The organism is Antrihabitans stalactiti (assembly GCF_012932915.1).
Lineage (GTDB): Bacteria > Actinomycetota > Actinomycetes > Mycobacteriales > Mycobacteriaceae > Antrihabitans > Antrihabitans stalactiti.
This window is the reverse complement of sequence record NZ_VCQU01000013.1, coordinates 1-112,057: the sequence shown is the minus strand read 5'-3', so window position 1 is coordinate 112,057 and position 112,057 is coordinate 1. Positions and strand designations below refer to the sequence as shown.

The window sequence follows — 112,057 nt, the reverse complement described above, 5'->3', positions numbered from 1 at the left end:
CGCTCTCGAAGGTCTCCCATGAATCGGAATCTGCGATCGCAGGTGCACCACTGCTCTCCATCCGAGAGCGCGCAAACGCGACGACATACCCGCCGCCGAGTGCTGGATCGTCGGCGTCGGTTTCACTCATCGACACCTCCAGCGGAAGCATTTCGCCGTCGCTGCGCAGCCCGGTCATCGTGAAACGGCGGCCCTGCACCCGCGGAGTCCGAGTTTCACGCAACCGTGACAGCGCCGCAGTCTGCCGTTCGAGCAGGGCAGGCGGGAACAGCACATCGACTGGGCGGCCGAGCAATTCCTCCCGCGCATAGCCGAACATGTCGGCGGCCGCCGAATTCAGTTCCACGATCAGTCCGCTCGGATCGCCGACGACCACCGCTTCAGTAGAGGCCCGAGCGAATGCACCGCAGATCAGTTCCGCCAGGTGGCGGTTATCCGCTTCGGCCATCTCGCGATCGTATCCGGACACGGGTCGGACCGAACAAGTTACGGCAGGGTCGCCTTGATCAGCATGACGTTGTAGTCAGACCAGGTTGTCGCCACAAAATAGAGGTCTCGACCGCTCGACCACGGGTGAATGTACGCACCGTACATCCCGGACACCTCGCGACTTCCGATCAGCACATCCGGGCTCCCCCATGGTCCTTCAGGACGGTCGGCGACACGCATCACCGCAGGATTCGACCCGTCGGAATATAGCGCAATGAACTTGCGCAGATGGTCGTTGTACGCGACGGACATCTCCCCGACAGGTCCCGCAATCACCGGGGTTGCAGCGGCAGGCACGGTCGGCGTCCAGCCGTGGCCGTCCCAGTATTCGTACGCAATTTGATTGGCGAAATCTGCTTCCTTGACCCGTGCCAACGACACCGAGCCCTTCCGCCCCGACGGTGTGCCGAACAAATACACAAACCCGCCGTCTTTGACGTACGCGCCCATCTGAAAGTTGCCGTTCCCGGTCAGGGGATCGTTCGGTCGAACCGTCGTCAGATCGACCTTCCACTTTTCTCCGTTGTCGACCGACGACGCCAACGCCGAAAAGTTCGTGACCCATTCACCGGGTTCGCCCCAGCTGCGAACGGACATGAAGTTGATGTACTGAATGCCGTTGGCCTCGACCCCCGCTGTCGGGATCGTGGTCATCTCGACGCCGTCGATCTTCTTGCTCGGAATGATCTCCTTGGCGTGCCGGTCGCCGTCGAGCGGAGCGCTGTCGATCGTCATGCCGTCGGCAAGGTTGTGGTCGGTCGACCGGAAAAGGACGTTGCTCCGCCAATCCCCCAGCAGGCCTTCACAAAAGGGTTGCCTGGAGACGCCGACGGTGTCGCCGAATGCTGTGAGGATTTGGCCCGAGCCGTTGTCCCACATGATGCCGAGGTCGGTGCCGACGACATTGAAGCGGCGGACGGAGTCGTTCGGACTGTCCAGGCCCGTGAGGTGGGCGACCGCCTGCGAACGACCCTTCAGGTTCGGCAGGCCGCCATCGCTGCCGTTCAACCACGGGATCGGATTCGTGCCGCCGAACGAACTTCCACTCGACGCCGAACTGCCGAGGCTGCCGGTGCCGCCGGTGCAGGGCCCGGCCGACGCGGTCGGCGCGCCTGCCGTGAGCACGGTCGCCGCCAGGCAGGTCGCCGAGAGAGCAATTCCGATTCGACGCATGAGTTAGCTACTGCCGCCGCTGAACATGTCGAAGAAGAGTTGCATGATGTCGCCGAGGATTTTTCCCATTCCGACTCCTGGTCCAGGTGCGTGGTGGCGCGCCGAAGCGCTTCGCGGACAGTCTCACCCACGAAACCGCCGAAACTCTAAACCTCTACCAAAGGGTTATCTAATCGAGTCGTCAGGAAGGCGTTAAGCCGCCGTTAAGAGAACTTGAACCGCCGTTCGCGAGGCTTGATCCATGGAAGCCAGCAAAGACGTGTCCGCAGACGCAAAACCGTTGCAGGTCGACGGCCCATCCGATTTCACGTTCGTACTCGCGCTCATCGCCTTGCTGATGGTCAACATGGCCGTCGTGTTCATGTTCGTTTTTCCGCCGGCACCCAGTTAGTCGGTTCCGGACCACGCCCGCCGCAGGGCTTTTTGTTCGACGCAAGCGCAATTGCGTTTGCGCGTAACAAATTCCTATGCGGCATGGCCGCGCTACGCCAGCCTTCCTGCCAACTTCTCGATGTAGGCCGTGACCTCGTCAGCGGAACGATCTGGCAAACCGAACGCAATGTCGGTGACGCCGATCTCTTCCCAATGCGCGAGCTTCGCCAGGTCCGGCCGACCGTCGAGCGCGATGATGCGCGGCGATCCAGCTCGGCCCGCATCAGCCCACATCCGCCGCAGCAATTGCACGCTGTCGTCGATCTCGGTCTCACGCGGAGTCGTCAGCCAACCGTCTGCCGAACGGACGATCCATTCGAAGGTCTTGGCTGTCCCCGCTGCACCGACGATGACGGGTGGGACGCGAATCGGCTTCGGCCACACCCAACTGGGACCGAACTTCACGAAATCGCCGTCGTAGCTGGCCTCCTCGTCGATCCACAGCGATCGCATTGCTTCGAGATACTCGCGCAGCGCCGTACGGCGCTTGCCTGGGGGCACGCCGTGATCGGCGAGTTCGTCGGTATTCCAGCCGAATCCGGCACCCAGCAGCACGCGACCCCCGGAGAGGTGGTCGAGCGTCGCGATCGTCTTGGCCAAAGTGATCGGATCGTGCTCGACAGGAAGTGCCACCGCAGTCCCGAGTTCGATGCGTTCGGTCACCGCCGACGCCGTGGCGAGCGCAACCCAGGGATCGAGGGTGCGCATGTAGCGGTCGTCAGGAAGACTCGCGTCACCCGTGCCAGGGTGAGCGGCTTCGCGTTTGACTGGTATGTGGGTGTGCTCGGGCACGTAGAACGTGTGGAAGCCGTTGGCCTCCGCAACGCGCGCAGCGTCCGCCGGCGTGATGCCACGGTCGCTGGTGAACAGGACGATCCCGTATCGCAGGCTCATCCCCGAATTAGAACACGTTCTCATCCGCAAACTGAAGGTGCCCAGCCGCCAGTACCGTGGATTCGTGGCACTCACATTGCTTCGCACCGCCGGAATCGCCGGCTCTGTGACACTCGCCTTGCTGTGCTCGTCCTGTTCCGCGGACGCGGAGGAAGAGAACCCGGTCGACCGGGTGAAGGCGGCGTTCGCTAGCAGCTACGGCATCGCAAGCAGCAAAGTCGACGTCAAGATCGGCGCTGTCGTCAACGAATGTCGGTACTACTCCGCGTCGACCACCGCGGTCACCGATGTCGGATCGCAGACCTTCGTCGTCCTGCCCGATTCGCGACTCTTCGGCAAGGTTCCCGGCTCGCTGGAAAACGCGACCGCCGTCCTCCGGGCCTGTTCTACCGGACAATCCGCCACCCAGTGGGCACGCGATATCGTGGATTTCAGTAGCGTCATCTACGCCGCGCCGATCACCGATCCGGCGACAGCCCGCGAGCCAGTCGCGACCGTCCACGCAGCCGGACTGGAATTCTTTGCGCCACAACTCACGACGACCGGCGACTCGACAGTGGTCAAGTTCTACTCGCGAAATGTCGGGTTCACTGCTCCCGCGGTTCACTACGTCGAAGCGACACTGCCCGACAACGGGACACTACGAGTCGACGCGCGCAAGCTCTAAGCGCGCGCTTCGGCGGCTGCGGCGATGTCCCGTAGGTCCTGCGACATCATTTTCTTCGTGATCGCTGCCCCGATGCGCGCGGTCACAGTGGCAACGACCTTCTCGATAGCGCCCGACGGGCCGCTGACCGCACCGAACGTCATCGCCAGCTTCGTTCCCGCATTGTCGGGCGTGAGCTCGAAAACCGTGGTGTAGTCCACCCCGCGCGCGTTCGACTTGATGACGGTCCGAGTCAGCGGATCGACCTCGGCAACCCACATCTCCATGGTGTCCTCTTTGCCCATGAGCTTGCGGGTCTCGCGCCACCGCGTGCCGACTTCGAACCCGCTGCCGGCCACCCGCTCCACGCGAGTCAAACCCGACAGGACGTCCGCCGTGCCTTCGATGTCGGTGAGCACAGCCCACACATCGCCAACGGGTGCATTCACTGGCTGGGAAAGCGTGATCTCGCTGCCCGACATTTCGCCTCCAAGTGGGTCAATGGACGCGTCGAGAATAACGCAAATCGGACATCCGGCTCAGGCGCCCTTGATGCGCAGGCCCACCGATATCGAGTAGGCCTTGCTTCGGAAATGCAGGACCGGATCGTCCGACGGCTCGATCCCATCGGTCACGTTCATGGGATCGAAGACGATGACCTCACCGTCGCGCTCGCGCTCGGTCTCGATGCCGGTGATCTCGAGCGTGCCGAGGTCGACTCTCTCGTCGCTCGACCACGGCGCGGAGGGATCTACCGAGGAATCGTCCGGACCAGCGAGCTGCGTCTGCAGCTTGAACCGCACCGGGCCACGCGCAAGCCTCGAATCGAACTCCTCGGTCAAGAAGTCGCGAGGCTTCGACCTGGCAGCCAGCAGCGAGACGAATTCCTCGCCGTCGACCGGGATCCAGTGGTAGCGAACATATCTCGACTCCCCCGCCGCGTTGACGAAGCGGAACGCGTGCAATGCGTGATACTCGACTGTCGAGTATCCGGCAGGGATCTTCGCCGCTACCGCATTCTGGCGCAGCCCTCGAAAGACCTCCGGATTGCGCGCGGCGAACTTCGCGAAGCGATATCCCGATGCCGCACTCGGTTTGGCCGCCCGAACGAACTCGACGAAGCCGTCCGGCGAGTTTGCGACGAACAGCCGGGCGGTCTGTGCGGAGATGTCGGTGGTCGATCCATCAGGCAGCGTCAGCTTCACCGCCATCCCTCGGACAGTGGGCCTGGAATCCGCAGCCTCAGGGTCGCCGGACCCGTTGGAAAACCTGATCAACGCGGGGACGGCGTTCCCGTCGAAATGCGCGGCGCGTGACAACCCAGCAGCCTCGGGAGTGGCGGTGAACTGACCGCTGTAGAGAAATCCCTTGGCGTGCAACGCTCGATAGCCCGGGTGCGCGCCGAAAGTGTCGTGAACCGCCGCTATCGCGTCTTCAGGAGTGACCATCGATCTATCCTATTTGCGAGTCAGCCCAAGGCTTACTGGAATAGCGGCGATCGACACGATCGCGATCATCACTTCGACAGCCGTGAGCGCGCCGCCTTGCCCCCAACTGCTGCCGGCGAGAATCAAGAACAATGTGCCCACCGTTGCAGCACCCAGCGAGATGCAGGTTTGCTGTGTGGTGATGAGGATGCCGCTCCCGAGGCCTGCCTGCTCTTGCGGCACTTGGGCCATCACGACTCCGAACAGCGGCATCATCACCAGCCCCGCACCGAGGCCGATCACGAACATAGGGATCGCCAGAGTGAGTGGGCCGACATCGGGCCATCGCGCGGCAACGACCGCGGCACAGGCGAGATAGCCGACAGCCTGAATCGCCCAGCCTCGCACGATAATGCTCGGACCGTAACGCTCCTGCAGCTTTGCGTTGTAGACCGACACCGCCATGAAACTGACCGCGAGTGGAAGGTAGGTCAGGCCACCTTCCAACGGCGACATGCCGCCTTCGCCCTGCGTAGCGATCGCGAAGACGAACATGAACCCGCCGAAGGTAGAGAAGAAGGCAATGCCGATGATCAAACCGATTCGCATGCCGCGCAATCGAAGGACTGACGGCGGGACCAGTGCCGCCCTGCCGGACCGCTCGAACCAGCGTTGATGCATTGCGAGGACGACGGCAAGCGGTACGACCGCCAGCAACATCACCCAGGTCCAGATCGGCCAGCCGAGTGCGCGCCCTTCGGTCAACGGAAGGAGCAGCATGACCAGCGTGGTGCCGAGCAACAACGCGCCGATGCCATCGACAGGAAGGCGGACCGACGCTTTCGTTTCGGGAATCACCCGGTAGGCAGCGATGAATACGATGACGCACACCGGAATGTTGACGAAAAATACCGTGCGCCAACCGAGTCCAGCGATGTCCGCCGAAACCAATACGCCGCCCAGAATCTGGCCGACGGCGGCGCCGACGCCGCCCGCGGCGCCGAACATGCCGACCGCGCGGATTCGGCTCGAACCGGTCAGTACCGCAGCGATGGTCGCCAGGACCTGGGGCGTCATGAGCGCTGCGACAGCACCCTGACCGACTCGGAAGGCCAACAGCGTCGAGATGTTCGGCGCGAGACCGCAAAGCAGCGAGAAAACCGTGAACCCTGCCATACCGATCAAGAAGAGTCGGCGCCGACCGAACGCATCACCCAGCCTGCCGCCGACCACCACGAGCGTCGCGTTCGCGATTCCATAGGTGCCGACCACAAGTTGCAGGCCGGCCTTCGACGCCCCCAGATCCGACCCGATGGACGGCAACGCCACATTGATGATGAAGAACGAGAGGATCGGCAGGAATGCCCCACCGATGAGAGTGGTCACCGCGATCGTGGACAGCTCTGTAGGCGACTTCGCCGATTCGGCTGCCGCGACCGGCTCGGTCACGGGGTTCCTCGTCAGGTTTTGCGTCATGAGTCGGGTGTTCTCCGATGATCGTCTTCGAGGGTGGATCACTGTCGACATTGGCACGACCCTCTGACAGGTAACGCCGAGCACAGCACTCCGCATTCCTTCGGTGGGCCCGGTCGCCGACTGACTCATTCCCGACCCGGGCTGCGACTGCGCGAATAAGCTGGCGATCAGCGGATTTCGGGCTCGACCTTGAATGCGGGGACGCTATGAGTCAAGACCTGGCGAAAACCAATGCGGCGACACCGATTCCTCGCGCGCTGTCGCGAGTGCAGATCAATCTCGTATTCACGACGATCGTGCTCGGAATGTTGCTGTCGGCACTCGACCAGACCATCGTCGCGACGGCGTTGCCGACCATCGTCGGCGACCTCGGCGGCGCAGGTCATATGAGCTGGGTCGTCACGTCCTATCTTCTGGCAGAAACTATTTCGACCGTGCTCGCCGGAAAGTTCGGTGACCTTTTCGGCCGGAAGAGGATCTTTCAGCTGTCCGTCACGATCTTCATCATCGGTTCGTTCTTCTGCGGTCTCGCGACGAATATGGAGATGCTGATCGCGTCGCGCGCCGTACAGGGCATCGGCGGCGGCGGTCTCGCCGTCACGGCAACGGCGCTCATAGCCGACGTGATTCCGCTGCGCGAGCGCGGCAAGTATCAAGGCGCGCTCGGTGCGGTATTCGGTGTAACCACCGTCATCGGCCCGCTGCTCGGCGGGCTCTTCACCGATCACCTCTCGTGGCGATGGGCGTTCTATGTCAACGTCCCGATCGCGTTCATCGTGATCGTTCTTGCCGCACGGACGATTCCCGGCATCACCTCGACCGCGAAGCCCAAGGTCGATTACCTCGGCGTCTTGTTCGTCGCGCTCGGAGCAACGGGACTGACGCTCGCAACATCATGGGGCGGAACGCAATACGCCTGGGGCTCGGCGACCATCATCGGGCTGTTCGTCGGTTCCGTGATCGCGCTGACGGTCTTCGTCTTCGTCGAACTTCGTGCCGACGAGCCGATCCTTCCGATGCACCTGTTCCGCAGCAAGGTCTTCGCCATCGCATCGGTGCTCAGTTTCATCGTCGGCTTCGCGATGCTCGGCGCGATCACCTTCCTTCCCACTTTCCTGCAGTACGTGAACGGCACGACCGCCACCGAGTCCGGCCTGCGAATGTTGCCAATGGTGTTGGGCCTGTTGGTCACTGCGATCGCCAGCGGGAATGTCGTGGGAAAGACCGGTCGCTACAAGGAATTCCCCATCGCGGGCACCATAGTGATGGCGATCGGTCTGTACTTGTTGTCGAGAATGGATGCGACAACTTCGATTTGGCTCGAATCGCTGTACATGCTCATTCTCGGCAGTGGCATCGGCTTGGTGATGCAGGTCCTGACGCTCGTCGTACAGAACACCGTCGACTACCGCGACCTGGGCTCGGCTACCTCGGGTGTGACCTTCTTTCGCACACTCGGCGGATCGTTCGGCGCATCGGTCATGGGGACGATCTATGCCAACAACCTGGAGACCGGCCTGCCAGCGGCATTGGTCGCCGGCGGGGTGCGAGACCCCAAGCTGGTTTCGACACCGGACGCGCTACACAAACTCCCCGACGCGGCCCGCGCGCCGATCGTCGCGGCATACACCGACGCGTTGCAGCACGTATTTCTCTTGGCGGTCCCGGTCGCCGTCGTAGGTCTCGCTTTGGCGATCTTCCTGCCACAGGTGACCCTCCGCGGCGTCGTGAAGGAATCCGCTCGCGGAACCGGCGACGGCTTCGCGATGTCGACCGGCTCGAATCCGGAAACGCAACTGGAGACGTTGATCGGCCGCGTAATCGAGAAGTACGGTCCGCGCGCGGCGCCCGCTGTCCTCGCCAGGTCTGGCTCGCGCCTGGACCTGGCAAAGGCGTGGGGGCTCTCGCGCGTCTACACACCGAGCCGCCTCATGCACGGCCCGGTGCCGCAGTCCGCGCTCGAAAAGCACATCGGCATTCCGCCCGGGGTGCTGACGACGTTCTACGACGACCTCGTCGAGGAAGGCGTGATCGAGCGCGACGGCGACCTGCTCAGCGTCACACCCGCTGGGGTCGCCGAGGCCGAAAAGGTCCGTGCGGCGTGGCGGTCGTGGCTGGTCGAACAGCTGGCGGACTGGTTACCCGTCGAAAAGTCCGGCTCGGACAAGGAAACCATGATCGACGACGCGCTGGACCGCATCGTCACCCGTGTGATCCGTGAGCAGTTGGACGACGAACTCGTCAGTGCGTGACTGATGCCCAGCGCAACTCATCGTCACCTCGAACCACGGGCTGCTCAGTGAGTGCCAGTCGCTCCAGTAGCGTCGCGGCTTCTGCCGGACCGTCATGCTTGGCAAGTTCCCCGGCGATGCGCTGCGCGTTCGTGCGATAGGCATTGTCGCCCAGCACCTTGTGCACCGAGTCGAGAATCTGTTCGTCGGTCGGGCGGTTCGTCTTCAGGTTCAACCCGACGCCGCTGTAGGCCATCCGGTTCCCGACCTCCGGCTTGTCCTCGGTCGTGCCCGCGCAGATGACTGGGACGCCGTGTGACAACGCGAACATCACTCCCCCATAGCCGCCGTTCGTGATGAGGACATCGGCGTGCTGCATCAACTCGTCGAACGGCACGAACTTCTCGACACGCGCGTTGGCAGGGACCTGCCGCGGCAGTTCCTTACCGCCCGTAGTCGCCACGACCAGCACGTCCTGATCGGCCAGAGCCCGCAGCGTCGGGGCGATCAACTCGTCACCATCGGTGGCGACGGTCCCCTGGGTGACAACCACGACCGGCTTGCGGCGGTCGACGACCTCGCTCCACCAGGACGGCTCGTCGAACTCTCCAGTGAACTGTGGCAGGACGGCGCCGACGAAATGCACGCTCTGAGGGAGATCGGACCTCGCGTACTCGATCGCTGGAATCGACGGCTGGAGGTAGAGCTGGTCGGAAAACATCGGCGAAAATTGCTCCCGCGGAAGGCCCATGGTCGCCCGCGTCGATCGCAGGAATGCGTTCACGTCGCGAAAGACGATCTTGTTCGCGACGAACGAGATGACGCGATTGCGCAGCTTGCCGAGCGCGGAGTAGTTCGGCAGCATTCCGATGCCGAACGGTGGTACGTCGGTGCTGGGCAGTCCGAGCACACCGATGTTGACGACTGCCCACTGCGGCAGCTCGCCGAGGTCGTGCAGCAGCTTCGCCCCGACGAACCCCGGATCCGAGACAACCACGGCAGGCCAGCGGCGCAGGATTTCCCGCAAGTCTTCCGCCTGCGCCGGACCCTGCTCGATGAAGATGTGCTTGAAATCGAACTTGATCTGCGCCAGGCCCTTGTGGCTCGACCGGCCGGGGAAAGCGGCGTCGTAGTCGGCATCGTCGTAGTCGTACGCAAGCGTCATCGGCGCAAACTGTGCGCCGACTCGCTCGATCTTCGCCTTGAACTTCAGCCCTGTGTAGACCTTGACCTCGTGACCACGCTCGACCAGGGCGCGCGCGATCTCCACGGATGGATTGACGTGACCAGTGATCGGATGCGCACAGATCAGAAACCTCGCCATTGCTGTCCTCTTTCGTTCGCGGCGCTAATGTTGCACGAAAGGTATCGCCGTGGACGGTCCGCGCACATCGGTCGTTCTGCCTATGCCGTCCGCATGGGCATCGTGGCGAAAGGCTGCGATCGAGCAGGTCCTCACCCAGTGGCCCACCGACTTCAACGGTGTCGACGTGTTCTGGCGCCGAGCTGACGGCAATTGGAAGATTTATATTTCGCACGCCGTCCCCGCAGGTAGCTAGCCCAATCCAGGTCTCCGTCTGGTCAACTTTGCGCGACCGGTCCACCATTTGTACAACTTAGGTGTTATTGTCAAACACAGACACAGACAATGCAGTCTGAGCCGTGAAAGGACGCGCAATGACTACGACCGAATCGCGCAACGCCGCTGGCGAGAGCGAAACCTACGTCGAAATGCTCGAACGCTTGTCCGATGGCTCAATCCATCGCAGCTTCGATCCCTATGTCGACATCGACTGGGACGCCCCCGAATTTCAGGTAGTGGACAACGACCCCCGGTGGATTCTCCCGGAGATCGACCCGCTCGGCCGCCATCCTTGGTACAAGGCCCTTCCTGTCGACCAGCAGATCAAGATCGGCATGTACCGCCAGGCGAACGTCGCCAAGGTCGGACTGCTGTTCGAGCAGATCCTTATTCGTGGCTTCATGACCTACTTGTCGACGCTGCCGAACAACTCGGCCGAGTTCAAGTACGCCACGCACGAGGTCATCGAAGAGTGCAACCACACCTTGATGTTCCAAGAGTTGGTCAACCGTAGCGGCGCCGATGTGCCCGGTTTCGGTCCGATCATGCGCCTCGCAGCACCGTTCCTCGGTGTCGCGGCGTGGCCGTTCCCCTCGATCTTCTTCATGGGCGTGCTCGCCGGCGAAGAGCCGATCGACCACATCCAGAAGTCGTACCTGCGCAGCGATGGCGATTACCACCCCATCGTCAAGGGCGTCATGCGGATTCACGTCGCCGAAGAGGCGCGCCACATCTCGTTCGCACACGAGTTCCTTCGTCAGCATGTCCCGGAGAACGGCCCGATCGGCAAGTTCGCGCTGTCGCTGGTCTACCCGGTCATCATGCGCATCCTGGCCGACGTGATCGTCGTGCCCCCGGCCGAGTTCTGGGCCGAGTTCGATATCCCGAAGTCGGTCAAGAAGGACCTCTTCTGGGAGCTGCCCGAGTCGAAGAAGACGCTCAGCGGCTACTTCGGTGACGTTCGTCTGCTCGCGGACGAACTCGGCCTGATGAACCCGGTATCCAAGGTGCTGTGGAAGGTCCTGAAGATCGGCGGTCGACCGTCGCGCTTCCGTAGCGAGCCCGAGCGCACCCCGCTGGCGCTGGTGAGCTGATAGAACCTCCTTATGCCACACGTCGTAACACAGTCGTGTTGCAGTGATGCCTCGTGCGTTTACGCGTGCCCGGTCAACTGCATTCACCCAACGCCGGACGAGCCCGACTTCCTGACCGCGGAGATGCTGCACATCGATCCCACATCTTGTGTGGATTGCGGTGCCTGCATCACCGCGTGTCCGGTCGACGCGATCGTGCCGCACAGCAAGCTCGCGCCGAAAGACACGCCGTTCCTGCAGATCAATGCGGACTTCTACAAGACGCCACGCGGTAGTTACCCGTTGCTGGCGCCGATGGTCGAGTCGACCTCGGCCCGCAGCGACCTCGGCAACCTGCGCGTCGCGATCGTCGGGTCCGGGCCGGCTGCAATGTACGCAGCCGACGAGGTCCTCAAGCAGCCCGGCGCCGAAGTCGATGTGTTCGATCGGCTCCCGACGCCTTACGGCTTGGTCCGTGCCGGGGTCGCTCCCGACCATCAGAAGACCAAGCAGGTCACTCAGCTGTTCGACAAGATCACCAAGGAGCGCGGGTTCGAGTTCTTCCTCGATGTCGAGGTCGGCAAGGACATCACGCACGACGAATTGCTGCAGTCCCACCACGCGGTGGTCTACGCGGTCGGGGCGTCGGCTGATCGTCGCCTCGACGTACCGGGTGCGGACCTGCCCGGCGTCGGTACCGCGACCGAGTTCGTCGGTTGGTACAACGGTCACCCCGACCATGCCCACCACCAGTTCGACCTTTCGCAATCGCGTGTGGTGATCGTCGGCAACGGAAACGTCGCTCTCGATGTGGCTCGGATCCTCGTGTCCGATCCCGAAGAGCTCGCGAAGACCGACATCACCAAGAACGCACTCGCCGCGCTGCGCAGCAGCAAGGTGGAGGAAGTCGTGATCGTCGCTCGACGCGGCCTGGCCGAATCGGCGTTCACGGTCCCCGAGCTGACCGGTCTGCTGGCGCACGACGACTTCGACGTCTTCGTCGATCGCGTCGGCGTCGAGCGCCCGACGGGCGAATTCGGTCATGCGGTGACGAAGAAGCTTGCGGCGCTGGACGAACTCAAGGACGCCACGAGCATCAATCCGCGTCGTCGCCGAATCGTCTTCCGCTACCTGCTCTCCCCCGCGGCAGTGCATGGCATCGACCACGTCGAAGCGATCGAGTTCGCTCGCGGCGACGACCGTGAGTCGATCAGCACCGGACTGGTCCTGACGTCGATCGGCTACCACGGAAAGCCAGTGGCGGACTTGCCTTTCGATGCCAAAACAGGCACGGTGCCCAACGAGCACGGTCGTGTGACCGCGAGCGAGGGTGCCTACGTGACCGGCTGGATCAAACGCGGTCCGTCGGGATTCATCGGTACGAACAAGAGCTGTGCGCACGAAACGATCGAGAATCTGATCGAGGATTTCAATGCGCACCGCCTGAACACGCCGACCCGCAAGCGGTCCGATCTCAAGAAGTTCCTCAAGCGTCACCGGGACGGCTTTGTCGACCGGAAGGGCTGGGCCGAGATCGACGCGGCCGAACGCCGTCGGGGCGCTGAGCAGGGCCGGGTTCGCGACAAGGGTTAGCAACCATCACCCAAAGGGGCCTTTCGGGCGTCCTCCGGTGCGCGGAAACTTAGGTCAACGACCCGCGTATCGGAGGAACCCATTGAAGAAGACACCGTCCCTCGGCTTTCGGCTGACCGCTGCTCTGGTCGCCGAAATAACCGCCGCTGCCCTCTTCATGGTCGGCGCCGGGGCGGCGACAGTCTTTTTCTTCTAGCGACCTTTTCTTAAAGCGACCGGACTTAGCGCGCAGCCTCGAAAGTATGGACACTGGAGTGTGACCGGTGACCAACAGGAGGACCACGTGAGTCAACACGGACCGTTCGGATTCGATCCCGAAGATTTCGACCGCGTCGTCGCCGAGGCGAGCGAAGGGTTGCGCGAGGCATTCGACCTGGTCAGCCGGTTCATCGACAAGTCGGGCGATCGCTCAGGTTGGGCATCGTTCATGGACGACATCGGCGGCGGGGCGGCTCGACCGAAACCGCGCTCACCCAAAGAGCCTGCGCCGGAAACGGTCGAGAAGGCAGAGGGCGTGTGGGTGATCTACACCCACGACGACGCTGGCGCAGCCCGGGTCGAGCAAGCGTTCCCGACCGAGCTCGATGCGCTTCGCGCGCACAAGGACAACGTCGATCCGACCCGCAAGGTGCGATTCCTGCCCTACGGCGTGACGATCAGCGTCCTCGACGCCCTCGACGACTGACCAACACTCGTGAGTCTTTTTGGAGTCCCTGGACTCCAAAAAGACTCACGAGTGGTTAGAGGACCTTCGTTCCATACATTTCGCCGAGCGGATCAGCGATCAGCTCGATGCGGGCACCGTCTGGATCTTTGAAGTAGATCGATGCGCCGCTGTGTTCGACGAACTCCACGCCGGCATCGGCGAGCTTGTCGCGCAACCGTTCCCAACGGGAGGGCTCGACACTGATGGCCATGTGGTGCAGACCGCCGAGGACCTCCTGGTACGGACCTTGCTCGAGTCCGGGAAAGTCGAAGAACGCGAGCAGGTTCTCGTTGCCGATGTCGAAGAAGAAATGCGTCGAGCCTGGGTAGTCGCGGTTCTCGATCACCTCGGTGAGCGGAAACTCCAGCAGCTCCTGATAGAACCGGACGGTCTGCTCGACGTCGCTGCTGATGAGCGCGGTGTGGTGCAAGCCGCGCGCCGACGACGTCGGCCGCGAATCGGTGGGCTTCAGGTACTGCTCACGGATCCGTTCCCGCTGGACCTCGAATTCGTCTGTCATGTACTGCTCCTTACCGTCGGCCGAATCGTTTCCGCAAAGCACTTCGCATCCCCGCCAGTGCGTGCCCGACACTCGCGTCGAATGGGTTGTCGTGGACCATGTACGTCCACGTCGACGATGGTTTCAGCACACCGGCCGCCTCGAGGTCGACCTTGCCGTCCGTCACCTGTAGCTCGGAGAACGTCTGCACCGCTTGCGCTTTCGCTTCGTCGACGATCTTGTGGAACTCGGGGATCGCGGCGCGGTGGAACTCGTCGATCGGCGTCTCCTTGCCGAGCGCGCGCAGGTGAATACTGTCGCGGACGTCGGCGAGGAAGGCGAGGTGATCCGCCCACATACGGTCGACCTGGAACAGAAGAATCTCGCGGCAAATCTGTTCCAACGAGCCGTCTTCGAGCTCTTTTTCGAGCTTCGCATAGTGGTCCGCAGCCTCGGCGCGCATCAGCTCGGCAGCAGCGTCACCGTTGAGCGCGGCATCGCGGAACTCCAGCAGGTCGTCGCGCTGACGCTCGATCAGGCGGGTGTAGCGCCACGTGTTGCGATGAATCTCGAGGTTGACGCCTTCGAGCACCCGCTGCGCATGATCGACGTGCGGCGGCACTCGCCGATCGCTGACCTCGCCGTCCTCGTCGGCGACGACACCTTTCGGGACATCCGGTGCTCCCATGAGCACCAACTCGTCTTCGAGGCTCGCGAAGAAGACGCTTCCGCCCGGGTCACCTTGCCTGCCTGCGCGGCCACGAAGCTGATCGTCGAGCCGACTGCTCTGATATCTCGCTGTACCGATCACGTAGAGGCCGCCACGGGAGACGACGTCGTCGTACTCAGGCCCGGCGCCTGTGTGACCGCCGAGTTTGATATCGGTGCCACGACCGGCCATTTGCGTCGAGACCGTGATCGCGGACGGCGCGCCTGCCTCGGCGATGATCTTTGCTTCCTCGGCATCGTTACGCGCATTGAGCACAGCGGCTTTCAGTCCCGCTTGCAGCAACAGCTCCGCGAGCGCCTCCGATTCGGCGACGTCCTGCGTACCGATCAAAATCGGCCGACCGTCGGCATGAACTCGTTCGATCTCGGCGACGATCGCAGCCAGCTTCTTTTCGGTGGTCGTGAAGATGCGGTCGGGCTCGTCGATGCGGATGTTCTCCTGATCCGTCGGGATCACCGCTACCTCGAGCTCGTAGAACTCACGCAACGTATCGGCAACGGCGACAGCGGTTCCCGTCATGCCGGCCACCGTTGGGTAGCGGGCGATCAAGGCCTGCACCGTGCTCGAATCCAGAATCTCGCCGCTGTCCGACGGCGGTAGCTGTTCCTTCGCCTCCACGGCAGCTTGCAGTCCGTCGGGCCAACGCTGCAGGACGGCCACTCGCCCACGCGACTGGTTGATCAACTGCACGGCACCGTTACGGACCAGGTAGTCCACGTCGCGCGTGAGCAGCGCTTCCGCGTGCAGCGCGAGGTTGACCGACGCCAAGCGGTCCGAGCCGGAATCGTCGTAAAGGTTGACCCCGCCCAGCGCGGTCTCGACCTCGGACTCACCCAGCGGCGTCAACCAGACGTTACGACGGTCGGGGTCGAGTTCGTAGTGCTGGCCGGGGCGGAGCCGCCGAACGATGTTGGCAATCTCGACGTGCGCAACGCCCGGATCGACGGACCCGGCCAACACCAGCGGGACCCGCGCTTCGTCGATGAGCACCGAATCCGCCTCGTCGATGATGGCGACCTCCGGGTGCGGGGCCACCTCGTCCCCCGGGACGACGACGAGGCGGTCGCGCAGGACGTCGAAGCCGATCTCGCTGACCGCGCCGTAGGTCACTTCGCACTCGTAGGCGGCACGCCGCTCATCGTGGGTGCTCGATTCCTCGACGAACCCGACGGTCACGCCAAGCAGGTCGTACACCGGGCGCATCCACTCGGCGTCGCGTCGTGCGAGGTAGTCGTTGACCGAGACAACGTGAACATGGTTGCCGCGCAATGCATATCCAGCTGCCGCGATCGCGCCGACGAGCGTCTTACCCTCGCCGGTCGCCATCTGGACGACGTGGCCGGAGAGCACACCCATCGCGCCCAACAGCTGCACGTCGAAGGGGCGTTCGCCGATCGCACGGTCGGCGGCCTCGCGACCGAGCGCACACATGTCGGTCAACCAGCCCTTGTCGTCGACAGACTCCCGCAGATGCTGAGCGGCAGCACCGAGCTCCTCGTCGGACAGCTTGCGAAGATCTGCTTCGCGCTCGCCGATCGCGGGCAACAGTTTCGTGTACCGCGTGAGGTCGACGCTCGCAGTGCGGTCGGTGAGTCGCCGCAGTCGCGCGGCGATTCCCTTTCGATTCGACATCACTCAAGTGTTCCACGCACGCGCTTCGCGCCAACCTCGAGGCGGCGGCGCAGCGTGCGCGGCGGAGCCGGTACGACGTCGCGCAGGTCCGTCAGCAGGTCGACCAACTGTGTGCACGTCTCGTAACGATCGAACGGATCCTTCGCGAGCGCCTTCGCCACGACGGCATCGACGCTGCGTGGAATCCACTTTCGCCGCGCCGACAACCGCGGCGGCGGGAACGAGCGGTGGGCGTCGGCGATGGCGAACCGCGTCGAGTACGGGAACGGCGGTCTGCCGGTCAGAAATTCGACGATCGAGCACGCCAGTGAGTATTGGTCGGTGCTCGGGTACAGCGATTCCGCCTTCAGTACCTCGGGCGCGATGTACGGCATCGAACCCAGCACGTACCCGTAGCGACCGCGTTGACGTGGGTCGTCGAGCCGTCGCGCGATGCCGAAGTCGGTGAGCACCGAAGCCGCCGGGTCGCTGACGCAGACGAGGATGTTCGACGGCTTCACGTCGCGGTGCACCACACCGGCCGCGTGGGCGAAGTCGAGGCACGCCGCGATCGGTTCCAGCATGGCGAGCAGGGTTGCGACATCGGGCTCGGATCGCCTCGTCGGCACCAACTTTGTCGCCGCGACGCCGGGGACCGGTTTCATGGTGAGCCACAGCGAACCCGCCTCCGCACCGTTGGCGAACATCTCGACGATGTTCGGGTGGTGCAGGCTGTGCGCAATCTCGAACTCACGCCGGAATCGCTCCCTCGCAGGTCCCGATTGCATCGCCTCGGCCTTGAGCACCTTGAGCGCCACTTCGCGCCCCGCGCTGGGTTCGTCGGCACGATAGACCAGGCTGCTCCCGCCTTCACCGAGCAGCGACGCCACGACGAAGCCCGCGAACCGGTCACCGGGTGCGAGCAACACCAGACAACAGTAGAGCCGAAATGTCCGGTTGCTACCCGGTCAAGCGACCTTTGATTTCGTTCTTCAACACCTTGCCCACCTTCGATCGCGGCAGGTCCGGCCAGACGATGATTTCCTTCGGCGCTTTGACACTCCCGATGCGTCCTTTGACGAACACGATGACGTCGTCGGGCACCACGGTATGACCGGCATGCGGCTGCACGACGGCGACGACGCGCTCGCCCCACTTGTCGTCGGGCAGACCGATCACCCCGCAGTCCTGGATGTCCGGGTGGGCAAGCAGTGCCTGCTCCACTTCCACCGAGTAGACGTTGAAGCCGCCCGTGATGATCATGTCCTTGGCGCGGTCCACGATGTAGAGGTAGTTCTCCTCGTCGAGGTAGCCGATGTCGCCCGTGTGATGCCAACCGAAGGCCGATGCCTCCGCGGTGGCGGTCGGGTTCTTGTAGTAGCCGGCCATAACCAGTGAACTGCGCACCACCACCTCGCCCCGCTCCCCCGTCGGCAGCAGGTTTCCGGACTTGTCCATGATCGCGACCGTCACCAGCGGCGCAGGCCGACCGGCGGACGACAATCGCGACCGTGCGACGCCGCCGTCGGCATCGAAATGCTCCTTCGGTGGCAGCATCGACACCATCATCGGCGCTTCGCTCTGCCCGAACAGCTGCGCCATCACCGGCCCGATTCGCCACAAGGCCTCTTCCAGCCTGGCCGGCGACATCGGTGCCGCCCCGTACCAGAAGCATTGCAGCGAGTCACGATTCGTCGACGCCAGCGCAGGATGTTCCAGCAGCATGTAGATCAGCGTCGGCGGCAGGAACGTGTGGGTCACGCTGTGGCGCTCGACCAGCGAAAGGAACTCCGCAAGATCGGGTTTGGGCATGATCACAATTTGCCCACCGAGCGCGAGAATCGGGAAGCACAGCACACCTGCCGCGTGTGTGAGCGGCGCCAGCGCAAGGTAGACCGGGCGGCCCTCGAACGGGTACCCCATCAGCGTCAGTGCTGTCATCGTTTCGATGTTGCGCCCGGTCAGCATGACGCCCTTGGGTTTTCCGGTTGTCCCACCGGTGCCGACCAGCAACGCGACATCGTCGATCACCGTCTCTTCGACGGGTCCGGACTCCGCTGCGATCCACTGTTCGAAACCGAGCGCGTCCGGCGCGTCGGCATCCAGGCACACGAGCGTGGTCAGCGCAGGTAAATCTGGTGCGATCTTGTCGACCAGCGGCTGGTAGGCGCCCTTGTAGATCAACGCACGACAGTCGAAGAGCTCCAACAACTCCCGATTTTCGGCCGCCTCGTTGCGGGGATTCACCGGGCACCACACCGCGCCTGCCCGGCTGATTCCGAAAACGCATGTGAACGCTATCGGGTCGTTGCCGGAGAGGATGGCCACCTTGTCACCGGGCGCGACACCGGATCGCCGCAACGCTGCGGCGATCCGGTGGCTAAGGTCCTGTACCTCGCGATAGCTCAGTGTGCGGTTTTCCATGCTGAGGCACGGCGAGTCGGCACCGAGCGATGCGCCCTTGTCGAGGTAGTCGGACAGACGCATTCAGCCCTCCGTGATGACTGGGTCCAGCACGAGGCCAAAGGATTTCAGTGCACCCAGCAACTCACGGTGCCCGAACGCCTGGCACGCAGAGGCGAACCCAGCCCGCTTGGGTGGCTGCTGCAGCAACGAATGTGCCGCATAGGCCTGCAGCAGACCGGTCTGCTTGTAGTTCTGATTGCCATGGATGACAACGTGTTTGCGGCCGAGCGGTCCGGATGCGTACACCGAGTCGATCGAGATGTTCACCCGCCGGTTCTCGCGCGGTGGCATGCCTGCCTGCACGGAGCCTGCGATCTCGGCGAGTGCTGCCTCCTGCTGCTCGGGTGGCAGCGGCTTGATGTCGTCTTCGAACATTTTGGTCGTCTGGACGACGCCTTCCATGACCGAGCGCTCGAAGACGCCCCCGACAGCCTTGACGTTGGACACGCGCGGGTCGTTCTTGAACCACACCGGGTGGGCGGTGCCGCCCCAGGGCAGCGCGAGCGCGAGTTGGTGCTGGCCTGGTACGACGACGTCCGCGTGGAAGCCCGGGTCCCACTTCACGTAGTTGTTCTGTTCGAGGTAGAACCAGTCCGCCTTGAGGATCGTGAAGATGGTCTGCGTAGACGCGTACGTGGGAAATCCCTTCCACAGCACCAAGATGTCGAGCGTATCGAGGCCTGGCGTCTCCAGCGCGATCTGCGCCGCGATCTCGCCGGTCGTGTACATCTGCGCTACGCCTGGCGAGAGCAGCAGCCCCTTCTCTGCGTAGCCTGCGCCGTACTCAGACTCGGCCACCATCATCCAGTCCTGCTCGCCGGTCGTGTCGGTGTAATGACAGCCTGCAGCGAGCGCTGCCTCGACGACTGTGGGTCCGTACTTGATGAACGGACCTACCATGTTGCTGACTACTTTTGCGCCACTGAACAATTCGGTGAGGGCAGTCACCGAATGGTCGACCTCGACAATCTCGTGTTCGACGGTATCGATGCCGGGGACCTTGTCGATCACTTCCTGCATTCGCGCCTTGTCGCGCCCGGCTGCGATGAACGGAATGTTGAACTCGCGCAAGTACTCACAAACGAGGCGGCCGGTGTAGCCGGAAACGCCATAGACGACGACGGGCTTGGTTGTGCTCATGGTATCGAAAGCCTTTCGGTTGGAAGGGTTTTGCAGGAGTTACATGCCCATGCCGCCGTCGACCGGCAAGCCGGTGCCGGTGATGAAGCGAGCTGCATCGGACGCGAGGAACACGACGGCGTCGGCCATATCCGGAACTTCGCCCAGCCGGCCGAGGGGCGTCAGGCCGACGACGCCGCCGACCGCAGCCTCGACGCTCTCGAAGAGCCCGAGTTTTGCCATGTCGGTGGCGAGGCCGAGACCCATCTCGGTCGCGACGAGCCCTGGGTAAATACAGTTCACGCGGACGCCGTAGCCGAGCTTGCCCGATTCCTGCGCCGCGACCCGGGTCATCCGATCGACGGCCGATTTGGTGCCGGAGTAACCGGCGATGCCCGGGAATGCGATCGTCGCGGCGACCGACGAGATGTTGATGATCGAGCCGCCGGCACCCGCTGGGCCGTCCGGCCGCATAGCGCGCAGGCCGTGCTTCATACCGAGGACCGTGCCGAGAATGTTGACCTCGCACATGCGCCGGACGTCGTCGGGGTTGATGTCGACGACAAGCGACGTGATCTCGATGCCTGCGTTGTTGACCAGGATGTCGAGCCCGCCGAGTTCCTGGACGGTCGCTGCGATCGCCGCCTCCCACGCGGCGTCGTCCGTGACGTCGAGGTTTACGAAACCCGTTGTCGCGCCTTTGCTTCCGATCGCGTCGGCGGTCGCTTTGCCTTCCGCCTCCAGCAGGTCGCCGATCATCACCGCGGCGCCGGCGTTCGCCAACGCCTCGGCCATTCCTGCCCCGAGGCCGCGCGCGCCACCGGTTACCAATGCCTTGCGCCCGCTGAGATCAAACACAGTCATCCGCCTGCCTCCTTGAAAGTGATGTGGCTCACAGCGTTGTGCAATTTTGGACGCCTGTCAAGACTTCTCTGGGCAACTGTCAAGATATTTTTGGACAGCTGTCAAGCGACCTGCGTAGACTCCGAAAGGTAAAGTGCACAACCACCAGCAGAAGGACGCCACGCAGTTGACGCAGACCTCCGAGCGCACGCTCGATCGGATCTCGCGCCGCCAGGTCGACAAGTTCGCCGAGCGGCGAGATCAGCTTGCCGAGGCCGCCCTGCACACGCTGTCCGAACTGGGATACGCCCGCACGAGTCTGCGTGAGATTGCGCAGAATTCCGAATTCTCACACGGGGTCCTGCACTACTACTTCCGCGACAAGGTCGACCTGATCACGCATTGCGTCAAGTTCTACAAGGCGCGTTGCGTCACCCGCTACGACGATGTCGTCGCCAATGCGCAGACGCCTGCCGAGCTAGAGGCGGGTTTCGCAACCGCGATGGCAGCCACCCTCCGCGAAGAGGGAACGATGCACCGCCTGTGGTACGACCTGCGAGCTCAGTCGATGTTCGAGGACTCCTTCTCGGCCGACGTTGCCGAAATCGACCGCAGCCTGGAGAACATGATCTGGCGGATCGTCACCCGCTACGCCGAACTGAACAACGCGACGCTCGCCGTGCCGTCCAAGGTCATGTACGCGATGTTCGATGGACTCTTTCAGCAAGCACTGCTTGCCCACCTCAGCGGCGACGCGAACGCCGGCGAGGTACTCGCCGGGAACGTCAAAACCGTTCTCCTACAGGTCGTCGTTCCCGCGAGGTAATACGCTCGGACGAATGATCTTGTGCGCTAACTTGTTTGGCAGGGCTGGGAACCGGGTATCTGCTTAATTACGTAAGCAGACAAAGGAGTTCCAATGGATCTCAAATCCATCATCATTCTCATCGTCGCCATAGTCGTTGTCCTTGCCATTCTCGGCGCGGTGTTCGCATTTTCGCGACGCGGTCGACGTGATCGCATGGCAGCAAAGGCCGACAGCATTCGCCAACACGCAATGACCGAGGCAGCGGCCGTTCAGCAGCGTGAAGCGGATGCGGCCGAAACCGCCGCCGCCGCAAAACGAGCGCAGGCCGACGCAGCCGCGAAGGGCGCCGAGGCGAATCGCCTACGTGAGCAGGCACGCGAGGCACAGGAAGAAGCGGCAGCATCGCGCGCGAAGGTCGACAAGCAGTTCGAACATGCCGCAAAGATCGATCCGCGGGACCGAAACGGCGGACCGCAGCATGTCGGTGAGCGCGATCAGCGACGGGATCAGCAGCGCAACCCGAACACCCAGCCTCAGGTCCAGCACGAGAATTTGCAGGGATACGACTACAAGGGCCAGCCGTTCCAGCAGACGCCCCAGGCGCCGTACCAGCAGACACCACAGACGAACGTCCCACAGGCTGATCCGCGGGTCCAGCCACCGCGGCGCGGCTGACAATCAGCTCGAAAGTCGACGATCGGCGCGCTGCCTAGGACGAGGCAGCCGCGTCGATCGTCGGCTTTCTGTCGTCACCCCAGACGATCCGTTTCGGGTCACCGTGGCACTCGACGATTGCGGCGTGATCGCGGTCGAAGTAGTCCCAAGCCCACGACATGAATGCGTCGACTTTGCTGTGCGCTCCGCTGAGTAGCGACGCATGGACACCGAGCCAGGCGGCGAAGGCGAGCGGACCCTCCAACTGATGCCGGTGCGCGCCCACCTCGGCGATCGCGGCGCCGCGGCCGATCATCGCCATGATGCCTTTGTCCTTGTAGTGGAACGGCTTACGGTTGTGGCCGGCAGCTTCACGTTCGATGTTGTGCGCAGCCCACACGCCGGATTGCTGTGCAACAGAACCTAATTGCGGAAGCGGCGCCCCGTCTGGTCCGGGGATGTTCGCCACGTCGCCGATCGCGTAGACGCCCGGGTAGCCCTCGATCGTCAGGTCAGCGGCGGCATCGAGCCGCCCACCGCGGCCGGTTGTCGGTCCGCAGCCGTGTGCGATCGGCGAGGCCGATTCGCCCCCCGCCCAGATCGCTGTCTGCGTGGTCAGCGTCGAGCCGTCACTGAGCTGCACGCCGTCTGCGCCGACGCTGGTCACTCCCACGCCGAGTTTGACGTTGACGCCATGGGCGGTCAACTTGTCGAAAGCGTAGACGTGTGAGCGCTCGCTGAACGGGGCCAACAGCGCCTTGCCATGGTTGACGAGATGGACCTCAGCCTCGCCCCCGCGGTGTTTCATGGTGCGGAGCGCCTTGAAGAGTTCCGCGAACGCGCCCGCCGTTTCCACACCGGTCGGTCCCCCGCCGACGACAACGACGTCGGTCGAACCGGCGGTGCCTTCGAGCACCCCACGCACATGGCGACGAAGTCGCTCGGCATCGGCCACCGAATACAACGGGAACGAATGCTGTTCGGCGCCAGGCGTTCCGAAGAAGTTGGCGCACGCGCCTGCGGCGAGCACGAGGTAGTCGGAAACGTACTCGGCTCCGCTGCGGACTGTGACCGACCGCGCGGCGAGGTCCATGCCGATAATCTCGTCTTGCACGACGCGGACGTTCGGCAGCTTCGCGAAGATCGCCGCCAACGGCCGTGCAACATCCTCGGCAGGCAACTGCGACGTGGCGATCTGGTAGAGCAGCGGCTGAAATTGGTGGTAGTCGTTGCGGTCGATCAGATGGACGTCGAATCCCTTGCGGCCGAGTTCGTGCGCGCATGCGACGCCTGCGAGGCCGGCGCCTGCAATTACTACGTGGTGCATAACTCCACTGTGCCAGCCAAACCTCGGTGCCGACGCGCGTTACGCCACAAAATTTCCTGCAGAGGATGCATAATCCTCAGTGTTTGGCACTGCCTTCGGCCTGATCAGAGCCACCTTCGAGGATAGGAGCCCCATGCGACTCAATCGCGCTCCCTTGGTTTCCGCATTTGCAATCGCCGCCATGTCGGTTTGCGCCGGCGTCGTGCACGCGGACCCGGGTCCGGCCGATGCAAACGTCAGCTATCAGGTGGTCCAGAGCGCGGACGGGCGGTCGATCGAGACGACACTCGGCAACGGAACATTCCGCATGAGCCCGACGGGAACCGCGGTCGATATCGTCAACGCCGTCGGGACGACCATCGACAGTCTGCCGCTGGCATATTCGGTGCGCGGCAACGCGTTCCCGATCGCCGCCCAGATCGATCCGGCCGGAAGCACGCTCACCCTCACGCCGGAAACCACTCCCGTCGCGCTGCAGAATGTCGACGCCCGTGGCGATGCCTACGACAACATGGTCCGCCAGTGGGGGCTCGGCTGGTCCAACGACGGCGGAGTGCGAGCCGGCATCGGCACCGCAATCGGCGTCGTCGTCGGCTGCATCCTCGTTCTGATCGCCGCCTGCATTCCCGGTGCCGTGCTCGGCGGATTCATCGGCGCCGCAATCGGTGTGGGCGCTGCCAACCCGGGATTCCTGCCGTCGGTCAACAGCTTCCTAGCAACGTTCTAGACCAACACTCGTGAGTCTTTTGGGAGTCCATGGACTCCCAAAAGACTCACGACCTCGGTCGGGGCCGCGCGATCTGCGAAGACCCAACTCCGGAGCGCGAGGAAGCGCATTCCACCGACGGCTGCACCGACCCCGATCACGACCAACCCCGTCATGACGCCGCCGACCGCAGGAAAGGCGAAGTGCAGCAGCGCGATCGCGGTCGAGCTGACCGCGAGTCCGACGAACGCCAATCCGCCGCCTGCCCACTGAGCCTCGAACCAGCCGACCCGCCCGGCGGCATGGAAGGTGAGGCGGCGATGCAGCTCGTTCGCCAGAGCCGTGCTCACGATCGTCGCAACCATGTTCGCCAGCTGAGCGCCGTCGCCACGCAGGGACAGGAAAATCACGAAGTAGACGACGTTGCACAGACCGCCTACGGTCGCGAACCGGATGAGTTGGATCAGCGCCTTCGCCATGCAGGACACGTTACTACGTCTGTAGTGAAATTACTACAGCCGTAGTGCCGTGATGCGCGGCACCGAAGGCGCACAATTATGCGGTGATCGAGACCATCGAATACGCGAAGCGCGATCGGATCGCGTTCATCACGCTGAATCGGCCTGAGGCCAAGAATGCAGTGACCCCCGAGATGCACGAAGAGCTGTGCCGAATCTGGGCCGACTTCCGCGACGACGATACCGTCGACGTCGCAATCCTGACCGGAACAGGCGACGCGTTCTGCGCCGGCGCCGACCTCGCAACCTACGTTCCGATCAACTACGTCGACGCTGCACCGAGCCGGGTCCGCGAGATCGTCGACCTCGGTTTCGGTGGAATCACGCGCGGACTTCATCGCATCACCAAGCCCACAATCGCCGCGGTCAACGGGTGGGCACTCGCGGGCGGACTAGAACTGGCCCTGGCGTGCGACCTGCGGCTGGCCTCCGACCGCGCCAAGTTGGGCTCGTTCGAAGCTCGCCGCGGGTTTCATCACGGCGACGGCGGTATCACCAGGCTCGTAAACACCTGCGGCGTCGGCGTCGCGATGCAAATGGTGCTCACCGCCGAACCGATCGACGCGCAGCGCGCACTCCAGTGCAACATGGTGACGAAAGTCGTTCCACACGAACAACTTATGGACGAGGCCGAACTTCTGGCCCGCCAAATCCTGCGCAACTCGCAGCGTGCCGTCCGCTCGGCGAAGGAGACGATTCTGGAAATCGTCGGCAAGCCGCTCGATGATCAACTGCGCATCGAGGGCTGGAACTCCTACACCTGCGTCGACCAAGACGAGGCGCGCGGACTACTCGATCAGTTCTTCGAGAAGACCGACTCCGGACGAGCAGGCACCCGATCCACATCACTGTAAGCGAGCTTTCTCGATCCGTGTTGCCCACCCGTCCGGGTCCGCAATCAGCTCGCCGGGAGGCGTCTCCCAACATTGCAAGAGGAGGTCGTAGCCGACGCGAATCGTGTCGGTATGCCGCGACCAGTGCAGCCGGGCCCATTCGACTTCGTCACGGACCGCGCGGTGCCCGCATTCGTCGTCGATCACCAAGTCGAGCTGTAGGTCTCGCCGAAGCACAAGGGCTGCATCACTATTCGGATTTTCAGTCCGCAAGGCGTGTAGCAAGCCCGCGGTCGAATCGAGGACGCGAGCGTCAGCCCATTTCAAGTTGTGCCGATGAGCACGCGGTACGACCAGCCACAGGGTCGCGAGCGCGACGACGACCCCAATCAGCGTCTCGATCAATCGATCTCGCATAGGTGCCGCGATCGGTCCGCCAGATGCGCCCACGCCACCGATCAGCAGCGCGACCGGGGTAATGAACATGACGGCAACGCCGTAGTTTCGGGCGATCATCAGATCGATGAGAAACATCAACACCATCAGCAGGAGCACCAGAGCCGCTCCCGTCGCGCCGACCTGATACGCGACGGCGAACAGCGCCAGACCGACGACCGTCCCGACCAGACGGTGTAAGCCCCGAACCGTTCCGACTATGCGGTCTGGCCCCTGGTGTACAACCAGAACGGCGCTGATCACGGCCCAGTCGGGCCGACCGAGGTCCAGGAGGATGCCGACGCTGCCCGCGACTCCCGATGCAACGAGCGCGCGCGTCGCGGAGACAGCCGCATGCGAGTGCACGGTCAACGACCGGTGGGCGCGCGACCGCTTCCCCGCCGCCCCCAACGGCAACGGCGGATCGAGTTGTTCGGCTGGGTCTGCCGCGACGACGCCGATGAATTGCCGATGCTTCGCCAACAGCATCGTGACCAGGTCCGAGTCCGGCGCTCGTTGCGGAATACCGGCGTCGTAGAGGGCAACCCACCCTCCGTGCAGCAGCGCAGCGGCAGCACGATGGGCGGCGACCGCAGGCTCACCACGCTCTCGTAATTCGACGTAGGCGTCGATTGCACCGACGGCCCTGGCTACGGCGGCCCGCTCGGGAGCGCTGCGGTCGAACAACATTCCAGCCATCGACACCACGACCGACGAGACGATTCCGACCACCGCGCATGCCGCAACGGTGCCGACGGGAATGCCGGCCCGCGCAACCCCCATGCCGACCGCGCAGACCAACATGAAGAAGAACGCACCTGGCGGTCCGGCTCGCAGCGCACTCACGATGAACACCGCAACGCAAGCTATGACCGACAGCAACGCGACCTCGATGAAGTGGTCGATCTTGCCCGCCGCCGGCCACAGGCCATCGATCTGCGTGCCGACGGCCGCGCCGAGAACGGCTGCCGCCGCCAGACCCGCGCCGGCAACCACGACTGCCCGCCAGCGCGCACGGTACGGTCGCCCTTCGCCGTACATCACCGCGAACGCTCCGACCGACACGATGAGCGCCTCGCGGCTGTACCCCGCGACCACGAAAATCAGCGCTGGAAGACCGAACGCCACCGCGGACCGCAATCCCGCGGCCCAGCGCACGGGCGTCCCGGGCGTTGCGACCAACAGCGATCGACGCCGAGGCACTGCCGGCAACGGGGAGTCCACGATTGGATTCAACAGCACGTCGTCTGTTGCGCGACGCGAAGTGTCGACATCAGGCCCAGCTTGACCCCCCGTTGACCGATTGGTAAATTACCGATCGGTCAAATGAGAGGATGTGCTGGTGGCTGATCGCAGAGCGGCGGGAACGAAAGGTGTGCCGCGCGCACAACGCGAAGAGCAGATTCTCGACGCCGCCGCCGGCGAGTTCGGCCGCTACGGCTATGCGGGAGCGGCGTTGTCGGCCATCGCGGCTCAGGCAGAAGTGTCGAAACAGCTCGTACTCAACTACTTCGGGTCGAAGGACGGGCTGTTCGTCGCATGCGTCGAACGTGCAGGCCGGAATGTGATCGACCCGATCGAGCGGGCGATTTCGACCGGCCAAGGTCCGGTCCAGACGGCGGACGACACACTTGCCGCAATCTTCACGGGGCTCCAACCCCGTCCGCACGACTGGAACGTCATCAACGACCGCACCACTCCCCTCGGCGGACCGGCTGATGCCGCAGCGCGTCAGGTACGGACCACCATTGCAGCGCAGGCCGCCCGCGGTGTCGCCGGGCTCGCCGAACTGGATCACCTCGAATCCGACGACCTGTCGTTGTTGACCGATGTGTGGATGAGCACGGTCACCGCACTCGTGGGCTGGTGGCTACGGCACCCCGAACAGTCTGCCGCCCAAATGATCCAACGAAGCCGTCGAATCTTCGCCGCGCTCAACAAGATCGATGACAGGAAATGACGATGTCGAACAGTCCGGTCACCACTATCCGCATCGGCCGCCCGCTCGTGCGCAACGCCGTCGACACCGCGACTGCCGATCGGTTGCGCCATGAGTTCGCTGCCTTCGAGGCCGACCCCGACGCCAAGGTCGCGGTCCTCTACGGCGACGAGCAAGCCTTCTGCTCCGGTGCCGATCTCAACCGGTTGCCTGATCTGCACGACGACGGACCGCTCGGTCCAACGCGCCGGCTCATCGCCAAACCTGTCGTCGCCGCGATCGAAGGTTGGTGCGTCGCAGGCGGACTCGAACTCGCCGCCATGTGCGACCTACGAGTCGCGGGTGACACCGCCAAGTTCGGGTTCTTCGACCGCCGGCACGGCGTCCCACTCGTCGACGGCGGGACCGTGCGACTCCCGCGCATCATCGGGATCGGCCGGGCACTCGACCTCATTCTCACCGGCCGCGAATTCGACGTCGACGAAGCGCAGGCGATCGGATTCGTCAATCGCACGGTTCGTGCCGGTACCGCACTGACCGCTGCGATCGAGCTAGCCGAACTCATTGCCAGCCATCCGAACACGTGCATGCTCGGCGACCGGGCCGCCACCTACGCGTCGTTCGACCTACCCACCGACGAAGCCCTGCGCCGTGAGCAGCAATTCGGCGAAGACACCATCTTCACCGTCGACTTCGCGCGACGCGCCCTGCAACGCAGCCTTCGCGCCGCTGTCAAGAAAACCAAAGCCGCACTACCGATTTGAGCGCTAGACCTCGCGAAGACCCACTGCTGCGCAGCCCTCGACGAGCTCGTCGAGCCCGAATGCGCCGACAGGTCCGAGCGCACCCGAACCGCGCAGCTTCCCTTCAGCCGCGGTCGTTGCACCCCAGGCGAGAATATCGGCCGTGAAGTCGTACGGGTCGGGTCCGGCGAGAGTGACCGTGGCGAGGATCTCCCCGGTAGCCGACGTTGCCTCCGCCACGACCGTCACCGACGATTTCGCCCGATGCTCGGCCGACGGTCCGCCGCTCGAACCGGTCACGAACTTGTTCGCAACGGCACCCGCGATCGCCTTCAGCGGCGCGACCCGACGGACCGGTGTGCTCAGGAGCGTGCTCACCGACATTCCCCGTGCGAGTGCTTGCGGGGCGCCGAGAAATACGCCGACGTCACGAAGGGTCGGGTGGATCGCAGGAAGCGTGAAGTGTTCGGCGCCGGGGACGGACACCGCGTGCATGTTCTTGCCGCGCACATCGAAACCACGGGTACGTCGACCGGTCCGCTCGGTCCGCACCTCGCCGTCCCGGAACGCAAAGCCTTCCTCGAGCATTACTCCCGCGACGGAAGCCCGGGTGCCGCCGCTGGTACCGAACTGCGACACGAAGTAGCCGACGTCGACGGTCACCGCATCTTGTCCGGCCTTACGCAAAGCAAGCGCGCCCGCGAGCGCTCCCGGCACGAAGTCGAAGCCGAACGCCGGAACAAGTGCAGCGCCAGTCTTTTCCGCGACCGGCCCGAAGCGGTCGAAGACGTCCTTGATGAACGGGCCCTCGCCTGTCGAATCGAAGTAATGCGCCCCCACCTCGGCAGCGGCGCGCACCGCAGGCTCGCCGAATCGGAGAAACGGGCCGACCGTACTGATCAGCACATCACCGCGACGGACAACAGCGGCCACCGATGCCGGGTCGGCTGCGTTGGCGACCTCGGTGTCGAGTCCACCGAGTTCGGCGGCGAGATTTGCCACCCGATCGGCGCTGCGGGCTACCAGCACGGGCGACGCGCCACGACGAACCAACGCGCGTGCCGTGAGATCGCCGGTGTAGCCGGTCGCGCCGAAAAGCAGGATACGAGCTGTCATCGAAGTTCCTTCTGTTGTCTCGAGGAGTAGACCTTCCACGCGTCGGTCGCAAGCAGCGCCCACGCCACGAGCACCGGCTGGCCCAGCAACCGAGCACCTCGGGCAAAGTCGGTGTCGAGTCCGAAAGCGTCTCTATGTTCGACGAATTGAGCGACATTGCCCGGGAACACCGCCACGAAGAACGCCGCGGCTGCCGCACCCAGCGCTGCCCGGCCAGGCTGACGCCACGTCAGGAGCAGTGCTCCACCCAGACCGATCTCCACGGCCCCGGACGCGAGCACCACGAAGTCTGCATCCAGCGGCAACCACGGCGGCACTTGCGCCTGAAACTCTTCGCGCAGCACCGTCAGGTGGCCGATACCCGCGCCCGCCAGCACGGTACCCAGGCCAGCCTGCGCCAGGCTTCGCAATCTTCGCTTGTAGGTCACTCCACCAGACTGTCAGATTCGGCGATTCCGCCTGCGACGGCCACCGAAGCCGAAGGCATCCTTGATCTTCTCGCCTGCCTGTTTCAGGTTTGCGCCGGTCTTCTTCGCGCGGCCACGCGCTTCGAGACTCCGGTCGCCGGTGGCTCGACCCACCTCTTGCTTCACGCGACCTGATACTTCGTCGACCTTGTTTCGAATCTTGTCGGTTCCACTCATGCTGGCTGGATACCCTCCTAGCCCGCTTCTAACCTGAGTTTGCCCTCAACGCCGGTACTTCGGCGTCGGCAGGTCGACCCGTTCGGGATTGGCCAGCACCCACGCCACGGCCTGCACGGTGAGAACGTCGATCGCATCCGGGTCGTATACGCCGCCACGAACCGCGGTGATTGCCTCGTCGACAGCCGCCAGCGCATCCAACTCGAGCGGGGTTCCTGTACGGACGTGCTGGCGGAATGCCTCGCACATGGCGATGAAGTCGCTGCCCCAGTTCACGCCCCCGTTGTTCTGTAGCTCTCTCTTATGTGGACAAACTGATTTCCTTAGCCCCGGCGAGTCGGCGACCCGATCCCCCTCGAACGTGGTGCGCTGTGATGGTGCGGGTGCAGGTGACCAAGACCGCTGGCGTGGTGACGTCGGTTGCGCTGGTTGGCTCGGACGGCATGCCGATCGCCGCAGTGACAGAGTTCCTGCGGCATGTGATCGACTCGGGAGGCAGCCCCAACACCGCGTTGGCGTACGGGTACGACCTTCGGCTGGTATTCGAGTTCCTAGCCGAGGACAACCTGGACTGGCGCGAGTTCCGTGCAGCGAACGCGCTCGAGTTGCTCACATGGCTGCGCGCGCGCCCGGTGCGGCGGCCGCGACAGCAACTGGGCATCAGCGGCGTCGGTCCCGCCGGGCGGTTGATGTCACCTGCGAGCGTTGCCAGAGTCCTGGCTGCGTTGTCGAGCTTTTACGAGTGGGCAGCGATCGCTGAACTGTTCGATCGCGAGAATCCCATGCGCCGCCGACGCGACGTCGCGCTGTCGATGGTGCCCGAGCGTCATCGCCCGTTCGTGGGCGCGGCCAGTCGCCAACAAAGTGTTCGGCGAGACGTGCGTGTCCGGCTACCGATCCGGCTGCCTCGGCCCCTGAGCGGCAACGATGTCGAGGCCTTGCTCGGCAGCATCTCGAACCTGCGAGATATGGCGATGGTGTTGCTGATGCTCGACGGCGGGTTGCGACCGGGCGAGGTGCTGGGCTTGCACCTGGTCGATATCGCCTACGGACGGCGTCGCGTGACCGTGCGTAAGCGAGACGATCATCCCCGCGGCGCGCGCGGCAAGTCACGCCGCGAACGTGTGGTCGATCTGCTGGAGCCGCGCACCCTCGACGCTGTCAATCGGTACGTTCTGCATGAGCGGCCCCTGGACTCGGACAGCCCGTTCCTGTTCCTCGTCGGCGGTGCCGGCACCCGTCGCTGCGAACCGCTGTCGTACGCGGCGTTGGTGCGTATGTTCGCCCGCCGACTCGACAAACTGGGGTTGCGCACCCAGGACAAGACCCCGCACGCCCTCCGACACACCCACGCCACAGCCATGTGGGAAGCGGGGATGCGAGAGCTCGCGCTGCAGCAGCGTCTCGGGCATGCCTCACCGGAGTCGACACGGATCTATACCCGCGTCTCCGACCAACAGGTCCGCGACGAGTACGTGACTGCGCTCGGAGCGAGAAGGTGACCGCACCGGCGCCGCAATCGATAGCGCCACAAGCGATTCCGACTTTCGCGTTACGTCGCCACGTCAGCGAGCGCGAGTACCAGGCATGGGTTCGCCAGCATGTCCCGGCCGCCACGACGCGGTACTGGCGGATGTGCGCATATCGTCGATTCACCGAGCAGTGGCCCGATCTGGAGGCATGGTTCGCCGCGCCACTGGTGGACCGCCTCGGCTACGCAGGTGCCGCGCCGCTACGCAGCAACGGCCGCACCGATTCCCATCGCGCCAGCGCCTACCTGGTGTATCTGTCGATGGTTAAGGGCATCGGGCTCGATTACAGCTACCTGTTGGGCCGCAAGTATGGGCGCCTGTTCGACCCACGAGGCGGTGGGGACAGGCTCGGGGTAGATTCCGCGCTGTTCGACCGTTGGGTGGACCGGCTCGACGAGTTGGGTTACTCGCGGACCAAGGCGCACGAGCACCTCATGTGGGCACTGGGCCGGTTGTGTTTGCACCGCGGCGACGCCGACCTGACGGCGATCACCGACGACGATCTATTCGAATTAGGTGCGGCGGTGCGCGATTTCGCGGCCCGCGACGACTTCACCGTGTTGCGGCGTGACTTGTTCGCTCACCAGTCCGGCTGGAACGTCGACGGCGCCGCGGCGGCGCGGTTTCAAGCTCAGCACCTCGCCAAGGTGCATGCCGCGCACACGCTGTTGTTCAACGTCGGCCAGGTCGAGACGCCGCCGCGCAAAGGCACCAGGGCACCCAGGGCGTCGACGCTGCATCTGCTGCAAGTTCGGTGTCCGTCGCCGATCGCCAACGTGGTCGAACGCTACCTCGCATTGCGGCTCGACGCCGGATTGGACCGAAAACAGACGGTACGACTTACCCGGAATGCATTGCGGCGCTTGGTGGTCTGGCTTGCCGACGAGCACCCTGAGGTGACGAATCTGGCGCAATTGGATCGCAAGCTGATCGAGGGGTACATGCAGTGGCTTCCCACCTGCCTGAGCACGAGAACCCGTCAGCCGCTGTCCAGCAGCCAGGTCAAGTACGAGCTCAACATAATCAACGCGTTCTGCCGCGAAACAGCTGTCTGGGGCTGGAATGACGTCCCCGGTCGGCCGTTGCTGACCGGTCGGGACACACCGCGACGACCCGAGTCGGTACCGCGCTACCTTCCAGATCATGAGCTCGACGTCCTCATGAACGCGGTGGGACAGCTGACCGATCCGTTGCAGCGCGCCGCGATGTTGGTGCTGCGCTGGTCGGGTGCCCGCCGCGACGAGGTGCGGCGACTGACCTGCGATTGCCTCGACAGCTACCCCGACGGGCATCCGCGGCTGCGGATCCCGGTTGGCAAGGGCTACACCGAGCGGGTCATCCCGCTGCATCCGGACGCCGCGGCCGCGCTGCAGCACGCGATCGATCTGGCCCGTGCCCACCGCGCCGCCGCCCGCTACGACGATTGCGCCGATCGTGTCGTGGACTACGTGTTCGTCCGGCGCGGCAAGCTGTTGTCACCGAAAACGCTGTTCGACGAGGCGTTCCGCACTGCGTGCACCACCGCGGGGCTGGTCGACACCGACGGGAATGCGCTAGTGAGTGCGCACCGATTCCGCCACACGGTCGGCACGCAGCTCGCCGAGGGCGGCGCGCGCATCCAGACGATCATGGCGATCCTCGGTCACCGCAGTGCGGCGATGTCGCTGATCTACAGCCGCATTTCCGATCCCGCGGTCCGTCGTCAGTACGAGGCCGCCCTCACTGCCGGTAACCGCATCGCCGGTCCGGCCGCTGACGCGCTACTGCACGACAAGCTCGACGACAAGACCGTGCACTGGTTGCAAACCAACTTCCTGAAGACCGAACTAGAGCTCGGGCACTGCCTGCGCCTGCCGGCCGAGGGGCCGTGTGAATGCGATCTCGTGCTCACCTGTCCGAAATTCCTCACCAGCAGCGAATATGCCCCGCGCATCCGTTCGCGACTGGCCACCGAGACCAAGCTCGTCGAGGACGCGCGAGAGCGTGGCTGGGACCGCGAGATCGAACGTCACCAGGCGACACGCCGACGGCTACAACATCTGCTCGACGAACTAGACGAGTTTGCCGAGCCGGGGTCCACGCCGGTTTGAATCGACCGACGAAAAGGTCTCACAGTCGCCCATCGAGAACCCGTGCTACGACGCGGGGTGATTTCGCAGCGGTCTGTTGCCGTCGCCAAAGTCCCGTAGGTAGGGGTGACGGGTCCAGGCGCCGAGAAATCAACGGATAAGAGGGTCGGTGAGGACCGTGTCGCCCGCTGCAACCGGGAGACCGAGGCGAACCCGTCGGGTTATCCGGTCCAGAGGATGTTGAAATGATCAGAAGTACCAGTCAAATGAGACGAAGCTGGCGCACTTCTGCTGTGGATGTCAGAAGCCATCTGCACAGATGTCCGAAGTGGTGTGCACAGACGACATGCCTACGGTTACGGACGAAATGCAAAAGCCATTGTGCCGCAACAAAACTATTGCAAGGTAGTTATTCGCATCTCTGCGATTTCGACCGCGACCGGTACTATCCGGCACTGCAGTGGCGGCAGGATCTGCCGATCAGCGCCCGCGACTCGGACTGTCGGCCGTATTCGTCGAACCATCGCCCGTGATGACGGCAAGTTCCCTGATCGTCTGTGCCGTGCTCCCCAGCGGATCTCGTCTTTCTGACTGGCCTAACCGCGCCGGGGGCTGGGTCAATCCGACGTATCTCGAACCAAAATAGGATCACGATCGTCAGTACTCCGAGCCCGGCGAAGGCCGGTATGGCGGCGATTAGAACAAAGAACTCAATGACGCTGCCTCCTCGCAACTCAACGGAATGAGTGACTCGACCGCGCGATAGGGGGTCGCAGACCCCGCGCGGGCGTCCGGGCATCCCAATATGGTTCTCGCAGATGCTTTTTGAGAATCTTCGCCTCGCTGCGTGGGTCATCGCGACCGGATCGACCGGCGGAACTTCGTAGGCGGCGAGGCGAGCACGCGTGTGGGCGAGAATATCGACCACCATGTCGCTGCGCGGGGCCGTCTGGGGCGTCCACGATGACCTGGCGAGCGCCTTGACGGACTCGCCCCGATTCTTGTCCGGCCCACTGGTTGTCGCGGCGTCGAGCACGGCTGGATGTGCGAGCAGGACGCGTTCGCTCCGGGCCGCGGACGTTTCGCCATCGCGTCGTAATCATGTCCTTGATGCGGTCCTCTACGTAGCGGTGGCCGGTGTCGTCGAGGCGGCCGATATCGCCGGTGCGCAGCCATCCTTCGGACGTGATGACTTCGACGGTGCTTTTGTGCATTCGAATTGGTAGTCGTCGAGGGCGAAGGTGTGCGCGGAGGTGCGTGCGTGGCGTGCGGTGGCCGGACGCAGGAAGGTGTTTTCACCGAACTGGTCGAAGTAGTAGCTGTTGGCTGTTTGGCAGCTTCCGGGTGCCCAAACCGAGTGGGTCATCCGATCGGCGGCCCATCGTGTCCAGGTGTCGGCTGCGTGCTCGCGGACTTCGACGGCGGTGGCACCGCGTTGTTGGGCTTCTGTGAGGACGCGGGCGATGTGGGTCGAGGCGGTTTCGACGAGTTGGTGCCAGGTGCCGCCGACCCAGCCGTAGGGTCCGAACACCATGAAGTAGTTCGGCAGTCCCGGAATCGCGATGCCTTCGTAGGAGCGGGCGCGGTTGTTGGCGAAGTAGTCGGCGAGGTCGAACCCGTCGCGACCGCGCAGCGGTGTGCGCCGGTAGACCTCCGGGTCGGTTGCGGTGCGGAAGCCGGTGGCGAGCACAAGAACGTCGGCGGGGCGATGGACTCCGTCGGTCGTGACGATTCCGGTCGCGGAGACGCGTTCGATCGGGTCGGTGACCAGGTCGACGTTGCCGCGATTGAATGTCGACAGATAGGTGTTGGACACCGCGGGGCGTTTGCAGCCGAAGTCGTAGGTGGGTGTGAGCGCGCGGCGGGTCCGGTCGTCGGCGACCTGCAATCGGTACCAGATGTCGCGCATCAGCCGGCTGCCCGGACGGAGGACGTGCTTGGTACGGGCTTGGCTGAGGCCGAATCCGATCAGAAAGGCTTCGACGGCCTCGGTGGATAGTGTCCAGGTCGCGCGCTCGGTCATCGGAATCCGACGGAACAGGGTCTTGACGAGTTCGGGGACCGGGAAGTCCAGTTTGGGAGCGATCCAGATCGGCGTGCGTTGATAGACGTCCAAATGGGCCACCAGCGGCGCGATTTCGGGAACGAGCTGCACTGCACTCGCGCCGGTGCCGACGACGGCCACCCGTTTGCCGTCGAGCGGGATGCTGTGATCCCAGGAGGCGGAGCGCAGGATCGGGCCGGTGAACTCGTCGAGGCCCTCGATGGTGGGCGGTTTCGGTTCCGGGAAGCAGCCGACCGCGCTGATGACATATCGCGCCGTGATCTCGCGCCCGGAAACCGTGAGCCGCCAGAGGTGAGCGGCTTCGTCCCACTGTCTGTTGGTCACGTCGCGGTTCAATCGGATCGAGGCGCGCAGGCCGTAGTGGTCGGCGAGGTGATCGATGTAGGTCTTGACTTCGTGGCCTTTGGCGAAGACACGCGACCATTCCGGGTTCATCTCGTAGGAGAATTGATAGGCATGGGCGGGAATGTCGACTCCCACACCGGGGTAGGTGTTGTCCCGCCAGGTGCCGCCGATGTCGGAGGCGCGTTCGAGCAGCACGATGTCGTGTATGCCGTTGCGTTGCAGCTCGATTGCGGTTCCGATGCCGCTGAGCCCTGCGCCGATGATCACCACGTGATGGTCCGGTGGGCGCTGTGTGGGAGCAACCTGTGTGGGGCTCGTTCTCGTGCGTTGTGTCATTGATTTCCTATGCGTGGTAGCAGGCTGGTCACCGAAAGGCGTTCGCCGGGTTCATAAATCGAGAACGATGCGGTCACATCCGGGTGCGGCCCGGGACACGCAGATCATCATGGCGTTGCCTCGTGCTCGTTGTTCTGTCGTCAGGACGAGATCGCGGTGATCGATCTCGCCGGTGAGGACGGTGGTTTGGCAGGTGCCGCAGACGCCGCGTCGACAATGCGAAGGAGCGAGGACACCGTGCCGTGTGATCGCGTCCAGGATCGACGTCCCGGCGGGCACCTGGACGACCACACCGGAATTACGGAGTTCGACCTCGAAACTGCGAGCCCCCGAGCGGGCGCCGCCGGGACTGGGTTGTGTTCCGGCGGGCGCGCTCGGCCGCGTTGACGAACGAGGCGACTGCCGGCGCGTCGACACGCGGGACCATAGTGAAGACAGCACTTCCGATGTTTCCCGGATCGGTCAGCTGATTGTGGCGAAGGTGCCGTTTGCCGCAGAGTTGGTGTAGTCGTGGCCGGAGAAGTCCGGTTCGATCGACGCCGCGGCCCGGGATTCGGCATCGTGTCGTTCGAGTGCGACCGCGAGGAGCTTCAGCGTGACGTTGAGCGCACGGTCGCCTTGCGCAGCAGCACGCTCCCTGCGTCTGGTTGCTCCCGGTAGCCGGTCCAGGAACCCGAGAGTCCTGGCTCCTATAGCCGCGGCTCCGGTTCCGAGCACTGTCATGATCTTCAGCCGAGTGGCTCCCATTTCCCCGCTGGGACGGGCACGCAGCACCTCCTGCAGCAATTGCTCACCCACCAGGTAGTTGAAGAATCCCCAGAACAGCGGCAGCACGGCGAGTTCGACCAGCTTGCCACCGCGCGGCCCCAACAGCACCCGCGGTAGATCCGACAGCAGTTGGTGAAAAGCACCGTTGAGCTCGGCGGAATATTCGGTCTTTCCCCGGCCGCCCAGGGACGCGATGTACTCGGTGTTCGCCATGGCGTCGCGTACGTTCTTGGCGAGAATCTCGTCGGAGACGCCGAAGATGTAGAGGATGTAGGCGAAGAATTTGGTGACCTCGTCCAAGTCTTGCTCGCTGATCTTGCGCCCGAGGCGTCGGTCGATGACCAGGGGGCTGAGTCCGAACGCCCCGAGTCCGCCCGCCATGGCTGAGTTCGAGATCGGGTCCGCACGCCTGCCGAAGGTATCGGTGTCCCAGGATTGGCGGATCCCGAACCGAACTTGTGAATGCATCAACCGGACCCGGACGGTGTTCTTGAAGGGCTCGGCGAATCGGTCCATCGAGCCGGGTAGTGCCAGGCTGGCGAACCAGGCGACAGAATCTCGGCCGCGGATCATGCTGTTCTGGGCGAACCAGCCGGTCGATCCGGTCGCCGTGGACACATCGTCGCCCATGGTGGTGTAGGCGCCGTCGATGGCGAGCATGCCGAACTTGGCCAGCAGCGAGGAGCTGCGCCAGGTGATTCGGCCGCGCTCCCACTCGGCAGGGTCGTGCCATGGCGGCGGGTTGTCGAGTTGGTCGAACAAGGCCACCAGTTCCGCCGGTGGGTCGACCACCGTGTCGATGCCGTGATCGAGTGCCTGATCGAGCATTTGTCGCCCCTGTGCAGGCCCGACGCGACGGAACATCAGCACCACCGAGTCCATCAGCTCGTCGCCCTGCCATAGATGATCGGCCAGTAGCCGTGTCATGGGCGTCTCGTGGGGGGTCAGCCCGATTTCGTGGTCCACCCACTGCCCGGCGAGAAATCGCCGCACCGGCAGCCACGCCGGCGACGGCGCCGCACGCGCCGGCAGCGGCCTCGGCTCCATGCCGGGTCGGTAGTAGTACTCGTAGCGATGGCGGTCGGGTGTCACCGCGCCCGTCGCCGTGTCCGGCGATACCAGGTCCGTGGACTGCTCGTCTGCACGCGTCATTGCGCCCCGTCTTTCGAATCGTAGGTTTGGTTGTTCCCTCTACCAAAAAATGTAGTTGTAGGCTCTACCACATGGGTAGAGAAGTCAACCCCGAACCTGCGACACTGTCGTAATGACGGGATCCCCGAATCGGACCTATGCCGGGTCGACGCTGCAGCAACGGCAGGCGCGCCGACGCGAGGCGCTGATCGAGGCCGCCCTCGAGCTGATCGGCGAAAACGGGATGGAGTCCATCTCCGCGATCGCGGTGTGCAAACGCGCCCGGTTGAACCAGCGCTACTTTTCCGAGAGCTTCGGCAACCGTGAGGAGCTCCTGCTGGCGATGATCGACGACACCGCCGCCGAGGCGTTGAAGTTCGGCCTCGCCGCATCCGGTGGGTTTGCCGCCCTCGACAGCAGCCGGGCGGTGGAGATCATGTCGGCGCTCATCGATTTCGTCACCTCGAACCCGGGCCGACGTGCATTGATGATCGAAATGCAGGCCACCCCCGCGCTGCGAGGACGCCGCGAAGACTTCGTCGGGATGATTGCCCGCATCGTCGAAACGAAAGCAGCCGAAGCCCTCGGCGACCGAGTCGTCACCGGCACAGACCTGCGCATTGCCGCGTTGGTCATCACCAACGGCGCGCTCGACACGGTCACGATGTGGCTCACCGGCACCCTCGACATCACTCGCGACGACCTCATCGGCGCACTGGCCAACCTGATGACCACAGTGACGCAAGCCGGTGGCGTGCTGACCACCCCGTCGGATTCCGTCCACTGAGGCGCGAACGTACGGAAGCGGGTTTCGCCGGGCATTTGTGCGACGGCCTTCTCGACTGCACTTGACATCCACTCACATCTGGTAGAGCCTTCAACACATAATCTGGTAGAGCGGCTGCTCAGTAGCAGCGTCGCCGATGTTGGGACAGTGTGAGTTCCTCCCGCACAGCGTGTGGACAGGTCCCAGCCGGGTGACGCGCTGCTGCTGCTGCAACGGCAGCGAAGTGGAGAGTCGAGTCATGGTGTCGGTTGCGCCTGTTGCCCTCAGTAAGTCGCCCTCACCCGTCGAGGTGGTGCGGAAGAATTTTTCCGAGACGTTCGTGTCGAGCCTGCGAACGTTCGGCCGCACAGTGGCTGTCGGCCTCGAGTCGGTCAGCGGAGCAGCAACCGATATCGTCCGCGCCAGATTCCAGTGGCGCGAAATGTTGCACCAGTGCTGGTACCTGATCACGGTCACTGCCATCCCCGCGATTCTGATGGCAGTCCCGTTCGGGGTGATCGTGTCGTTGCAGGTCGGAAATCTGATCCATCAACTGGGCGCAGATTCGCTGCTCGGCGCCGCCGGCGGCCTCGGGGTCATCAAACAAGGCGCACCGATGGCCACTGGATTGCTGCTCGGTGGAGCCGGCGCCGCGGCGATCGCGGCGGATCTCGGCGCGCGGACGATCCGCGAGGAAATCGACGCCATGAAAACGATGGGGATCAGCCCGGTGCACCGGCTGGTCATTCCGCGGATGGTCGCGATGGTGATCGTCGCACCGTTGCTCAACATCCTGATCATCTTCGTCGGGGTCGTCGCCGGCTACGCCGTGGCCATCGGCGCCCAAGGCGTAACCGCCGGTAGCTACTGGCAGACGTTCGGATCGTTCACCACCGTCACCGACGTGGTGCTCTCGCTGACAAAGGCGATCATCTTCGGGTTCCTCGTCGTCGTCATCGCCTGCCAGCGGGGACTGGAAGCCAAAGGCGGACCGCGCGGGGTGGCCGACAGCGTCAACGCCGCAGTCGTGTTGTCCGTCGTGTCGATCGTGGTGGTGAACCTGGTGATCACTCAGGTCTCGACCATGTTTCTGCCCACCAGGCTGGCGTGATGAGCGCCTCGACCTACGCCCCGAAGGGGCTCGGCTGGGCCTACCGGATCGCCGCATCGCGGGGCCGGATCACCGCCCGGTTCGAAACCCTCGGTTTCGTCCTGAGCTTCGTCTGGCAAGCACTGTCCTCGATCCCGTTGACGCTCACCAAGTATCGCGCGGAAACGATGCGCACCATCACCGACATGACCTGGGGGCGCGGCTCACTCATCGTCGGCGGCGGGACCGTACCCATGCTGATCGTGCTCGGCATGGTGATGGGTGGCTCGGTCGGCATCGAGTCCTTCGCCACCCTCGACATGATCGGGTTGGGACCGGTGACCGGTGTCGTGTCCGCGTTCGCCAACACTCGCGAACTGGCCCCGATTGCCGCCGGAATCGGCTTCGCAGCTCAAGCGGGCTGCCGGATGACCGCCCAGATCGGGTCCATGCGGATCTCGGAGGAAATCGACGCTCTGGAGGCGTTGGGCTTGCGGTCGATACCGTTCGTCGTCACCACCAAGGTGATCGCCGGTGCCGTCGCGATCGTGCCGACGTTCCTGATCGCCTTGATCTTGAGCTACCTGTCCTGCGGCGCGGTCATCGTCGTGCTGCACGGTCAGGCCAGCGGCGTCTACGACCACTACTTCTTTCAGTTCGTGGCCGGGTGGGACGTGACCGCGGCGGTGATCAAGGTCCTGATCTTCGGCATCGCCGTCATCCTGATCCACTGCTACCAAGGCTTTGTCGCCACCGGTGGTCCGGAAGGTGTGGGCATCGCCTCCGGGCGCGCAGTCCGCGCCAGCTTCGTTGCCATCATCGCCCTCGACATGCTGCTCAGCATCGCGCTGTGGGGCTTCAACTCCTCGATCAGTTTCACCGGATAACGCGATGCCGAAATACGGACTCCCCGGAATATCCATCGACCAGCGCCGCTCGGTCGTCATCGGCGTCACCGCCGTCGCCATCGTCGTGGTCGTCTCGCTCACCTGGATCGTCATCGACCGAATTCGCGGTGACGACCGGATGCAGATCGTGTTGCAGACGGAAGAAATCGGCGACGGCATCGTCGAGGGAACCCCGGTTCGGCTCGACGGCGTCGCGGTCGGTGAGATCGAGACGATCGACACCTCGACGATCGGACAGCAACTGATCACGTTGCGGCTCAATCAATCCCAACTGTTCGGGGTGACCGACACCCTCGACATCGACTACGCACCGGCCAATCTTTTCGGCATCAGCGAGATCGAACTGCGACGCGGATCCGGCGGCACCGCATTGGGCAACCATGACGTCGTCGACCTTACCGGCCGCCATGGCGACCGGGTGCGCGATGTCACGATGGGCAACCTGCTCCGATCGGTCACCCGGACCGCCACCGACGTGTTGACCCCGCAACTCACCGACACCCTCACCACACTGGCCGGCGACCTCGAAGCGTTCACCCCGATCCTGGAAGCGATCGTCAGCACCGGCCGCAACATCGCCGACACCCAGCGCTACGCGGCCTCGTTCCTGGTGGGACAGTTCGGTTCTGCGCTCTCAGGCGCGGCACCGATGGTCGGCGGCACCATCGATCTGATCGACACCGTCCGCAACATCGAAATCCTGCACACCCACAAGGAGACCTTCGACGAGGTCGTCCAGATCGCAATTCACCAGCTGTTTCCGGGTGTATCCACTCTGCTGTTCACTGCCCAAGACTATTTCGCGGGCTACGCGAACATGCTCCCACCAGTGCTGGACGCCGCGACGCGGATGATACCCACCCCACAACTGTCGAGTGCACAACTGCGCGATCTCCTTGCCCGCCTCGACCGCTCGTTCACCGACACACCCGACGGTCCGATGCTGAACCTCGCCGTGACGCTGCGCGGTGTACCGGCCCTGTCGGTGCCGCTGCTCGGGACCGCACAGCCGGGAGGCGAACGATGAAATCCCTCATCTCCGTGGGGGTGAAGCTGACCTTGTTCGTCGCGGTCATCGCAGTCCTGCTCACCTTCATCATCGCCGCGATCAAGCGCCCGGTGTCCGGCGACACCCACAGCTACACAGCGATGTTCACCGACGCCAACGGACTCAAGACCGGCGACGACGTCCGCATGTACGGGGTGCAGGTCGGCAAAGTGCAAACCATCAACCTCGACGACAACCACGCACGGGTCGGACTGACCGTCCAAGAAGGCCGATCGGTGTACGAGACGAGCCACCTGGCCATCCGCTACCAGAATCTGACCGGGCAGCGCTACATCGACATCCAGCAACCACCCCAACCCGGAACCGAGCTCGCGGCCGGGGCCACGATCGGCACCGAGTCGACAATCCCGTCCTTCGACATCACCGGATTGTTCAACGGCCTCGAACCCGTGCTCGCCGACTTCTCTCCCAGCGCGCTCAACCAGTTCACCGAAAGCCTGCTCGCCGTGATCGAAGGCAACGGCACCGGCATCGGACCCGCGCTGGACGCAATCGAGACCCTGAGCACCTACGTCAGCGACCGCCAAACCGTCATCTCGGCGTTGGTCGCCAACCTCAAACAGATCTCCGACCAGATCGGCGGACGCTCACCGCAACTGGTCACGCTCATCGACGGCATCACCCAGGTGTTCATCACGTTGCAGCAAAACTTCGACGGCGTCGTCGATTTCGCGATGACCGCCCCACCGGTGCTCGCTCCCCTCAACAGCCTGCTCGCCACCCTCGGACTCACCCCCGACACCAACCCCGACCTCGACCACATCGTCGGGTTGCTGTTCCCCGATCCCGACCAAGCCGTCGAGGTTCTCGGCACATTGCCGACACTGCTGCAATCACTCAACGCCCTGGTCCCCGACACCGGTCCCGGGGTGAACCTGACCTGCTCGAACGGAAACGCGACCGCCCCCGCACCGCTGCAGGTCCTCATCGCCGGACAAAGGATATCGCTGTGCAACCGTTGAACCCCAAGGCACGCAGGTGGTTTCACCTGCCGGGCAACCGGCCCATCCCTACCGAGAAACAGTCCGCCCGCTCGCAACTGCGACTGGGCGCCCTCGGCGCAACGGTCGTGGTCCTCGCACTGATCGCGACCGGTGTGCTCTACGCGCTGCCGCTGGGCCGCTCCACCTATACGGCCGATCTCACCGAAGCCGGATCGATCAAAACCGGCGACGATGTGCGGGTCGCCGGGATCCCGGTGGGGTCGGTGACCTCGCTCGAGCTGCAACCCCATGGGGTGCGGATGAGGTTCACGGTCAAGGACGAGGTGTTCATCGGCGACCAGACCACCCTCGACATCCGGATGCTCACCATCGTCGGCGGCCACTACGTCGCCGTCTTTCCGGCCGGCACTGCACCACTGGCAGACGCGGTGATCCCGCCGGAGCGGGTGCGGTTGCCCTACAGCCTGGCCCAAGCGTTCCAGGACGCCGCCCAACCGCTGCGCGACGTCGACGGCACCACGCTGCGGCAAAACTTTGCTGCGCTGCAAACCTCGCTGGACGGTAGTCCCGACGGACTGCGTCGCGCGGGCAACGCCATCGAGTCCCTCGTCGACGTTCTCGTGAAGCAGAACGACGACGTTTCGCGCACCCTGGCGATCGCCGACGAATACCTCAGCGCGATCAACAGTTCGAAATCCCTGCTCGGAGAGTTGGTCCGCACCATCCGGATCTTGGAGACGATCGTGATCGACAAACAAGCCGAAATCCAAGAGGCACTGCGGATCACCGACGAGGCCCTGTCGCGGCTTGCGGTGCTCGCTCCGCACTGGGATAACACGTTGAAGCCGATGGCGCAAAAATTGGCCGACACGATCCCCGAACTTCAACGACTCGGCGACAAACTCGGTGGCGCGGTGGCCTCGGTGCGGGAGCTGCTCGCCCGCGTGCAGCCGCTGGCAACCCCGCAGGGTCTGGTTCTCGACCAGTCCTCGACGACGATCACCGGCCCCGACCTCTGTGTCCCGGTCCCCGGCAAGGGGTGTTGAGGATGAATCGGATACTGGCCTCACGCGGATTCATGTCGGTCACCGGTGTGCTCGTCGCCGCCGCACTCGTCCTGTTCGCCTACGTCATCACCTTCGACCCCGCGAAGAAAATGCAGAGCTACTGCGCGCTGATGCCCGACGCGGTCGGCCTCTACACCGGCAACCACGTCACCATGTTCGGCCTGACTGTGGGCACGGTGACCGACATCGCGCCCCAGGGTGAGACCGTGCGCGTCGATTTCGACGTCGACGCCGACCATCCCCTGCGCGGCGCCGTCTCGGCGACCACGGTGTCGGACACCCTCGTCGCCGACCGCAACCTCGCAGTCCTCAGCGACACCGACGCCACCGACTGGGACCCCAACACGTGCATCACCCGCACCCTCACACCCAAAAGCATGACCCGAACACTCAACGCCCTCGCCACCCTCGCCGACACACTCAACGGCAGTAACGACCCGGTCGACGCCGGCCGCGTCAACGACGGCATCCATGCCATCGATACCGCCATCTCCGGAACCGGGCCGCGGATCAACGAGCTGATCACCAAGCTCGGCGTCGCATTCAATTCACCCGACGCCGCGATCGGCCACATCGGCGAGCTGATCGATGTGCTGAGCGAATTGTCGGCGAGCGTGTCCACCGGATGGGGCGACATCAAAGACATGCTGCTCCCGTTCGCCGACGTCCTCGACTACGTCAATCAGAAGGTCTGGGTGCCCGGCGCGGGCATCCTCGATTCGTTACGACAGCTCATCCCCATGATCAACGACATCACCACCATGTTCGGCGAACCCATCCTGCAAGTGTTGGATGCCACTGTTCCGGTCATCCATTTCATCGGCGCCAACGTCGCCACCCTGCGCGAGATCATCACCATGATCCCCCCGATCCTCGGCGCCTTCACCCGGTCGAGCGATCCACAGACCGGCAAACCCGGTGTGACCTACGCACCACCCAAAGTCGCCATCCCCGCGTCGAATGCAGACCAGGTCTGCGCCACGGTGAACACGCTCGCACCCGGCCGCTGCAGCTCGGCAGCCGACGGACTGGCAACGATTGATCTGCTGCCCGTCGTGCTCGGACTGGCAGGCACACGATGAGACGGCGTTGGCGGCACCAACTTGGCGTACTCGGGGTGGCTGCAGCACTGACCCTGGGTGGGTGCGCGTTCGATCCGTCCTCGGTCCCGTTGCCCGGCACCACCGTGTCCGGCGAGACGTACCGGGTCCACATCGAGTTCGCGAACGCACTCAACCTCCCCGCGCGGGCGAAAGTGGCCGCCAACGGCGTCCAGATCGGGTCCCTGCGCTCGGTGCGTCTCGTCGATCCGACCGCGGAACGCGAAGGGTATGTCGTCGCCGATGTCGACATCACAGAATCGGTACGGCTACCGACCACAACCTCTGCGCAGCTTCGCCAAGCCACGATCCTCGGCGACATCTACATCGCCCTGAAACCACCCGCCGACGGCTACGACACCACGATCGCGCCGGAGGGCACCATCGGGCTAGCACAGTCCGAACCCGCGCTGCAGATCGAAGACGCCATGTCTGGAATAGCGACGTTCGTCGGGGGCGGTGCCTTCAAACAGGCTCAGGACATCGTCAACCGCATGAATTCGGTGCTGCCGCCGGACCCGAAAGAGACCGCCCGAATCTCCGGTGTGCTCGGGGCGAACGTCACCGACCTCGCCGAGAACCTGCATCAGGTCGATGCGTTTCTGGACGCGATAACGACAGACGCTGGCGTCGTCCTGGACCGCGGGCCAGCGCTGAGTGCGTTGCTCACCGACGCCGGCACCGACCACACGATCAGTGCGATGAACTCGTTGGCCGCGATGATCGGCATTTTCGGTGCGCTCGGTAGCGTCGCGCACTCGTTGGAATGGCTGCAGCCGCTGTTCACCTCCGCCGATGCCGCAGCGAAAGCGTTTGTGCCGCTCGCATTTACCAGTCGCCCGTTGGATCTGACGGCGCCGTCGAACCTGAACAAGCTGGTGGCTTTGGTACGCGACCAGGTGATTCCGTTCGTCGAACACGGCCCGAAGATCAACATCGTCGACGTGAACACCACACCATCGCCGGCAGTATCCACCGATGATCAAGTCGATCGCATCATCGCGACGCTGCGCATGATCGGAGCGGTTCGATGAAGGTCAAGCTCAGTTCGGTCCTGTCCCTGATCGCCATCGCCACGGTGCTGGTCGTCGGCGCCGGCTATCTTGCTTTCGGCATCGTCCGGGTGGACTGGTTCACCGAGTACACAACCGCGACCATGGTGCTCACCAATTCGGGCAGCCTGGGGCCGAACTCCCCCGTCCTGCTGTCCGGAGTCAAGGTCGGCGACATCACCTCGGTCACCAACGTCGCAGACGGCGTCGAAGTGGCGTTTCGCGTCGAGGACAAGTTTGCGATTCCGACCGTGAGCACAGTGGTGATCGAAAACCTCTCCGCCCTCGGCGAACCGTACGTCCAATTCACCCCGACCACAGCCGACGGCCCGTATCTGCAGGACGGACAGCAGATCGACACCCGCACGATTGCGATGCCGCTCTCGATCCCCGATGTCGCCCGCACCGTCACCACCCTGATGAACCAACTCGACCCCGAGGCCATCAGTTCCATCGTCGCCACCGTCACCCAAGGTCTGTCCGGGCTCGAGAACGTGATCCCGAACCTGGCGCGGTCGACCAGCCTGCTGGCCGCCACCATTCTGAGCCGCACACCCGAAATACGCAGCCTGCTGACCGACCTGCAGAACATCGGCTCCGACATGGAATGGACCGGACCGTCGATGGCCTCGGCCGGACCGCTGTGGGCAGACTTCGGGGTCAAGGTCGAGATGGTCGTCGAATCCCTGGCCAAGTTCGTCCGGCTCCCCGGCGTGCCGCAGAACTACATCACTGGCAACGGCATCGTGCCGTTCCTGCCGAAAGTGACCGCCTATATCGAGGAAGTCGGCCCCGATCTCGCGACCCTGGTGCCGATCATCGCGCCCCTCGCGGCGACCGCCACCGCAGCCATACCCGCCATCGATCTCAGCAGCCTGATCTCGCAGGCACTCAACGCCACCGCCGCCGACGGCGCGATCCACCTCCAGATCAACGTCAACTAGCGCACCACAAACATCAGTAACCGCCGAAAAGTTTGGAGCAGAGATGACCACCACCACCGCCGCCGACCCGACCGAGACCACGATGAGCACCGATCCGGACGAAAAGCCCTCCGCCACACACCAACCGAGAACTCCCGCGACGCTGTCGATTCGCAAGTCCACCGCAGCATTCGGCGCTCTCGTCGTTGCTCTCGTCGTCGCCCTCGCCGTGACCGGCGCCATGCTGTGGTCGGCCAACAGAGAGCTGCGTGAGCGCGACGACGCCGCCGCCGCCGACCAGCACGCCGAGCACGTGGCCACCGACTACGCCGTCGGCGCCTCCAACATCGACTTCAAGGACGCCAACGCCTGGGTTGGGCGACTGAAAGCCAACACGAGCCCGGAACTGGCGAACAAATTCGATGCCACCGCGCCCAAGCTCCAGGAACTGCTCGTTCCGTTGCAGTGGACGTCGAGCGCAACACCGATCGACGCCACGATCGCCTCCGAAACCGGCGGAATCTACAGAGTCAACGTCTTCCTCAACGTCACATCGACCAGCGCTCAGACCCCCACCGGCGCGCAAACCACCGTCACCTACAACGTCACCGTCGATGCGAACAACGACTGGAAAATCACCGACGTCGGCGGCATGGACGGCGCACTGCCCGGGAAATAGTTGCAACCCAATGCAATCACGTCTCACTATCGGTGGTGGTCGGTCCGGCGGCGGCCTCGTTGTCAGCCCCCAACCAGGAGTGGTATGCGCATGGGTGATTCGGTAGGCCACGCCGCGACGGCCGTCAGGTCGGCGCTGCGGCCACCGATACCGGCAGAGTTGACGCCCCGGACGTCACCCTCGCCCAGGGCAGCGGGGGGTGTCGGCGTCACTGCGCCGACATCGGTGCTGTCCACACCGATCGACGTGCCGTCGAGTACGCAATCCCGCATAGTCGGCCTCGTGTTCCGCGCCGTGATCAGCCCACTCGTGCGGCGCATTCCGATCACTGCCTGGCCGATGTCTGTCGCGTTCGCGGTCGACTTGGCCGCGAAGGTCATCCCTACCCCCACGGGTGTGACCGCCGAAAAGGTGCACTTCGCCGGGTTCGACGCCGAGATCGTGCGGCCTTGCATCCCCCGCTCGAACCTGGCGGAAGGGGCCGTGTTGTATTTTCACGGCGGCGCCTTCCTGATCGGTGGGCTCAACTCGCACCGGCCGGTTGTGGCCGCACTCGCTCGGCGCACCGGACTACCCGTAATCCATGTCGCCTACCGGCAACTGCCGAGGACACCGATCACGGGTTCGATCGACGACTGCACAACGACCTACCGCTGGCTGCTCGACCAGGGAGCAGATCCCGCGACCGTGGTGTTCGCCGGTGACTCCGCAGGCGGGTTCCTCGCCTTCGCCACAGCCGTCGCGGCCGCGCACGCAGGAATGCCCCGGCCGGCGGGACTCATCGGGTTCTCGCCATGGCTAGACCTCGACTGCACGACCAAACTCGCCCATCCGAACCGAACCACCGACGCGTATCTGCCGGCGGAACTGCTTGCCACCGTGAGCAGGATCGGTGGCTACGATCCCGTTACGCCGAATTCAGCCCTGTCCCCGACGACCGACGACCTGGCTGCGCTTCCACCGGTCCTGCTCATCGCCGCGGAGTCGGAGGTCGTGCGCATCGATTCCGAACTGATGGCCGGTCGGCTCGCTAACGCGGGTGTGCCCTGCGTGGTGCATATCTGGCACGACCAGATTCACGCTTTCACGACGTTGTTTCCTGACATGCCGGAAAGTCGCGCCGCCCTCGACGCCGCGGCCCACTTCATCCACGGCAGAATCTCTGCCACCGTGAACTGCGGCGATCTCACGTATCCCGTCGCGCCACCTGCGGCTTTCGATTCCGCCGCGACTCGACCAGTGATTCCAGAGCAGATGGCTCCATGATGTGATCGGCGGACACCGTGGTCCGATCGCCCGACGGTCGCACGACCTTCGCCAGTCGGCATCACCGGTCGCGGTCTCCCCCGGCTAGCACCGCGGCGCGGTCAGAGCGGCACCTGCCTCCGCTGATGTTGCACCACCCCGTCGGTCACGCCGAATTCGCGCCCCGCGCGGCGCCTGACGGCGCACTAGTGGGGTCGAGTCGAATACCGAGTTCACGTAAGCGATGGTCGAACAGCAACCAGCATTGGCTGGTCAGCCGATCGATGATCTCGTCCCGGCTGGTGCGTCGGTGGTCGAGCCACCACGACACCGAAGCATCGACGAGACCATGCACGGCCACGATCGTCGCGTCGATCAGGTCGGTGTCGGCCAACTGCGGAATGTAGCGCACCATCGCAGCGGCAACTTCGGCCGTGAACGCGCCGCCTCCGACCCGTTCCTGCTCAGGGCCCCGGCGGTACTCGCGACGGATCAGAAACCGGTACAGATTGGGATGCTCGTCCGCCCAGATCACATGCTGGGCCAGAGGTTGCCGAATGATCTCGAACGGGGTGCCCTCGACCTCCAGATTGGCGCGGATCCGTTCCGTGAGGTCGCGATGGGCTCGTCGGGCGACCGCAAAGTCGAGTTCCTCCTTGCTTGCGAAGTGCCGGTAGACATGCGTGCGGGCCAGGCCCGCGCGGTCGGCGATCTGTTCGGTCAACGCTTGTGGTCCATCCGCCTCGATCGCAGCGATGGCGGCATCGATGATCAGCCCTCGGCGTCGATCGCGGCCCGGGCCGCCGGCCGCGGCGCGGCGAGCCGCTGTGGAATCTGGGCTGGGCTTTGTCATGACTGTCACACTATCGTCCGATCGCAGTCTCGGGTACAGTCCGTACCCAGACGATGGTACAGCGTGTACCCAAACCGATCTGGAAGGCATCGACGCCGCTATGACCGCACACCGCTCCAAGTGGATGGACGACGACCTGCACGCGCTACGCGATCTCGCACGTTCGTTCTGCGAACAGGAGCTCGAACCAAACACCGAGAAGTTCATCGAGCAGCATTCCGTCGACCGCGATTTGTGGAACAAGGCCGGTGAGCTGGGACTGCTCTGCATGTCGGTGCCCGAAGAATACGGCGGCGGAGGCGGCAATTTCGCCCACGAGGCCGTCCTGATGGAAGAGCAGGCCCGCGTCGGCGACACCGCGTGGGGTGTCAGCGTGCACTCGACGATCGTCGCGCACTACGTGCTCACCTATGGAACCGAAGAACAGAAAAGAACGTGGCTCCCCAAGATGGCCAACGGTGAGACGGTCGGTGCGATCGCGATGACCGAACCCGGCACCGGCTCGGACCTGCAAGCTGTCAAAACCAAGGCAGTTCGCGATGGCGACGAGTATGTGGTGAACGGGTCCAAAACATTCATCACCAACGGCGGACAGGCCGACTTGATCGTCGTCGCGGCGAAGACCGACACCAGCGCTGGCGCGAGCGGCATCTCTCTTCTGCTCGTCGAGGCCGACCGGGCCGGGTTCCGTCGCGGCCGGCTGCTCGACAAGCTGGGGCAGAAGGGCCAGGACACCGCCGAACTTTTCTTCGAGGACGTCCGCGTCCCGGTCTCGAACCTGCTCGGCACCGCCGAGGGGCAAGGCTTTCTCCAGTTGATGCAGCAACTACCGCAAGAGCGACTGATCATTGCGATCGGCGCGGTCGCTGCTATCGAATCCGCACTCAAGCACACGTTGCGCTACACCAAAGAACGGCACGCATTCGGCAAACCGCTGTTTGCATTTCAGAACACCAAGTTCAAGCTCGCCGAGGTCGCCACCGACGCCACGATTGCGCGAATCTTCATCGACGACTGCATCGCCAAACATCTGCGTGGTGAACTCGACATCCCGACAGTTGCGATGGCGAAATGGTGGACCACGGAACGAGCCATGGTCGCCGCCGACGAATGCCTCCAGCTGCACGGCGGGTACGGCTACATGACCGAGTACCCCATCGCCCGGATGTGGGTCGACCAGCGTGTTCAAAAAATCTATGCCGGTACCACCGAAATCATGAAGGAAATCATCGCTCGATCGTTGTGATCCCCACAGCTCGGTGAAGCGGTGTCGGGGCACCTTCGGGCCTGCTCCTGCAGATCCATTCGGCCACCCCGGTGGCCGTGGCGCGCCGACCCCTGATCGGTGCCGGAACTGGCCGCTTCACCGCGCGCTACACCAGCCCACGATCGTCGCTGCGGCTCCACGACCGACGGTGATGCCAATGCGGCGCGGGCAGCGACCGCGTAGCCCGGAGATTCGAATCGAGACCAATTCCTACCCGTCATCAAATAAGGAGAAATAAGGTGGGTCACGTCGCGAATTCCGCAGAGGTCAACGCTACTGCCGATCACACGTTCGCCTATATCTCGGACTATCGCAACATCGAGAAATACATGCTGGGACTCGAACGATTCGAACCGACTGGAACGCAAACTCGCGGCGTCGGGGCAGAATTCACCAGCACACTGGACATCGGCCCAATGAAACTCGACCTACATCTTTCGGTTCTCGAATGGGTGAACGACAGCCGGATAACGTTGCGGTGCAACGCAAAGAAGATGGAAGCAACCACCTGTATGCAACTCGACAGCCTTCGCGCCGAATCGACACAACTCAGCGTCACCTGCGACTACACAGTCGGATCCGGACTCACCGCCAAGGCCATCGACGTCGCACTGCTCGCCTTCAGCAAAGCGGCGATCCGCTACGTAGAAAAGCATTTGCGCGAGCAAATCGAAGACACGTACACCATGCGAGCGCAGCACCGATCGATGCCGCCGTTGCCTCCGAAACCGGCGGACTCTACTCGGTGAAGGTGTTCCTCAACGGGATCTCCACGAGCGCCCAACCTTCCACGGGCACAAACCACCGTCACCTAGAACGTCACCATCGACAAAACAACGACTGGTCACCGACGTCGGCGGCATGGACGGCGCGCTCCCTGTGAAGTAGCACGCTGCTGACAGACCGCTCGCCCAACCAAGTCACCATCCAGTTTCGAAACATCAACTCTCACAGGGGCTCTCATGAATGTATGGCCGTTCGCCCGGCGCGATCGACGCACCTACGGCGCTGACGCAGTCGTCACCGGCGCGGGCAGCGGAATCGGCCGCGCCTTCGCCATCGAACTCAGCCGACGGGATGGCCGCGTCGTCTGCGCCGACATCGACATCGGCAGCGCGCAACAGACCAGCACCCTGATTACGAGCAAAGGCGGAGACGCGATAGCCATACAGTGCGACGTCGCCGACGCACGCCAAGTGCTCGACCTCGCAAACGTCGCCGAAGGCTGGTTCGGCAACTCGGTAAGCTTGATGATCAACAACGCCGGAATCGGGACGGGAGGCACCGTCGTCGGCGAAACCCCGCTCGACGACTGGTACCGCACAATCGAGGTCAACCTCTGGGGCGTCATCCACGGCTGCCACGTTCTCGCGCCTCGCCTGCGCGAACGAGGCAGCGGAGGCATCATCAACGTGGCATCGGCCGCCAGCTTCGGTGCTGGCCCACGCATGGCCGCATACAACGTCAGCAAAGCCGGCGTGTTGTCGCTATCCGAGACGCTCGCAGCAGAACTCAGCGGAACTGGTGTGACGATTACCGTGCTCTGCCCCACACTGGTCAAAACCAACATCAACGACAACACCGCGATTACCGAATCAGCTGCCCAGCTCGCGGACACGCTCATGAAATGGATCGGATCGTCGCCGCAATCGATCGCCCAGACCACACTCGACGCCCACGATCGCGGCCAACTTCATGTCATGCCACAACTGGACGCAAAAGTTGCGTGGCAGCTCAAGCGACTCGCGCCAGGGGCGTTCACTCGCGCGCTCGGTGTCATCGAACGAATCGCTAGTTGAACTACGCTTGTGCGCTTCGTCCATGGAGATATCGGCCGCGGCAGCCGCCACTCACTTCCGCCAGTTCGGCTGCCTGGTCGATTCGAACCAAGAGCGGCCCAAGGCTTGACCGACCGGACTTGTCCACATAATCGTGGCCGATACGACCCGCGATGCGCACAACTTCGCCCTGAACGCTCGCCGCGGCGCCGCCGTTCGGGACGAGCATCCCCCATAACTCGGAGAACTGCTTCCTCCAGTCGGTCGAGGAGACGACGATCGGTTCGCCGTCGGCGAGCACACGCGGGCGCGCCGGAGGCGTGACGTCGAACATGGCAAGCACTTCGTTGAGAGCCTCGCGCATGTCGACAGTCACGTTGCCTGCGGCCTCGAACCGGTAGAGGTTGGCCATCGCACGGCGCAGGTATGGCGGCACCTGATCGTTGAGTCTGGCGTGACGAGAAGCCAGCAGACGGATGACCGGCAGCGCATTGGGGCCGTTGTGCGGGTCTGTTCGGAGCACGGCGAGGTCCAGCGGCGTCCAGCCCATCGTGTCGGTGGCGTGGACGTCGGCGCCGGCAGCGAGAAGCAGTTCGACGATCTCCAGTTGATGGGTGGTCGCGGCTTCACCCAGTGGGGTGTCCTTGTGCGCGGAATCCACCGGATCGGCGCCACGCTCGAGAAGAAGCCGGACCACCTCCACATCTTTGTGGGAGATCCGACTGGTCAACGGCGTGCGTCCGAAGTTGCTCTCGGCCTCGATGTCGGCACCCTGGTCCAGCAACCAACGCACGCCGTCGGCGCGGACGGTACGCATCGCGAGCGCGACTTCTTTGCTGTACCCGCCGCGCGCGTCGACCGATCGCGTCGCGAAGATCTCCTGCAGCTCCCCGAGCGTGTAGGGCTCGCCTCTCTCCCGAAAGTCCTTCGGTAGTGTCAGCAGCTGCTTCGCCATGTGGCCCCCTCGTCGATCCCCCGGGGCAGTGTAGCGAGAACTCGGAAATTTCGAGACGAAAGCCCTGACCAGCAAACTGCGCTGACCAGGGCTTTCGCTAGAGCGAGTGACGGGATTCGAACCCGTGTGAACGGCTTTGCAGGCCGGTGCCTTGCCACTCAGCCACACCCGCATCGGTGAATGACTTTGCCGCACCGGCGGGTCCGTGCCCACCCTTGAAATCATTGTGAGTCGAACGGCGATTACGCGACAGCGCGACGCTGAACGAACTTCGAAAGATCCTTGCTCGCCGTATCCATGGCGATGTTGAGGATCTGGCGCTGCAGAAAGCCTGGCAGCGGAATCTTCAAAGCGATTTCGAGATCGAACACGATGTGAGTGCCCTTGGCGGACGGGGTCAGCTGGTAGGAGCCGACCTGCTTCGCCTGCTGGCTGCTCTCGACAAGTTTCCAACCCATGGACTTGTCGCCGTCCCAGGTGTACTCGGTCACTTGGTTGTCGGTGATGCCCACGATCTTCACTTGCGAACGAACAAGATCCGGTCGTCCGTCCGGATACCGCGATTCGACTTTCGCGGCACGGTGCGGTCCCGACCAAGTCGGCAGATCTTCGATATCAGCGAGCGCGTCGATGATCGCTGCGGGCGTTGCAGCGACATCGAACTCGCGAGTTCCCTTGACGGCCATGGGGTCACACTAGATTTGGTCCGGGTCGGCGAACGCGGGCATTTGGGCCCGTTTCGATCGCCGAAAGTCCCCGATCTGCTCGTGAGTGGCTAGCGGTGGTTGAAGTTCGGCTTGCGCTTCTCGACGAACGCCGTCATGCCTTCGGTCTGATCTTCGGTCGCGAACAGCGAATGGAAAACCCTGCGCTCGAAGCGGATTCCTTCGGACAGTGTGGTCTCGAACGACCGATTGACCGCTTCCTTCGCCACCATGGCGACAGGGAGCGACATGGACGCGATCTTCTCCCCCACCTTCAGCGCCTCGTCGAGGAGCTCAGCGGCGGGGACGATGCGTGAGACCAGTCCGGCACGCTCGGCTTCTTCGGCGTCGATGGTCCGGCCGGTGAGGACCAGATCCATCGCCTTTGCCTTGCCGACCGCGCGGGTAAGTCGTTGCGACCCGCCGATTCCCGGAATCACGCCCAGGGTGATTTCCGGCTGACCGAACTTGGCGGTGTCGGCGGCGAGCAGGATGTCGCACATCATGGCGATCTCACAACCGCCACCGAGCGCGTAGCCGGCGACCGCGGCAATCGTGGGCTTGCGTGCCGACGCGAGGCGATCCCAGCCGGAGAAGAAGTCGCTCATGAACATGTCCATGTACGACTGCGGCTGCATCTCCTTGATGTCCGCGCCGGCTGCGAACGCCCGCTCGGACCCCGTCAGAACGATCGCGCCGATCCCAGAGTCGGCTTCGAGTTCGTCGAGCGCGACGATCAGGTCTTTCAGCACCTGCGAATTCAGCGCGTTGAGTGCCTTCGGCCGGTTCAGCGTGATGACGCCGACCCTGCCCTTGCGTTCGAGCAGAATCGTCTCGAAATCAGTCACTGATCAGGCCTCTCCAGAACGCTTACGGATGTCGGTCACGATGGCCGAGAAGTCTAGCCCACCGCCCGTTTCGTCCTTGAAGCGTTTGTAGATCTCTTCGGCCTGCAGACCGAGCAGCCCGTCGACGCCGTTGGCCCGCAACGCATTTGCCGCGAGCCCGAGGTCCTTGTGCATCAACGCGGTGGCAAAGCCGGGCTGGTAGTCCTTGTTGGCCGGGCTGGCAGGCACGGGTCCGGGGACCGGGCAGTACGACGTCAAAGACCAGCACTGACCCGACGCATTGGAGACGACATCGAACATGGCCTGGTTGGTCAGCCCCAACTTCTCGCCGAGGACGAATGCTTCGCTGACGGCGATCATCGAAACGCCGAGAATCATGTTGTTGCAGATCTTCGCGGCCTGACCGACACCGGCACCGCCGCAGTGGACGATCTTGGCACCCATCACGTCGAGCAGCGGCTTGGCGGCTTCGAAGTCCTCCGCCTCGCCGCCGACCATGAAGGCGAGGGTTCCGGCGGCAGCTCCCGCCACACCACCGGAGACGGGGGCGTCGACCGCACGGTGACCAGCGGCGACCGCTAACTCGTTGGCAGCCTTGGCATCTGCCACGTCGATCGTCGACGAATCGATGAACAACGTGCCGGGCTTTGCTGCCGCGAGCAAGCCGCCGCTGTACAGATCCAGGACGTGCTTACCGCTGGGCAGCATCGTGATGACGACATCTGCTTTCGCGGCGTCGTCGGACGAGGAGACGACAGTTATGCCGTCCTTGGCGGCCTGCTCGAGCGCGGCGGGGACCAGGTCGAATCCGAGCACCTGATATCCGGCTTTGGCGAGGTTGGCGGCCATCGGTCCGCCCATGTGGCCGAGTCCGACGAAGCCGACTGTGACGTTGCTGGGTGTGCTCATCACTTACCTTTCAATCCGAGTTCGAGTTCGCCGAGATCGGCGAAGTACGCGGCAACCTGGTCGGGCGTGACCGCTTCGAGGGTCGCTGGCTGCCACTGTGGATTTCGATCTTTGTCTATCACCTGAGCGCGGATGCCTTCGACGAGATCGTGAGACTTCAAGCAGCTCAGCGACACTCGATACTCGTCGTTCAGCACCTCTTCGATCGTCGTGAGCCTCCGCGCCCGCCGCAGCGACTCCAGCGCGACCTTCACCGCGATCGGCGACTTCGACAGGATCTGCTCCGCCGCCGCTGCCGCTTCGGGCGCGCTGTGCGCCTGCAGCCGAGCCACGATCTCCTCGACGGTGTCGGCTGAGTAGCACTCGTCGATCCAGCCCTGTTGAGCCAGCAGCTCAGATTCGGGTGCTGCCGAAGCGAACTTGTCGAGCGCGTCCTCGATCGACGACGTGTGCAACGCCTCCAAGAAGGACGGCAGATCCGACGACGGCACGAAGTGGTCGGCGAAACCGGTGGCGATCGCGTCGCCTGCGCCGAGCCTGCCGGTGGTCAGCGCGATGTGAGTGCCCAACTCCCCCGGTGCTCGCGGGAGCAGATAGGTGCCGCCGACATCGGGCACCAACCCGATCCCGACCTCCGGCATTCCGACCTTGGATCGCTCGGTCACGATACGCACGCTGCCATGCGCGGAAATCCCGACACCGCCACCCATCACGATGCCGTCCATCACGGCGACATACGGCTTCGGGTAGTTCGCGATCAACGCGTTGAGGATGTATTCGTCGCGCCAGAAGTCCTGCGTCGCTTTACCACTGCCCTGCGCATCGTGGTAGATCGGCACGATGTCACCACCTGCGCACAACCCACGTTCGCCAGCACCGGTGATGACAACGGCACTCACTTCTTCGTCGTCGATCCAGCCGCGCAGAGCAGGTGTAATCGCCAACACCATCGCATGATTGAGCGCGTTGATCGCTTTCGGCCGGTTGAGATGCAGAAGACCGAGGCCGTCGCGCTTCTCGATCAGAACATCGTCTGTCATTTGACGGAGCCCACGATCGACCGGGCAATCACCACTCGCATGATTTCGTTCGTCCCTTCGAGAATCTGATGTACCCGCAGGTCGCGGACTATTTTCTCCACGCCGTACTCGGCAAGATAGCCGTACCCACCGAGCAACTGCAGTGCATCGTTCGCCACGTTGAATCCGCCGTCCGTGCCGAATCGCTTTGCCATGGCGCACAGTTCGACGACGTCGGCATCGCCGGCATCCAGCGCGGCGGCGGCACGCCACAGCAGGGTTCGGGCAGCTTCGAGTTCGGTCCGCATGTCGGCGAGCTTGAACTGCAGCGCCTGCGAATCGAGCAGCCTGGCGCCGAACGCCTTTCGCTCGGCAAGGTAGGACACCGCCTTGTCGAACGCCGCGTGCGCGCCGCCGACCGACGCTGCTGCGATGTTCAGCCGACCACCGTTGAGCCCTGCCATCGCAATCCGAAAGCCGTTGCCCTCGCTGCCGATCAGGTTCGCCGCGGGAATCCGCGCATCCTCCATGATCACCTGGCGAGTGGGCTGCGCGTTCCAGCCCATCTTCTTCTCGTTCGCACCGAACGACAGACCTGGCGTGTCCTTCGGAACGATGAACGCCGAAATCCCCTTGGGTCCAGCGTCTCCCGTACGAGCCATGACGACGTAGACGTCCGCTGACCCGGCGCCCGAGATGAACTGCTTGACGCCGTTGAGAACATACTCGTCCTCGTGGCGAACAGCTTTGGTACTCAAGGCTGCCGCGTCTGAGCCCGCACCGGGCTCGGTGAGGCAATAGCTCGCGAGGTGTTCCATCGACGCGAGCGCAGGCACCCATTCGTGGCGTTGCTCGTCGGAGCCGAACTTGTCGATCATCCACGTGGCCATGTTGTGGATCGAGATGTACGCCGAGATCGTCGGGCAGCCGTATGCAAGCTGCTCGAAGATCCGGACCGCGTCGAGCCTTGTCAGTTCCGAGCCGCCGACTTCTTCTCGAATGTAGATCCCGCCCATCCCGAGGGCGCCCGCCTTGCGGAGGACGTCCGTCGGGAAGTGCTTGTTCTGATCCCACTCGATTGCGTTGGGCGCCAAAAACTCCAGGGCAAAGTCACGAGCAGTTTCGACGATTGCCTGCTCGTCGTCGGACAGTGTGAACATGTCAGTCCATCGTCGGAATGACGAAGTGGTCGGCGTTCTCCTTCAAGCCCTTCGGCCACCGCTGCGTGACCGTCTTGGTCTTGGTGTAGAAGCGCACCGAATCCGGACCGTGCTGGTTGAGATCGCCGAAACCGGAACGCTTCCAGCCACCGAAGGTGTGGTACGCGATCGGAACAGGGATCGGCACGTTGATGCCGACCATGCCGACCTGAACCCGGGTGGCGAAATCGCGCGCGGTGTCACCGTCGCGGGTGAAGATCGCGACGCCGTTGCCGTATTCGTGATCCGACGGAAGGGCAAGCGCCTCTTCGTAATCGTGTGCGCGAACGACCATCAGCACCGGGCCGAAGATCTCTTCCTTGTAGATCCGCATCTCCTTGGTGACGTTGTCGAACAACGTCGCACCGGCGAAGAAGCCGTCTTCGGACCCTTCGAGCTTGAAGCCACGCCCGTCCACGACGGCCGTTGCGCCTTCGTCGACACCGATCTGGACGTAATCGTTGACGCGCTTGAGTGCGTCGGAGCCGACGAGCGGTCCGAAGTCGACGCCCTTCTCGTCCGAGCGGCCGACGTTGAGCTTGCCGACGCGCTCGGTCAGCTTCGAGACCAGGCGGTCAGCGGTCTCCTGACCGACCGGAACGGCGACCGAGATCGCCATGCAGCGCTCGCCTGCCGAGCCGTAACCAGCGCCGACGAGCTGATCCGCGACGTCGTCGAGGTCCGCATCCGGCATGACGATTGCATGGTTCTTGGCGCCGCCGAAGCACTGTGCGCGCTTGCCGTTGGCGGTTGCGGTTTCGTAGATGTACTGCGCGATCGGGGTCGAGCCGACGAAACCGACGGCCTTGACGCGCGGGTCGTGGAGGAGCGCGTCGACCGACTCCTTGTCGCCGTTGACGACGTTGAAGACGCCGGCGGGCAGCCCTGCCTGCAGGAACAGCTCAGCGAGGCGCAGCGGGACCGAGGGGTCGCGCTCCGACGGCTTGAGGACGAATGCGTTGCCGCAGGCGATCGCGGGAGCAGCCTTCCAGAGCGGAATCATGGCCGGGAAGTTGAACGGGGTGATGCCGGCGACCACGCCGAGCGGCTGCCGCATCGAGTAGACATCGATGCCACCACCAGCGCTTTCGGTGTATTCACCCTTGAGCAGATGCGGGATGCCGACGGCGAACTCGACTACCTCGAGGCCGCGCTGGATGTCGCCCTTGGCGTCCGGGATCGTCTTGCCGTGCTCGGAGGAGAGCAGCGCGGCAAGCGAGTCCATTTCGTCCTGCACGAGGGCAAGGAACTTCATGAGTACGCGAGCGCGGCGCTGCGGGTTCCAGGTCGCCCACTCTTTCTGCGCCTCTTCGGCGTTGGCGATTACTGCCTCGACCTCCGCCTTCGTGGCCAGCGGCACACGCGCCTGGACCTGCCCGGTGTTCGGGTCGTACACATCTCCGAACTTGCCCGACGTTCCTGCAACATGCTCTCCACCGATGAAGTGCGTCAACTCACGTGCCATGTCCTCGTACCCGTTCCCTCTCGACTACCAGCTATTATCCGTTGTCATCCTATAGTTGGATGTCCATGTATGTCTAGATGCCCGATCCAGCCAGACTTCATTGTTCTCCGTCTGCGGCCGAAAATCACGACCTTCCGGGCGCACGTGCGATCATGCAAGAATGCCGCCGACCCCGTTGCCCCGCGATCCGATCGAGGAGGCCCACCGCCAGTGGACCGACCACGGCTGGGGCGCGGTCGCCGACGGCATGGCAGCGGTGACCTCGGTGATGCGAGCACAGCAGATCATGATGGCGCGAGTCGACGAGGTGCTGAAGCCCACCGGCCTCACGTTTGCGCGGTACGAGTTGCTGACTCTGTTGAGCTTCAGCCGGACCGGCGCGCTGCCTATGGCGAAAGCGAGTGCACGGCTGCAGGTTCACCCGACGAGCGTCACCAACGCCGTCGACCGCCTCGAAGCTGCGAGTCTGGTCAAGCGCGTGCCCCATCCAAGCGACCGGCGAGCCACACTGATCGAAATCACCGAAGCTGGAAGGGCGTTGGCGCTGGAGGCGACCGAACAACTCAATGCTAAGGTCTTCGGTCAGCCCGGGCTCGACGCCGAGAAGCTCAGTGAGCTGGTGCGGATCCTGGCCGAGTTGCGGCTTGCCGCCGGCGATTTCGCCTCGGGCGGCTGGCCACCGGCGTGATCGTCAGGTAGCAAGAGCGGCAATGACCACCAGATTGTCCGTCGTGTCACGACCATCGGCCGTGGTGTCGCAGGTTGCCAAGATGAGTCGTCCCGGCACGTTCTCGACCAGGTCGGTCCGCGCGTCCAGCTGAGTTTTCGGCACCCGAATCACCTGTCGCACTGCATAAACCAGGGTCCCGTTCGGCGTACCGAGAACGATCGACTGGCCGACGGCAACCTTCTCGAGCGCCGAGAACGGAATGAACTCGCCCGACTGGTCGACGTAGTTGTGGCCGACGATGAACGACGTTCCCGGCGAATCGGTACCGGGTTCGTTGCTGTCGGTTCGAAACACCGGCCGGTTGTCTGCCGGGACCACCACACCGTTGACAGCCCGGACGCCCGCAGGATCGAGCATCGTCCTGGCCAATACGCCGGGTTCGATGGCAATCCAGGTCGGAGCAGCTTGGGGCACAACACCTTCGGTAACCATGCCCGGCGGCGTGTACTGCACCGCAGCTCGCCGGGGCGTCAACGCAGAAGTGCTGCTGATCGGCTGGGCGAACCAGGTACCGATCAGCAGCACTCCCAAGACAATCGCGGCGAGTGGCTTACCCACGCCGTCCAAGCCAGTGGCGCACGGCTCCCAGCAAGTCGGTTGACGGCGCCTCACCCGAAGCCACCGCGCGTCGCCGCACGAGTGCCCACTGGGTGCCGAACACGACCAAGAGAATTCCGCCGATGCCTACTGCCCAGCGCAGCAATTCGGTTGTCGCGCCGATCAATACATCGCTCGGATTGCGTCCGGTGAGCACTTCAGCGGCCGGAGTATCGACACCCGCCTTCGCCGAACCGAGACCTGCGACGGGCGTGTCCGTCTGGTTGCCTAGTCCGCCGACCATCGGAACGTCGGGAACAGTCGCGGGAATCGCGGCCGGGACGGCGGGCACAACGGGTGCGAGGGCAGGCACGAGTGGTGCCAATGCCGCGACCGCGGGCGGCAAGACACCGACCGGAGCGAGGGCCGGGATCGAGTACGGCCCAGCCGGTGCGCACGACTTGAGTTCCGCGGCCTTGATGTTGGCAGCGTTCAAGTTGTCGGTCGCGGTCCGCGCGGTCTCGATCGCAGCCTGATTTTCGTTCCACGCCTTGGTCGCAGCCGCGTCGAGGACGGCTTGCTTCTCGTACGGGACGTGCTCGGCCAACCCGCTGGTTGCGGCAGTCCGCGTCGCGGTGGCATTCCTCGCAGCTTCGGTGGCCTTCTGGTCTGCGGTGTTCTTCGCTATCTGTGCAGCGTCCGCCGCCTTGGCCGACTCCTCGGCCGCCGCGCAGGCGTAGGTCTGTACTGGCATGGGCGCAACTGGCGCGGGTGCAACGTTCTGCCCGCCGTCTGCGGCCGCCAATCCCCCGGAGGTGAAGGACATACCGACGCCGACGAAGGCGATAGCAGCAATTCGCACGAGGGGGCGCAGCGCCCTTCTCTCATTATTGGTCATCGTATCTTTCCGATAGTGGCGAATCAGACGGGCAGGAACAGGTTTTCGTGCTGGGTACGGGGGAATGCTATTCGGAATTACATGGAAGTAGTTCCCCCGGACATGACACTGATACCGACTCCTTACCGATCTGTTAGCAAATCTCAGCTGTGACGAGTGTGACTGGTGTGACTGATGGTGTCCAGCCAGGCGTCCTCGAGATCGTTCGTGTCTTGGATTCTCGGACCGGAAGGTTCACAATCTGACCCATGGTGCTGGTGCTGGGCGTTTCAGCGGGCTCGAGCGGCGCCCGCGCGATCCTCGCCCACTCGGATCAGCCTCATCAGCATCCGATCGACCAGTGCGTCGTCGCGCGCCGGCCCGGCGCATCGGTCGGCGAACCGGTCGCTGCGGTAATCGATGCGATGCACTCCGCGGCCGCCGAACGTGGCGAGTTGATCACTGCCATCGCAGTCACCTACCGCTGTGACATGCATGCCGAGTCGATCAAGTCGTCGGTGCCGATACCCGGCGCAACCCCAACCCGTCTGGTGAAGGAATCGACCGCGCAGATGCGCTATCTGCGCTTTACGGGCCGGCTCCCGAAAGCCGGGACCGTCGTCCTCTACGACCTCGGCAGCTCGGGACTCACTCTCACACTTGCCGATTGCGTCTCTGGAACGCCGATCCGAACCCGGCGCAGTACGGTCCTAGGCGGCGACGAGTACGACGCCCAGATTCACCACCACCTCGCTCACGTCGGCATCGCCTCCGACGTCGCGACCTGCCGGCAGCACAAAGAGGCACTCAGTTCCGATCGCATCATCACCGCAGCAGATCCGGTGACCGGCAACCGAATGGTGTTGACCCGCAGCGACATCGCCTATCTACAATCGGCCGGGATCCACGACTCCGCGTCGTTCGTCCGGCACTTGCTGGAAGAGTCCGGCGATACCCCCGAAGCCGTCGTGCTCCTCGGTGGCTGCACACGCAACCCTCTCGTCGAGGAATGGCTAAATTCCACACTGGATCTCCCGACGATCAGCGAGGCCGATCCCGAAGTCGTCTCGGCTCGCGGCGCCGTCGCCCTCGCCGGCGATCGCCCAGCCCGAGTGATCCGAGTCGCTCGTGCCATCGGAGCGTCAGCGCCGCCAGGCACAGCGGTCTCGCGCCGCAAGATCTTCGCTGCCGTCGCCGTCACCGGCGTCCTCGCCGCCACGATTGCCGGACTGATGCTGGGAAACCGGTCGACCGACGAGCCCGCACACAACGACGTCTCCCCCAGTCCAATGGAAGTCGCTGGAATACCGAAGACCCCCTTCCCCTGACTGTGATACTGGCGGCATGGACTTCTCCGTGACTCACATCGGCGGACCGACCGCGCTGCTCGAAATCGGCGGGGTCCGCATTCTCACCGACCCGACGTTCGATCCACCGGGCAAGCTGTATCACTTCGGCTGGGGAACGTTTTCGCGCAAAGTGGTGGCTCCGGCAATCGCAGTGGGCGACATCGGGCGGATCGATGCCGTTCTGCTCAGTCACGACGGCCATGCCGACAATCTCGACGACGTGGGCCGGACCGTCCTACCAGCCGCGGGCAAGGTCGTCACGACCACTTCTGCCGCAAAACGTCTGGGCGGCAATGCGGTCGGACTCGAACCGTGGGCGACGACGACGGTCGACAACGCAGGCACACAGGTCCGCATCACCGCAACGCCCGGCAGGCACGGACCGCCCCTGAGCAGACCGATCGTCGGGCAGGTCATCGGATTCCTGCTCGAATGGGACGGCCAAGAACACGGTCCGGTGTGGATCACCGGCGACACCGTCTATTTCGACGGGGTCTCCGAAATCGCGACGCGCTACAACATCGGAACCGCCTTGCTCCACATCGGCGGCGTGCGTTTCCCGTACCTCTCGGGACCGATCCGTTACACCATGAACGCAGCCGAAGCCGTCCGCGTTGCAAGGGAATTCGACCTGAAGACGATCCTTCCCGTCCACTACGAGGGCTGGACACACTTCCGCCAAGGCCGCGATGTCGCGGAGGCCGAATTCGCGGATGCCGGTATCGGCGATCGCGTCCATTGGCTGGTCGCAGGCGAACCGCTGCACATTTCCTCGTGAGTCTTTTAGGAGTCCATAGACTCCTAAAAGACTCACGACTGGGTGAGACCGTCGTAGAGCCTCGTCAACTCGCGGACCGCCTGAGCGACGACCTTTTCGTCCTCCGACACCAACCGCATTGCGCGGCGCAGCAGCATTGTGTCGAGGTCGTCGATCGCCGGTCGCCGCTCGACCGTCGGTAGCGCTGGCAGCTCGATGCGGTCGCCGTAGAGATCGCTTGCATCCCAAGCTGGTTCGCTTTCGACTCCGCTGATCAACGCGTCGAGTTCGATGCCACGCAACAGCAGAATATCGAGGGGGCGCTCGTCGAGATGCTCGGCGGTCAGGTACGCGACGGCAGCGACGTGCTTGCACGGCCAACCCGAATCGGGGCAGGTGCATTCGAAGTCGAGCTCACTCGCGCGCTGCGGCAACAGCAACGGACCCAGTTCCTTCGGCACCGAACCGGAGACGATCTCCGCGAGCATGCCTGGCGTCGCGCGGATCGTGTCGACCACCTCGCGGACCGCGTCAGCATCGAGCGGTGTAATGACGAACGTCGACGAAAACGGTTGCGGCTGGCTACCTTGCACCTCAGCGTTGACCTCGCCCGCCCCGACCTGGAACGACACGACCTGCCCCGCACGCGCATACGTCCGACCGCGGGTCAGTCGGCCCGCATCCGCCAGCGCCTCGACCGAGTCGATCAACGCACGACCCCACCACGTCTTGCCGAATGCGCCACGGCGAGTGCGTGCCTCGACACCGCCGATGACGGGACGACGTTGCCCGTACTGGCGAAAATTACGCCCGCGGCCCGGACTCATTCGCCCACCGCCTCATCGCCGAGACTCAGCAACTCACGCAGTTGGTCGGTGCTCATTTCGGTCACCCAATTCTCGCCCGTTCCGACAGCAAGGTCGGCGAGTTCCTTCTTGCTGGTCAGCATCGCGTCGATCCGCTCCTCGACAGTCCCGACGCAGACCAGCTTGCGGACCTGCACATTCTTGCGTTGCCCGATCCTGAAGGCACGGTCCGTGGCTTGGTTCTCCACCGCGGGGTTCCACCACCGGTCCAGGTGCACAACGTGGTTCGCGGCGGTGAGGTTGAGCCCAGTACCACCGGCCTTGAGCGACAACAACATCAGCGGCGGGCCGCCGTCGCCCTGAAACTCGTCGACCATGCGGTCGCGCGCGGACTTCGGTACCCCGCCGTGTAGGAACGGCACCTCGGCGCCGAACCGCTCGCGCAGATACGGCGCGACCAGCTCACCGAACGCCCGAAACTGGGTGAACAGCAACGCTTTCTCGTCATCGGCGATGACAGTGTCCAGAATGTCCTCGACCAAGCCGAGCTTGCCGGACCGATGCTGCCCGCGTCGCAGAACGCCAGATCCGTCGGCAAGGAAGTGCGCGGGATGGTTGCAGACCTGCTTCAACCGCGTGAGCGCGGCAAGGACAGCGCCCTTGCGACCGATTCCCTCCGACTCGTCGATCTGGCGCAACATCTCGTCGACGACCGCCTTGTAGAGCGACGCTTGCTCGGCGCTCAGATTCGCCCGGACCGTCATCTCGAACTTCTCGGGCAGATCCGAGATCACCGACGGATCGGTCTTGACCCGTCGCAACACGAAAGGCGCTGCGATCGTGCGCAATCGCGACGCAGCGGCCTCGTCGTGTTCGCGTTCGATCGGCACAGCGAAGCGTGCGCGAAACTGTTGCGGTGTGCCGAGCATCTTGTGATTGGCGAAGTCGAGGATCGACCGCAACTCCTCGAGCCGATTCTCGACCGGTGTGCCGGTCAACGCGATCCGATGCCGCGCAGGCACAGCCCGCGCGGCCCTGGCCTGCGCGGTCGCCGAATTCTTGATGTGCTGCGCCTCGTCGAGAACGACTCGGTCCCAGCTCATTTCGCTCAGTTGAGCATTGTCTTTCGCAAGCAGAGCATAGGTGGTCACCACCAGGTCCGATGCTGCGACCACCTCCTTCAAGGCGGCTCCGGACAGCCTGCTCGGACCGTGGTGGACCAACACCCGCAGCCCTGGGACGAACCTCGCCGCCTCACGTTGCCAGTTACCGACGACCGACATGGGGCACACCAACAACGTTGGGGTCGTTGCCTTCTCATGCGCGAGCAGCGACAGCACCTGGACGGTCTTGCCGAGGCCCATATCGTCGGCGAGCACGGCCCCGAGGCCGAGCCGGCTCATGAAGGCAAGCCAGTCCAGGCCGCGGCGCTGGTATGGCCGCAGCGTCGCATCGAGTCCGTCTGGCACCGGAATCTCGACCGGGCTGGCCGTCGAATCCAGCAGCACCCCAACCCATCCCGTCGCAGAAATCTCTTCGACTGGCACGGGTGGTGGCTCCGACGAGCCGAACGCGGCGAAAAGGTCACCGAGCGTCCCGTCTTCGACGGAATGCACGGCAACGTATTTCGCGGCCTTGACCAGGGCACGATGATCGGCCTGGACCCAATGTCCCCGCAGCCGGACGAGGTCGCCTTTCGCACGCGAGAGCCGGGCCATCTCCTCAGCGGTGAGCACGGCATCACCGAGGGCGAGTTCCCATTTGTAGGAGACGAGTTCGTTCATGCCGACCGACGAATGCGTCGCACCGACCGCAACCGGAGCGCTCACGGACAACCGCAGCGAGGGCGCCGCCACACTCCAGGCCCGGGGCAGCAGCAGGCTGAAGCCTTTCGCCGCCAGCTCGGCAGCACCGTGCGCGACGAGGTCGGTCACCACTTCGGTGGGCAGCAAGAGGTCGAGAGTCTGTGGGTCCGTGGGTACGTCGCGCAGCCGCGGGTACGCGGCCATCGCCTCACCCAGTTTTCGTATGCCGATCCGCAGGAGGTTCGGATCGACGCGATTGACCGGAACCGGTTTCGGGGCTTCACCTTCGGGCCGCAGGCAGACCTCGAGGCGCCACAACGCTTCCGTCGAGTCGACGAGTTCGTCGTCGTCGGGTTCGAGCAGGCGCAGCACGAGCTCCGGTTCTTCGACGGTCAGTGAGCCGCGCCATTCTTCGAGGACGTTCGAGAGCTTCTGGGAGCCCTGGTCGAGCGAATCCCCGGACAGCAGCGCCTCGACCAACGGCGTCGACCCGTCGGCCGGTCCGAGGGCCAGCCGCGCAATCGGGTCGGTGAGTTCGGCGACCATATCCGCAAGGACCTTCGCTGCGGGCCCCTGAGCACGCTGTACCGACGGCATCGCCGCAGCCAACTCGGCAAGCCACGCGCGCTGTCGCTCGCCGCCGAGAAGGCGCCAGCGCGGCCACCACTCCCCTTCGGCGCGATAGACCTCGGGCACCATCCGCCCAGCCCGGACCCATCTGTCGATGCCGCGGGCGACGTGGCGTAGATAGCGCAGATCGCCCGCGAGTCCGCCGTCCGAATGCGACGCCAAGAGCAGGTCCGCAGCCGATGCAGGCGCACATGCCTGCGCCAACATGCCGACCGTCGTCACACCGTCCGCGGTTGGCCGCAGCACATCGATACGGCGGCGAAACTTGCCCGTTCGTGAAATGTGCGCGAGCGCTCGGTCTGCAACGATGTCGTCGACTTCGTCGCGCCACAGCAGCAGGCCGGCCCCCGGTGACCAGAGCCCATGCAGCATCGAACCATCCAACCACGCTCGCCCAGAGCCTGTCGGTGGCGTCATGCAGACTGTGCTCACTGCAAAGGGGGCTCAGCCGATGAGGGACGCGTCGAAGCGTCGAATGTGGATCGCGGGTTGGTGCGTTCTGCTGCTCGTATTCGGCGGTTGCACGGTCATTGCACGGCGCGTCGAACCACCCGCCCCAGGCAGTCCGCTGCGTGCGCAGCTGGAGGAGTTGCTCACCCGTGTCACCGAAGTCCCCAAACGTCCGCACCCCGGCGGCTACGAACGCAGCTGCCAGAGCGGGAAGAGCTGCGTATTCGGTCCGGCATGGACCGACGACACCGATGCCCCAGGCGGTCACGACGGCTGCGACACCCGCAACAACGTTCTTGCCGCACAACTCACCGCGGTCGAATTTCGGCCGGGCACGCACAACTGCGTCGTCCTCGCAGGCAAGCTCGCCGACCCGTACTCGGGCGAAAACGCACAGTTCGCCAAAGCCAGCGCCGGCGACGTCCAGATCGACCACGTCTATCCGCTTGCTGCGGCCTGGGACATGGGCGCGTCCACCTGGCCGTTGGACCGCAGAATGCGGTTCGCGAACGATGTCCAGTACAACTTGCTAGCGGTCTCGGGCGCGATCAACCAGGCGAAAGGCGATCGCACACCTGCTGATTGGCTGCCGCCCGCCGGCGCCTACCACTGCTTTTACGCTGGGAAGTATCTGACCGTCGCAGTCCAGTACCAACTGCCGATCACGTCGGACGACCGGCGGGTACTCACCCGCATTGCAAAGGGCTGCAGCTGAACTACCGTAGGGACGTGGACCACTCCCGATTGATCGGTAAAGACACCACCCTGTGCATCTCGCTGGCCGCGCGACCGAGCAATATCGGCACTCGATTTCACAATTACCTGTACAACGAACTCGACCTCGATTTCTTGTACAAGGCGTTCACGACGACCGACCTCGCTGCAGCGATCGGCGGTGTGAAAGCCCTCGGTATTCGTGGCTGTTCGGTGTCGATGCCCTTCAAGGAAGAGTGCATCCAATACCTCGACGTGATGCATCCGTCGGCATCCGCTATCGCGTCGGTCAACACCATCGTGAACGAAGACGGTGAGCTGCATGCCTACAACACGGATTACCAGGCTGTCGTGAATCTGTTGCAGGAGAACGCAGTCGACACCGGACTCTCCTATGCGGTCGCGGGCAGCGGCGGCATGGCCAAGGCGGTAGTGGCGGCGCTGCACGACTCCGGATTCACCAACGGCACGGTCATTGCCCGCAACGCCGCCGCGGGCCGAGCGCTCGCGGAGCAGTACGGTGCGTCGTGGGCGCAGTCGCTCACCACACCCGCACAGCTACTCGTCAATGCCACGCCGATCGGCATGGAGGGCGGCCCCGAATCGACTGCCCGGCCCTTCACCGAGAATGCAATCGACGCGGCCGAAGTCGTGTTCGACGTCGTCGCCAAACCATCGAATACGCCGCTCGTACTTGCCGCCCTCCAGCGCAGCAAGGTGGTGATCACCGGAGCCGAAGTGATCGCCCTGCAGGCCGCCGAGCAATTCGACCTCTACACCGGAGTTCGACCCACCCCCGACCAGATTTCCCGAGCGTCCGCGTATTCCCGGCAGGCCTAAGGGCCGATCGCAACATCCCGAGTCGGGTCGTTGCTCCATTGCGACCACGAACCCGGATACAGCGCAGCGTCGATGCCGACGATGGCGAGCGCCGCGATTTCGTGCGCCGCGGTGACGCCGGACCCGCAATACACCGCTACGGGTCCGGCGATGTCGGCGAACCGTTCGCGCAGCGCCGCCTCGGACTTGAATCTGCCTGAGTTGTCGATGTTCTGAGTGGTCGGAGCGCTGCGGGCACCAGGGATGTGACCGGCTTTGGGATCGACCGGTTCGACCTCGCCGCGGTACCGCTCGCCCCCCCCGCGCGTCCAGCAGCACGCCTTGCCACGACTGCGCGCCGTCTGCATCGATCGTCGGCATGCCGCTACCCTCGAGCGTCACGTTGCCGACCGCTGGAAGTCCTTGCACGCCAGCGCCAGTGGGGTTGCCGGCAGCAATCCACGCAGGCAGCCCACCGTCGAGGATGCGTACGTCGGCCTGGCCTCCCCACCGCAACAACCACCACGCGCGTGCGGCTGCCATCCCGCCTGTCGCGTCGTACACGACGACCGCATCACCGTCGTTGATCCCCCACTCGCGCGCACTCGCCTGCAACGCGTCCAACGACGGCAGGGGGTGCCGCCCGGCCGCCGGCGAAGGTGGGTCGGCCAGCTCGGTTTCGAGGTCCACAAAGACCGCGCCCGGGATGTGCGCTTCGAGATAGTGGCGATAGCCGTCGGGGTCGCCGAGTGCCCACCGCACGTCGAGCAGCACGACCTCGTCGATCGACGAGGCCAACTCCTCGACCGAGATCAGTACATCGGTCATGACGGACCTACTTCCGATCGCAGCAGCCGCGCCATGGCCGAGCCGAACGCAACGAAGGTCACGTGCTCGACTGCAGTGTTCGCGCTCCGCACAGCACCGACCGCTTGGCGAACAGCGTCGTCGGCAGGCCAGCCGTAGACACCCGCGGAGATCAGTGGGAATGCGACCGTGCGAGCGCCCAATTCATCGGCGACCTCGAGGCTTCGCGTGTACGCCGACCGCAGCACGTGCGACAGATCTTCGGTCCGTGAGTACACCGGACCGACTGTGTGAATCACCCAGCGAGCACGCAGCTTTCCAGCCGTGGTTGCCACTGCATCGCCTCGCGGCAAGCCATCGGGTAAGACGGTCGCTCGCAACTGCCTGCATTCGGCGAGAATCGCCGGACCGCCTGCGCGGTGGATGGCACCGTCCACACCACCCCCGCCGAGCAGCGACGAATTCGCCGCATTGACGATGGCATCAACCTGAATGTCCGTTATATCGCCTTCGACCACTTCGATTTTGGTCACCTACCCATCATGCACAGCTGTCCGCACGTAGGCGGGGACCTACGTGCGGACAATTGTGGAATCTAGGTATAGCGGCGAGCGTCAGGGAGTGATCGTCGTTTCCTTGTCGATCGCCTCGAGAGCGGTGCCGACGATTTCGGCCTGCGCCTCGAGCCCATCGGCATTCAGCTGCAGCACGTAGAGGGAGCCGTCAGCCCCGGTGATCACGACGGTCTTCTGTGCGACAACCTTCGACTGCCCCTCGTCGGTGAACAGTCCGGCGTAGTCGTAGGCGGGGAAACTGCTCAACGTCACGTTTTCGCCCGGGCCGAGTTCCTTGTAGCCGGGGAGGTTCTTCAACTCGCCCTCGGCGACGGCAAGCAGGTCCTTCGCGTTGACGTTGCCGCCCTCGAGCTTCGACAGGATCGCGATGACGCTCGGAACGTAGTCGGTGGCTTCTGGTCCGGTGTAGATGATCGCGCCGTAGGCGTAGTCAGGCGCGTTGTCGCCTGCTACTTCCCAGCCGTCCGGAACCGGAAGGTCGATGGTCGGCGAATTGGGGTCGCCGTGCTTGACGGGCGTTTCCTTGATGTTGTTCGAAGCAATGTAATCGGCGATCGTCTTGTTCGCGCCCGGCTTCGACGTGTCGGTCGTGCGCGGAGAAGCCTTCGGCTTGGACGACTTCGCTGCCGAGGTCTTCGACGAGCTGGCCGCCGCCGAGGTTGTTGTTGTGTCCTTCGAGGACGACGACGAGTCGTCCTTGCTGCAGCCGACCAGTGACAAAGTCACTGCGATCAGGGTGGCCGCAATCGCCGTGGTTCGTCTCGTCGAGATTTTCATAGATTGGTCTCCTGTTGGTGTGCCACACACATCCGGAGCAGCGTATAGCCAAGTCATTGGAAATGCATTGGTTGGCTATGCACGGATTTAAAGGCCTGCCTCGTCGGCGACCGCAAGCGCACGTTCGATGATGTCGTCCACCAACTTGCTCGACGGTGGCGTCTTGCCTGCGTTGCGCGGATCGTTCATCACCCGACGCAGAATCCCCTCCGCGATGATGCCGATCTTCCAGAGCGCCAGGGTGTGCCAAAAGCCAAGAGCCGCAGCATCTCTCCCCGTCGCCGCGAAGTAGGCCGCGGCAAGTTCTTGCCGACTCGGGAAACCCTCGAGCGTGGACGCCATGAAGGGACCGGCGAAGGCGTCGCCCGCTTGCGGCCAATACGCAAGCAGGGCGCCGATATCGGCGAGCGGGTCGCCCAGGGTGCACAACTCCCAGTCCAGTACGGCGACGATGTGGCCGTCTTCTGCAGAGGTGATCACGTTACTGAGGTGGAAGTCGCCGTGCACAAGGCGCGTCTCCACCTGCGCTGGGACCGAGCGGTGCAACCGCGCTGCAAGTTCGTCGACGCCCGGGTGCTCACGGGTTTTCGACTTCTCCCACTGGCCCGCCCACCGCTTGAGTTGACGCTCGGCATAAGGCTTGTGACTCGCCAGATCGTTCAAGCCGGCACTTTCCAAGTCTACGGCGTGGATGCTGGCGAGGGTGTCGGTGAGCGACGCGCCGATTTTCGCGCGGCGCTCCACACTCAGCGTCTCACCCACAGCAACGTCGTCGACGACGATGCCGCCGACATAGCTCATCAACAGCAGCGGAGTGTCGGTGACGGCTGGGTCTTCGGTCAGCCCAAGCACTTTCGGCACCGGAACGTCCGTGCCCTGCAGTCCGGTGAGGATCTTGTGTTCGCGGACGACATCGTGCGCCGACGCGAGCAACGTGCCGAGCGGAGGCCGCCGCAGCACCCACCGCGCTCCGCCCGAATCACGGACCGAGAAAGTGAGGTTGGAGCGACCGTTCCCGATCCGTTCGAACCGCAACGGCGGGATCGCACCCACGCCGAGCTCGGTGATCCACGCCGTTACTGCAGCCTCGTCGAGCCCGACAACCGTCATTCTGGCGACCCTGGCCGCGGAGCTTGCGGAGCGGCCCCGACAACACCTGGGGCGGGTCTCGAAGGATGAGAGACACGGCCCAGCAAAGCGTCTTGGAACCGCCGCATTCCGGCGATCCAACGGTCGTAGTCGGCGCCCTTGTAGCGGTACATGTCGAGCACCTGAGGGTGCGGCAGGATCAAGAAGTGACCTACCCCGATGGCCTCGATCACCAGGTCCGCAACCTCTGCAGGCTCGAGAACGGCACCGGCGGTTCGGACCGCTTTGGACGCCAAAGCCCCTGCGGAGTCGCCTGTTTCGAAGCCCGCATTCAACAGTGCGGTGTTGACGCCCATGGGGCACAGGCAGCTGACGCCGATGCCGCGGTTGCCATAAGTCACCGACAGCCACTCCGCAAACCCGACGGCAGCGTGCTTGGTGACGGCGTACGGCACCGATCCGAGTTGGGTCAGCAACCCGGCCGCCGATGCGGTCGACACGAAGTAGCCGGTTCCCCGCTCCAGCCATTTCGGGACGAGCAGCCGCGCGGCGCGTACGTGAGCGAGCACGTTGACTTCGAGGGCGAGGTCCCATTGCTCGTCGGTACTTTCCAGACCGAGCCCGCCACCGATCCCCGCGTTGGCGAAAAAGATGTCCACCGGACCGAATTCGGACTCCGCGCGCTCGATCATCGCGCGAAGTACGGATTCGTCGGAGACGTCGCCCGCCACCGCGAGCGCACTCGCGCCGATGGATTCGGCGACCCGGTTGGCACCGGCTTCGTTGAGGTCGGCGACAACGACCTTGCCGCCACCGAGAGCGATGCGCCGTGCAATGGCCTCGCCTATGCCAGCGCCGCCACCGGTGACAATGGCTACTTTGCCTGCTATGTCCACGGCTGCATCGTAGGCCAGTACACCGACCTGGCAGGCGCGGCGGGCAAAGCCGCCCATCGGGGCGCCGTGGGGTGATAGGAACCACCTATGGAGATCGCCGCCATTGTCTGTTCGGTCGCACTGGCGGCCGGCGCGTTCACGTTCGGGATACCACTGACACAGTTGCGGGGCCCGCTATGGCGGCTGTACCGGAGTCGTGGGATCTCGGAGAATTTGGCGCGAAGCATCGGCGGTGCAGAGATCGTCGGCGGTACCGGACTGATCGTCGGCTACTGGGTTCCGCTACTCGGCCTCATCGGCTGCATCATTTTGGGGCTCGTGTTCATCTGGGCGACCGGCCAACGCGTCGTCTACGGCGATTACGGCAATCCCGACATGCGTATCAATGCCCTACTGCCGTTGGGATTCTTGCTGCTCAGCATCCTGACCCTCGTCTTCGTCATCACGCGGACAGGCACCTGACTCAGCGCCCTTGATCCGCCAACCGCTTCAGCAGCGGGGCCATCCGTAGCCCGACCAACTCCCGCATGATCAGTGCCATGTTCGTTCGTTCGACCCCTGGTATACGCAGGATCTGACCGGCTATCCGGTAGAGGTCGTCTGCGTCGCGGCCGACCACCTTGACCGACAGGTCCGTGAGGCCGGATATCCCGTGGACCTCGACCACCTCCGCGATCTCGGCAAGTGCGTCGACCACCGGATCGAGCTGATGTTGGTCGCACACGATCGCCACGAGCGCCGACAGCGGATAGCCGAGATTGCGCGGATCGACACGTCGATCGAACGGCGCAAGCACGTCCTCTTCGTCCCATTTGGCAAGCCGCGCCTGCACGGTATTGCGTGACAATCCGAGCCGGGCGGCGAGCTCGACTCCTGTCGCGCGCGGGTTGGTTTGCAGCTGCAACAGCAGTTTCGCGTCTGTCGCGTCCAAACTGGTCATGTAGCGCAGTATGACACGCCGCGCCGGTCATAAACCATGCACAGTGCGCAGTTGATTTGCTTCCACTTGCGCAGTGCGCATAATCGTGGATCCTGTGAAGTACGACACACAATGTCGCCGCAGGAGGTTGCCATGGCTGAGAAACCGGCCTACCCCGTCCAGTTGGTCCAACCCGACGGCCGTCGAGTACTCGACCGCGAACACGCGGCCGTCGTCGCCGACATCGGTCCGGAGCAGCTCCGCGCGCTGTACGAAGACCTCGTCGTCGTACGCCGAATCGACGCCGAAGCAACCGCGCTGCAACGCCAGGGCGAACTCGGCCTGTGGGCCCCGATGCTCGGGCAGGAAGCCGCGCAGGTCGGGTCCGCACGCGCACTGCACCCCGACGACTACATCTTCACGAGCTACCGCGAGCACGCAGTCGCCTACTGTCGCGGCGTCGACCCCGCCGTCCTTACTCGGATGTGGCGCGGCGTCGCGCATTCCGGCTGGGATCCCGATGCCGTGAACATGACCAATCCCGCGATCATCGTTGGCGCGCAAGGGCTTCACGCAACTGGTTATGCGCTCGGCTCGCATCTGGACGGCGCCGAGATTGCGACCATCGCCTACTTCGGGGACGGCGCATCCAGCCAAGGCGACATCGCCGAAGCGCTCGGGTTCGCAAGTTCCTGGAGCGCACCCGTCGTCTTCTTCTGCCAGAACAACCAATGGGCCATCAGCGAGCCGGTTCGGCTGCAGAGCGCGACGCCAATTGTGCGGCGCGCCTATGGATATGGCATTCCCGGAGTTCAGGTCGACGGCAACGACGTGCTCGCGGTCATGGCTGTCACGCGGCAGGCGATCAAACGTGCCCGCGAAGGTGGCGGTCCGTCGTTCATCGAGGCGATCACCTACCGGATGGGTCCGCATACGACGTCCGACGATCCCACCCGCTACCGGTCGGCCGCCGAAACGGAGCTGTGGCGCTCGCGCGACCCGCTGGACCGCATGTATCGGCTGCTCGAACGCGAAGGGCTGCTCGACGACGAATTCCTGGCTCGCGTCGCGCGCCGAGCCGACGAGGTCGCCGCGCGGATCCGGTCCGCGACGATCGGCATGGTCGATCCGGCACCGTCCGCGCTGTTCGACAACGTCTACGCCACACCACATCCCATGCTCGACGAGGAACGCCGCGAATACGCCGCGTACCTCGCTGGATTCGAGGAGGCATCATGATCACCTTGGGCGCAGCCCTCAACGCCGGCCTCAGGCGGGCATTGGAGGACGATCCGAAAGTCGTCCTCATGGGCGAGGATATCGGCAAGCTCGGCGGCGTGTTCCGCGTAACCGACTCGCTGCAAAAGGATTTCGGCGACAACCGGGTCATAGACACGCCCCTGGCCGAATCCGGTGTGATCGGAACGGCTTTCGGGCTCGCATTACGCGGCTACCGACCCGTGTGCGAGATCCAGTTCGACGGTTTCGTTTATCCGGCGTTCGATCAGATCGTCTCGCAGGTCGCGAAGATCCACTATCGCACCGGCGGGAAAGTCAAGGCGCCGCTGACGATTCGGATTCCGTACGGCGGCGGCATCGGCGCGGTCGAGCACCACTCCGAATCGCCGGAGGCCTACTTCGCACACACCGCGGGACTGCGCGTCGTGGCACCGAGCAATCCACAAGATGCCTACGCGATGATTCAGCAGGCGATCAAGCTCGACGACCCGGTGATCTTCTTCGAGCCGAAGCGGCGGTACTGGGACAAAGCCGAGGTCGATCTCGAGGCTGAGCCGTCGTTGGCGTTGGACAAGGCGCGGGTCGTGTGTGCAGGCACCGATGCGACGATCGTCGCATACGGAACGATGGTCCCCACCGCCGTTGCGGCAGCGAAAATAGCTGGCGAGGAGGGTCATTCGATCGAGGTCATCGACCTGCGGTCGTTGTCACCCATCGACTTCGACACCATCGAAGCCTCGGTCCGCAAGACCGGGCGACTCGTGATCGTGCACGAGGCACCGGTATTCCTCGGACTCGGCGCGGAGATCGCGGCACGCATCTCCGAACGCTGCTTCTACCAACTGGAGTCGCCGGTACTGCGGGTGGGTGGCTTCGACATTCCCTATCCCCCAGCCAAACTCGAATCGCACCACCTGCCCGATCCCGACCGCATCCTGCACGCGGTGGACCGGACGTTGGCGGCATGACCCTCCAAGAGTTTCGGCTCCCCGATCTCGGCGAAGGGCTGACCGAGGCCGACCTCGTTTCGTGGTCGGTCGCGGTCGGCGACCAGGTCGAGCTCAACCAAACGATCGCTGAAGTCGAGACCGCAAAAGCATTGGTGGAGTTGCCATCGCCGTACGCCGGGACGGTCAGCGCGTTGCTGGCCGAACCCGGCGCGACGGTCCTCGTGGGGACGCCGATCATTCGCATCGCCACCGAAGGCGACGAAGCGCCCGAACGCCAGGAGGTCCTGGTTGGGTACGGTCCGGGCGCGGCTGCCGAAAGCCGCAGGGGCAAGCGCTTAATCAGTGTTGTCGAAACTCCCTCCGCCGAGGGCGGCCGGCCGGATGCGAAGCCGTCGGCTCGCAAGCTCGCACGCGAACTCGGTGTGGACCTCGCTGCAGTGGCATCGACCGGACCTGTCACCGTCGAAGATGTACGTGCACAAGCTGTTCCGGCAACGGCGAACGACTGTGAGACACGGACCAAGATTTCCGGCGTCCGCAAATTCACCGCTGAGGCGATGGTCACGAGCGCGCGGACGATCCCACACGTCACCGAATTCGTCACGATCGATGCGACTGCGTCCGTCGAACTGATCGACCACCTGAAGACGCTGCCCGCATTCCGCGATCTCAAGGTGACGCCGCTTGCGCTCGTCGCAAAGGTCGTGTTGGCCGCGCTGCGGGACCACCCGACGTTGAATTCGGCCTGGGACGAAGAGCACCAGGAGATCGTCACCAAGCACTACGTCAACCTCGGCATTGCGGTCGCGTCACCGCGTGGCTTGCTTGTGCCGAGCGTGAAAGACGCCGAGCAGCTCAGCCTGCCCGAATTGTGTGCGGCCATAGGAACACTCGCGGCCACCGCTCGATCAGGCGCGGCCACACCCGCGGACCTGCGCGGCGGTACCTTCTCGATCACCAACATCGGCGTATTCGGAATCGACACGGGTACCCCGATCATCAATCCCGGCGAGGCCGCAATCCTCTGCCTCGGTGCAATTCGGCAGCGGCCGTGGGTCTTTCAGGGCGAGGTAGCGGTCCGGTGGGTGACGACGCTCGGGCTGTCGTTCGACCATCGCCTCGTCGACGGCGAACAGGGCTCCAAGTTCCTCGCCGATGTTGCTGCGATGATGGAGGATCCGCTCGGCTTACTCGGCCGCCTGTAGTTTGGGTTCATGGCCACCGATATCGCAGCACCACCGCGGGCCGCGCGAGCCGGCGTCTTCGGCATCTTCGGCCTCAACGGGTTCCTACTCTCGATGTGGGTCGTCCATATCCCGACAATCACCGACCAGACCGGTATTTCGAAGGCGACGCTCGGACTGATGATTCTCATCCTGGCGCCGGGCGCACTGGCAGGCATGCAGGTCGCCGGCCCGCTCGCCGACCGCTTCGGCAGCAAGAATCTGATCACCATCGGTGCGGTGTTGCTATGCATCACGGTGTTGGGCCCTGGGTTCGCCACAACGGTCGTGCAACTCGCGATCGCGCTGGCTGTCTTCGGCTTCGCCAATGGGGTCATGGACGTGTCGATGAACACGCAGGCGGTCTACGTCGAGCGACTGTACGGTCGGCCGATCTTGGCGGCATTTCATGCGCTGTTCTCGTGCGGCGGATTCGTCGGCGCACTGTTCGGGTCGGCAACCCTCGCGGCGCAATGGGATATCCGGTACACACTCGCCCTCGCGTCCGGTATCGGCGTCGTGGCCACAGTGTTGTGTAGCCGGGTGCTGCTTCCCAAGGTCGGGCGTGACCGCGCCGAGCCGGGCGGTCGCACACACGTCACTGGCAAGGTCGTATTGCTCGGCGTATTGGCGTTCGCGTTGCTGCTCAGCGAAGGCGTGGCCAACGATTGGAGTGCGCTCCAAATGCAAGACCGCCTCGGCTCCACCGACGCGGTCGCTGCGCTGGCGTTCGGCGCCTTCTCGATCGCGATGACAATCGGCCGATTCGGCGCCGACCGCGTCGCGGGCGCATTCGGTCCGGTCGCCGTGCTGCGTTTCGGCACCATGCTGGCCGCTGGTGGCATGGCGCTGGTGATGGTGTCACCGTGGACATCCCTCAACCTGGTCGGCTGGACCCTGTTCGGCATCGGACTCGCAGGCGGCGTGCCCCAGATCTTCACTGCAGCCGGCAACCTCAGCACCGCCTCGACCGGCGCGATCATGTCGCGGGTATTCGGCATCGGTTACCTCGGCTTCCTCGCCGGACCCAGCCTCATCGGCTGGCTCACCAAAGTCGTCCCCCTCACCACCGCGATGGCAGTCCCCCTGATCTGCGTCCTCGCCGCCACCCTTCTCGCCGGAGCGGTCCGGGCGCCGTCGGCGTCGAGCGCATAGAAATGGTGGCAATTTCATTCCTTTGAGCCACCATTTCTATGCACTCGCGCGGATCCGCTTATCGATTGCCCGCCTAATCGGATCGACGAACTCGAATGGGCGGCAATACACCTGCGGGGCGACGGCGTAGAACATCAGCCAGACGTAGTCGATGAGCCAGTTGTGCCGTGGATTGTCCCGCGAGGCCGCCGCGTCGCCTGTGTGCCAGAGTCCGCTTTCGTAGTCCAAGCCGATTTTCCACTCAGGCCAGCCCAGATCGATTCGACGCTCGATACCGTTCTGCCACACGATCACCTGTGGTTCTGGATGCGGCAGGCCGCCGTCGATGCACTGCAGCCGCGTCCTCGACTCCATGGGCGACTCAGCCTTCCAATTCGCGAGCCCGAGCAGTTCTATCGCCTGTCGAATCCCCCGCCTACCAGCCTGACGATCTGCCTCGGCCTTCAGCTCATCGATACTCGCACCCTGCCGCCCGCGACTGAGAACGTTTCGACGCCACGCGAGGTCGAGCGTTGCGATCGCGTCGAGCCGGCTACTGGTCCGTGCGAGATCGATCGCGGTCCGGGCAGCACTGGTCGCGAGAGTTCCGTCTATGCGGCACAGGTCCTCGGGTTCGAATGCGTCGCGATGCACGACCAACCCTGACCGGCGCGTCATTCGCGCATCAGCAGACAGCACGTGAGTTGCCGGTTCGTCCAATACTGGGAACGTGTGGAGTGCCGCAGCGGTCTCGTAGCACGCTGCGACTTCGGTAGCCCCCATCGACTGCCTCGCGGCTTCGACTGAGAGGGATGGCGAGATTGGCGTCGATGTCTCGCGAAACACGCCCTGAAAGACGCGCGTCCACTCACCGCACGAAAGGAGCGTGCGGATCTCTGCGCGGGTGTACTCGGTGAGCGCTTGTTGAACCGTGAACACTCCGTGTTGCCGGTTTCTGATCTGCTGCAGGTTTGGCCGCATGTGGACCACCCTGCATCACGGCCTACCTACCCAAATTGCAGCGACCTGGGGAAACAGATTGCCCTGTGGATAGCCCAGGCCCTGTGGATAAACGTCGAGCGCATAGAAATGGTGGCTTTAAAAGGCTGATTTGCCACCAAAACTATGCGCTCGACGGAGAACTAAAGCGACTTCAATTCCTCAGTGACCGCGCCGACCGACTTCTTGGCATCACCGAACAACATCGAAGTGGTGTCGGCGTAGAAGAGGGGGTTCTCGATGCCGGCGAATCCGCTGTTCATCGAGCGCTTGAGCACGATGACCGCTTTGGATTGGTCGACGTTGAGGATCGGCATGCCGTGGATCGGGCTGCTCGGGTCGTTGCGAGCGGCTGGGTTGGTGACGTCGTTGGCGCCGATGACGAGGGTGACGTCGGTGCGCTGGAACTCGCCGTTGATGTCGTCCATTTCCTTGAGCGCGTCGTAGCTGACCTCAGCTTCGGCGAGAAGGACGTTCATGTGGCCAGGCATGCGACCGGCGACTGGATGGATGGCGTACTTGACCTCGACGCCACGCTTCTCCAGCATCTCGGCCATTTCCTTGACAGCGTGCTGTGCCTGGGCGACGGCCATGCCGTAGCCGGGCACCACGATGACCTGGTTGGCGTAGGCCATCATGATGGCCGCGTCGGCAGGCGACGTCGACTTCACGGTCCGCTCGACGCCATCGCCCGAAGCGAGTGCGACACCGCCGCCACCGAAGCCACCGGCCACGATCGCGGGGATCGAGCGGTTCATGGCCTTGGCCATCAGGTTGGTCAGGATCGAGCCGGACGCGCCGACGATCATGCCCGCGACGATCATCGCCGTGTTGTTGAGCGCCAAGCCTGCTGCGGCAGCCGAGAGTCCGGTCAGCGCGTTCAGCAGCGAGATCACGACGGGCATGTCCGCGCCACCGATGGGCAGGACGACGGCCAGACCGAGGACACCGGCCAGCACCAACAGGGCGATCATCCACCATTGCGAGACGCCACCGTCGGACGCACCCAAACCGATGACGACCGCTGACGCGACCGCGCCGATCAGGAGCAGTGCGTTGAACGGCTGCTGCAAACGACCGAGCGTGATCGGGCTACCGGGCAAGATTTCCTGCAGCTTGCCGAAGGCGATCAGCGAGCCCCAGAACGAGATGGAACCGATGATCGCGGCAAACAGCGAGCCGACGATGACGGGGATGGTCAGCGGGTCGTGCAGCACGGAGAAGCCGCTGCTGTTGATGAACTCGGCCCATGCGATCAATGCGACTGTGCCACCACCGACGCCGTTGAAGAACGCGACCAACTGCGGCATCGCGGTCATCTTCGTGAAGCGTGCGGGCGGGACGCCGAGGGCCACACCGACGACGAGGCCGGCGACGATAAGGATCCAGTTGGTCGTGTCACGGACCGCGATCAGCGTTGCGATGACGGCGAGCGCCATACCGACGGCCGCGATCTGGTTGCCGCGCACGGCAGTCTTCGGCCCCGTCAAACCCATGAGGCCATAGATGAACATCGCGAAAGCGATGATGTAGAGCACTGTTACGAGGTTGTCCATTACTTGTCAGCCCCACTCGTCTTTGCCGGAGCAGGCTTGCTCTTGAACATGCCCAGCATCCGGTCGGTGACAACGAAGCCACCGATTACGTTCAGCGTTCCGAACACGACTGCGACGAACAGGATGATCTGCACGGCGACCGACGGGTTCTCGATCCGGCCGAGGACCACAAGCGCGCCGAGGACGACGATGCCGTGAATGGCGTTAGTGCCCGACATCAGCGGCGTGTGCAGCGTGTTCGGCACCTTGGAGATGACCGCGAAACCGACGAACCCGGACAACACCAGGATCGCGATATTGGAAAGTAGCTCGGTGTACATCTAGCTCACCTCTCGGGTAACGCACGAATCGGCGAGAACCTGGTCTTCGAAATCAGGCGCAAGCTTGCCGTCGACCAACATCAACTCGAGCAACGCAGACACGTTCTTGGAGTACAGCTCGCTTGCGTGCTCAGGCATCGTGGCGGGCAGGTTCAATGGCGACGCGATGGTGACGCCATGCTTGACGACCGTCTTGCCCGGTTCGGTCAGTTCGCAGTTGCCGCCGGTCTCGCCGGCGAGGTCGACGACGACGCTGCCCGGCTTCATGCCTTCGACTGCTGCTGCGGTGACCAAGCGCGGCGCGGGACGGCCCGGGACCAGCGCGGTCGTGATGACGACGTCGAAACCCTTGATCGCGTTTTCGAGCGCCTGCTGCTGCTTGGCACGCTCGTCGTCGGTCAGCTCGCGGGCGTAGCCACCTTCACCGGCAGCGTCGATGCCGAGGTCGAGCCATTGCGCACCGACGGACCGCACCTGGTCGGCAACCTCGGGTCGCACGTCGTATCCGGTGGGTCGGCCGCCGAGGCGCTTGGCCGTGGCTAAGGCCTGAAGGCCTGCGACACCGACGCCGAGGATCAGCACGGTCGCTGGCTTCACCGTGCCTGCCGCGGTGGTGAGCATCGGGAAGAAGCGCGTGGACTCCGACGCCGCAAGGAGGACTGCCTTGTAGCCGGCAACGTTCGCCTGCGACGACAACGCATCCATCACCTGTGCGCGGGAGATGCGCGGGATCGCCTCGACAGCGAAGGCCTGCACGCCCGCGTCACGCAGGGCGTCGATCTTGTTGTCGGCGTTGCGCGGTGCGAGGAATCCGATGAGGGTCTGGCCCTTCGACAGCTTGGCGACTTCGCTCTCGTTCGGCGGAGCCACCTTCACCACCACGTCGGCAGACCAGGGATCGCCGATTGTCGCGCCTGCATCGACGAAGAGCTCGTCGGGAATCAGCGCGCCCGATCCTGCGTCGGCCTCGACGATGATGTCGACACCTTTCGCAATCAAGGATGGAATGGTCTTCGGCACGATGGCAACGCGGCGTTCGCCGTCGTTGGTCTCACGAACGACGCCGATGGTCGGTCGCTCGCCACTCTGCGATGTCTCCAACTTCCAGACACTTCCTTCTAATTTGGACGCGTACGCAACTAAAACAGATACAGAACTTACTGCAAAGTAAGTTACGCATTTCGGTTGCTCACGCGTTCGAAAGGCCGGGGGCGAGCCTAACCGAGAACCACGTCCAGGCCGTTATCGCCCGCCGCTAGCGTGGAGTCTCATGATCCCTGATGTGCCCCCCGAAATCACTGACGCGACCCGTACTGCGAAAAACGTCACAGTCCTGACCGGGGCGGGTATGTCGGCGGAGAGCGGGGTACCGACGTTCCGCGACGCGCAGACAGGACTGTGGCAGCGCTACGACGCCGCCGCGCTCGCGACTCCGGATGCGTGGGCAGCAGACGCTGATTTGGTGTGGGCTTGGTATCAGTGGCGAGCCGAACTGGTCCGCGCTGCGAAGCCCAATGCCGGGCACATCGCGCTCGCAGGGTGCGATGCAAACGTTCGGATCATCACCCAAAACGTCGACGACCTGCATGAACGTGCGGGCAGCACAAACGTCGAACACTTGCATGGGAGCCTGTTCGCTCCACGCTGTAGCGAGTGCGGCAAGCCGGCCGAGGTCGATCCCGTGAGCGAACCCACCGAGCGCATCCCTCCACCGTCATGCACGGACTGCGCGAGTCCAGTTCGCCCGGGGGTCGTCTGGTTCGGTGAGTCGCTGCCTGAAGCCCCATGGCTCGCCGCGATCGACGCGGTCGAGAGCTGCGATGTCCTTCTTGTCGTCGGGACATCGGGCGTCGTGTACCCGGCCGCCGGGTTGCCGTCGGTCGCTCGCGGCGCAGGCGTAAATGTGATCGAAATCAACCCCGTCGCGACCGAGCTGACCGACCAAGTCGACTTCTCGTGGCGTACTACGGCGGCACTCGGGCTGCCCGCGTTGATCGCAGGCATAGTCTGATCGCCATGCGCGAATGCATCTTCTGCATGATCGTCCGAGGCGAGGCTCCGGCCACGATGTTGTACGAGGATGACGACGTAATGGCGTTCCTCGACATCCGCCCGATCACCCGCGGCCACGCGCTCGTGATCCCCAAAGTTCACGCCGCCGAACTCGAGGATCTCGACCCGGACCTCGGTTCGCGCATCTTCCGCGTCGGGCACGGGTTGGCCTTGGCAGTCCGGCGGTCGGACCTCGGTTCCGACGGCGCCAACCTCGTCATGAACGACGGCAAGTCGGCATTCCAAACGGTCGCTCACGTGCATCTGCACGTCGTGCCCAGGCAGTCCGGCGACAAACTCCGGTTTGCCTCGGGCCTGGTACTGCGCCGAAGCAAGGACCCCGCAGCGACAGCAGCAGCCATCCGCGCGGGCATGGATCGACTGGAGCAGGAATGAACGACAGACAGTCCATCACGTCAGCACTCTTCGACGAGTGGAGCGTCATCGCCGATCTCCTCGCGGACCTCGACGAATCGCTCTGGAGCAGACCGACAGCGCTCCCGAACTGGACCGTCCACGACGTTGTCGCACATCTCATCGGCACCGAGTCGTTTCTCGCGGGCATTCCTGCGCCGGCGGTCGATGTCGACGTAAAGACCCTCCCCCACGTCAACAACGACGTCGCGGTGCTCAACGAGAGTTGGGCAATTGGTCTGCGCGATCTGCCGGGCGCGGCGATGCTGGCGCGATTCCGCGAGATCACCGCTACGCGCCGGTCGGCGCTGACGGAGATGTCGCAGGAAGCCTGGGACGCTCCGACGCCGTCGCCGGTGGGCATGGTTCCGTACGGGCGCTTCATGCGAGTCCGCATCTTCGACTGCTGGATGCACGAACACGACATCCGCGACGCCGTCGACCGGCCCGGCGATGAAGGCGGACCGCGCGGCGAGCTGGCGATCCGCGACATCGAGGACGCGCTCGGCTACGCGGTCGGCAAACTCGGCAAAGCACCGGACGGTTCTCGGATCGCCATCGAGCTGACCGGCCCGCTTGCGCGGACGCTCTACGTGGCGGTCGACGGGCGCGCAAAGCGTGTGCCCGCGATCGACGGACCGCCAACCTCGCTGCTGCGCCTGGACTCTCGACTGTTCACTCGACTTGCCGGCGGCCGGACCACCGCCGCCGAGCATGCCGCTGAGATCGAGATCGAGGGCGACGCCGAGGTCGGTCAGCGGATTGTGGACAACATCGGTTTCGTGGTCTGAGCTCGGGTGCGACTATTCCTGTCGTCCTATCGTTTCGGTCAGCACGCGGATCGGCTGCTCGCGCTCGTCGGCAAACCCGGACCGGTCGCAGTCATCGCCAACGCGGCCGATTCCTGGCCGCGGTCGGCGCGGGAGTCGACTGTCACGAGTGACATCGCCCCACTTCGCAGGCTGGGCTTCACGCCGTCCGAGCTCGATCTGCGTGACTTCGTGGGCACACCCGACGCGCTGCGGACCGCCTTGAGCAAGTTCCCGTTGGTGTGGGTCCGCGGTGGCAACACCTTCGTCCTGCGTGCGCAATTCGCTCGAAGCGGCGCCGACGTTGTGCTGCCGGAGCTTGTCAAGAGTGGAGCGCTGACCTACGCCGGTTACAGCGCGGGCGCGTGCGTCATGACGCCGTCGCTGCAGGGCATCGAACTATTCGACGATCCGGCCGAGGTTGCGCCGACTTGCGGAATCGACGCCAGGTGGGACGGCCTCGGCCTCGTCGACCACGCGATCCTGCCGCATTGGGATTCGCCGATGGGAGATTCGGCGTTGTCGCAGCGGGCTATCGAATGTTTCGAGATCGCCGAGATGTCGTATTGGACGCTGACCGACGACCAGGCGATCGTCGTCGACGGCGAGAGGGTCGAACGGCTCTAGCTCAGCCGATATCGGCAAGCGGGGCGAGTGGAGCCAAGCGGTCGAGTGCGGCCCACGTGGTCCGGCAGCGGCGGATGGTCATCTCGTCGGCGTCACCGAGCAATAGGTCGAAGAGGGTCTGCGGATCGCGGCGCCACATGTCGCGAATCGAGGCGCACACATCGTTGCCCAGCAGCCCGGACTGAGCGATCGCGGACACCCAATCGTCGACATTGCCCTGGTGAATTCGCTCGATCGCGTCGTACGAGACGCCACCGTCGAGGAACTCATAGGAAAACATGGCAGAGACCAGATCTCCGACAATGCCGCTATCGACCTTCATGGCGCTGACCTCCAGAAACGAGATTGTTCTGGCGTAAACGCTAGCCCCGCAATGCGTAAAAAATAGTTGCTCATCCCGCACGATTTGGTAACAGAGTTACAGCTGGGACAGATGTTACTTAGATCGGCGCTTCCTCGAACTGCGCGGTAACGTCGTGTTGTGGCCACCAAAATCATGCACAACCCGCAGCAGAGTCGGTTCGAGATCTACTTGGACGACACGCTCGCCGGGTATGCGGAGTACAACGAAACTCCCGGCGTACGGAATTTCAACCACACCCTGACCTACCCGCAGTTTCGCGGTCATGGCCTGGCCGCTCAGGTGGTCGAATACGCGCTGGACTCCTCGCGAGCCGATGGTTTCGAGATCGTCCCGACGTGTTGGTATGTGAACGACTTCATCAACGCCCGTGCGCGTGTTTCACCCCCAGAGGGGTAAAACTCGCGCACAGTTCACGACGCGGCCATCGGGCCCGGCGATGATCCCGATGTGCGCATTTCCCGCCGCAGACTGTTCGGGCTCGGCGCGACTGGTGCTGCAGCCGTGTTGCTCGGCACCGGAGCAGCGTCGAGCGTCAAGCCGTACGCCTCGCCTCGCCGCATAGGCGACCCGTTCTCGCTAGGTGTCGCGTCCGGCGATCCGGCGCCCGACGGCTTCGTGCTGTGGACCCGACTCGCCCCGGACCCGTTCGCCCCGGACGGACTCGGCGGCATGCCCGACCACCCCGTCACCGTGCACTACGAGGTCAGCCACGACGAAGGCTTCACGAATCTGGCACGCAGTGGAAGCGTTGTGGCCACAAGGGCATTGGGCTACTCGGTGCATCCGGAACTATTCGGTCTCGAGCCGGACCGCGTGTACTACTACCGATTTCGCACTGACGACGTCGTATCCCCGGTCGGGCGAACACGGACCACTCCCCTGCCCGGTTCTCGAAAGGCCGCTCTGCGCTTCGCATTCGCATCGTGTCAGGCCTGGCACGACGGGTTCTACACCGCTTACGACCACATGGCCGCCGAAGACCTCGACCTCGTCGTCCATCTCGGCGACTACATCTACGAATACGGCGTCGACGGCAACAAGCGTGGCGCGGCCGTGGAGCCCCAGTTCTACGACGAGCCATACGACCTCGCCGGGTACCGCAACCAGTACGCGCTCTACAAGTCGGACCCGTCGCTGCAGGCCGCCCACTCGCAGTTCCCCTGGCTGGTCACGATGGACGATCACGAAGTCGAAGACAACTGGGCCGCAGACCATTCCGAGGCCGACCTCGAGGTCGACGTGATCCCGGCGCTGTTCCGCCAACGCAGGGCGGCGGCATTTCAGGCGCTGTACGAACACCAGCCGCTGCGGTCGGGGCAAATGCCGCTCGGTCCGGACATGCGGCTGCATCGACGGGTCAGCTACGGCGACCTCGCCGAATTCACCATGCTCGACACCCGCCAATACCGCGACGACCAGGCGTGCGGCGATTCCCAGACCGCCAACTGCGCGGACCGCCTCCGCACGGACCGCACGATTCTCGGTCCGCAGCAACGCGATTGGTTGCTGTCCGGTCTGTCGACCTCGACGGCTCGCTGGCAGGTGATCGGCAACCAGGTCCCGATGGGGCAGACCGACTACGACGCCGGGCCCGCAACCGAAGTCTCGATGGACGCCTGGGACGGCTACGTCGCCGATCGCAACGCGGTCCTCGGTCGGGCCGCGGAGCTAGGTATCGACAACCTCGTCGTCATCACCGGCGACCGTCACCAGAACTACGCGTCGAGCCTGCGCGCCGACTTCGCCAACCCCGAGTCCCCAGTCGTGGGAACGGAATTCGTCGGCACGTCGATCAGCAGCGGCGGCGACGGCGTGGACCTCTCCGACGCAGGCCACAACCTTCTCGCCGCCAACCCGGACCTCGAATTCGTCAACGGTCAGCGTGGTTACGTCAGCGTTCAAGTCGATCAGGACAGGTGGCGCAGCGATTTTCGGGTGGTGCCCTATGTGCAGCGGCCTGGCGCGCCTATCTCGACCAAGGCATCTTTCGTTCTCGAAAAGGGCCCGCCAACCCTCGCCCGTGCGTGATTTTCACCCTCCCAGGGGTGAGACGCGCGCACGGTTCGCTAGCTGAACCCCATCACCCGGTCGCCCCAGGTTTCGCGGAGTTCGCGGTCCGGGTCGCTGGTGACCGTGTCGGTCGAGTCGATTATCAAGGTCAGCCGCTTGGTCTCCTCGTACGGCGGCCAGTGCTTCGATCCATCGATGGCGGCGGGAACGCCGTGGGTCGCGAATGCGAGCCAGCGACGCTGAATGCGTCCCGACACTTCCATCGCCGTCTTGCGACCACCGAGCCAGAAGGTAGGGTCGAAGTTGATGGTCCCGAAATTGCCGAAGACGTACGGCAAGTCGGTCGCGTGCGTGGCGCCGACCCGCGCAGCCTTGAGCATCGGCGTCGCCTGGTCGAAGCGGTACAACCAGGTCGGCGAGTGCCGCGAATGCGCTTCCGCAATCCACAGACTCGGCATCCGAAATCCGGCATCGCGCGAGATCGCCAGCGCCGCTTTGGCCTTCGAAATGTCAGGGTAAGACGAAATGATCTCCGCCAACTTCTCGTGCGACGCATCAGGGTGATCGGCCGCAATGCCCTTCAGCATCTCGTTGACCGCGCCAGGCGTGACCGGCATCATCGCGGACCGAATCAACCGAAACAGCGACGCCTCGTCTTCGTTCGTGCCGATGATCAGCGGAATCCGATGTGACAGACCCTTTCTGAACGCTGCGACCGGGTAGCCCGGCACGATGTCACCGTCGACGACTGGCGCCATGGCAAGGGTGCCGGGCGTTTTCGCAGGGACCTCGTCGACGAGTTGGTCGCTGGCGGCGATGACCCGATCGATGGGAAGCGCACACAGTTCACCGACGCGATCGGGCGTCAGTTCCAGGATTTCCAGGAACCGATGAGCGACACCGATCGCCCGCTCTGCGCCGTACACCGATGTCGCGGGCGGACTTTGCGCAATCGCACGGTGGAACAGTCCGGCTGCGCGCGGCGACACCATCAGCGTCGTGATCGATCCGGCACCGGACGATTGCCCGAATACGGTGACGTTGCCTGGGTCGCCGCCGAACTCGGCAATATTGTCCCGCACCCATTCCAGCGCCGAGATCTGATCGCGCAAACCGAGATTCGACTCGAAGACGTGCTCGTCGGTCGATAATGACGAGAGATCGAGGAAACCGAGCGCACCCAGCCGGTAGTTGATGGTGACGATCACGGCATCGCCGACCGTGGCCAGGTTGCGTCCGTCGTAGACCGCCTGCGCCGACGACCCGATGCAGTACCCACCGCCGTGAATCCAGACCAGCACCGGCCGCGCGGTGTCGTCGACGCCGGTACTCCACACGTTGAGCCAGAGACAGTCCTCGCCGGGCTCCAGGTCGGACTCGATCGGCAGATTGGTCAGGGTGCCTTGCGGCGCGATGCTGCCGAACTTCGTGCAGTCTCGAACGCCGTCCCACGGCTCGGGGCGTTGGGGGCTGCGAAAGCGAAGGTCACCGGTCGGGGCGGCGGCGTACGGAATGCTTCGCCACACGTGCACGTCGTCGTCGACGAACCCCCGGACCGCTCCGCTCGCGGTCATGACGATGGGCGACTCCGGCGATGCATCGACTTCGGTAACCACGGCTCCAGGGTATGCGCTGAAGGTAGCCGCATACCCTAATGCGATGGACCGCTTCACCGACCGTCTCTGGGACGAAACCAAGCAGCTACGGACAGCGATCGACGACTTGGAGTTTCTTCGCCGATTGGGTGACGGCTCGTTGCCGCTCGACGTCTTCCGCACCTACATCGAGCAGGACGCCCTCTATCTGGCCGGCTATGCGAAGGCACTGGCGCTCCTTGCGTCGCGCTCGCCCGATCCCGTGACCGCCGCGTTCTGGGCGACCGCCGCCGCGACCGCTGCGACCGTGGAACTTTCGCTGCACCAAGGCCTGCTCGAAGGCGGGACGCTACCTGAACCAGAGCGGCCCGCCGAGTACTCGTCTGCGTGCCTCGGCTACATCTCGTACCTGATTGCCACCGCAGCGACCGAGCCCTACCCGGTCGCCGTCGCCGCGGTGCTGCCCTGCTTCTGGATCTACGCCGAAGTCGGTCGCGAACTCGCCGTCAGCGCCAAGGACGTCCTCGCCGCCGACCCGGACCACCCTTACGCGAAATGGGTGACGACCTACGACAGTCCGGAGTTCCAGGAGGAGGTCGCGCAGGCCCGTGTGCTTGCCGACGCCGCAGGCGCCGCCGCGACGGACGCCGAGCGAGAAGCCATGATCACGGCATTCACAGTTGCCACACGCTATGAACTGATGTTCTGGGATACCGCGCTGCATCCGCAGCCCTGGCCGCTCGAAAGGACGTAATGACGGCCCACACACCGTTGCGCCACATCTTGATCGCACTCGCCGCGATCGGAATGGTTGCCTCGATGACGACGGCGTGCGCCGACAACGGCACGACCGACGCGACCAAAATTCGCTTCGCTCTCGACTGGACTCCGAACACCAACCACACCGGGTTGTTCGTGGCGATGCGCGAGGGGTTCTTCAAAGACGCGGGCCTGGACGTCGAGGTGCTGCCGTACAACACCGCGTCGCCGGACACCTTGATCGATGCCGGCAACGCCGAGTTCGGCGTCAGCTTCCAAAGCTCGGCCACGTTTGCCAAGGCTGCAGGCGCAGACGTCGTCTCCGTTCTGGCTCCGCTGCAACACTGGGCGACGGGGATCGGCGTCCGCGCGGACCGCACGGACCTGAGCAGCCCGAAAACGCTGGACGGCAAGACCTATGCGGGCTTCGGCGACGCGGGCGAGGTCGAGACGTTGAAGCAGGTGATCCGCAACGACGGTGGCACTGGTGACTTCAAGAACGTGACACTGGGGACGTCGGCGTACGAGGCCGTCTATGACGGACAGGCCGACTTCACCGTGCCGTACTTCGCCTGGGAGGGCATCGAAGCCGAGCATCACGGGACTCCGTTCAAGTACTTCCATTACTCCGATTTCGGCTTCCCCGACGCGTACGCGATCATCATCGACGGCAGTGAGAAGTGGCTGAAGGACCATCCGGAAGAGGCGCGAAAGTTCGTGCAGGCGCTGCAGAAGGGCTACCAACTTGCCGCCGACGATCCCTCGAAGGGCGCGCAGGATCTGCTCGACGCCAACCCCGGAGCGTTCACCGACGAGGCACTGGTGCGGGAGAGCCAGAAAATGCTCGCCGAGAAATACATGAAGGACTCGACCGGCCGGGTCGGGAACCAGACACTCGACCAGTGGACCGGCTACTCACGGTTCCTGTTCCAACGCGGCGTCCTGACCGACGGCTCCGGCAAAGCGCTTACCACCGAACCGGATTGGTCGACGTACTTCACCAATGAGTACCTCAGCGGTCAGTAGGTTCGCGCCCGCACTGGTGGGCGCGGTCGTACTCGTCGGCGCGTGGCAGGCCTACGTGTCGGTCAGCCACATCAAGCCGCAGATTCTGCCGTCGCCCTGGCGTGTAGCTACGCAAGGCTGGTCCCATCGCGATGTGATCGGCACCAACGCCGTTGCCACCCTTCAGGTCACGCTGGTGGGCTTCGCGTTCTCGCTGATCGTCGCATGGACCCTGGCGGTCGCGGTCGACTTCTCCGGGTGGCTTCGGCGGGCGCTGCTTCCGATGTTCGTTACCTCCCAAACGATTCCGATCATCGTGCTCGCTCCGATGATGATCACGTGGTTCGGTTTCGGGTTGTTGCCGAAGGTCCTGCTCGTCGCACTCGTGACGTTCTTTCCCCTCGCGATCGGCCTCATCGAAGGCTTCGCGGCGACAGAACGTGAGGCAGGCGCGTTGTTGCAGAGCATGGGGGCGTCGCGGTGGAAGCAGTTCCGCTACGTCCGGCTCCCGACCGCGCTCCCCCGGTTCTTCACCGCGCTACGCATCGGTGTCACGTACGCCGTCGTCGGCGCGATCTTCGCCGAATACGCCGGAGCGGAAAACGGTTTGGGCATCTACATGGCCCGCCAGAAGCAGATGTTCCGGACCGACCTGGTCCTCGCTGCTGTCGTGGTCACCGCGGTCATCAGCATCCTGCTGTTCGTCGCGACCTACGCGGTCGAGCGCGTGGTCGCCCCGTGGGCCCGGCAGGAACGGCAGAAGCGATGAAGGTCGATGTGTCAGGGCTGACGAAATCGTTCGCGGACCGCCTTGTGCTGGACGGCATCTCGCTCGAGGTGTCCGACGGCGAGTTCGTCGCTGTCATCGGACCTAGCGGCTGCGGCAAATCGACGTTGTTCAATCTGATTGCCGGGCTCGATACTCCGTCGTCCGGCAGCATTCGCGTCGGCGGCGACGACCCGACCACTAGCTCCCACTGCGCCTACATGCCGCAGAAGGACCTGCTGTTTCCGTGGCGCACGGTCCTCGACAACACCACGCTCGGCCTCGAAGTCCAGGGCATGTCCAAGCGGCAAGCACGCGAGCGCGCCCGGACCTTGTTCGACACTTTTGGATTGGCAGGCTTCGAAACCGCTCGTCCCTCCGAACTTTCCGGCGGTATGCGGCAACGCGCGGCGATGCTGCGGACCGTCGTCCAGGACCGCGAGGTTCTGCTGCTGGACGAGCCGTTCGGCGCGCTCGACGCTCTCACCCGCACCGAGATGCAGTCCTGGTTGCAGTCGGTCTGGCAGCAGTATCGCTCGATGGTGCTGATGATCACCCACGACATCCGTGAGGCGGTCTACCTCGCCGACCGCGTCGTCGTGCTGACCGCTCGGCCCGCCCGAGTTCGTCGCGAATTCGTCGTGGATCTCCCCCGCCCACGCGACCTTTCGGCGCTGACGTCACCCGAATTCGTCGCCATCGAGCACGAGTTGATCGAGCTGCTGCACGAGGAAATGCAGCAGGTCACGCCTTCCGATCCGAGTGCCCCAGATCGCGGTCCGGCGAAACGCGGTCGCGGACCAGTTGCTTGAGCACAGTGATCTCGGGAAAACCGTCTTGCTCCTTGCGGTCCCAGATCTGTTCGCCGTCCACAGCAATTCTGAAGACGCCACCGGTGCCAGGGATCAACGCGACCTCACCAAGTTCTTGACCGAACGTCGACAGCAATTCCTGTGCCATCCACGACGCCCGCAACAGCCACTGGCACTGCGTGCAGTAGAGGATTGTGACGCGCGAACTCATAGGCAAACGCTAACCCCGTGCGCGATTCTCACCCGCGGGAGGGTGAAATTCGCGCACGGTTCTACGCAAGCCGCTCCGCCCGCGCCCGGAGGTAGTTCTGCTCGGGCGTGCTGGTGGTGCGGCGCGCAGCGTCTTGATACGCGTCCCGAGCGGCGATCGTGTCGCCCGCCATCTCCAGCAAATGCGCCCGGACCGCGCTCAGCCGGTGATGCTCGGCCAGCCGTTGGTCGCCGTCGAGGGTGGCGAGCAGCTCGAGGCCGGACCTCGGACCGTCCACCATCGCGACGGCGACCGCCCGGTTCAGCGTGACCATCGGTCCGGGCGCGAGCTGGTCCAACACTCGGTACAGCTGGGCGATCTGTGGCCAGTCGGTGGTGTCGGTCGACGACGCCTCGTCGTGCACCGCCGCGATCGCCGCCTGAATCTGATACGGACCCAACGGCGCTCGCGCCAGTGCGTCGCTGACGATGGCCACTCCCTCATCGATCGACGATGTGTCCCACCGGGTTCGGTCTTGCTCGGCGAGCGGTATCAGCGAACCGTCGTCGGTGGTCCGCGCTCCACGTCGCGCGTCGGTCAGCAGCATCAGCGCCAGCAGTCCGGCGACCTCGCCGTTGTCGGGCAGCAACCGGAAGACATTGCGTGCCAACCTGATCGCCTCGGCGGTGAGGTCCGGGCGCTGGAGGTCGTCGCCGGCCGTCGCCGTGTAGCCCTCGTTGAACACGAGATACAGAACATGCAGTACGGCGTCGAGGCGGTCGGTCCATTCGTCGGTCGCCGGGAGCCGAAATCGCGCCCCCGCCTTCTTGACCGTCTGTTTCGCACGGCTGATCCGTTGCGCCATCGTCGTTTCCGGCACAAGAAACGCGCGGGCAATCTGATCGGTCGTCAAGCCGCCGACGGCCCGCAGCGTCAGCGCAATCTGCGACGGCGGCGTCAAGGCGGGATGGCAGCACAGGAACAGCAGCGTGAGGGTGTCGTCGCCGCCGTTGGGCTGTTCGTCGACCGGCGGCGCGTGGAGCTCCTCAGGGCGGTCGAGCGCGATGACGGTGGTCTCCCGGTTACGACGTGCCTCGTCGCTGCGCAGCAGGTCCGTCAATCGGCGCGACGCCACAGTGATCAGCCATGCCCGCGGATTCGTCGGCTGTCCCTGCTCCGGCCATTGCTGCGCGGCCGCGAGCAGGGCTTCCTGGACCGCGTCCTCTGCCATGTCGAAGTGGCCGTAGCGCCGCACGAGCGCACCCAGCACGTGCGGCGCCAACTCGCGTAGCTGATCTTCGATCTCCCTGCCCGCGATCACGACCCTCATTGTGCCTGCGTTACGCGCCTTGCAGGACAGACAGGATGTTTCCAGCCGGATCGGTGAACCAGGCAATGTCAGGTCCCATACCTGCGGCGATCCCGCGCGCCACTCCTTTGTCGTCCTGGTTCATCCCCTCGTAGTGCTCGAACTTCACGCCACGCGCGGCGAGCTCGTCGACATACTTGTCGATGTCGTCGACCTCGAAGTTGAGGATCGTGAACGTCGCGGGCACATGGTTCGGCTTGGGATAGACGAGCACGTCCTTATCGCCCGCGAGGTGCAGGGCGAGGATGTCCATGTCCTCTTCGGTGACGCGGATTCCCAACGTGTCGCCGTAGAAGGCTTTGGCTGCGCCGATGTCGTCGACCGAAAATCCGCTGAATGCCTTGGTGTTCTCGAACATCGTGAAACTCCTTCGTTGTAGGTTCGCAGCACGCTGCTGCCAACTGAGACGTCGGACCGAACCAACCGTCCTCGACATGTCGAGAAACAAATTCTCGCCGCGACGTTCCAGGAAACATCAGAAAGAGGTGGGCGCCGTGAAGTACATGCTCTTGATCTACAGCAACGCCGAAAGTTGGGCCGGGCTGTCTACTGCGCAGCGGATCGAGCTCGGCCGCGGCCACGCCGAGCTGAACAAATCGCTGATCGCGGCCGGAAAACACGTCGCCAGCGCGGGCTTGTCGGACGAGATCAACACCAAAACGGTCCGGGTGCGGGACGGGCTGGTCTCCACCACCGACGGACCGTTCAGCGAGTCGAAGGAACACCTCGCCGGCTTCTACGTCGTCGATTGCGCCGACATCGACGAGGCGATCGAGATCTGTGCGCGCATTCCGGACGCCGCAGTCAACTTCTGCGAGGTCCGGCCGATCGGCGACGAGCCGCAGCTCCCACCGGAGTAGGTCAGGCTTGGGCTCGCCAGAAGGTGGCGCCGTCGTGGCGTTCGACGTCGCCGCTGACGAAGCTGGCGACGGCTGTCGCGGCAACGGTCGAGTCGTCGAATCGCCGACCTAGCATCGGTCCGGCGACGATCTCGACTGCACGTGTTTCTTCGTCGAGTGCGGCGACGATCCGGTAGCCCTCGTAGTCGGCGACCAGTCGCGGACGTGGGTCTTCTTCGACCTCGGCGGCAGCCACCTTGGCTACCGATCGCAGCGCTACGGGCGGGAGCACGATTCCTTCGACGGGACCCGACGCGGTGTTGGAAATGCCCAGCAAGTCCCACCGATTGCGACGATGCGCGACGCGGTCCAGGGTGATTCCGATATGTCCGGACCGCGAGCGCCCTGGCGAATCGGCCATCCACGCATCGACCTCGCAGCGGATGTCTGCGGCGATTTCTTCGGCGGGCATGATGAACGTTTGACGTGGGTCGGCGCCGAGGTCGATGAAAGCCCAGAACGCGGCGCCCGACGGGTCCGCCGACACCGACTCGTCACGTCGGCTGGCGTGCCAGTAACCGGTCGCTTTGGCTTTGATCTGCACGACGCACGACTCGTTGTTCGTTCCGTAGACCTTCACCGCCGTGCGTCCTGACACTTCGAGCCGCTCGGCCCGTCCGCCTCGCTGAACAACGTCATTGATGAACGCCTGAACTCCAAGGGCGGCAATCTGTTTCATTGTGTGCGCGATCCATCCAGAATCGATTCCGCCCCGTGCGCGTCTAGGAGAAGTGTGGCGACGGGCTATCAATGCACAACTCGATGTCGTCCCCAGTCTACCGGCGCGAAACCCTACCCGCGCCCGCCATTACCCTGGGCACATGCTGGTCGCCCCCCGATACGGACAGGCTTCGCTCGCAGACCTCGTCCCGTCGGTGCTTGCCGGGCTGGACGTTCCTGGCGAAAACAACGCGCTGGGACTCGACCTGACGGGCATTAATCGAGTCTGCATTTTTCTCGTCGACGGCATGGGCGCGCAGCTGCTCGCCGGTCAGCCGGATGCCGCGCCGTTTCTTTCCAGCCTCACACCGACCATCCTCACCGTCGGTTTCCCGAGTACGACCGCGACAAGCCTGAGTTCGCTCGGGTCCGGCCTCCCGCCTGGTGAACACGGCATCGTCGGCTACTTATTGGCGGTGCCCGGGCACGAGCGTTTGATGAACCCGCTCAAATGGAAACTGCACGGTCCGGGTGATCGCATAGACCTGCTCAAAGAGCTCGTTCCCGAGCAATTTCAGCCCATCGGCACAGCGTTCGAGCGCGCGACAGCGGCGGGAATTTCGGTCTCGCGGGTCGCGCCGATGTATCAGGGCTCGTCGGGCCTGTCGCGAGCCGCGTTGCGCGGCGGGGAGTTTCGGCCGAACTTCTCGATGGGCGACCTCGCCGACGGCGCATTGACGGCGCTGCGGTCCGGCGACCGGTCCCTCGTGTACGCCTATCACGGCGAACTCGACCTCACCGGTCACGTGCGCGGCCCGCATTCGGAGGCGTGGGCGATGGAACTACAGCAGGTCGACCTCGTTGCGAAGACGATCGCCGAGGGCCTCCCGTCCGACGCGATGTTGATCGTCACCGCCGACCACGGGATGGTCGAAGTGACCACTCGCGTCGATTTCGACAAGCGCAACGAGTTGAAAAGGGGCGTAAAAGATCTCGGTGGCGAGCCGCGCGCCCGGCACGTCTACACCGAGCAGGGCGCGGCGCGGGACGTCCAGAAACGGTGGCAAGAGGCACTCGGTGACGGGTTCGGTGTCTTCACCCGCGACGAGGTGATTGCCAATGGCTGGTTCGGTCCTATCGTTTCCGCGTCGGCCGAATCGCGAATCGGGGACGTGGTCGTCGTGTCGCTCGGATCAGGCGCAGTAGTTCGGTCAGCGGTCGAACCGTTGCAGACGATGTTGATCGGTCACCACGGTTCGCTCACCGAGGCAGAGATGCTCGTTCCGATGCTCGCGTTCCGATAATTAGTCAACAGTTGAAATCGCAAACGTTGATATTTCGCTTTGCACTGTCGGTCCTTCGTTAGTTTTGCTAGTGTTGTCCTCGGTCGTAGTTTCGGTGTTCGTTGTAAAGACGTGCTCAGGATCATGTTGCGGTCGTCCGGCAGTCTCAACGGATCGCCTCGAGTCCCTCGAGAAATCCCAGCGAGAAGTCGCGTGCGCAACCGGCCCGACGGATAGTAAGAGCCATCCGTCGTACCAGTAAGAGAAAGAAAGTAATTCGCATGGCACAGGGCACGGTCAAGTGGTTCAACGCGGAAAAGGGCTTCGGCTTCATTGCTCCCGCGGACGGTTCCGCTGACGTTTTCGTCCATTACTCCGAGATCCAGAGCAACGGTTTCCGTACTCTGGAGGAGAACCAGAAGGTCGAGTTCGAGGTAGGCCAGGGCGCCAAGGGCCCGCAGGCCACCGGCGTTCGTCCGCTCTGAGACTTCCGCTCCAACTGAGCATCTCCACTGACCCCCAGCACCTGATGGCGCTGGGGGTCAGTGCATTTCAGAGGCTTTCAGAGCTTTGTGAATCCGAGCCAGGATGTCGTTTAGCGCTGCTGGCTTGACCTCGATGGTGTCCCGCGTACGCGTTTCCAGGTATCGGCCGTCACCGACGAGGTCGTACCAGCGGACAGTGCCGGTCACGCGTTGGTCGCCGTGGCGAGGTCCGGCGTAGACGCTCAGCGTTCCTTCGCTGGCGCGAGGCGCATTCACGATCTTGGCGTATCGAGCCTTCTCGCTGACGCCGTCGGTCCGCATCACGAAGGGCGCATCGTCGGCGAGCGCTGACGTCGCGAACCGCTGGACCCGCTTGCTGCCCGGACCGGCTTCGGGAAGCCGATCGACGACGAGGCCGGCAACCTTTTCGGCGCTCACCAGCTGCAGGGTGATGTCTCCCCCGCGCCTTTGCGACGCGACCACACCGGGGCGACCGTCGATGCAACCCAGGATTCGCAGCTCCTCCCGCTCCCCCCGACGGCCGTACACCTCGATCCGTGCGCGTGGTTCGGCGATGATGTGGAGCGCGTGATGGAGATCCTCGAACCTGTCCGCCGAGAATGTGTCGCGAGTCTTGGTTCGGTGCGCCTCGTACTCGTCGGCAAGCGCGAAGCGACTGAGGAATCGGAACGGAAACGGCATCCGATCGTTCGCGGGTCCGAACCACAAGGCCGCGAAATCTTCCGCAGGCAACGTCCACGTTCGCAATCCAGTTCCCCCCTGGCCAGCAATTCGAACCGATCTTATCGGCGGCGCCCGAACCGTGTCAGACCCCCTCGCTAACCTCTCCAACATCCGAGAGAGGGGAACAAATGTTCGAACAGCCCGCCCGTGAAGCACTCGCCGACGACGTCTTTTGGAAGGTGCAGTTCGTCTTCACCGACAAGTCGTTGACCAACGACTTCGCCTACACCGTGGGGCTCGCGGAGCGCGGACTTCCGGAGCTCTACATCGAGGCGACGCCAAAACAAGCGGTCAGCGATTCGCCCTGGACGTTGAGCAGCCAGGACTGCGCACACGAGCTGAACAAGTTCGCGAGAATGCTGCTCGCCGGCGAGCTTGTTGCCGGAAAGCCCATCGTTCGTACCTACGACCGCGGGTGCACGACCCTCGACTGGACGCCCGGCGAACCGACCGCCCGGGACAACCTCGAGGTGTACTGCACCGATCCAACCTGCAAGGTCGTCCCCGTTCATGCCGAGATGCGACCTATCGATATCGCCCCGCTCCAAGATCTGGCTCTCGAAGACGAGGCACGCTTTCGCGCCGAGCTCATGCAAGCCGCAATCGACACTGTGCCGAATCCACGCGGACTCAGAGGATTCCGTGCACCGCGTTATATCCAGACTTCATTTTCCTGCACCCAGACGTACGGGCCGTTGACACCCGTGGTCGAGGCGCGCATCTACGCAATTTCCCAAGCGACACCCGAAATGCTGACCGATCTTCTGTTGCGGGGCCTCGACGCTGAGCAGGCTTTCGGACCGCGAGCGGTACTTGGTGTCGCACACGCGCACGCCAAGCGGGTAAGTCGATTGCCCGCCGCTTGGAACGCCGACGCCCAGGCCGTAACCCTCGTGAAGCTACTGCGAGGACGCGACGGAAACTCGCTCGTTTGGCGAACAATTCGGAAGCTGACCGGCTTCACCAAGGCCGAGGACGCTGGCGGCATTCGCCGTGGCCTGTCGGGCTGTCTGGTCGACGCAGTGTCCGCGCTGCTCGTGGCCACAACGGTCGAGGATCAGCTCGACGAGTCGACGCGCCTCGCAGCGCTGGGCCCGTGGAGTTCGGCACGTGAATCGTCGACGATCGCGCCTGACAAGGAGTGGTGGGCACCGCCCCACATCCTCGACGCCATCCGATCGTCGGTCATAGATCTCCAGCTCGACCAGATTCGCGACCTTCACTCCGCATGGGGTGACCTGCGGGAAGGCAGCCTGGTTCCGCTGCTTCGCGGCTTAGCGATAACGGGCGCGCGAGGGTGCCTACCGGCCAAGGAACTCCTCTTCGGCCATCCAATCGGCTTCGCGGCGATGCGCGATCCGGACGTCGACGCCTTCCTTACCGAATTTCTTTGCTGTGCAAGCGCTCTGCTGTCCGAGCGGGCAATGTTCAGCGCGGACGCCGTCCTGACATTTTGCGGACCCCTGCGCGCGGTCTTGCCCAACCTCGAAGCGGTGATGAACGCACCGCTCAGCGAAATCGCTGCATAAGTCGGCGTTTCGTACGGAAGTCTCGGCGGCGAGATCTCACTTCTGTCCGCTGGACTTTCGTACGAAACTCTGCGGCCGAATCGCACGCACCCGGCAGCCGACGCCCTGTCGCCGGACAGTGCATCGAACTCGCTTCCCCATGCCCCGTTGGACGCAGGGCACAACGATCCGGTTCCATCGGGCCTTTCGATCACCCTGATCAAAACCCCACCCCCAACCCAGGCGGTGGCGTAATACCTGCGGCCAGCCGCCTTTCCGCAGGTACAGGCCGTTCGTTAGCTGGCGCATAGAAATCGACAGTTCACCAAGCACGACAACGGCGGAATCAGACCGGCCGGCACGCCGCTACCGTAACTATCCGACCAGGTCAGCGGCATGAAAGGAGACGAAATGGCACCCGAACCAACGCCCTTGCGTCGACCTCGCGCCGATCAGGCACGCCAAGTCGCCGACATCTTGCGCCAGCAGATCCACGCAGGCACGTTCACAAGCGCGCTTCCGCAAGAAGGCGCACTGGCAGCCGAGTTCGATGTCTCGCGAAACACGATTCGCGATGCCCTCGCGCTCCTCAAAGACGAAGGACTGATCGATCGCGCGCCGAAGGTCGGCACTCACGTCGCCCAACGCAAATACGACCACGGACTCGACGCGCTGCTGGGTCTGAAGGAGACACTCCGAGGCCACGGCGACGTGCGCAACGAAGTCCGCACGGCCATCCTCGTCACGCCACCGCCGGCCGTCGCCCGCCGGCTGCAACTCGACCCCGGCGAGCAAGCCGTTTACATCGAGCGGTTGCGCTACCTCGGGGATCTGCCGCTCAGCCTCGACCTGACCTACCTGGTCCCGGACATCGGCGCAGAAATCCTCGAACGCGACCTCGAGACCAACGACGTGTTCGCCCTTATCGAGCAGATCAGCGGCGGACCGCTCGGCTCGGCAGACCTCGCGCTCGAAGCCATCACCGCAGACGCGCATTCTGCAGCAACGCTTCAAATGCCCGAGGGTGCAGCCCTGCTCCTGTTGGAGCGGCTCACCAAACTCGACGACGGCCGCCCCGTCGATCTCGAATACATCCGCATGCGTGGCGATCGAATCACCATGCGCGGCAGCCTGACCCGCCAACCCGACCCGAACAGCTGGGAGCTCACCTGATGGCACTGGTCAATCAGCGCACCGACGTGCCCGTCACGATCGACGAATCGCTCTGTATCAAGGGCTGCACACTGTGTGTCGAAATCTGCCCGCTCGACTCGCTCGCCATCAACCCCGACAACGGCAAGGCGTTCATGCACGTCGACGAGTGCTGGTATTGCGGCCCATGCGCAGCCCGCTGCCCAACCGGTGCCGTCACCGTAAACATGCCCTACCTTCTCCGCTGAAAGAATAAGGAACACAGGATGAAACGCCGTTTCTCGGCAATCGCCATCGCCGCAGCACTCGCCGTCACTGCCGCTGGCTGCTCACTCGAAAAGTCCGACGACACGCCAGCCGGTGCAGTGAAAGTCGTCATCGGCTACCAGTCGAAGACCATCAACACCGTCACTGCCGGAACACTGCTCAAGGCCAAGGGTTACCTCGAGCAGCGCCTCCAGAAGATCACGGATGGCGGCGGCGCGAAGTACACGGTCGAGTGGCAGGACTACGACACCGGCGCTCCGATCACGGCGCAGATGGTGGCCGAGAAGATCGACATCGGTTCGATGGGCGATTACCCGCTGCTGATCAACGGATCCCGCACCCAGGCCAACGAGCGCTCCAAGACCGAATTCCTCTCGGTCACCGGGTACAACCCCAAGGGCGCGCTCAATATGGTTGTCGTCAAGCCGGATTCGACTGCAACGAGCATCAAAGACCTCGCCGGCGAAAAGGTCTCGGCCAGTGTCGGATCCGCCGGCCACGGCACGCTTGTGCAGGCACTGACGCGCAACGGAATCGATCCGTCGAGCGGAGTCGAGGTGCTGAACCAGCAGCCGCAGGTCGGGGCGTCCGCGTTGGAATCCGGCCAGGTGGGCGCGCTGTCGCAGTTCGTCGCGTGGCCAGGGCTGCTCGTGTTCCAGAACAAGGCCAAGCTCCTCTACGACGGTGCCGAACTCAACGTCCCGACGTTCCACGGCGTTGTCGCGCGCAAGGCGTACACCCAGGACCACCCCGAAGTGGTCGACGCGTTCCTGCAGGCACAACTGGATGCAACGAAGTTCATCACCGAAAGCCCGCTGGATGCAGCACAACTCGTCGCGGATGGCTCGGGACTGCCAGCTGAGGTCGTGTACCTCTACAACGGTCCGGGTGGCACGTCGTTCGATACCACGCTCAAGCCGAAGCTGATCGACGCGTTCAAAGGCGATGTGCAATACCTGAAGTCGATCGGCGATTTCGCGGACCTCGACATCGACCAGTTCGTCAACGACGGACCGATCCGCGAGGCCTTCGAAGAAGCCGGACTGAACTACGACACAGCGCTCGCCAACAACGCAAATCCGAGCGCGCTGCCGGGCGACCCGGCACTGGCCGGCGACGTGTGGTTCGACGGCGACAAGCAGGCCCAACCGGTCACCAACCCCACCGCCCTCCTCCGCGCCGTCAAACAGGCTCAGGCACAGGGTAAGAAGGTTCGCGCGGCCTACGTTCCGGACGCCGAATTGGGCACCCGCTGGTTCGCGGACAAGGCGATCTGGGTCCACGATGGCGACAACTACCTGCCGTTCACGACGACCGCTGCCGCTGACCGCTACCGCACCCAGCACCCGACGGCCACCGTCGTCTCCTACGAGCAAGCTGTGACGGAAGTCCGGCAATGACATCGGCAACCCTGCCAGCCGTGAAGTCCGTCGAGCCGGTCGCGGTGCCAGCCGCCCGACCGGCGGTACGGCGGCCCTCGCCGTGGCGGTCCCGAATCGTTCGGCTGGCATCGGTTGCAGTCGCAATCGGGTTGTGGCAGTTCCTCACAACCCACAACGTCCGTGCGTGGCTTCGCTTCGACACCTTGCCGACGGTCACCGAGATCGTTAGCAACTTCGGCAAGCAACTCGGTACCGGCACCTATTGGCTGGACCTCGCGCAGTCGTTGGTCCGGATCCTCAGCGGGTTCGGACTGGCGGCGGTCGTCGGTGTCGCGGCCGGGATCGCTCTCGGAAGGTCACGGTGGTTCGCCGATATTCTCGGACCGCTGACCGAGCTGGCACGCCCGATCCCCGCGATCGCCCTCGTTCCCGTCGCGATCTTGCTCTTCCCCAGCGACGAGTCGGGGATCGTCTTCATCACCTTCGCTGCCGCGTTTTTCCCGATCATGGTCAGCACCCGCCACGCGGTCCGTGCGCTGCCGACCATCTGGGAGGACGCGGTCCGCACTCTCGGCGGCGGTCGGCTGGACACCCTTGTCCGGGTGATCATTCCGGGGATCCTGCCGGGTGTGTTCAGTGGATTGTCCGTCGGCATCGGTGTGGCATGGATCTGTGTCATCTCCGCCGAGATGATCTCCGGACGTCTCGGCGTCGGCTACCGGACGTGGCAGGCGTACACGATCGTCGACTACCCGGGCGTCTTCGTCGGGATGATCACGATCGGAGTGCTCGGGTTCCTGACTTCCGGAGCGGTCGAACTGCTCGGCCGCCGCGTGACGCGCTGGCTACCACGGGAAGGACTGTCGCGATGACCGCCACGATCACCGCGGGGATTTCGCTGCAGGTCGAGGACGTACGAATCGGCTACGGCGACAACACCGTTATCGAAAGCCTCAGCCTCGAAGCCACTCCCGGCGAGATCCTCGTCCTCACGGGCCCGTCCGGCTGCGGCAAGTCGACCTTGCTGCGCGCGCTCGCCGGGCTACTCAAACCGACCGCCGGCCAGATCCTCGCCGACGGCGACCCAGTGACGGGAACTGCCGCCGACCGTGCGCTCGTGTTCCAGGACGACGCCTTACTCCCGTGGCGCACCGTACGCTCCAATATCGAACTTGCCCTTGCGCTTCGAGGCATACCCCGTGGTCGGCGCCGCTCGACAGCCGAACGCTGGATCGAAGAAGTCGGGCTACACGGCTTCGACAAGTACCTGCCGCGAGACCTGTCGGGCGGCATGCGTCAGCGAGTTCAGTTGGCGCGCAGCCTCGCCGGGTCACCTCGGGCGGTACTCATGGACGAGCCGTTCGGCGCCCTCGACACGCAGACCCGCGCCACGATGCAACGCTTGCTCGTCGACACTTGGCGGACCCATCCGACCACCATCGTCTTCGTCACTCATGACGTCGACGAAGCGCTGTTCCTCGGCGACCGCGTCGCGGTGCTCGGCCGCGCCGGCGCCGGACTACGCACCATCGTCGACGTGCCACTCCCCCGCGATCGCAAGGCCGCTGCACAGCCCGACACACTCACCGCTCGCACCGAAATCCTTGGGGCTCTGGACCACTGATGTTGATACCTGACCTGGCCGACACGATCCGCATGGACTGCGACGTACTCGTGATCGGCGGTGGCACCGCGGGCACGATGGCCGCGCTGACCGCCGCGGAGAACGGTGCGAAAGTCCTGCTGCTCGAGAAGGCCCACGTCCGCCACTCGGGCGCGCTCGCCATGGGCATGGACGGCGTCAACAACGCCGTCATTCCCGGCAAGGCGGTGCCGGAGGACTACGTCGCAGAGATCACGCGGGCCAACGACGGAATCGTCAACCAGCGCACGGTGTATCAGACGGCGACCCGCGGCTTCGCGATGGTGCAACGGCTCGAGCGTTACGGCGTCAAGTTCGAGAAGGACGAGTACGGCGAGTATGCCGTCCGCCGCGTTCATCGGTCCGGCTCCTACGTGCTGCCGATGCCCGAAGGCAAGGATGTCAAGAAGGCGCTGTATCGCGTTCTGCGACAACGAAAGATGCGTGAGCGGATCACCATCGAGAACCGCCTCATGCCGGTCCGGGTGCTGACCGAGAATGGTCGCGCAGTCGGTGCTGCCGCGTTGCACACGCGCACAGGCGAATTCGTCGCCGTCGGAGCGAAGGCCGTCATCCTCGCAACCGGTCCGTGCGGTCGCCTCGGACTTCCAGCATCCGGGTATCTCTACGGCACGTACGAGAACCCGACGAACGCGGGCGACGGCTACTCGATGGCCTATCACGCCGGTGCCGAGCTGTCAGGGATCGAGTGCTTTCAGATCAATCCGCTGATCAAGGACTACAACGGTCCGGCGTGTGCGTACGTCGCGAATCCGTTCGGCGGTTACCAGGTCAATGCCCAGGGTGAGCGATTCGTCGACTCCGACTACTGGTCCGGTCAGATGATGGCTGAAGTGAAGGACGAGATCGAGTCTGCACGCGGACCGATCTATCTGAAGGTGTCGCACCTGCCCGACGAGACATTGAGCACGCTGGAAGGGATTCTCCACACCACCGAGCGCCCGACTCGTGGCACCTTCCACGAGAACCGTGGCCACGACTACCGAACCCACGACATCGAGATGCACATCTCCGAAATCGGGCTCTGTAGTGGGCATTCCGCATCCGGAGTATGGGTCGACGAGCACGCGCGCACCACAGTTCCCGGGTTGTACGCAGCCGGCGACCTGGCCTGTGTGCCGCACAACTACATGATCGGCGCGTTCGTCTACGGCGACCTCGCCGGTGGGCACGCCGCGTCGACGTTGGCGGATGTGTCGGCTCCGGCGGACTTGCCCGCGGACCAGCTCGCCGCAGCGCACGAGCTCGTCTACGAACCGCTCAAGCACCCGGACGGTCCGCCGCAGCCGCAGGTCGAGTACAAGTTGCGACGCTTCGTCAACGACTACGTCGCCCCACCGAAGACGGCGACCAAGCTGTCGATCGCGGTCGAAACGTTCGAGCGAATGCGCAACGAGATCGCCGAGATGGGTGCGACCACACCACATGAGCTCATGCGTTGCGCCGAGGTGTCGTTCATCCGCGACTGCGCCGAGATGGCGTCGCGATCGTCGTTGACGCGCACCGAATCTCGCTGGGGGCTCTACCACGAGCGGTCCGATATCCCGCAGCGCGACGACGTCGAATGGCGCTACCACCTGAACCTCAAACGCGGCGACGACGGCGAGATGCAGTTCCTGAAGCGTCCCGTCGCACCGTATTTCGTACCCGTTCCCGGTCTCGACGGTGTGCCGTCGACGGGAGACGTGATCGCGGTCGAGCAGCCCGAATTGGTCGGCGGCCGAGCACCTCTGGAGTCGCCGACTCGCCTCAAGGAGGAACGTCCGCAGCTCTCGTCGCCGCGGATCGTCGAGGTCCTCGCATTGGATTCACCTACGGTCGAGGAGCTTTCGCCATTCCTGACCGACGCCGACCCGCAGGTCCGCGCGACAGCGGTCTCGGTTCTGACCGAAGGTACGCCCGACGGATTCGCCGTTCCGCTGATCGGCGCGCTTGGCGATCCAGGCGCGGAAGTCAGGCGAAAGGCCACCGAGGGCCTTCGCGAGTTGGTCGAGGTGCTGCCGTCGGCGGACGGGCTCAGCGCCTACCTGGGCTCCGACGACGCAACGGTCCGCGCTGCGGTCGTCGACCTCTTACGCGCATTGAAAGCCGGCTCGACGGCAGAGTTCGCGACCGCTCTCACCGACAACGATCACCGGGTACGGATCGAAGCGGTCCGGGCGCTGGTATCGCTGAACGACTGGGAGACAGTGACTTCGGCGCAACGTGACGACAACCGCGAAGTCCGCGTGACGGTGGCGAACGGTCTGGCGACGATCGGTTCCGGCGGGCTCGACACGGTCCGGGCGTTGGTCGACGACCGCGATCCCCTCGTCCGGGCAGCAGCCTTGACAGCGTTCGCGTCGCTCGGCTGCGACGACGTCGACGCCGCCATTGTGGCTGTCGCACTGAAGGAATCGGCGTGGCAGGTGCGGCAAGGCGCGGCGCGCGGTCTGGCCGGGGCGCGCCCAGACATCGCCGTCGCACCCTTGACCGTCGCATTGGAGGACCCACACCTGGACGTCCGTAAGGCGGCGGTCCTGTCGCTCAGCGTGTGGCCCGATGACGCTGCGGCACAAGCCAGTTTGCTGGTCGCAGAGAACGACACCGATTCCGATGTCCGCGCCTACGCCCGCCGTGCGCGCGTCTCACCCTCCGAGGGGTGAAATTCACTCACAGTTGTGGCGTCCAGCGGGAACTCCTCGTAGCGGTCGGTGGTCACGCTCCAGGCGGTCAATGTCTGCCCGCTGACACTCGGACTGTGCACCACGTGCGTCGTTCCGTCGTGAGTGATGCGAGCCGGCCGGCCCTCGAGCAGATGCCAAATGGCTTGGGGTTCGCCCTTCCCGCGCAACGCTTGAAATAGATCGTGCGTTGTCGCCGCCGTCGGCGGAGCGCTGTCTGCGGTCTCGATCAGGTGGCGAGCGTGGCGGTCGGGGTCGGCGACTATGGCAATTGTGTCGTCGGTCAGCGTTGATGAATCTGCGGACTCCGACGAGACCGCTGGAGCATTGACCTGCACGCTTCCGTCAGCAGGACGCTGCACGGGCGCGTAGCCAGCGGCTCGTAAGGCCGAAATAACCTCTGCAGCGCTGCTTTTCGACGCGACCACCGTGGGTGCGAGCGACGCGAGTTCCAACTTCGCAAGCTTGCGGGTAGCGACCAACTCGAGCAAGACGGTCGGGTCATCGGACAGAATTGCGCACCCAAGCTCGACGACGCCCAACTTCCCGTGGGTGCGAGCAACGTCGTTGATCAGGTATTCCAAGGCCTGCGGGATCTCCGACTCCGCGATCACCCGGAGACCGTCGAGCAGCTGCTCAGCCGTGGCGCCGTCGTCGAAGGCAGAGCGGACGCTGTCCGGGGTGAAGCGCCACATCGTCGCCGTACCACCGGATTCGCGCGTCCCGACGCGGTCGAGCAATCGCGAAAGCTCGGGTGTCGGCGGACCGAACACGACCGCGGTGAGGTCCGCGCCGATGACCGCCGTCGTATGCGCACCCGACACGAGCTCGGCGACAGCTTCATCGAGTCCACCACCAACCATGCTTCGCCCCAACGATGTTGCTGTACCGAACGCAAGCAGACCAAGTAGCTCGGCCTCCTTGGTTGCGCCGGCGAGTAGGGGGTCCAGGTGCTCGGTCTCGACCAGCGGTGCATGCCACAAGAGCAACGGGGTCAGGTCGTAGGGCGCAGCGAAGCCGGTGCCCGGCTCGACGCGGGCGTACTCCTCGAGCAGGTGTATCCGAACCATGCCGTGTGCGGTGCTGTCGCGAAGCTCGGCGGCGATCTTTGCATCCAGTAGTGGGGTCGAGCTCGCTTCCCACCATGTGTCGAGGAGCCTCGTCGCCCGTTCGTCCGGCGCCGCCGCGAGCCAACTAGGCGCCGACTCACCTGGAATAAGTCCCGTGCTGGTCGGCTCGGGCGCGGACTTGCGGCGGCGACCCTTCGGCGGATCGGGCGGCAGCGGGTCGAGAAGCCTAGCGTCGGTCGCCAATTGCAAAGCGAGAGTGACCTGTTCGACGTCGGCGCCGAGATCTTTGGCCAACAATTTCACCGCGCGAACTCCGACCTGCTCAGTCTTCAGCAACGGAATCGGTTCGGCTGCAGCACCATCGAGGATATTCGACGTCACTTCCAGCATGCGGAGCAGCCGTGACGCAGCCTCGCTCTCGACGTGTTCCACATACACCGGCGCCACCGCGATAGCAGGCGGTTGCGGATGGAATGGCAGTCGCCAGCCAGTCCCCCGCAACGCGACCGCAACTTCTAGCGGCATCGACGCGGAACCCTGCCCGTCCGGCCATAACAGTCCGCGGTCGACGGCCCAATCGCCACGCATGGTGAACTGCGCCCGGCGCCCCCCGAATGCCGATCTGTCCATGTATTCGATGTCGGCGCCCTGCTCGGCGCAGTCGAGAATCAGATCCCGCGCATCCAGCGGAGCATCGTCCACAAGTTCGATGACCTCGTTGCGGTCCCCCAGGAACTTCGCAAGCCGGTCGATCACCTCCAGCTTGGTCCCGTCGCCCCTGACCTTCAGTTTCGCGGCAACGAGCCGAAGAGCCGATAGCGTTGCCCCTTCCAGAACGGTCCGCAATGGCGGGCCGAGCCGGGTGCCGATCAGTGGAAATCTGAAGGCGTTGACGACGTTGCCATCGGCAGCGCTCCAGGCAAGAGCGCAGTCGGCGAGGTCGGTGAGGAATCCCCGAACCACGTCGACGTCGCTGCCGAGCCACTTCGCGACGTCATCGACGGCGACCGACGGTCCGAGCGATCGCGCCAACGTGATGGCTCCGAGAACCTCCAGGTGCGGCAGTGTCAACCGGGCGTAGGCGTCCATCACGGAGTCGTACCTGGTCAGCCGAGTCGCGAGGTCCGAGATGTGCGCCGGCCACGGCACGCTCAACGCGTCGTTGCGATTGCGCAGGACCGTCGCCAATTGCGCAGCATCGAGCGACTTCAGATACGCGAGCAGGGCGTCGACCGGCTGACCTGGCACAACCTGACCCTAACTGTGCGTGAGTTTGGCCCCTCTGAGGGCCAAATTCACGCACAGTTCTAGAGCCCGACGGCGACTCTGCGTCGGTCGAGCCATCGTGCGAGCAGGCTCCGCTGCGAACCGGTGACGACAGCCGACAGACGTTGGAGCGATGCCGCGATCGAAGCGCATTCGCGTCTCTGCGCCGGCCCCTCGACCGATCGACTGAGTCCGGGCACGACCGTTTCGGCGACGCACTCAACCCGCGTACCTGCCCCGATGGACGTCAAGTGATACGTCACGGTCCTGCTGTATTCGTCCGCCGATGGCAACCGGTAGCGGCGAACGACGCGATCTGCCGTGTGCTCGGCAACCTCGGCCACCAGTTGCGTCCCGCGGGCGTAGACCGCGCCGGTGATACCGAGATCCACCGAGAACTGGTCCCCCACCGCCGTCATCGTGTGCAGTCCGATCACCCACCTGCACAGTCGATCCGGCTCGACCAGCCACGGCAGCAACACATCCCTGCGCACAGGAATAGTGGCCGTAGCGGCGGCGCGAATGCTCACGTGGTGAGTATCGACTGTGCGTGAATTTCACCCCTGTGGGGGTGAGACACGCGCACGGGTGTGAGGGGTCCTTCACGCATTGTTTACGGACAACGTCTCGATGCGAAACACTCCGGCGCGACGGTATACCGCGATGGATACCGAACCGAAAACCGACAAGAACAGCCTCCGCGAGCAGGCATATCGGGAGCTACGACGACGTCTCCTGGCTGGTGAATTGTCTGCCCGCACCCGACTCGTCGAGGCCCGCGTCGCCGAACTGATCGGGGCGTCACGAACGCCGGTCCGGGAGGCGATGGTGCGATTGCATGCCGACGGAATGCTGACCCGTGAGGCCGACGGCTACTACCCCGTCGTCCCGGACCTTGCGAGCGTGCGAGACCTCTACGAAGTGCGAATCACGTTAGAACTCCGCGGAATTACGCGGATGATCGAGAACCCGCACCTGACGTTCGACGTCGACGCGTTAGCCACGTTGCGTGACGACTGGCTCGGTCTGAAGGCATCGCCGCCCGAACCCGGTCCGGACGTCGTCCTCCTCGACGAGGACTTCCATCTCCGATTGTCCGCAGCCGCAGGCAATCCCGCCCTCACCCGTGCGTTACAGGCGGTGAACGGTCAGATCCGGCTGGTCCGGATGTACGACTACGCCACCGAAGAGCGCGTCACGAAAACCATCGAAGAACACCTGGAGATCGTCGACTTGATCCTGGCCGACGACCTCGAGCGAGCCCGCACTGCACTACACCACCACGTCGGCGCGTCGTACGAAGTTGTCGAAGAGCGCGCGGCGCATGCCGTGACCGCCCATGCGCTGGGCCGTCCCATCGAAAGGAGTCTCAATGACCGTGTCAAGCCGCAGCTGTGAGTCGAGCTGGGACTTCCGAGGTGAATTCCCGTCTGTCGCGGAGCAGGGCCCAGAGGACGTCGACGAGCCGGCGGGCGAGGGCGAGGAG

115 protein-coding genes, 1 tRNA gene and 1 pseudogene (1 of these 117 cut by a window edge) are annotated in these 112,057 nt (G+C 64.1%); 61 read left to right on the top strand and 56 right to left on the bottom strand.

The window, feature by feature from the left end:
- On the bottom strand, positions 1–448 hold the start of the coding sequence (locus FGL95_RS28460) for a putative bifunctional diguanylate cyclase/phosphodiesterase (protein ID WP_169593733.1). It extends 1,661 nt beyond the left edge of the window; the window shows 448 of its 2,109 coding nt (coding positions 1–448); its start codon is at positions 446–448; its stop codon lies beyond the left edge, outside the window.
- A 38-nt stretch (positions 449–486) separates the two neighbouring features.
- Positions 487–1,662, bottom strand: a complete 1,176-nt coding sequence (locus FGL95_RS28455) for a DUF4185 domain-containing protein (protein WP_169593731.1) — start codon at positions 1,660–1,662, stop codon at positions 487–489.
- 241 nt (positions 1,663–1,903) lie between these two features.
- On the opposite strand from FGL95_RS28455, the gene FGL95_RS28450 reads away from it, so the two are divergent.
- A complete protein-coding gene (locus tag FGL95_RS28450) occupies positions 1,904–2,053 on the top strand; it encodes a hypothetical protein (RefSeq protein ID WP_169593729.1) in 150 nt (49 codons plus the stop codon).
- Between the two features lie 92 nt (positions 2,054–2,145).
- Here FGL95_RS28450 and FGL95_RS28445 read toward each other — a convergent pair whose 3' ends face one another.
- On the bottom strand, positions 2,146–2,982 hold the full coding sequence (locus FGL95_RS28445; RefSeq protein WP_169593877.1) for an LLM class F420-dependent oxidoreductase: 837 nt from the start codon (positions 2,980–2,982) through the stop codon (positions 2,146–2,148).
- Between the two features lie 70 nt (positions 2,983–3,052).
- Here FGL95_RS28445 and FGL95_RS28440 point away from each other — a divergent pair, with 70 nt between their 5' ends.
- Positions 3,053–3,655 carry a hypothetical protein gene (locus FGL95_RS28440; RefSeq protein ID WP_169593727.1) on the top strand — a complete coding sequence of 201 codons (603 nt, stop codon included), beginning with the start codon at positions 3,053–3,055 and terminating at the stop codon, positions 3,653–3,655.
- Here the strand turns inward: FGL95_RS28440 and FGL95_RS28435 are convergent.
- From FGL95_RS28435 to FGL95_RS28425, 3 genes are read right to left on the bottom strand one after another with little or no spacing between them, the layout of a single operon-like run.
- The gene (locus FGL95_RS28435; RefSeq protein WP_169593725.1) at positions 3,652–4,116 is read right to left on the bottom strand and encodes an SRPBCC family protein; all 465 of its coding nucleotides are present in this window, start codon (positions 4,114–4,116) and stop codon (positions 3,652–3,654) included. The two genes, FGL95_RS28440 and FGL95_RS28435, sit on opposite strands and share 4 nt — an antisense overlap.
- 57 nt (positions 4,117–4,173) lie before the next feature.
- Entirely contained in the window at positions 4,174–5,082 is a 909-nt protein-coding gene (locus FGL95_RS28430) for a catalase family peroxidase (protein WP_169593723.1), read from the bottom strand.
- 9 nt (positions 5,083–5,091) lie between these two features.
- Positions 5,092–6,510, bottom strand: a complete 1,419-nt coding sequence (locus tag FGL95_RS28425; protein ID WP_206072399.1) for an MFS transporter — start codon at positions 6,508–6,510, stop codon at positions 5,092–5,094.
- A 233-nt stretch (positions 6,511–6,743) separates the two neighbouring features.
- Here FGL95_RS28425 and FGL95_RS28420 point away from each other — a divergent pair, with 233 nt between their 5' ends.
- On the top strand, positions 6,744–8,789 hold the full coding sequence (locus tag FGL95_RS28420; RefSeq protein WP_169593718.1) for an MDR family MFS transporter: 2,046 nt from the start codon (positions 6,744–6,746) through the stop codon (positions 8,787–8,789).
- Here the strand turns inward: FGL95_RS28420 and FGL95_RS28415 are convergent.
- The gene (locus FGL95_RS28415) at positions 8,779–10,092 is read right to left on the bottom strand and encodes a glycosyltransferase (RefSeq protein WP_169593716.1); all 1,314 of its coding nucleotides are present in this window, start codon (positions 10,090–10,092) and stop codon (positions 8,779–8,781) included. The genes FGL95_RS28420 and FGL95_RS28415 overlap by 11 nt on opposite strands.
- 49 nt (positions 10,093–10,141) lie before the next feature.
- Between FGL95_RS28415 and FGL95_RS28410 the strand changes: the two genes are divergently transcribed.
- From FGL95_RS28410 to FGL95_RS28395, 4 genes are all read left to right on the top strand, one after another.
- Entirely contained in the window at positions 10,142–10,327 is a 186-nt protein-coding gene (locus tag FGL95_RS28410) for a hypothetical protein (protein WP_169593714.1), read from the top strand.
- 118 nt (positions 10,328–10,445) lie between these two features.
- On the top strand, positions 10,446–11,444 hold the full coding sequence (locus FGL95_RS28405; protein WP_169593712.1) for an AurF N-oxygenase family protein: 999 nt from the start codon (positions 10,446–10,448) through the stop codon (positions 11,442–11,444).
- A 12-nt stretch (positions 11,445–11,456) separates the two neighbouring features.
- Complete coding sequence (locus tag FGL95_RS28400) at positions 11,457–13,016, top strand: FAD-dependent oxidoreductase (RefSeq protein WP_169593710.1); 1,560 nt, start codon at positions 11,457–11,459, stop codon at positions 13,014–13,016.
- A gap of 283 nt (positions 13,017–13,299) precedes the next feature.
- Positions 13,300–13,701: a hypothetical protein gene (locus tag FGL95_RS28395; protein WP_169593708.1), complete on the top strand. Its 402-nt coding sequence runs from the start codon at positions 13,300–13,302 to the stop codon at positions 13,699–13,701.
- 55 nt (positions 13,702–13,756) lie between these two features.
- Here the strand turns inward: FGL95_RS28395 and FGL95_RS28390 are convergent, their stop codons facing one another.
- From FGL95_RS28390 to FGL95_RS28365, 6 genes are read right to left on the bottom strand one after another with little or no spacing between them, the layout of a single operon-like run.
- Complete coding sequence (locus FGL95_RS28390; RefSeq protein WP_169593706.1) at positions 13,757–14,242, bottom strand: VOC family protein; 486 nt, start codon at positions 14,240–14,242, stop codon at positions 13,757–13,759.
- 10 nt (positions 14,243–14,252) lie between these two features.
- Complete coding sequence (secA2, locus tag FGL95_RS28385; protein ID WP_169593705.1) at positions 14,253–16,583, bottom strand: accessory Sec system translocase SecA2; 2,331 nt, start codon at positions 16,581–16,583, stop codon at positions 14,253–14,255.
- Positions 16,583–17,491: a serine/threonine-protein kinase gene (locus FGL95_RS28380; RefSeq protein WP_338080069.1), complete on the bottom strand. Its 909-nt coding sequence runs from the start codon at positions 17,489–17,491 to the stop codon at positions 16,583–16,585. Before FGL95_RS28380 ends, secA2 begins: the two co-directional genes overlap by 1 nt.
- Before the next feature lie 31 nt (positions 17,492–17,522).
- On the bottom strand, positions 17,523–19,049 hold the full coding sequence (locus tag FGL95_RS28375) for an acyl-CoA synthetase (RefSeq protein WP_169593703.1): 1,527 nt from the start codon (positions 19,047–19,049) through the stop codon (positions 17,523–17,525).
- Positions 19,050–20,168, bottom strand: coding sequence for a DUF5938 domain-containing protein (locus FGL95_RS28370; RefSeq protein WP_169593701.1), 1,119 nt, complete (start codon positions 20,166–20,168; stop codon positions 19,050–19,052).
- A gap of 39 nt (positions 20,169–20,207) precedes the next feature.
- A complete protein-coding gene (locus FGL95_RS28365; RefSeq protein WP_169593699.1) occupies positions 20,208–21,011 on the bottom strand; it encodes an SDR family NAD(P)-dependent oxidoreductase in 804 nt (267 codons plus the stop codon).
- A 133-nt stretch (positions 21,012–21,144) separates the two neighbouring features.
- On the opposite strand from FGL95_RS28365, the gene FGL95_RS28360 reads away from it, so the two are divergent.
- Complete coding sequence (locus FGL95_RS28360) at positions 21,145–21,816, top strand: TetR/AcrR family transcriptional regulator (RefSeq protein ID WP_420838097.1); 672 nt, start codon at positions 21,145–21,147, stop codon at positions 21,814–21,816.
- 93 nt (positions 21,817–21,909) lie between these two features.
- A complete protein-coding gene (locus FGL95_RS28355; protein ID WP_169593698.1) occupies positions 21,910–22,473 on the top strand; it encodes a hypothetical protein in 564 nt (187 codons plus the stop codon).
- 34 nt (positions 22,474–22,507) lie between these two features.
- Here FGL95_RS28355 and FGL95_RS28350 read toward each other — a convergent pair whose 3' ends face one another.
- Positions 22,508–23,779 carry an NAD(P)/FAD-dependent oxidoreductase gene (locus FGL95_RS28350; protein WP_169593696.1) on the bottom strand — a complete coding sequence of 424 codons (1,272 nt, stop codon included), beginning with the start codon at positions 23,777–23,779 and terminating at the stop codon, positions 22,508–22,510.
- Between the two features lie 133 nt (positions 23,780–23,912).
- Here FGL95_RS28350 and FGL95_RS28345 point away from each other — a divergent pair, with 133 nt between their 5' ends.
- The gene (locus FGL95_RS28345; RefSeq protein ID WP_169593694.1) at positions 23,913–24,506 is read left to right on the top strand and encodes a DUF8020 domain-containing protein; all 594 of its coding nucleotides are present in this window, start codon (positions 23,913–23,915) and stop codon (positions 24,504–24,506) included.
- On the opposite strand, the gene FGL95_RS28340 is transcribed toward FGL95_RS28345, so the two are convergent.
- A complete protein-coding gene (locus FGL95_RS28340) occupies positions 24,503–24,964 on the bottom strand; it encodes a GtrA family protein (RefSeq protein WP_169593692.1) in 462 nt (153 codons plus the stop codon). The two genes, FGL95_RS28345 and FGL95_RS28340, sit on opposite strands and share 4 nt — an antisense overlap.
- Before the next feature lie 83 nt (positions 24,965–25,047).
- Between FGL95_RS28340 and FGL95_RS28335 the strand changes: the two genes are divergently transcribed.
- Positions 25,048–25,857 carry an enoyl-CoA hydratase/isomerase family protein gene (locus tag FGL95_RS28335; RefSeq protein WP_338080068.1) on the top strand — a complete coding sequence of 270 codons (810 nt, stop codon included), beginning with the start codon at positions 25,048–25,050 and terminating at the stop codon, positions 25,855–25,857.
- Here FGL95_RS28335 and FGL95_RS33045 read toward each other — a convergent pair.
- Positions 25,849–27,495, bottom strand: coding sequence for an FUSC family protein (locus FGL95_RS33045; RefSeq protein ID WP_169593691.1), 1,647 nt, complete (start codon positions 27,493–27,495; stop codon positions 25,849–25,851). The two genes, FGL95_RS28335 and FGL95_RS33045, sit on opposite strands and share 9 nt — an antisense overlap.
- Positions 27,496–27,613: 118 nt before the next feature.
- On the opposite strand from FGL95_RS33045, the gene FGL95_RS28325 reads away from it, so the two are divergent.
- Positions 27,614–28,231: a TetR/AcrR family transcriptional regulator gene (locus FGL95_RS28325; RefSeq protein WP_338080067.1), complete on the top strand. Its 618-nt coding sequence runs from the start codon at positions 27,614–27,616 to the stop codon at positions 28,229–28,231.
- A 2-nt stretch (positions 28,232–28,233) separates the two neighbouring features.
- Positions 28,234–28,974, top strand: coding sequence for a crotonase/enoyl-CoA hydratase family protein (locus FGL95_RS28320; RefSeq protein ID WP_240963364.1), 741 nt, complete (start codon positions 28,234–28,236; stop codon positions 28,972–28,974).
- A 3-nt stretch (positions 28,975–28,977) separates the two neighbouring features.
- Here FGL95_RS28320 and FGL95_RS28315 read toward each other — a convergent pair whose 3' ends face one another.
- From FGL95_RS28315 to FGL95_RS28300, 4 genes are read right to left on the bottom strand one after another with little or no spacing between them, the layout of a single operon-like run.
- Entirely contained in the window at positions 28,978–30,069 is a 1,092-nt protein-coding gene (locus tag FGL95_RS28315; RefSeq protein WP_169593688.1) for a saccharopine dehydrogenase family protein, read from the bottom strand.
- A complete protein-coding gene (locus FGL95_RS28310) occupies positions 30,066–30,497 on the bottom strand; it encodes a DoxX family protein (RefSeq protein WP_338080066.1) in 432 nt (143 codons plus the stop codon). The genes FGL95_RS28315 and FGL95_RS28310 overlap by 4 nt, the downstream gene beginning before the upstream one ends.
- 12 nt (positions 30,498–30,509) lie before the next feature.
- Positions 30,510–30,713, bottom strand: coding sequence for a CsbD family protein (locus FGL95_RS28305; protein WP_169593686.1), 204 nt, complete (start codon positions 30,711–30,713; stop codon positions 30,510–30,512).
- A 45-nt stretch (positions 30,714–30,758) separates the two neighbouring features.
- A complete protein-coding gene (locus FGL95_RS28300; RefSeq protein WP_169593684.1) occupies positions 30,759–30,989 on the bottom strand; it encodes a hypothetical protein in 231 nt (76 codons plus the stop codon).
- Positions 30,990–31,102: 113 nt separating this feature from the next.
- Here FGL95_RS28300 and FGL95_RS28295 point away from each other — a divergent pair, with 113 nt between their 5' ends.
- A complete protein-coding gene (locus FGL95_RS28295) occupies positions 31,103–32,215 on the top strand; it encodes a tyrosine-type recombinase/integrase (RefSeq protein ID WP_338080065.1) in 1,113 nt (370 codons plus the stop codon).
- Positions 32,212–34,335, top strand: coding sequence for a tyrosine-type recombinase/integrase (locus FGL95_RS28290; RefSeq protein WP_338080064.1), 2,124 nt, complete (start codon positions 32,212–32,214; stop codon positions 34,333–34,335). The genes FGL95_RS28295 and FGL95_RS28290 overlap by 4 nt, the downstream gene beginning before the upstream one ends.
- Positions 34,336–34,759: 424 nt before the next feature.
- Here the strand turns inward: FGL95_RS28290 and FGL95_RS33285 are convergent, their stop codons facing one another.
- The 3 genes from FGL95_RS33285 to FGL95_RS32550 all read right to left on the bottom strand — a co-directional run bounded on the left by FGL95_RS33285 (position 34,760) and on the right by FGL95_RS32550 (position 37,309).
- Complete coding sequence (locus FGL95_RS33285; RefSeq protein ID WP_476726950.1) at positions 34,760–35,368, bottom strand: hypothetical protein; 609 nt, start codon at positions 35,366–35,368, stop codon at positions 34,760–34,762.
- Between the two features lie 66 nt (positions 35,369–35,434).
- Complete coding sequence (locus FGL95_RS28280) at positions 35,435–37,060, bottom strand: flavin-containing monooxygenase (RefSeq protein ID WP_169593681.1); 1,626 nt, start codon at positions 37,058–37,060, stop codon at positions 35,435–35,437.
- Between the two features lie 51 nt (positions 37,061–37,111).
- Positions 37,112–37,309, bottom strand: coding sequence for a 2Fe-2S iron-sulfur cluster-binding protein (locus tag FGL95_RS32550; RefSeq protein WP_338080072.1), 198 nt, complete (start codon positions 37,307–37,309; stop codon positions 37,112–37,114).
- Here FGL95_RS32550 and FGL95_RS32545 point away from each other — a divergent pair.
- Positions 37,217–37,447, top strand: a complete 231-nt coding sequence (locus tag FGL95_RS32545) for a hypothetical protein (RefSeq protein ID WP_240963382.1) — start codon at positions 37,217–37,219, stop codon at positions 37,445–37,447. The genes FGL95_RS32550 and FGL95_RS32545 overlap by 93 nt on opposite strands.
- A gap of 75 nt (positions 37,448–37,522) precedes the next feature.
- Here FGL95_RS32545 and FGL95_RS28270 read toward each other — a convergent pair whose 3' ends face one another.
- Positions 37,523–38,980: an oxygenase MpaB family protein gene (locus FGL95_RS28270; RefSeq protein ID WP_169593680.1), complete on the bottom strand. Its 1,458-nt coding sequence runs from the start codon at positions 38,978–38,980 to the stop codon at positions 37,523–37,525.
- Positions 38,981–39,092: 112 nt separating this feature from the next.
- On the opposite strand from FGL95_RS28270, the gene FGL95_RS28265 reads away from it, so the two are divergent.
- The 11 genes from FGL95_RS28265 (at position 39,093) to FGL95_RS28215 (ending at position 49,823) form a co-directional block, all read left to right on the top strand.
- Positions 39,093–39,746, top strand: a complete 654-nt coding sequence (locus FGL95_RS28265; protein ID WP_169593678.1) for a TetR/AcrR family transcriptional regulator — start codon at positions 39,093–39,095, stop codon at positions 39,744–39,746.
- Positions 39,747–39,984: 238 nt separating this feature from the next.
- Positions 39,985–40,836 carry an MlaE family ABC transporter permease gene (locus FGL95_RS28260; RefSeq protein ID WP_169593676.1) on the top strand — a complete coding sequence of 284 codons (852 nt, stop codon included), beginning with the start codon at positions 39,985–39,987 and terminating at the stop codon, positions 40,834–40,836.
- On the top strand, positions 40,836–41,702 hold the full coding sequence (locus FGL95_RS28255) for an ABC transporter permease (protein ID WP_169593674.1): 867 nt from the start codon (positions 40,836–40,838) through the stop codon (positions 41,700–41,702). The genes FGL95_RS28260 and FGL95_RS28255 overlap by 1 nt, the downstream gene beginning before the upstream one ends.
- Before the next feature lie 4 nt (positions 41,703–41,706).
- Positions 41,707–42,750 carry an MlaD family protein gene (locus FGL95_RS28250; RefSeq protein ID WP_169593673.1) on the top strand — a complete coding sequence of 348 codons (1,044 nt, stop codon included), beginning with the start codon at positions 41,707–41,709 and terminating at the stop codon, positions 42,748–42,750.
- Complete coding sequence (locus FGL95_RS28245; protein ID WP_169593671.1) at positions 42,747–43,754, top strand: MlaD family protein; 1,008 nt, start codon at positions 42,747–42,749, stop codon at positions 43,752–43,754. The genes FGL95_RS28250 and FGL95_RS28245 overlap by 4 nt, the downstream gene beginning before the upstream one ends.
- Complete coding sequence (locus FGL95_RS28240; RefSeq protein ID WP_338080063.1) at positions 43,742–44,782, top strand: MlaD family protein; 1,041 nt, start codon at positions 43,742–43,744, stop codon at positions 44,780–44,782. The genes FGL95_RS28245 and FGL95_RS28240 overlap by 13 nt, the downstream gene beginning before the upstream one ends.
- 2 nt (positions 44,783–44,784) lie before the next feature.
- Positions 44,785–45,885: an MlaD family protein gene (locus tag FGL95_RS28235; protein ID WP_169593669.1), complete on the top strand. Its 1,101-nt coding sequence runs from the start codon at positions 44,785–44,787 to the stop codon at positions 45,883–45,885.
- 35 nt (positions 45,886–45,920) lie between these two features.
- Complete coding sequence (locus tag FGL95_RS28230) at positions 45,921–46,937, top strand: MlaD family protein (RefSeq protein ID WP_338080062.1); 1,017 nt, start codon at positions 45,921–45,923, stop codon at positions 46,935–46,937.
- Positions 46,934–47,899: an MlaD family protein gene (locus FGL95_RS28225; protein WP_169593666.1), complete on the top strand. Its 966-nt coding sequence runs from the start codon at positions 46,934–46,936 to the stop codon at positions 47,897–47,899. Before FGL95_RS28230 ends, FGL95_RS28225 begins: the two co-directional genes overlap by 4 nt.
- A gap of 43 nt (positions 47,900–47,942) precedes the next feature.
- Positions 47,943–48,557 (top strand): hypothetical protein, encoded by a 615-nt coding sequence (locus FGL95_RS28220; protein ID WP_169593664.1) that lies wholly within the window; start codon positions 47,943–47,945, stop codon positions 48,555–48,557.
- A gap of 90 nt (positions 48,558–48,647) precedes the next feature.
- Positions 48,648–49,823, top strand: coding sequence for an alpha/beta hydrolase (locus FGL95_RS28215; RefSeq protein ID WP_169593663.1), 1,176 nt, complete (start codon positions 48,648–48,650; stop codon positions 49,821–49,823).
- A gap of 145 nt (positions 49,824–49,968) precedes the next feature.
- Here FGL95_RS28215 and FGL95_RS28210 read toward each other — a convergent pair whose 3' ends face one another.
- The gene (locus FGL95_RS28210) at positions 49,969–50,655 is read right to left on the bottom strand and encodes a TetR/AcrR family transcriptional regulator (protein ID WP_169593661.1); all 687 of its coding nucleotides are present in this window, start codon (positions 50,653–50,655) and stop codon (positions 49,969–49,971) included.
- Positions 50,656–50,755: 100 nt separating this feature from the next.
- Here FGL95_RS28210 and FGL95_RS28205 point away from each other — a divergent pair, with 100 nt between their 5' ends.
- The 3 genes from FGL95_RS28205 to FGL95_RS28195 all read left to right on the top strand — a co-directional run bounded on the left by FGL95_RS28205 (position 50,756) and on the right by FGL95_RS28195 (position 53,721).
- Positions 50,756–51,901 carry an acyl-CoA dehydrogenase family protein gene (locus tag FGL95_RS28205; RefSeq protein ID WP_169593659.1) on the top strand — a complete coding sequence of 382 codons (1,146 nt, stop codon included), beginning with the start codon at positions 50,756–50,758 and terminating at the stop codon, positions 51,899–51,901.
- Positions 51,902–52,161: 260 nt separating this feature from the next.
- On the top strand, positions 52,162–52,671 hold the full coding sequence (locus tag FGL95_RS28200; protein WP_169593657.1) for an SRPBCC family protein: 510 nt from the start codon (positions 52,162–52,164) through the stop codon (positions 52,669–52,671).
- A 213-nt stretch (positions 52,672–52,884) separates the two neighbouring features.
- Complete coding sequence (locus tag FGL95_RS28195; RefSeq protein WP_169593656.1) at positions 52,885–53,721, top strand: SDR family NAD(P)-dependent oxidoreductase; 837 nt, start codon at positions 52,885–52,887, stop codon at positions 53,719–53,721.
- A gap of 1 nt (position 53,722) precedes the next feature.
- On the opposite strand, the gene FGL95_RS28190 is transcribed toward FGL95_RS28195, so the two are convergent.
- The 8 genes from FGL95_RS28190 to FGL95_RS28155 all read right to left on the bottom strand — a co-directional run bounded on the left by FGL95_RS28190 (position 53,723) and on the right by FGL95_RS28155 (position 60,799).
- On the bottom strand, positions 53,723–54,655 hold the full coding sequence (locus tag FGL95_RS28190; protein WP_169593654.1) for an ankyrin repeat domain-containing protein: 933 nt from the start codon (positions 54,653–54,655) through the stop codon (positions 53,723–53,725).
- 101 nt (positions 54,656–54,756) lie between these two features.
- A tRNA-Cys gene (locus FGL95_RS28185) sits at positions 54,757–54,827 on the bottom strand.
- 70 nt (positions 54,828–54,897) lie between these two features.
- Entirely contained in the window at positions 54,898–55,341 is a 444-nt protein-coding gene (locus FGL95_RS28180; RefSeq protein ID WP_169593653.1) for an SRPBCC family protein, read from the bottom strand.
- A gap of 89 nt (positions 55,342–55,430) precedes the next feature.
- Positions 55,431–56,207, bottom strand: a complete 777-nt coding sequence (locus FGL95_RS28175; protein WP_169593651.1) for an enoyl-CoA hydratase — start codon at positions 56,205–56,207, stop codon at positions 55,431–55,433.
- A gap of 3 nt (positions 56,208–56,210) precedes the next feature.
- Entirely contained in the window at positions 56,211–57,116 is a 906-nt protein-coding gene (mmsB, locus tag FGL95_RS28170; RefSeq protein ID WP_169593649.1) for a 3-hydroxyisobutyrate dehydrogenase, read from the bottom strand.
- Entirely contained in the window at positions 57,116–58,156 is a 1,041-nt protein-coding gene (locus FGL95_RS28165; RefSeq protein ID WP_169593647.1) for an enoyl-CoA hydratase/isomerase family protein, read from the bottom strand. Before FGL95_RS28165 ends, mmsB begins: the two co-directional genes overlap by 1 nt.
- The gene (locus FGL95_RS28160) at positions 58,153–59,295 is read right to left on the bottom strand and encodes an acyl-CoA dehydrogenase family protein (RefSeq protein WP_169593646.1); all 1,143 of its coding nucleotides are present in this window, start codon (positions 59,293–59,295) and stop codon (positions 58,153–58,155) included. The genes FGL95_RS28165 and FGL95_RS28160 overlap by 4 nt, the downstream gene beginning before the upstream one ends.
- 1 nt (position 59,296) lies before the next feature.
- Positions 59,297–60,799, bottom strand: coding sequence for a CoA-acylating methylmalonate-semialdehyde dehydrogenase (locus tag FGL95_RS28155; protein ID WP_169593644.1), 1,503 nt, complete (start codon positions 60,797–60,799; stop codon positions 59,297–59,299).
- Positions 60,800–60,959: 160 nt separating this feature from the next.
- Here FGL95_RS28155 and FGL95_RS28150 point away from each other — a divergent pair, with 160 nt between their 5' ends.
- Positions 60,960–61,487: a MarR family winged helix-turn-helix transcriptional regulator gene (locus FGL95_RS28150; RefSeq protein ID WP_169593642.1), complete on the top strand. Its 528-nt coding sequence runs from the start codon at positions 60,960–60,962 to the stop codon at positions 61,485–61,487.
- A gap of 3 nt (positions 61,488–61,490) precedes the next feature.
- On the opposite strand, the gene FGL95_RS28145 is transcribed toward FGL95_RS28150, so the two are convergent.
- Together FGL95_RS28145 and FGL95_RS28140 are read right to left on the bottom strand one after the other, a co-directional pair.
- Entirely contained in the window at positions 61,491–62,087 is a 597-nt protein-coding gene (locus tag FGL95_RS28145) for a sortase domain-containing protein (RefSeq protein WP_169593641.1), read from the bottom strand.
- Entirely contained in the window at positions 62,080–62,964 is an 885-nt protein-coding gene (locus FGL95_RS28140; RefSeq protein ID WP_169593639.1) for a hypothetical protein, read from the bottom strand. The genes FGL95_RS28145 and FGL95_RS28140 overlap by 8 nt, the downstream gene beginning before the upstream one ends.
- Before the next feature lie 248 nt (positions 62,965–63,212).
- On the opposite strand from FGL95_RS28140, the gene FGL95_RS28135 reads away from it, so the two are divergent.
- On the top strand, positions 63,213–64,271 hold the full coding sequence (locus FGL95_RS28135) for an Hsp70 family protein (RefSeq protein ID WP_169593637.1): 1,059 nt from the start codon (positions 63,213–63,215) through the stop codon (positions 64,269–64,271).
- 16 nt (positions 64,272–64,287) lie between these two features.
- Complete coding sequence (locus tag FGL95_RS28130) at positions 64,288–65,070, top strand: MBL fold metallo-hydrolase (protein ID WP_169593635.1); 783 nt, start codon at positions 64,288–64,290, stop codon at positions 65,068–65,070.
- 32 nt (positions 65,071–65,102) lie between these two features.
- Here FGL95_RS28130 and FGL95_RS28125 read toward each other — a convergent pair whose 3' ends face one another.
- Both FGL95_RS28125 and FGL95_RS28120 read right to left on the bottom strand, forming a co-directional pair.
- Positions 65,103–65,876: an SWIM zinc finger family protein gene (locus FGL95_RS28125; protein WP_169593633.1), complete on the bottom strand. Its 774-nt coding sequence runs from the start codon at positions 65,874–65,876 to the stop codon at positions 65,103–65,105.
- Complete coding sequence (locus tag FGL95_RS28120; protein WP_169593857.1) at positions 65,873–68,662, bottom strand: DEAD/DEAH box helicase; 2,790 nt, start codon at positions 68,660–68,662, stop codon at positions 65,873–65,875. The genes FGL95_RS28125 and FGL95_RS28120 overlap by 4 nt, the downstream gene beginning before the upstream one ends.
- 79 nt (positions 68,663–68,741) lie before the next feature.
- Between FGL95_RS28120 and FGL95_RS28115 the strand changes: the two genes are divergently transcribed.
- Both FGL95_RS28115 and FGL95_RS28110 read left to right on the top strand, forming a co-directional pair.
- Positions 68,742–69,455 carry an HNH endonuclease family protein gene (locus FGL95_RS28115; protein ID WP_240963363.1) on the top strand — a complete coding sequence of 238 codons (714 nt, stop codon included), beginning with the start codon at positions 68,742–68,744 and terminating at the stop codon, positions 69,453–69,455.
- A gap of 14 nt (positions 69,456–69,469) precedes the next feature.
- Entirely contained in the window at positions 69,470–70,294 is an 825-nt protein-coding gene (locus tag FGL95_RS28110) for a shikimate 5-dehydrogenase (protein ID WP_169593631.1), read from the top strand.
- Here the strand turns inward: FGL95_RS28110 and FGL95_RS28105 are convergent.
- The 5 genes and pseudogenes from FGL95_RS28105 to FGL95_RS28085 form a co-directional block, all read right to left on the bottom strand.
- A pseudogene (locus FGL95_RS28105) lies at positions 70,291–71,101 on the bottom strand (sulfurtransferase). The gene FGL95_RS28110 and the pseudogene FGL95_RS28105 overlap by 4 nt on opposite strands.
- A complete protein-coding gene (locus tag FGL95_RS28100) occupies positions 71,098–71,613 on the bottom strand; it encodes an O-acetyl-ADP-ribose deacetylase (RefSeq protein ID WP_169593629.1) in 516 nt (171 codons plus the stop codon). Before FGL95_RS28100 ends, FGL95_RS28105 begins: the two are co-directional and overlap by 4 nt.
- Positions 71,614–71,694: 81 nt before the next feature.
- Positions 71,695–72,432 carry an envelope biogenesis lipoprotein LpqN gene (gene lpqN / locus FGL95_RS28095; protein WP_169593627.1) on the bottom strand — a complete coding sequence of 246 codons (738 nt, stop codon included), beginning with the start codon at positions 72,430–72,432 and terminating at the stop codon, positions 71,695–71,697.
- 87 nt (positions 72,433–72,519) lie between these two features.
- A complete protein-coding gene (locus tag FGL95_RS28090; protein ID WP_169593625.1) occupies positions 72,520–73,542 on the bottom strand; it encodes a phosphotransferase family protein in 1,023 nt (340 codons plus the stop codon).
- Positions 73,539–74,417, bottom strand: coding sequence for an SDR family NAD(P)-dependent oxidoreductase (locus tag FGL95_RS28085; RefSeq protein WP_169593623.1), 879 nt, complete (start codon positions 74,415–74,417; stop codon positions 73,539–73,541). Before FGL95_RS28085 ends, FGL95_RS28090 begins: the two co-directional genes overlap by 4 nt.
- A gap of 87 nt (positions 74,418–74,504) precedes the next feature.
- Here FGL95_RS28085 and FGL95_RS28080 point away from each other — a divergent pair, with 87 nt between their 5' ends.
- On the top strand, positions 74,505–74,879 hold the full coding sequence (locus tag FGL95_RS28080; protein ID WP_169593621.1) for a DoxX family protein: 375 nt from the start codon (positions 74,505–74,507) through the stop codon (positions 74,877–74,879).
- Between the two features lies 1 nt (position 74,880).
- Here the strand turns inward: FGL95_RS28080 and FGL95_RS28075 are convergent, their stop codons facing one another.
- A complete protein-coding gene (locus FGL95_RS28075; protein WP_169593619.1) occupies positions 74,881–75,357 on the bottom strand; it encodes an Lrp/AsnC family transcriptional regulator in 477 nt (158 codons plus the stop codon).
- Positions 75,358–75,489: 132 nt separating this feature from the next.
- Between FGL95_RS28075 and pdhA the strand changes: the two genes are divergently transcribed.
- Genes pdhA through FGL95_RS28055 form a run of 4 tightly spaced genes read left to right on the top strand, consistent with a single transcriptional unit; the run spans position 75,490 to position 79,903 of the window.
- Positions 75,490–76,575: a pyruvate dehydrogenase (acetyl-transferring) E1 component subunit alpha gene (gene pdhA / locus FGL95_RS28070; protein WP_169593617.1), complete on the top strand. Its 1,086-nt coding sequence runs from the start codon at positions 75,490–75,492 to the stop codon at positions 76,573–76,575.
- Positions 76,572–77,543, top strand: coding sequence for an alpha-ketoacid dehydrogenase subunit beta (locus FGL95_RS28065; RefSeq protein WP_169593615.1), 972 nt, complete (start codon positions 76,572–76,574; stop codon positions 77,541–77,543). Before pdhA ends, FGL95_RS28065 begins: the two co-directional genes overlap by 4 nt.
- Complete coding sequence (locus FGL95_RS28060) at positions 77,540–78,730, top strand: dihydrolipoamide acetyltransferase family protein (RefSeq protein WP_169593613.1); 1,191 nt, start codon at positions 77,540–77,542, stop codon at positions 78,728–78,730. Before FGL95_RS28065 ends, FGL95_RS28060 begins: the two co-directional genes overlap by 4 nt.
- Before the next feature lie 9 nt (positions 78,731–78,739).
- Entirely contained in the window at positions 78,740–79,903 is a 1,164-nt protein-coding gene (locus tag FGL95_RS28055) for an MFS transporter (protein WP_169593611.1), read from the top strand.
- Between the two features lie 36 nt (positions 79,904–79,939).
- On the opposite strand, the gene FGL95_RS28050 is transcribed toward FGL95_RS28055, so the two are convergent.
- From FGL95_RS28050 to FGL95_RS28035, 4 genes are all read right to left on the bottom strand, one after another.
- Positions 79,940–80,863, bottom strand: a complete 924-nt coding sequence (locus FGL95_RS28050; protein WP_169593609.1) for a hypothetical protein — start codon at positions 80,861–80,863, stop codon at positions 79,940–79,942.
- A gap of 161 nt (positions 80,864–81,024) precedes the next feature.
- Positions 81,025–82,437, bottom strand: coding sequence for an NAD(P)(+) transhydrogenase (Re/Si-specific) subunit beta (locus tag FGL95_RS28045; protein ID WP_169593608.1), 1,413 nt, complete (start codon positions 82,435–82,437; stop codon positions 81,025–81,027).
- Positions 82,437–82,757: an NAD(P) transhydrogenase subunit alpha part 2 gene (locus FGL95_RS28040; protein WP_169593606.1), complete on the bottom strand. Its 321-nt coding sequence runs from the start codon at positions 82,755–82,757 to the stop codon at positions 82,437–82,439. The genes FGL95_RS28045 and FGL95_RS28040 overlap by 1 nt, the downstream gene beginning before the upstream one ends.
- The gene (locus FGL95_RS28035) at positions 82,758–83,858 is read right to left on the bottom strand and encodes a Re/Si-specific NAD(P)(+) transhydrogenase subunit alpha (RefSeq protein WP_169593604.1); all 1,101 of its coding nucleotides are present in this window, start codon (positions 83,856–83,858) and stop codon (positions 82,758–82,760) included.
- Between the two features lie 169 nt (positions 83,859–84,027).
- Between FGL95_RS28035 and FGL95_RS28030 the strand changes: the two genes are divergently transcribed.
- Genes FGL95_RS28030 through FGL95_RS28015 form a run of 4 tightly spaced genes read left to right on the top strand, consistent with a single transcriptional unit; the run spans position 84,028 to position 86,659 of the window.
- Positions 84,028–84,768 (top strand): SIR2 family NAD-dependent protein deacylase, encoded by a 741-nt coding sequence (locus tag FGL95_RS28030; RefSeq protein WP_169593602.1) that lies wholly within the window; start codon positions 84,028–84,030, stop codon positions 84,766–84,768.
- A 5-nt stretch (positions 84,769–84,773) separates the two neighbouring features.
- A complete protein-coding gene (locus FGL95_RS28025) occupies positions 84,774–85,205 on the top strand; it encodes an HIT family protein (RefSeq protein ID WP_169593600.1) in 432 nt (143 codons plus the stop codon).
- The gene (locus FGL95_RS28020; RefSeq protein ID WP_169593599.1) at positions 85,202–86,014 is read left to right on the top strand and encodes a maleylpyruvate isomerase family mycothiol-dependent enzyme; all 813 of its coding nucleotides are present in this window, start codon (positions 85,202–85,204) and stop codon (positions 86,012–86,014) included. Before FGL95_RS28025 ends, FGL95_RS28020 begins: the two co-directional genes overlap by 4 nt.
- 6 nt (positions 86,015–86,020) lie before the next feature.
- The gene (locus FGL95_RS28015) at positions 86,021–86,659 is read left to right on the top strand and encodes a Type 1 glutamine amidotransferase-like domain-containing protein (RefSeq protein ID WP_169593597.1); all 639 of its coding nucleotides are present in this window, start codon (positions 86,021–86,023) and stop codon (positions 86,657–86,659) included.
- Between the two features lies 1 nt (position 86,660).
- Here FGL95_RS28015 and FGL95_RS28010 read toward each other — a convergent pair whose 3' ends face one another.
- The gene (locus FGL95_RS28010) at positions 86,661–86,981 is read right to left on the bottom strand and encodes a hypothetical protein (protein WP_169593595.1); all 321 of its coding nucleotides are present in this window, start codon (positions 86,979–86,981) and stop codon (positions 86,661–86,663) included.
- Between the two features lie 159 nt (positions 86,982–87,140).
- On the opposite strand from FGL95_RS28010, the gene FGL95_RS28005 reads away from it, so the two are divergent.
- Positions 87,141–87,419: a GNAT family N-acetyltransferase gene (locus tag FGL95_RS28005; RefSeq protein ID WP_169593594.1), complete on the top strand. Its 279-nt coding sequence runs from the start codon at positions 87,141–87,143 to the stop codon at positions 87,417–87,419.
- Positions 87,420–87,470: 51 nt separating this feature from the next.
- On the top strand, positions 87,471–89,051 hold the full coding sequence (locus tag FGL95_RS28000; protein WP_169593592.1) for an alkaline phosphatase D family protein: 1,581 nt from the start codon (positions 87,471–87,473) through the stop codon (positions 89,049–89,051).
- 38 nt (positions 89,052–89,089) lie between these two features.
- On the opposite strand, the gene FGL95_RS27995 is transcribed toward FGL95_RS28000, so the two are convergent.
- Complete coding sequence (locus FGL95_RS27995) at positions 89,090–90,607, bottom strand: carboxylesterase/lipase family protein (RefSeq protein ID WP_169593849.1); 1,518 nt, start codon at positions 90,605–90,607, stop codon at positions 89,090–89,092.
- Between the two features lie 85 nt (positions 90,608–90,692).
- On the opposite strand from FGL95_RS27995, the gene FGL95_RS27990 reads away from it, so the two are divergent.
- From FGL95_RS27990 to FGL95_RS27975, 4 genes are read left to right on the top strand one after another with little or no spacing between them, the layout of a single operon-like run.
- The gene (locus FGL95_RS27990) at positions 90,693–91,382 is read left to right on the top strand and encodes a TenA family protein (RefSeq protein WP_169593590.1); all 690 of its coding nucleotides are present in this window, start codon (positions 90,693–90,695) and stop codon (positions 91,380–91,382) included.
- Positions 91,382–92,413 carry an ABC transporter substrate-binding protein gene (locus FGL95_RS27985; protein ID WP_169593588.1) on the top strand — a complete coding sequence of 344 codons (1,032 nt, stop codon included), beginning with the start codon at positions 91,382–91,384 and terminating at the stop codon, positions 92,411–92,413. Before FGL95_RS27990 ends, FGL95_RS27985 begins: the two co-directional genes overlap by 1 nt.
- Complete coding sequence (locus FGL95_RS27980) at positions 92,391–93,161, top strand: ABC transporter permease (RefSeq protein ID WP_169593586.1); 771 nt, start codon at positions 92,391–92,393, stop codon at positions 93,159–93,161. The genes FGL95_RS27985 and FGL95_RS27980 overlap by 23 nt, the downstream gene beginning before the upstream one ends.
- Entirely contained in the window at positions 93,158–93,970 is an 813-nt protein-coding gene (locus FGL95_RS27975; protein ID WP_169593585.1) for an ABC transporter ATP-binding protein, read from the top strand. The genes FGL95_RS27980 and FGL95_RS27975 overlap by 4 nt, the downstream gene beginning before the upstream one ends.
- On the opposite strand, the gene FGL95_RS27970 is transcribed toward FGL95_RS27975, so the two are convergent.
- The 3 genes from FGL95_RS27970 to FGL95_RS27960 all read right to left on the bottom strand — a co-directional run bounded on the left by FGL95_RS27970 (position 93,903) and on the right by FGL95_RS27960 (position 95,887).
- Entirely contained in the window at positions 93,903–94,181 is a 279-nt protein-coding gene (locus tag FGL95_RS27970; protein WP_169593583.1) for an Rdx family protein, read from the bottom strand. The genes FGL95_RS27975 and FGL95_RS27970 overlap by 68 nt on opposite strands.
- 61 nt (positions 94,182–94,242) lie before the next feature.
- Positions 94,243–95,490 (bottom strand): RNA polymerase sigma factor, encoded by a 1,248-nt coding sequence (locus FGL95_RS27965; RefSeq protein WP_169593581.1) that lies wholly within the window; start codon positions 95,488–95,490, stop codon positions 94,243–94,245.
- Positions 95,491–95,500: 10 nt separating this feature from the next.
- Positions 95,501–95,887: a VOC family protein gene (locus tag FGL95_RS27960; protein ID WP_169593580.1), complete on the bottom strand. Its 387-nt coding sequence runs from the start codon at positions 95,885–95,887 to the stop codon at positions 95,501–95,503.
- 145 nt (positions 95,888–96,032) lie between these two features.
- Here FGL95_RS27960 and FGL95_RS27955 point away from each other — a divergent pair, with 145 nt between their 5' ends.
- Positions 96,033–96,389 (top strand): YciI family protein, encoded by a 357-nt coding sequence (locus FGL95_RS27955; RefSeq protein WP_240963368.1) that lies wholly within the window; start codon positions 96,033–96,035, stop codon positions 96,387–96,389.
- A gap of 1 nt (position 96,390) precedes the next feature.
- On the opposite strand, the gene FGL95_RS27950 is transcribed toward FGL95_RS27955, so the two are convergent.
- Positions 96,391–97,107, bottom strand: coding sequence for a hypothetical protein (locus tag FGL95_RS27950; protein WP_169593577.1), 717 nt, complete (start codon positions 97,105–97,107; stop codon positions 96,391–96,393).
- 142 nt (positions 97,108–97,249) lie between these two features.
- On the opposite strand from FGL95_RS27950, the gene FGL95_RS27945 reads away from it, so the two are divergent.
- Both FGL95_RS27945 and FGL95_RS27940 read left to right on the top strand, forming a co-directional pair.
- Complete coding sequence (locus FGL95_RS27945) at positions 97,250–98,392, top strand: alkaline phosphatase family protein (RefSeq protein ID WP_169593575.1); 1,143 nt, start codon at positions 97,250–97,252, stop codon at positions 98,390–98,392.
- Between the two features lie 260 nt (positions 98,393–98,652).
- Positions 98,653–98,856 (top strand): cold-shock protein, encoded by a 204-nt coding sequence (locus tag FGL95_RS27940; protein ID WP_169593573.1) that lies wholly within the window; start codon positions 98,653–98,655, stop codon positions 98,854–98,856.
- Between the two features lie 57 nt (positions 98,857–98,913).
- Here the strand turns inward: FGL95_RS27940 and FGL95_RS27935 are convergent, their stop codons facing one another.
- The gene (locus tag FGL95_RS27935) at positions 98,914–99,624 is read right to left on the bottom strand and encodes an ESX secretion-associated protein EspG (protein WP_169593571.1); all 711 of its coding nucleotides are present in this window, start codon (positions 99,622–99,624) and stop codon (positions 98,914–98,916) included.
- A 104-nt stretch (positions 99,625–99,728) separates the two neighbouring features.
- Between FGL95_RS27935 and FGL95_RS27930 the strand changes: the two genes are divergently transcribed.
- The 7 genes from FGL95_RS27930 to FGL95_RS27900 all read left to right on the top strand — a co-directional run bounded on the left by FGL95_RS27930 (position 99,729) and on the right by FGL95_RS27900 (position 108,217).
- Positions 99,729–101,129, top strand: a complete 1,401-nt coding sequence (locus FGL95_RS27930; protein ID WP_169593569.1) for a hypothetical protein — start codon at positions 99,729–99,731, stop codon at positions 101,127–101,129.
- 390 nt (positions 101,130–101,519) lie between these two features.
- Positions 101,520–102,281 (top strand): GntR family transcriptional regulator, encoded by a 762-nt coding sequence (locus tag FGL95_RS27925; RefSeq protein ID WP_169593567.1) that lies wholly within the window; start codon positions 101,520–101,522, stop codon positions 102,279–102,281.
- A complete protein-coding gene (locus tag FGL95_RS27920; RefSeq protein WP_169593564.1) occupies positions 102,281–102,508 on the top strand; it encodes a 4Fe-4S dicluster domain-containing protein in 228 nt (75 codons plus the stop codon). Before FGL95_RS27925 ends, FGL95_RS27920 begins: the two co-directional genes overlap by 1 nt.
- A gap of 18 nt (positions 102,509–102,526) precedes the next feature.
- Positions 102,527–103,927, top strand: a complete 1,401-nt coding sequence (locus FGL95_RS27915) for an ABC transporter substrate-binding protein (RefSeq protein ID WP_169593561.1) — start codon at positions 102,527–102,529, stop codon at positions 103,925–103,927.
- Positions 103,924–104,781, top strand: a complete 858-nt coding sequence (locus FGL95_RS27910; protein WP_169593559.1) for an ABC transporter permease — start codon at positions 103,924–103,926, stop codon at positions 104,779–104,781. The genes FGL95_RS27915 and FGL95_RS27910 overlap by 4 nt, the downstream gene beginning before the upstream one ends.
- A complete protein-coding gene (locus FGL95_RS27905) occupies positions 104,778–105,533 on the top strand; it encodes an ABC transporter ATP-binding protein (protein ID WP_169593557.1) in 756 nt (251 codons plus the stop codon). Before FGL95_RS27910 ends, FGL95_RS27905 begins: the two co-directional genes overlap by 4 nt.
- Entirely contained in the window at positions 105,533–108,217 is a 2,685-nt protein-coding gene (locus FGL95_RS27900) for a fumarate reductase/succinate dehydrogenase flavoprotein subunit (RefSeq protein WP_169593555.1), read from the top strand. The genes FGL95_RS27905 and FGL95_RS27900 overlap by 1 nt, the downstream gene beginning before the upstream one ends.
- Here the strand turns inward: FGL95_RS27900 and FGL95_RS27895 are convergent.
- The gene (locus FGL95_RS27895; RefSeq protein WP_169593553.1) at positions 108,178–110,553 is read right to left on the bottom strand and encodes a helicase-associated domain-containing protein; all 2,376 of its coding nucleotides are present in this window, start codon (positions 110,551–110,553) and stop codon (positions 108,178–108,180) included. The two genes, FGL95_RS27900 and FGL95_RS27895, sit on opposite strands and share 40 nt — an antisense overlap.
- 59 nt (positions 110,554–110,612) lie before the next feature.
- Positions 110,613–111,101, bottom strand: a complete 489-nt coding sequence (locus FGL95_RS27890; protein ID WP_169593551.1) for a hypothetical protein — start codon at positions 111,099–111,101, stop codon at positions 110,613–110,615.
- Between the two features lie 133 nt (positions 111,102–111,234).
- On the opposite strand from FGL95_RS27890, the gene FGL95_RS27885 reads away from it, so the two are divergent.
- On the top strand, positions 111,235–111,969 hold the full coding sequence (locus FGL95_RS27885) for a GntR family transcriptional regulator (RefSeq protein WP_169593549.1): 735 nt from the start codon (positions 111,235–111,237) through the stop codon (positions 111,967–111,969).
- Positions 111,970–112,057 lie beyond the last annotated feature (88 nt).

What these genes read in the sequence shown, in the direction of transcription:
- FGL95_RS28455 (WP_169593731.1), bottom strand. Translation starts at nt 1,662, where the DNA reads ATGCGTCGAATCGGAATTGCTCTCTCGGCGACCTGCCTGGCGGCGACC.
- FGL95_RS28450 (WP_169593729.1), top strand. Translation starts at nt 1,904, where the DNA reads ATGGAAGCCAGCAAAGACGTGTCCGCAGACGCAAAACCGTTGCAGGTC.
- FGL95_RS28435 (WP_169593725.1), bottom strand. Translation starts at nt 4,116, where the DNA reads ATGTCGGGCAGCGAGATCACGCTTTCCCAGCCAGTGAATGCACCCGTT.
- FGL95_RS28430 (WP_169593723.1), bottom strand. Translation starts at nt 5,082, where the DNA reads ATGGTCACTCCTGAAGACGCGATAGCGGCGGTTCACGACACTTTCGGC.
- FGL95_RS28420 (WP_169593718.1), top strand. Translation starts at nt 6,744, where the DNA reads ATGAGTCAAGACCTGGCGAAAACCAATGCGGCGACACCGATTCCTCGC.
- FGL95_RS28415 (WP_169593716.1), bottom strand. Translation starts at nt 10,092, where the DNA reads ATGGCGAGGTTTCTGATCTGTGCGCATCCGATCACTGGTCACGTCAAT.
- FGL95_RS28405 (WP_169593712.1), top strand. Translation starts at nt 10,446, where the DNA reads ATGACTACGACCGAATCGCGCAACGCCGCTGGCGAGAGCGAAACCTAC.
- FGL95_RS28400 (WP_169593710.1), top strand. Translation starts at nt 11,457, where the DNA reads ATGCCACACGTCGTAACACAGTCGTGTTGCAGTGATGCCTCGTGCGTT.
- FGL95_RS28390 (WP_169593706.1), bottom strand. Translation starts at nt 14,242, where the DNA reads ATGACAGACGAATTCGAGGTCCAGCGGGAACGGATCCGTGAGCAGTAC.
- secA2 (WP_169593705.1), bottom strand. Translation starts at nt 16,583, where the DNA reads ATGTCGAATCGAAAGGGAATCGCCGCGCGACTGCGGCGACTCACCGAC.
- FGL95_RS28375 (WP_169593703.1), bottom strand. Translation starts at nt 19,049, where the DNA reads ATGCGTCTGTCCGACTACCTCGACAAGGGCGCATCGCTCGGTGCCGAC.
- FGL95_RS28370 (WP_169593701.1), bottom strand. Translation starts at nt 20,168, where the DNA reads ATGAGCACAACCAAGCCCGTCGTCGTCTATGGCGTTTCCGGCTACACC.
- FGL95_RS28365 (WP_169593699.1), bottom strand. Translation starts at nt 21,011, where the DNA reads ATGACTGTGTTTGATCTCAGCGGGCGCAAGGCATTGGTAACCGGTGGC.
- FGL95_RS28355 (WP_169593698.1), top strand. Translation starts at nt 21,910, where the DNA reads ATGGATCTCAAATCCATCATCATTCTCATCGTCGCCATAGTCGTTGTC.
- FGL95_RS28350 (WP_169593696.1), bottom strand. Translation starts at nt 23,779, where the DNA reads ATGCACCACGTAGTAATTGCAGGCGCCGGCCTCGCAGGCGTCGCATGC.
- FGL95_RS28345 (WP_169593694.1), top strand. Translation starts at nt 23,913, where the DNA reads ATGCGACTCAATCGCGCTCCCTTGGTTTCCGCATTTGCAATCGCCGCC.
- FGL95_RS28340 (WP_169593692.1), bottom strand. Translation starts at nt 24,964, where the DNA reads ATGGCGAAGGCGCTGATCCAACTCATCCGGTTCGCGACCGTAGGCGGT.
- FGL95_RS28320 (WP_240963364.1), top strand. Translation starts at nt 28,234, where the DNA reads ATGTCGAACAGTCCGGTCACCACTATCCGCATCGGCCGCCCGCTCGTG.
- FGL95_RS28315 (WP_169593688.1), bottom strand. Translation starts at nt 30,069, where the DNA reads ATGACAGCTCGTATCCTGCTTTTCGGCGCGACCGGCTACACCGGCGAT.
- FGL95_RS28305 (WP_169593686.1), bottom strand. Translation starts at nt 30,713, where the DNA reads ATGAGTGGAACCGACAAGATTCGAAACAAGGTCGACGAAGTATCAGGT.
- FGL95_RS28280 (WP_169593681.1), bottom strand. Translation starts at nt 37,060, where the DNA reads ATGACACAACGCACGAGAACGAGCCCCACACAGGTTGCTCCCACACAG.
- FGL95_RS28270 (WP_169593680.1), bottom strand. Translation starts at nt 38,980, where the DNA reads ATGACGCGTGCAGACGAGCAGTCCACGGACCTGGTATCGCCGGACACG.
- FGL95_RS28265 (WP_169593678.1), top strand. Translation starts at nt 39,093, where the DNA reads ATGACGGGATCCCCGAATCGGACCTATGCCGGGTCGACGCTGCAGCAA.
- FGL95_RS28260 (WP_169593676.1), top strand. Translation starts at nt 39,985, where the DNA reads ATGGTGTCGGTTGCGCCTGTTGCCCTCAGTAAGTCGCCCTCACCCGTC.
- FGL95_RS28255 (WP_169593674.1), top strand. Translation starts at nt 40,836, where the DNA reads ATGAGCGCCTCGACCTACGCCCCGAAGGGGCTCGGCTGGGCCTACCGG.
- FGL95_RS28250 (WP_169593673.1), top strand. Translation starts at nt 41,707, where the DNA reads ATGCCGAAATACGGACTCCCCGGAATATCCATCGACCAGCGCCGCTCG.
- FGL95_RS28245 (WP_169593671.1), top strand. Translation starts at nt 42,747, where the DNA reads ATGAAATCCCTCATCTCCGTGGGGGTGAAGCTGACCTTGTTCGTCGCG.
- FGL95_RS28235 (WP_169593669.1), top strand. Translation starts at nt 44,785, where the DNA reads ATGAATCGGATACTGGCCTCACGCGGATTCATGTCGGTCACCGGTGTG.
- FGL95_RS28225 (WP_169593666.1), top strand. Translation starts at nt 46,934, where the DNA reads ATGAAGGTCAAGCTCAGTTCGGTCCTGTCCCTGATCGCCATCGCCACG.
- FGL95_RS28220 (WP_169593664.1), top strand. Translation starts at nt 47,943, where the DNA reads ATGACCACCACCACCGCCGCCGACCCGACCGAGACCACGATGAGCACC.
- FGL95_RS28215 (WP_169593663.1), top strand. Translation starts at nt 48,648, where the DNA reads ATGGGTGATTCGGTAGGCCACGCCGCGACGGCCGTCAGGTCGGCGCTG.
- FGL95_RS28210 (WP_169593661.1), bottom strand. Translation starts at nt 50,655, where the DNA reads ATGACAAAGCCCAGCCCAGATTCCACAGCGGCTCGCCGCGCCGCGGCC.
- FGL95_RS28205 (WP_169593659.1), top strand. Translation starts at nt 50,756, where the DNA reads ATGACCGCACACCGCTCCAAGTGGATGGACGACGACCTGCACGCGCTA.
- FGL95_RS28195 (WP_169593656.1), top strand. Translation starts at nt 52,885, where the DNA reads ATGAATGTATGGCCGTTCGCCCGGCGCGATCGACGCACCTACGGCGCT.
- FGL95_RS28190 (WP_169593654.1), bottom strand. Translation starts at nt 54,655, where the DNA reads ATGGCGAAGCAGCTGCTGACACTACCGAAGGACTTTCGGGAGAGAGGC.
- FGL95_RS28180 (WP_169593653.1), bottom strand. Translation starts at nt 55,341, where the DNA reads ATGGCCGTCAAGGGAACTCGCGAGTTCGATGTCGCTGCAACGCCCGCA.
- mmsB (WP_169593649.1), bottom strand. Translation starts at nt 57,116, where the DNA reads ATGAGCACACCCAGCAACGTCACAGTCGGCTTCGTCGGACTCGGCCAC.
- FGL95_RS28165 (WP_169593647.1), bottom strand. Translation starts at nt 58,156, where the DNA reads ATGACAGACGATGTTCTGATCGAGAAGCGCGACGGCCTCGGTCTTCTG.
- FGL95_RS28160 (WP_169593646.1), bottom strand. Translation starts at nt 59,295, where the DNA reads ATGTTCACACTGTCCGACGACGAGCAGGCAATCGTCGAAACTGCTCGT.
- FGL95_RS28155 (WP_169593644.1), bottom strand. Translation starts at nt 60,799, where the DNA reads ATGGCACGTGAGTTGACGCACTTCATCGGTGGAGAGCATGTTGCAGGA.
- FGL95_RS28150 (WP_169593642.1), top strand. Translation starts at nt 60,960, where the DNA reads ATGCCGCCGACCCCGTTGCCCCGCGATCCGATCGAGGAGGCCCACCGC.
- FGL95_RS28140 (WP_169593639.1), bottom strand. Translation starts at nt 62,964, where the DNA reads ATGACCAATAATGAGAGAAGGGCGCTGCGCCCCCTCGTGCGAATTGCT.
- FGL95_RS28135 (WP_169593637.1), top strand. Translation starts at nt 63,213, where the DNA reads ATGGTGCTGGTGCTGGGCGTTTCAGCGGGCTCGAGCGGCGCCCGCGCG.
- FGL95_RS28130 (WP_169593635.1), top strand. Translation starts at nt 64,288, where the DNA reads ATGGACTTCTCCGTGACTCACATCGGCGGACCGACCGCGCTGCTCGAA.
- FGL95_RS28125 (WP_169593633.1), bottom strand. Translation starts at nt 65,876, where the DNA reads ATGAGTCCGGGCCGCGGGCGTAATTTTCGCCAGTACGGGCAACGTCGT.
- FGL95_RS28120 (WP_169593857.1), bottom strand. Translation starts at nt 68,662, where the DNA reads ATGCTGCATGGGCTCTGGTCACCGGGGGCCGGCCTGCTGCTGTGGCGC.
- FGL95_RS28115 (WP_240963363.1), top strand. Translation starts at nt 68,742, where the DNA reads ATGAGGGACGCGTCGAAGCGTCGAATGTGGATCGCGGGTTGGTGCGTT.
- lpqN (WP_169593627.1), bottom strand. Translation starts at nt 72,432, where the DNA reads ATGAAAATCTCGACGAGACGAACCACGGCGATTGCGGCCACCCTGATC.
- FGL95_RS28090 (WP_169593625.1), bottom strand. Translation starts at nt 73,542, where the DNA reads ATGACGGTTGTCGGGCTCGACGAGGCTGCAGTAACGGCGTGGATCACC.
- FGL95_RS28080 (WP_169593621.1), top strand. Translation starts at nt 74,505, where the DNA reads ATGGAGATCGCCGCCATTGTCTGTTCGGTCGCACTGGCGGCCGGCGCG.
- FGL95_RS28075 (WP_169593619.1), bottom strand. Translation starts at nt 75,357, where the DNA reads ATGACCAGTTTGGACGCGACAGACGCGAAACTGCTGTTGCAGCTGCAA.
- pdhA (WP_169593617.1), top strand. Translation starts at nt 75,490, where the DNA reads ATGGCTGAGAAACCGGCCTACCCCGTCCAGTTGGTCCAACCCGACGGC.
- FGL95_RS28065 (WP_169593615.1), top strand. Translation starts at nt 76,572, where the DNA reads ATGATCACCTTGGGCGCAGCCCTCAACGCCGGCCTCAGGCGGGCATTG.
- FGL95_RS28060 (WP_169593613.1), top strand. Translation starts at nt 77,540, where the DNA reads ATGACCCTCCAAGAGTTTCGGCTCCCCGATCTCGGCGAAGGGCTGACC.
- FGL95_RS28055 (WP_169593611.1), top strand. Translation starts at nt 78,740, where the DNA reads ATGGCCACCGATATCGCAGCACCACCGCGGGCCGCGCGAGCCGGCGTC.
- FGL95_RS28050 (WP_169593609.1), bottom strand. Translation starts at nt 80,863, where the DNA reads ATGCGGCCAAACCTGCAGCAGATCAGAAACCGGCAACACGGAGTGTTC.
- FGL95_RS28045 (WP_169593608.1), bottom strand. Translation starts at nt 82,437, where the DNA reads ATGGACAACCTCGTAACAGTGCTCTACATCATCGCTTTCGCGATGTTC.
- FGL95_RS28040 (WP_169593606.1), bottom strand. Translation starts at nt 82,757, where the DNA reads ATGTACACCGAGCTACTTTCCAATATCGCGATCCTGGTGTTGTCCGGG.
- FGL95_RS28030 (WP_169593602.1), top strand. Translation starts at nt 84,028, where the DNA reads ATGATCCCTGATGTGCCCCCCGAAATCACTGACGCGACCCGTACTGCG.
- FGL95_RS28025 (WP_169593600.1), top strand. Translation starts at nt 84,774, where the DNA reads ATGCGCGAATGCATCTTCTGCATGATCGTCCGAGGCGAGGCTCCGGCC.
- FGL95_RS28020 (WP_169593599.1), top strand. Translation starts at nt 85,202, where the DNA reads ATGAACGACAGACAGTCCATCACGTCAGCACTCTTCGACGAGTGGAGC.
- FGL95_RS28010 (WP_169593595.1), bottom strand. Translation starts at nt 86,981, where the DNA reads ATGAAGGTCGATAGCGGCATTGTCGGAGATCTGGTCTCTGCCATGTTT.
- FGL95_RS27995 (WP_169593849.1), bottom strand. Translation starts at nt 90,607, where the DNA reads ATGACCGCGAGCGGAGCGGTCCGGGGGTTCGTCGACGACGACGTGCAC.
- FGL95_RS27990 (WP_169593590.1), top strand. Translation starts at nt 90,693, where the DNA reads ATGGACCGCTTCACCGACCGTCTCTGGGACGAAACCAAGCAGCTACGG.
- FGL95_RS27985 (WP_169593588.1), top strand. Translation starts at nt 91,382, where the DNA reads ATGACGGCCCACACACCGTTGCGCCACATCTTGATCGCACTCGCCGCG.
- FGL95_RS27980 (WP_169593586.1), top strand. Translation starts at nt 92,391, where the DNA reads ATGAGTACCTCAGCGGTCAGTAGGTTCGCGCCCGCACTGGTGGGCGCG.
- FGL95_RS27975 (WP_169593585.1), top strand. Translation starts at nt 93,158, where the DNA reads ATGAAGGTCGATGTGTCAGGGCTGACGAAATCGTTCGCGGACCGCCTT.
- FGL95_RS27970 (WP_169593583.1), bottom strand. Translation starts at nt 94,181, where the DNA reads ATGAGTTCGCGCGTCACAATCCTCTACTGCACGCAGTGCCAGTGGCTG.
- FGL95_RS27965 (WP_169593581.1), bottom strand. Translation starts at nt 95,490, where the DNA reads ATGAGGGTCGTGATCGCGGGCAGGGAGATCGAAGATCAGCTACGCGAG.
- FGL95_RS27960 (WP_169593580.1), bottom strand. Translation starts at nt 95,887, where the DNA reads ATGTTCGAGAACACCAAGGCATTCAGCGGATTTTCGGTCGACGACATC.
- FGL95_RS27955 (WP_240963368.1), top strand. Translation starts at nt 96,033, where the DNA reads ATGCTCTTGATCTACAGCAACGCCGAAAGTTGGGCCGGGCTGTCTACT.
- FGL95_RS27950 (WP_169593577.1), bottom strand. Translation starts at nt 97,107, where the DNA reads ATGAAACAGATTGCCGCCCTTGGAGTTCAGGCGTTCATCAATGACGTT.
- FGL95_RS27945 (WP_169593575.1), top strand. Translation starts at nt 97,250, where the DNA reads ATGCTGGTCGCCCCCCGATACGGACAGGCTTCGCTCGCAGACCTCGTC.
- FGL95_RS27940 (WP_169593573.1), top strand. Translation starts at nt 98,653, where the DNA reads ATGGCACAGGGCACGGTCAAGTGGTTCAACGCGGAAAAGGGCTTCGGC.
- FGL95_RS27930 (WP_169593569.1), top strand. Translation starts at nt 99,729, where the DNA reads ATGTTCGAACAGCCCGCCCGTGAAGCACTCGCCGACGACGTCTTTTGG.
- FGL95_RS27925 (WP_169593567.1), top strand. Translation starts at nt 101,520, where the DNA reads ATGGCACCCGAACCAACGCCCTTGCGTCGACCTCGCGCCGATCAGGCA.
- FGL95_RS27920 (WP_169593564.1), top strand. Translation starts at nt 102,281, where the DNA reads ATGGCACTGGTCAATCAGCGCACCGACGTGCCCGTCACGATCGACGAA.
- FGL95_RS27915 (WP_169593561.1), top strand. Translation starts at nt 102,527, where the DNA reads ATGAAACGCCGTTTCTCGGCAATCGCCATCGCCGCAGCACTCGCCGTC.
- FGL95_RS27910 (WP_169593559.1), top strand. Translation starts at nt 103,924, where the DNA reads ATGACATCGGCAACCCTGCCAGCCGTGAAGTCCGTCGAGCCGGTCGCG.
- FGL95_RS27905 (WP_169593557.1), top strand. Translation starts at nt 104,778, where the DNA reads ATGACCGCCACGATCACCGCGGGGATTTCGCTGCAGGTCGAGGACGTA.
- FGL95_RS27900 (WP_169593555.1), top strand. Translation starts at nt 105,533, where the DNA reads ATGTTGATACCTGACCTGGCCGACACGATCCGCATGGACTGCGACGTA.
- FGL95_RS27885 (WP_169593549.1), top strand. Translation starts at nt 111,235, where the DNA reads ATGGATACCGAACCGAAAACCGACAAGAACAGCCTCCGCGAGCAGGCA.